Genomic DNA, 115,343 nt, shown 5'->3' on the forward strand with positions numbered 1-115,343 from the left:
CACGTCGCTGTCGACGAGCGTCGATTCAATCTCGACGGGCATGACCTCGCTCTCGACCGGCGTCGCCAACTCGGTTCAATACGACGACGCTAACCACACATCGGTTCGCTTGGGCGACACCGGCGCCGCCCCGGTCAAGCTGACGAACGTTGCCGATGGCGAAGTGGCTGCGGGCAGCAATGAAGCGGTGAACGGCGGGCAGTTGTTTACGCTCTCGACATCGGTGTCGACGAGCATGACGTCGCTTTCGACCGGCATTGCCAACGCGGTCCAATATGACGACGGCGACCACAAGACGGTCACGCTGGGCAATGTGGGTACGCCAGTCAAAATCAAGAACGTGGACGCAGGTGAAGTGAGCGCGGACAGCCTTGAAGCGGTGAATGGCAGCCAACTCTACAAAACTGCATCGAGCACGGCCGACGCCCTCGGCGGCGGTTCGACGGTAAATCAGGACGGCACCATCACTAAGCCGACGTACACGTTCCAGGACGGTAATACCTTCAACAACGTCGGCGACGCCCTTACCAATCTCGACGGCCGCGTCACGCAGAACACGACCGACATCTCGACGATCAACGAGACGCTCAACAACATCAACACGGGCGGCGGCATCAAGTACTTCCACGCCAATTCGGTGCTGGAAGACTCCCAGGCCACGGGTGCGGAATCAGTGGCGATCGGCGGCAATGCTCAGGCTATCGCGAACAACTCGGTGGCGCTCGGCTCGAACTCGCTGGCGGATCGTGCAAACACCGTGTCGGTCGGATCGAAGGGCGCGGAACGTCAGATCACCAACGTGGCAGCCGGTACGCAGGATACCGATGCCGTCAACGTCTCGCAGTTGAAGGGCGCCGGTCTCATTAATGGAGATGGCACGACCAATACTTCCGTGACCTATGACCACAACGCGGACGGGTCGACCAACTACTCGAGCATCACGCTCGGCAACAACGTCGCAGGCGGCACGACAATCCACAACGTTGCTGCGGGCGTTGCGAGCGACGACGCGGTCAACGTCGACCAGATGAATGCCGCAATCGATCGCGTGACGAACATCGCCATGAGCGGTGGCAACCCAATGTTCGCCGCGCAAGGCGATGTCAACACTGAAGTCGCTAGCGCGACAGGCGTGCATTCCGTTGCCATGGGCGCGAATGCCAGCGCTACTGCGGACAATTCCGTCGCGCTCGGGGCTAACTCAGTGGCGGATCGAGTAAATACGGTTTCGGTCGGGTCTGCGGGTAACGAACGTCAGATCACGAACGTCGCGGCGGGCACGCAGAGTACCGATGCGGTCAATGTGAGTCAGTTGAATCTCGCTTCCACACAGGCGCAGAACTATACCGACTCGCGTATCGCGGGCGTGCAAGGCCAGATCAACAACATGGCGAAAGCGGCTTATGGCGGTATCGCAGCCGCGATGGCTTCCGCCGGACTGCCGCAGCCTACCGCTCCGGGCAAGACCATGGTCGCGTTGGCCGGCGCACGTTACGCCGGGGCCTCCGGCGCGGCACTCGGCATCTCTCATGTTACGCAAGACGAGAGCTGGGTAATCAAGGCTTCCGGCAATACAAGCAGTTCCGGAAATGTCGGCTTCACCATCGGAGCGGGGCATCAGTGGTAACGCCCGGTGCGTGAAGTGAAGTGAAGCGAAGTGAAGTGAAGTGAAGTGAAGAAGGCCGACGCAGCATGGCGTGCGTCGGCCTTCACGCGTTATCGCGGCAACGCAAAAATTTGCCTTACAATCGTTCCCTACTCTGACAAGCACGTCCAGCGTACACATGAACGAGCGTAAATCGCATGGTCTCGCCGACCGAATCTACAGCGATATCCTCAATAGCATCATGGAAGGCGAGTTCAAGGAAGGCGATCGTCTTCTGACAGAACACGCCCTTGCCGAACGCTTTGCGACCTCGCGCCCGACCGTGCGCGAGGCGTTGGCGCGACTGCGCGCGGACGGCATCATCGTCACGCGGCGCGGATCGGGCACCACTGTCGGTCGTCGTCCAGACCCGGATGTGCGGCGCTTCGCTCCGTTAGAAACGCTGTCAGACATTCGCCGATGCTACGAATTTCGCGTAGTCACGGAGGCAGGCGCAGCCGAGCTTGCCGCGCTTAAGGCGGATGACGACGACATCCGCGCCATCGAAGCCGCCTGGGAACAACTCGAACGGGTGGTGGAGGCGCAAGAAGGCATTGGCGCGAAAGACGACTTCGCGTTCCATCTTGCGGTCGCAAAGGCATCGAAGAATCAGTTCTTCATCACGGTGCTCTCGTTTATCGAGGAGCAGATTGTTTTCAGCATGAACCTGTCGCGAAACCTGTCGCTCGTGAAAACAGTCGAGCGGCAGCGTCTCGTCCAGCGCGAGCATCTGGATGTGCTCGATGCGATTCGTGCTCGCGATTCGTCACGAGCCGGCGAAGCTATGAAGTCGCATCTCGAAAATGCGCTGAATCGGATGTTCGGCAGTTAGGCGTAGATGTCATACGACCGTATCGATAGGTTAAAGGGGAAACCCTAGTTAACAGAAAAGTTGTTTGACAACTTTGGGGTGCCTTGCTACTTTCGATCGTTCCAGACGACTACCGCGAGGCGCCGTGAACATCCAACCGATTACCGTAAGCGAGTTTTCCGAGTCCGTCATGGCCGTGCCGCCGCTCGCACGAAATGTCGATTACTCGTTGAATCCTCATGCAAACCGCAAGTTGGTCGAGCATATAGAAGCGGGCGGCGTGCGCACGCTCCTATACGGCGGCAATGCGAATCTTTATCACGTTGCCGTGAGCGAGTACCGCGAGTTGCTTGACATGCTTGCCGAGATTGCGGGGCAAGAGACGCGCGTAATTCCCGCCATCGGTCCGGACTACGGAAAAATGCTCGACCAGGCGCACATTCTTTCGCAGACGGACTTCCGTACCGCGATGGTGCTCCCGCTTGCCGGATTCACGACGCCACAGGGCGTGGCGACGGGCCTCAAGCGCCTGGTCGATGCAGCCGGCATGCCGTTCACGCTATATATCAAGAGCGAAGATTATGTCGATGTCGATACGCTCGCCGCACTCATCGATGACGGTACGTTGCTGGCCGTCAAGTACGCGATTGTGCGTGCCGATCCCGCCGTCGATCCGTATCTGCTCCGCCTGCTGCAAAGCGTTCCGGCCGCGAAAGTCGTGTCCGGTATGGGCGAGCGCCCGGCGATCACCCACGTGCGTGAATTCGGACTCGCTGCGTGGACAACGGGCTCGGGCTGCATCGCGCCTAACGCGGTGACGGCGTTGCTGCACGCCGTGAAAACCGGTCGCATGGACGAGGCTCGCCAGCTTTATAACCGCTTCCTCCCGCTCGAAACCCTACGCGACGAAATCTCGCTCATCCGCGTCCTGCATGACGCCGTGACGCTCTCGGGCATCGCGGATATGGGGCCGCTTCTGCCGCTCCTGAGCGGCTCGCCCGAAGCGGAGTTGCCTGCCATCGCGAAGGAAGCGCGCGACCTCGTTGGAATGGACCGCGCCATCGCTTGAGTGCGTAATGCGGCGCCTTCACGGGAAACGCCAGTTAAAAGCGGTTAAACAAGTCGCTCGGGGTATATCCCGAGAGCGCGCAGCAAACATCGGCAGACAAAGCGTCAACGCCTGTTTGACCCGGTTGGGAAACAAGATCTGCTCCCGTCGATTTGCTTGACATACGATGATCGCGTTAGCTATTTTTCAACTTCCGAAGTAAAAGGAAGCATTGCGCGGCTGCGCTGCAACGTGCGGAATCGCGAAGTATCGAAAAATCAGAGCAAGCAAACCCAGGCCGGGCACCAATAAAACAACCGGCCTTGCGAAAGACGTGAGGAGACGAAATGGCTTTCAAGGCAGGACTGTCAGTGAAACTGGCGGCGGTATGCGTCGCCGTCAGCGCGACATTTGCGGCGGGCGGGGCGAATGCGGCCGATCCGGTATCGATCAACATCGTCGACGTTGCGGGCAATCTTCAACTGACGCAGAAGGGGTTCGAAGCCTTCAAGGCGAAGTATCCCGATCTCGTTTCCAGCATCACCTTCACGAACGCGCCCGCGCCGCAGTTGCCGGGCAAGATCAAGGCGATGCAGGGCGCGGGCCGCTCGGACATCGACCTCGTCGTGACGGGCACGGATGCGCTCGCGGCCGGCATCCAGCAAGGTCTGTGGGAAAAGCTGCTGCCCGATAACGCCAAGGCGTTCCCCGGTGTGCTCGACAAGTACGCACCGGGTCCGCGCAAGATGCAGGACATCGCGCAAGGTTACGGCCTGGAAGTCACCTACATGCCCGCGGGTCCGCTGCTCGAATACAACCCCGCAAAGGTCACCGACGTGCCGAAAACGCCGGATCAACTGCTCGCGTGGTGCAAGGCGCATCCGAACAAGCTGATCTACGCGCGCCCGGCGAATTCCGGTCCCGGCCGTACCTTCCTCATGGGTCTGCCGTATGTGCTCGGCGACAAGGACCCGACCGATCCGGTCAACGGCTGGGACAAGACCTGGGCCTTCCTCAAGCAACTGAACGACTGCATTCCCTACTATCCGGGCGGCACGTCGGCGGTGATGAAGGAACTGGGCGAGGGCACGCGTGACATGACCGTGACCGTGACGGGCTGGGACATCAACCCGCGCGCGCTCGGCATCGTGCCGGCGGAATTCAAGGTGCAAGCCTTCGACAACATGACCTGGGTGAACGACGCCCACTACATGGTGATCCCGAAGGGCGTGCCCAAGGAAAAGCTCGACGTGCTTTACAAGCTGATGAACTTCATGCTCGAGCCCGCGCAGCAGGCGCTGACTTACGACGACGGCTATTTCTATCCCGGCCCCGCCGTGAAGGACGTGCCGCTGTCGGCCGCACCCGCCAAGAGCCAGGAAGTGATTCAGAAGTTTGGCCGGCCGGAATACGCGAAGTTGCTTGCCGACCGTCCGCATGTCGTGCCGCTCAACGCGCAGGCGATGGTCGCCGCGTTCCAGAAATGGGACCGTGAAATCGGCGCGGCGAAGACGAAGTAAGCATCGACGCCAGGCATCGATACCGCGTCATTGATAAAGCGGCGGCGCTCCTCATCGGACGCCGCCGCTTCGCACAAGGGTTTCGCCATGAAGCATGATTTTGAGCAGTTGCGTCTCGACTCGGTCTCGCGCAGTTTCACCAATGCGGAAGGGCAGCAGCTCGCCGCGCTGAAAGGACTCGACCTGAACATCCAGCGCGGCGAGTTCATCGCGCTGCTCGGGCCTTCGGGTTGCGGCAAGTCGACGGCGCTGAACTGCATCGCCGGTTTGCAGCCTTTGACGGGCGGCGGCATCTGGCTGGACGACAAGCGTATCGACGTGTTGCCGCCCGAGAAGCGCGGCTTCGGCATGGTGTTTCAGAACTACGCGCTGTTTCCGCATATGTCGGTGCTGGATAACGTCGGCTTCGGCCTGAAGATGCGCGGCGTCGCGAAGGCGGAAGCCACCAAGCGCGCCAAGGCCGCATTGAATCTCGTGCAACTGATCGGGCACGACGCAAAGTTGCCCGGCCAGTTGTCAGGCGGCCAGCAGCAGCGCGTGGCGATTGCGCGCGCAATCGTGATCGAGCCGCCGCTCGTCCTGATGGACGAGCCCTTGTCCAATCTCGACACCAAGTTGCGGATCGAGATGCGCGCGGAAATCCGCCGCATTCACGGCAAGCTCGAACGCGCCACCATCTACGTGACGCACGATCAGGACGAAGCGCTGTCGATGGCCGACCGCATCGTCGTGATGAAAGAGGGGTCGGTGCAGCAAGTGGCCGCGCCGAAGGAAGTGTATTCGCGGCCGAAGAACCTGCATGTCGCGCGCTTCATGGGCTTTCGCAATGTCGTGCCGTTCACGCTCGAAGGCACGCAGGGCGAATCCGTCGCGGTCACCGCGAACGGCGTGCGTTTGCTCGGCATGCCGATGGAAGGCTTCGACAGCAAGAACGTCAGCGTCGCGCTGCGGCCCGAAGACATGGAACGCGCCGCGCCCGGCGAGCCAAACGCGTTCGACGCGCTCGTCGAGATCGTCGAATACGGCGGCCGCGATTCGCTCGTCATCGTGAACACGGCGTTCGGCAAGCTGTGGGCGCGCATTGCGGGCGAGTACAGCGAAGGCGAACGCATCACGTTGCGCGTTGCGCCTTCGAAGACGCTCGTGTACGGAGAAGACAAATGATCGCCACGCTTCCCGCTCAGCGCGATCCGAAGGGTTGGCTCGTCGCGCCGGCGCTGATTTTCATCGTCGCGCTCTTCATCTATCCGTTCGCCTACGGTCTCATGCTGTCGTTCAATCCGATGAACGGCGGCAGCGCGTGGGCCAACTACATCACGTTCTTCACCGATACGTCGATGTGGCCGACGATCATCGTTACGCTCAAGCTCGCGGTGCCGGCGACGCTCATCAACGTCGGCGTCTCGGTGCCGGTCGCATTTGCGTTGCGGCGCTCGTCGCCGTATCAGAAATTCGCTACCACGCTGCTCGTCATTCCGGTGACGCTCGGCACCGTGCTGATCGCGGATGGCATGCTGACGTACTTCAGCCCGAACGGCTGGTTCCCGCAAGCCGTGCAGGCGTTGCATCTTTATGGCGATGAAGTCCGGCTCACGCATAACTACTGGGGCGTGCTGATTTCGCTCATCGTGTCGGGCTTTCCGTTTGCGTTTTTGCTGACGCTTTCGTATGTGACGGGCATCGACCCGACGCTTGCGCGCGCGGCCGCCACGCTCGGCGCAAGTCCGTGGCAACAGTTCCGGCAGATCTACTTTCCGCTGTTGCTTCCCGGTCTCACGATGACCGCGTGCCTCTCGTTCGTGCAGGCGTTCTCGGTGTTTCCGTCGGCGGTGCTGCTCGGCGCGCCCGCGGGTCCCACGCGCGTGATCTCGATCGCCGCATCCGAAGCGGCGTTCGAGACTTACGATTACTCGCTGGCATCGACCATCGCCCTCGTCATGGGCTTCGTGCAGTTGCTCGTGGTGGGCGGCATGCTCGGCGCGCGGCGCTTCTTCTATACCGGTCCTGTCACCGGAGGGAAGGGATAATGGCTACCGACAATCGCGCGGCCCAGAACTGGCCGGCCGCCACCCTCGGCGAAGGATCGAAGCCAGGCAAGAACATGAAACAACGCGCGAGCTTGCCCGACCGGTTGTGGAAAGCCCTCGTCTGGGCGACGATGGGTTTCTTCCTCTTGAACGTGCTGCTGCTGATTGCGACCGTCGCGGTGAATTCGGTCGCGACGCGCTGGTTCGGCACGCTCTTGCCGCAAGGTTTCACGCTGCACTGGTACGCGCAGGCGTGGAGCGACTTTCAATTGTCGAGTGTGCTGCTCGTCACGATGGAAGTGGTGGGCGCGGTCGTGCTGCTGTCCATCGTGCTGGGTGTGCCCGCTGCGTATGCGCTTGCGCGCGTGCAGTTTCCCGGCAAGCGCTTTGCCATGCTCGTGTTTCTGCTGCCGCTGATGGTGCCGCCCGTCACCTACGGCATTCCGATGGCCACCGTGATGTACAAGTTCCATCTCGCCGGCACGCTCACGGGCGTGATCCTCGCGAATCTGGTGCCCGCGCTGCCGTTCGTGATTCTGGTGATGACGCCATTCATCGAGCAGATCGATCCGAATCTGGAATCGGCGGCGCGCATCTTCGGGGCGAACACGACGCGTTACTTTCGCTATGTTTTGCTGCCGCTGCTCGTGCCGGGCATGCTCGCGGCCGGTTTGCTTGTGCTCGTGCGCACCATCGGCATGTTCGAGTTGACGTTCTTCACGGCGGGACCGACCACGCAGACGCTCGTCGTCGCGCTCTACTACGCGGTGTTTTCGACAGGCGTGCGAGCGCCGCAATCCATCGACGCCATGGCGATGATCTACATGGCGATCACGCTGATCTGGGTGCTGATCGCGCTGCAGTTCGTGAGTCCGACGCAACTGGTTTCGCGCGTGAAGGAGCAGCGGCAGTGATGGGACCGCGTGATGTCGTGGCGCTCGCGGCCGAGCCGCGTCTGACGATTGCGAGCGGGCCGCATGTCATCGAAGTGGCGCCGTCGGCGGGCGGGCGCATCACGCGCTTCGCCACCGAATTCGCCGGCGGTCTGCAAGACTGGCTCGTGCCGATCACGCTTTCAGGCTGGCCCGCCGATACCTGGCCGAAAGGCGGCAGCTATCCGCTCGTGCCGTTTTCGAATCGCGTGCGCGATGCGCGCTTTCCGGCACCGGATGGCGAGCGTGTCGAGTTGTCGACGTTTCCGGGCATGGCGCACGCGCTGCATGGCTTCGGGCAATACGCGGCGTGGCAGGTCGAGCGCCATGACGCGGATTGCATCGTGATGCGTTATGTGCATCGCGAGGACGAGCATGGCTGGCCGTGGCCGTTCGAAGCGGAGCAGGTCATCCAGGCGAACGCCGAGGGTGCGCGGCTGTCGATGCGCGTGTTGAACCGTTCCGCGCGGCCGATGCCGGTAGGCATGGGTTTTCATCCGTATTTCGCGGCGCAGGAAGCCGAACTGGATGCGAGTATCGACTGGCGGCATGAAGGCGAGATTGCGGTCGAGCCATCGGGGGAAGCGCCGGCGCGCCGGCATCGACGAGAAGAGGAAGGGTACACGCGCTATCTGAGCGGATGGAGCGGCCGCGCGACGCTAAATTTCGCCGACGGCCGCACGCTTTCGCTCGACGCCGGCGACACGCTCGATCACGTCGTCGTGCACTGCCCGGCCGGTGCGGGCTATCTGTGCGTCGAGCCCGTGTCGCACGTGAGCGATGGTTTCAATCTCGACGCACGGGGCTTGCGCGGGACGGGCGTCGCCGTCATGGCGCCAGGTAGTGAAAAAGCGGTGTCGCTCGTGATGGCAACCGGCGTGAGCCGGGACGAACGCCCGGCCGGCGCCGGCGCCTGACGCGCGCCGCCACGGCGTGCCGCATGCGCGATGCATTGGCCGGCAACACGCCCCCGGCTAAAAGGCAAGCATCCCTGTTCATGCGGCACCTCCCGTTTCGAGCGTCAACGTGTGGCCGGCGCGGAGAAAAATGCCTCGACCATTTCGACGATGCGCCATGTCGAACACGGTCTGCGGCAATGCGCGTCGAAGCCGGCTTCCTTCAGCGTCTGGACCGGATCGGCGGGTAAAACGTTGCTGAGGGCGACGAGCAGCCGCCCGGTGACATCGACATCCATGCGCAGCGTGCGGATAAAAACGTAGCCGGACTCACTGTCCAGACTCGTATCGACGATAAGCGCCTGCGGCTTCCAGCTATTCACGAGCGCGCGCACCGACTTGAGATCCTGCGACAGAATGACCTGCAGGCCCTTCAGGCGAAGCTGTACGGCGAGCGATTCACCGATCGATTTATCCTTATGAGCCACCAGCACGCGCCGAGGCGCATCGCCCGTGTGAACCCGCTTCATTCGCCACAACGCGAACTCCCGTTCGTTGTTGGCTTGACTGCTTGACATCTCATCCTCCCGGTCTTGGTTGATCTCTTGGTTGATTCGATGCCGAGCATTTTTGACCGGCCGTGCTTTGTCCAACACCCGGCACGGGTAGGGGGTTCAGGGGATTTTGGGAGACTGCCGAATGTATCCCTGCGAAGGGAGGGTGGAAGTCAATCAGCGAACGCGTAATATCGGAACCGTTCTCGGAGCTTTGCAATGGAAAACGGTTATTTCAAAAATGTATTGCTGGTAGAGGACGAAGGGCTGACCAGGAGCGCGATGAAAAGTCTCATCCTGGCGAACGAGCCTTTGCTTGAAATCGACGAAGCGGACGGTTTCGAGCAGGCTAAGGCCAAGTTGTCGGCCAACTCGTATGACCTGATGTTTCTCGACTACCACTTGCGCGGTCAGACCACGGGTATGGATTTGCTCAACTGGATCCGCGAGGAAGATCGCGAAATTCAGACGGTCATGCTTTCAGCCCAGGACGACCGCGATACGGTGCTCGAGTGCATCAAGAACGGCGCGTGCGGATTCATTTCCAAGGGTAGCGAACAGGGCGCGGGCGTGTTTCGCGAGGCGCTCAAGACAATCCTGAACGGCCGCGTCTATCTGCCGAACACGGTACTCGGCAAGGGCGGTCATAGTCCGCGTCCGGTCACGCCTCACGCTGGGATTACCGTCGAATCGCTGGACTTGCCGCCACGGCTTACCGAAACCTTGCGGTATCTGCTGCAGGGGTTATCGAATAAGGCGATTGCGCGGAAGATGAATATCAGCGAAAACACGGCGAAGGAGTATTCCAGCGACTTGCTGGCGCGCTTTCACGTCACGCGGCGCACGTTCCTCATCGTGGAAATGGCGCGGCGAGGAATCGAGATGCCGATGAGCAATACGTCGTCGGCTTCCTGAGACGGTTCTCTGCCAATACTGCGCGGGCGCACCGAGAGGGCGTCCGCGTTGTCGTTTAAGTTTAGGAAAATCCGTCGCAAAAGCGCCGCGTCCCCACTTCTCAAAATTCGGACGAATCCGACGACGGTGTTAAGGTAGAGCCCGTTTATTTCAAGACGGGAATCTGCAGGTGAATAGCGGTTCGAGATTCAGCACACTCCGGCGCGGCGGCGCAGCTTACGCGGTAGCGATGGCGCTGGCCTTGACACTTGGCGCTTGCGCGCCCCTTCCGCAACAGGCCGATGCCGATGCGGCCGCCGCGGCATCTGCCGCGTCCGCGACTCAGGCAGCACAGGCGGCGCGTGCTGCCGCCAAGCCCGTGGCACCGTCCCCGCCGGGCGAGCAGCGTATCGTGATCGGCGGCACGAACGGTTTCCACACGACCGTGAAGACCACGCCGCCCTCGCAAGTCTGCGATACCGACGCTTTCGCCGACGGCGTGCGCTACGGCTACGCGCTCACCTGGAATCGGCTCATCGCTGAGGCGGCGCGCAGCGGTGGCCGCGTCGACAAGCGCAAATTCGATGCATCCGCCGTGCACTCGCAGGACGATCAGTACAAGATCCAGTGGGACGGCAAGGAGCGCACGAACGCGTGCGCGTCGGATGGCTATCTGATTGGACGCATCGTCGGCACGCACCTCGCAGGCTTGAATCTGCGCGACGGCAAGCCGTCTTGAACGCCTTCTAGTTGCTTAGTCGCAAAGGTGGGCCGCAGTCACATAGCGGCTCGCGACCGCGATATCCCCGTAAATCGTGTAGCCGGTGCCGCCCGCGGATTGTTGCGCGACGGCCAGCACGGTCGATGCACCGCCTTTTCCCGCCACCGAAACCGCTTCGGTATCCGCGCTCAGCGAGTATTCGCGTACGCGCCCGCCAATCGGCATCCATCTGGCCTTGGCGCATTCCACGAAGTCGTAGGGCGCGCGCTGCGAAGTGCCGGAACCGATCGGCACGGTCTTGATGAGGGCGTCGTCCGTGCTTGCGCAGGATGCGAGGACGAGAGCAAAACACGTTGCTGCACAGGTTGTGACAATTTTTCTCATAATTCCGATGACTTTCTCTGCAGTATCCGCTTAATCTGCGCCCCGTGCGCCGCAACTGGCGTGCCGATGCGGTGGCCGTCGATCGTAACCGCAAGGCTGACGAACCGTAAACCCGCCAGTTCTTGCTATTCGAGCACGGTCGGCCGCTTGCAAAACCGCTCCAGCTTACGATTTCCACGTTCTTACCCGTGGTTGTCCCAATATTAGTCAAGTTGGGTCAACCGTCGCCGTTATACAGGCGTTTCTCGCTCTGAAGCCTTTTGTATGGCGCGAGCACGGGCGGCAAGTGTAGACGAGCCGAACGAGCGCTGCGACCGCGCAAGGTTGCGCGGTTCCCGATAACGATGATCAGCGCTCGCGCCGGGCAGTATCCCTGCCCACGCGAGCGCGGGCAAGTTCCAAAGAACGCATGTCTCGCAGAAAGTTGTTCTCCCGGCTTCGCGCCACGTCGATGCCCGCTCGTTTCAGCGGCATCGTTTCCGATCCTCAGCGGCTCGCCGCGCCTGCGCTAACGGTAATCGTCGGCGTGTTGCTGCTCGTGGTCTTCGAGCATCTTTCGCGCGCGGTCAATTATCAGTCGGTGATGCACGCGCTGCGAGCGACGACGCCGCAGGCATGGCTCGCGGCGCTTTGCGCGACCGCGCTCAGTTTCGCCGCGCTCGTGGGACGCGACGCCGTCGGTTTGCGGCACATTGGCGTGAGCGTGCCGCGTTCGCTTCTGTGGGTCGGCGCGACGGTGGGATCGGCGCTTGGCAACGTGACCGGCTTCGGCGCGCTGACGGGTGGCGCCGTGCGCTGCCGCGTGTACGGCGCGGCCGATGTCACGCCGGCTCAGGTTGGCCGCCTTTCCGTCTTCACGGGCGTCACGCTCGCTTTGTCGCTCGCCTTCATGGCTGCGGCCGGCATGCTGTTCTCGGCGGGCACGCTTGCCGGCATGATGCATCTTTCGCCGACGATCCTGCAGATCATCGGCGCCGCGCTGCTCGCCGTGTTCGTCGCGATGCTCGTCTTTTGCGGCCGCGCGCCGCGCACCTTGCAGTCGCGCTGGAAGTGGCTCGCGTTCACGGTGCCGTCGCGCCGCGATTTCTTGGCGCAAACGGCGCTTGCCGTCGTCGATGTGTTCGGCGCCGGTCTCGCACTGTGGGCGCTGTTGCCGGGCGCGCAGGTCGGCTTCGGCGAATTTATGACGGTGTTTTCGGCGGCCATGTTGCTCGGCATGATCGGTCATACGCCGGGCGGCGTGGGCGTATTCGAAGCGGCGATGGTCTTCGCGCTCGGCAGCAGCGCCCGGACGCCGGACGTGCTCGCCGCGTTGCTCGCGTATCGTGCGATCTACTTCGGCCTGCCGCTGATCCTCTCCGCCGGTGTGATGACCGCGTTCGAAGGCCGCGCGCTCAAGGGCCGGTTCGGCTTCCTGCGTCCGAGCCGCGTTTCGCAACTCGCGCCGCTCTTTCTGTCGATCGTGACCTTCGCGGCTGGCTCCATGCTCGTCATCTCCGGCGCCACGCCCGCCTTCAAGATCCGCATTGCGTTCTTGCAGACCGTGCTGCCGCTGTGGGTGCTGGAGAGTTCGCAGCTGCTCGGCAGCGTGCTCGGCGTGCTCCTGTTGTTCGTCGCGCGCGGCCTGATGCGCCGTCTCGATGCGGCGTGGTGGCTCGCGCTCATGCTCGCGGTGGCGAATCTGGCGCTGTCGCTCGCAAAGGGTCTCGCGTTCGTCGAGGCAGGCGTGCTCGCGGTCCTGATCCTCCTGCTCGTCGCGACGCGCGAGCGGTTCAACCGCCGCTCGTCGCTGTTCGCCGAGCGCTTTACGGCGACGTGGCTGTTTTCTATCGGCATGGTGATCGCGGTTGCCGTGTGGATCATGTTCTTCGCTTTCCGCGACGTCGCCTACAACACCGATCTCTGGTGGCAGTTCGCTTTCGACGACCGCGCGCCTCGCGCCTTGCGTGCAACGCTCGCAGCGGGCGTGTTCGCGTCGGCGTTCGCGGTGTGGCAACTGCTGCGTCCGGCGGCAGGCCGTTTCGAGAAACCCGCGCCGCAAGATCTCGCCGATGCCGCGCGCATCTTCCGCGCGCAGGAGCGCAGCGACGCCGGTCTCGCGATGATGGGCGACAAGAGCTTCCTCTTCTCCGAGTCGCGCCAGGCTTTCCTGATGTACGCGAAACACGGCCGCACGTGGGCCGCGCTGCACGATCCGGTCGGGCCGCGCCACGAGTGGGCCGCGTTGATCCGTCAATTCGTCGCGCTCGCGCATTCGCACAACGGCCGCGCGGCGTTCTACCAGGTGCGCGCCGATGCCTTGCCGCTCTATCTCGACGCCGGCCTCACGCTGATGAAGCTCGGCGAGGAAGCGCACGTCGCGTTGTCGGAATTCGATCTGAAGGGCTCGCATCGGTCGCATCTGCGTTATGCGTTGAAGCGCGGCGAACGTGATGGCTTCGATACCGAAGTGATCGATCCGTCGCGTGTCGCCGAATGCATGCCGATGCTGCGCACCATCTCCGACGACTGGCTCGACAGCCGTTCCGCGCGCGAAAAAAGCTTCTCGGTGGCGGCGTTCAACGAGGATTATCTGGCGGCGCAGTCCGTGTTGCTCGTGCGTCAGCAAGGCGCGCCGGTCGCCTTCGTCACCTTCATGACGACGGACATGAACACCGAAGCGACCGTCGGCGTGATGCGCCATGTCGCCGAGGCTTCGCCGTACGCGATGGAATATCTCTTCACCAAGCTCGCGCTGCATCTGAAGGAAGCGGGCTTCAAGTCGCTGTCGCTCGGTATCGCGCCGCTGTCGGGGATGGAGCCGACGCCGCTGGCATCGCATTGGCATCGGCTGGCGGGCCTCGTGTGGCGTTTTGGCGGGCGCTTCTACAACTTCCGCGGTCTGCGCGGATTCAAAAGCAAGTTCCAGCCGCGCTGGGAACCGCGTTACCTCGCGGCGTCCGGTTCGGTTGGCGTATTTTTCACTTTGGCGGACCTCTCGCTTCTGGCGGGAGGCTGGCGTTCATGATTTTGAATAGCAAGAAACTGATTGCGGCGGCGCTTGCCGGCATGTCGATGCTGGGCGCGGCTCACGCGGCATCCACGATTTCGGGTGGCACTTATGGCCAGGTCACGCTCACCAAGCCTTCGGGCGACATGACCGGCTTCGTCGTCTTGTTCTCCGAGAAAAGCGGCTGGAATGCGAGCGATCAGCAAGCCGCCGATGCGCTCGCCGCGAAAGGCGCGATGGTCGTCGGCGTCGATACGCCGCGCTACGCCGCCCGCCTGACCGCGGAAAAAGAGAAGTGCCACAACCTCGTCGGCGACGCCGAGAGCATGAGCCATCAGCTCGAACGCACGGTGCAGGCGAGCCACTATTACTCGCCTATTTTCGCGGGCACGGGCCAAGGCGCGATTCTCGCCGAGCAGGCGCTCAAGCAGGCGCCGGACAATACGGTTGCGGGCGCGATATCGCTTGCGCCGGATACTCAACTCGACGCGCGCTTTAATCCGTGTCCACCCGACCCGACCATCATCCACGCGAAGGGTTTGCCGGGCTTCATGGCGCGCGATGCGGTGCAGCCGGGCCGCAGCAAATCCGATGCGATCGTCGCGATGGCGGCGCCGCATCTGAAGAAGGCGGAAGTCGCGGGCGAGCATGACGTGTCCGATCTGCCGCTCATCGAGTTGCGCGCCGCGCAGCCGACGGATTTGCTTGCCATCGTCATTTCCGGCGATGGCGGCTGGCGCGATCTCGACAAGACGATGGCGCTTGCGCTACAGCGCGATGGCGTGTCGGTGATCGGCATCGATTCGCTGCGCTATTTCTGGAGCGAGAAGTCGCCGCAGCAAACGGCGGCGGATATCGCGCGCGTGGTTCGCACTTACAACGCGCGCTGGCATACGAGCCATGTGGCGCTGGTTGGCTATTCGTTCGGCGCGGATGTCATGCCGTTTGCCTACAACCGTTTGCCGGACGACGTACGCGATCAGGTTTCGTATGTCTCGCTGATGGGTTTTTCGCCGTCGGCGGATTTTCAGATTCGCGTGACGGGCTGGCTCGGCATGCCGGCAAGCGACAAGGCGCTCAAGGTACGGCCCGAACTCAACAAGCTGCCGCCGGCGCTCGTGCAGTGTATCTACGGCGAGAAGGAGGAAGATACGCTGTGTCCGTCGCTGACGAAGACGGGGATCGAGGTGGTGAAGCTGCCAGGCGATCATCATTTCGGCGGCGACTACGATGCCTTGGCGCGGCGCATTCTCGCGGGATGGCGTAAGCAGATCGCGGCGCGAGGAGAGCAGGCGCAGACGGCTTCGCGGTAGGCGGGTCGTTCGAGTTTGGTTTGAAAAGCCGAAGCGCGATGGGTCGCGTTTCGGCTTTTTTGCGTTTGCGGGCTGCGCTCTTGATTAATGCGGGCGCTTCGTTCGAGTTCGTTCGTTGGTGCGGTTCGAGAGTCAGGGCGCAAGGCAAGCGCCAGTTCCCCGAGCGTCGTCGTTCACGATTCAGCGTCATCGTCTACCATGACCGGACCCTACACGCGGAGTCCGGCATGTCTCTCATCGATCATCTCGACCATCTCGTCCTCACCTGCGTCGACGTGGAGGCGACCAAACGCTTTTACGTCGATGTGCTGCAGATGAAGCTCGAAAGCTTCGGCTCGGACCGTCTCGCGTTTCACTTCGGCAATCAGAAAATCAATCTGCACGTGCGCGGTTCCGAATTTGAACCGAAGGCGCATTTGCCGGTGCCGGGCGCGCTCGATCTGTGCTTCATCGCCGCCGTGCCGCTCGACCGGGTGATCGAACGGCTCGCGCAGATGAATGTGCCGATCATCGAAGGTCCGGTCGAACGAACCGGCGCGACGCAAAGATTGCGCTCGGTCTATGTGCGCGATCCGGACTACAACCTGATCGAGATTTCCGAACTCATTTGAGCGGACCGAGATAGTCCAGCTTGCCGATAGGCGCGCCGAGGTGACGCAGGATGTCGTGCGTCGTCACGACATGGAAGTAGAAATTCGGCAGGCCGAAGCCGAACAGATAATCGACGCCCGAAAACGATGGTTCGAAATTGGGAAACTTCATCGTGACGGTGCGCGTTTCGCTGTCGGCCAGTGTCTCTTGCTGGATGCTCTTCAGAAACACGATGGTCTTCGCGATGCGCTCTTGCAAAGTGGCAAAGCTGTCTTCGTTGTCTTCGAAACGCGGAGCTTCCGCGCCTGAAAGACGCGCGGCGGAAAGTTTGGCCGTATCGCTTGCGCGCTGAATCTGCGCGGCGAGCGGCAGCATGTCGGGGGCGAGACGCGCGTTGATTACATCGGCGTGGGTGAGGCCTTTTTCATCGGCGAAGGCGGCGCCTTTTTCCAGCAGGCTGGCGCAGACTTCGAGTCCGCGAATGAACACGGGAATCGACGCGCGATACATCGAGAGTGACATGGGAGAGCGCTCCTTTTTTGGTTTTTGATGCGGGTGGGGCTAGGGTAGGCGTTTTCGAGTTGCCTCAATCATGGCCGCCGCGCCGAGTATGTCGGCGGGGCATAAGCATAGCGCTGTGAGGTGCGGGCTGCTGAAGTGAATCGGCGAGCCGGCTTGGTGCGTCGCGTTGCGGATATGAAAGGTCGAGCGACTGGTTGCGACGCTTTCCATGAACGGCGATTCGGCATGCCACGCCGCGAGAACCGCATTCTCACCCAGACGCCTCACCCTGTCTCGCGTTCCACTCCCGAAGTCGTTCTTCGTAACGCTCCAGCGCTTCTTCATAAAGATCGAACACGCAAGGATGGCAGCCGCTTTGGCAGCAGTCTTCCGGCAATGGACGTTCGGGGGGCGCAGGGCGCGGGTCGTCGGTAGGGGGCATCTCTCGCTGTGGGGAATCTCATCGGGTCATTGTGCATTGCATGCGGCATGCCGCATGCCGCATGCCGCATGCGAAATGCTCCGTCACCCAGGAGCGCACGGTCGTCTAAATTTTGGCGGCGGCCTGCGAACGTCGAATGCGATACTTTCGCGCGAGGCATTCTAAAAACCGCGTCGATCGGACACAGGATTCTCCCGATGAACCAGACCGTCAGGCATGCGATTTCTGGTGCGCTTCTAAGCGTGTTGCTGGCCGCCTGCAGCGCGCCTCAGTCCGATACGGGGCGAGCGCAAACCGCGCAATCGACGCAAGCCGGAAACACAGCGTATAGCGCGGAGATCCGCCGCACGGAGTCGGGTATCCCGCACGTACGCGCGGCGGATTGGGGCAGTCTCGGCTTCGGTTTCGGCTACGCGCAAGCCGAAGACAACCTGTGCACGCTCGCCGATGCCTTCGTCACCTATCGCGGCGAGCGCTCGGCCTCGTTCGGCGCGGATGCGCGTCCGCCATCGATGTCGACGTTCGGTCAGCCGCGCAACCTCGATGCCGACTTCTTCTTCCGCATGGTTATCGATCAGGCTACCGTCGAACGCTATCGCGCGGCGCAAGCCGTCGACCTGCGCGATCTGATCGATGGCTTCGCCTCCGGTTACAACCGCTATCTCGCAGATTTAAACGCGGGCAATTTTCCGAAGTTGCATGCTGCATGCAAAGGCAAGCCGTGGGTCGACAAAATCACATCGGACGATATTTACCGTCGGCTGATCGCGGCGAATCTCGCGGGCGGATCGACGCGCTTCGTGCAGGCGATTGCGGCGGCGCAACCCCCGAAGGCGGGAGCGACGCCGCGCGGGGAGACAACGCCGGACGCGGCGCCAGCGACGAGCAGTACATCGGCTGGTCCGCTGGATGAAAGCGGCGGGCGAATCGCGCTAACGCCATCTCCGGTGAACAAGGGCGCTCTGCTTGCTGCCGCCAGTTCGCGAATATTGCCGCGCTATCTCAGCGGCGAAGATCCAGGCATGAGCAATGACGCAGCATCCGGCACTCCGCTTCATGCCATGAAATCGCCCGATTTTTCAGGCTATTCCGCCGGTGACGATCACGGCCTCGGCAATCAAGCACCCGCATTCGGCACTCCGTTCCACGCCGACAACCCGCTCGATGCCCTGCGCTATCCGATCGGCGAAAACCCCGGCATCGGCAGCAATGCACTCGCATTCGGCGCGCCGGTAACGAGCGACCAACGCAGCATCCTCTTCGGCAATCCGCACTGGTTCTGGCGCGGCCCGGACCGCTTCTATCAGGCGCAACTGACCATCCCCGGACGCGTGAATGTGGCCGGCGTGTCGTTTCTCGGCGTGCCGCTCATCGTGCTCGGCTTCAACGAGAACATCGCGTGGACGCATACCGTATCGAGCGCGCGCCGCTTCGGCATCTTCCAGTTGACGCTCGATCCCGCCGATCCCACGCATTACATGTTCGATGGTCGAAGCCAGCCGATGACGCCCGTGCCGCTCACCGTCCGCGCGCTTCGCGCCGATGGTACGATCGAATCCGTCACGCGCACGCTGTATCGAACGCGCTTCGGTCCGGTGATGGACCTGTCCGCGCTCTCGCCGGCACTTGGATGGAACACGCAGCGGGCCTATGCGCTCGCCGATGTCAACGCCGACAACGCGCGCGCCTTCCAGAATTTCTTCGCGTGGAACCAGGCGCGCTCGCTCGAGGATTTCATGGCGATCCAGAAGCGCTATGCAGCGATGCCGTGGGCCAACACGCTCGCGATCGGCCGCAACGACGCGCGCGTCTGGTTCGCCGACATCGGCGCGATCCCCGACGTGCCCGACGCGCTCGCCGATGCATGCACGCCGCCCGCCGGCCGCGCGCTCGCGAGCCGTATGCCGGGCGTGCCGTTCCTCGACGGTTCGAAGAGCACCTGCGCGTGGCGCGCGGATGGATCGAGCGTGCAGCAGGGCGCGCTGCCGGTCGCGCAAATGGCGAGCGTCGTGCGCGGCGATTACGTCGGCAACTTCAACGACAGCTACTGGCTCACCAACGCGAACGCGCCGCTCACGGGCCTTGCGCGCGTGGCCGGAGCGACGCGTTACGAGCAGTCGCTGCGCACGCGTTACGGCCATCTGCTCGCGGCGCGGCTGCAGCGCGAGCCGGGCGGCATCACGCGAGACGCGCTGGAAACCGCGGTGCTGGCTACCGGCTCGATGTCGGAGAGACTGTATCGCCAACCGCTGCTCGATGCCGTGTGCAACGGCAACGACGCGCAATACGCTTTGCATGATGCATGCGAAGTGCTGCGCAGCTGGAACGGTTCATCGGATATCGATGCACGCGGCGCGAACCTCTGGGACGAGTTCTGGCAACGCGTGACGCGCCTCGCGCCCGAGCGCCTCTACGCGACGCCCTTCAGCCCCGACAAGCCGCTCGATACGCCGAGCGGCTTCAACATCGACAATCCCGCCGTCGTGCAGGATCTGCGACAGGCGCTCGGCGGCGCGGCGCTCGCGCTCCGGCTGAACGGTTTCGCGCTCGATTCGCGGCGGGGCGACATTTTGTATACCACGCGCGCGGGCGAACGCGTGCCGCTCTACGGCGGTTGCGACGAAGCGGGCTACTTTACGGTGGTATGCGCGCGGCGTCCGCTGGACGCGAAGGGGTATCCGATGGACGCGAACGGTCAGGGCGACAGCTACGTACAAGTCGTCTCGTTCGCGGCCGATGGCCCGGGCGGCGTGGAGGCCGACACGCTGCTGTCGCATTCCGAGTCCGACGATCCCGCTTCGCCGCACTCGGCCGATGCCACGCGTCTTTTCTCGGCAAAACAGTGGGCGCGCTTTCCGTTCACCGATCAGGCGATCGAAGCCGATCCAGCCGTTTCGCGCACCGTAATCACGGGAACGCGCTATTGATCATACATATTGAAAAAAATTGCATGATTGCCGCACGATCAAAGGCATGGGCGCAAAAGGGCCGCGAAACCCGTCTATGATGAAGGTTTTGCCCGCCTGGACACACGCTCATGACTAACGGCGACAATACGCAACACGAAGAAGCGGTACGGCTCGATTCGACGGAACTGCAGCGTTTCGTCGACCAGAAATGGAACGATGAGATCGTGCCCGCGCTGACCGACTACATCGCGGTGCCCGCGAAAAGCCCGATGTTCGACGCGGACTGGGCGCGGAACGGTTTCATCGAACGGGTAGTGACGGACGCGGTGGACTGGGTGAAGGCGCAGCGCGTCACGGGCCTGAAAGTCGAGATCGTGCGTCTGCCTGAACGCACGCCCGTGATCTTCTTCGAAGCGCCCGCAACGCGTTCGGGCAGCACCGAAACCGTCGTGCTGTATGGCCACCTGGACAAGCAGCCTGAATTCGAAGGCTGGCGCAATGATCTCGGCCCGTGGACGCCGAAGTTCGAGGACGGCCGGCTCTACGGCCGGGGCGGTGCGGACGACGGCTACGCGACCTACGCCAGCATCACGGCCCTCGCCGCGCTCGACGCCCAAGGCGTGGAACGGCCGCGCTGCGTCGGCATCATCGAGACGTGCGAGGAATCGGGCAGCTACGACTTGCTGCCGTATATCGACGCGCTCCGCGAACGCCTGGGCGATGTCGGCCTCGTGATCTGCCTGGACTCCGGCGCGGGCAACTACGACCAGTTGTGGCTCACGACTTCGCTGCGCGGCCTGGTCTCGGGCGACCTCGAAATCCAGGTGCTCGAAGAAGGCCTGCATTCGGGCGGCTACGGCGGCATCGCGCCATCGACCTTTCGCATCATGCGGCAACTGTTCGAGCGGCTCGAAGACGCGGCCACCGGCAACCTGCTCCCGAAGGACTTTCATTGTTCGATTCCCGCGCAACGTCTGCGCGAGGCTGAAGCGACCGCCCGCATTCTCGGCGACGATGTCTGGAAGAAACTGCCGTGGAGTTGTGGCCAGGACGGCGGCAGTGTGTTGCCGACCACTACCGACCCGCAAGAAGCGCTCATCAATTCGACGTGGCGTCCGTCGCTGACGGTCACGGGAGCGGCCGGCCTGCCGTCACTCGCCGACGCCGGCAACGTGCTCGCACCGCGCACCGCGTTCAAGCTGTCGCTGCGTCTGCCGCCGCTTGTCGAAGCCGCCGAAGCGGTCGGTCAGTTGAAGTCGCTGCTGGAACTCGATCCGCCTTACAACGCCAAGGTCACGTTCAAGGCTGAAGCCGGCGCGGCCACTGGCTGGAGCGCGCCCGAGCTTGCGCCCTGGCTGGGGACGTCGTTGAACGATGCATCGCGTCGCTACTTTGGCGCGGATGTCGCATACATGGGGCAGGGCGGCACCATTCCGCTCATGAACACGTTGAAGGAAGGCTTTCCGCGCTCGCAGTTCATGGTGTGCGGCGTGCTCGGCCCGAAGTCCAACGCGCACGGGCCGAACGAATTCCTGCACGTGCCCTACGCAAGGAAACTGACGGCGGCGGTGGCGGAAGTAATTGCTGCTGCGCCCTGATTCAACGCGTCTTCCGGAATCAGAAATCGCCCGCTTCGCGCGGGCTTTTTTTCGGGCCTTTTCAGCGAATTCTTCAAAACGAACTGGTAAGGCCAGTTGATCATGGGTAAAGTAATAGGCCCTCGCCCGCCGTGCGGCATTGCGGCCGGGCCATGCACTTCACATACAGGAGACAGACATCGCGATGAACGATACCCAAAAATCCCCCGAACTGCGCATCGCCGCCGATACCCTTCACGCCTATGTGCGCGCCATCTGGGAAAGCGCCGGCAGCGCGCCGCGCGAGGCCGAACTGGTGGCGGACCATCTCGTGATGTCGAATCTCTCGGGCCATGATTCGCATGGCGTCGGCATGATTCCGCGCTATACGTCCTCCCTCGCGGATGGCCAGCTCAAGCTCAACACGCATGCTGAAATCGTTCGCGATGCGGGCGCCGTCATCACCGTCGATGGTCGCAAGGGCTTCGGTCAAGTGGTTGCCTACGAGGCGATGGAATTCGGCATCGAGCGCGCGAAGAAGTTCGGCGTGTGCGCGGTCGGCTTGCGCAACGCGCATCACATCGGCCGGATCGGACACTGGGCGGAGCAATGCGCGAAGGCGGGGCTCGTGTCGTTTCACTTCGTGAACGTAGCGGGCGATCCGCTGGTGGCGCCGTTCGGCGGTATAGACCGGCGCTTCGGCACGAACCCTTTTTGCGCGGCGTATCCGCGTAAGGGCAAGAAGCCGCTGGTGCTGGATTTCGCGACGGCAGGCATTGCTTACGGCAAGACGCGCGTCGCCTACAACAAGGGCGTGCAGGTCGCGCCGGGCATGTTGCTCGACCACGCAGGCGTGCCGACGCTCGAACCGAAAGTGATGCATGAAGAGCCGTTCGGTTCGCTGACCGCATTCGGTCTGCACAAGGGCTCGGGGCTTGCCGCGCTCTGCGAGATTTTCGGCGGCGCGCTGTCGGGCGGATATACCACGCATGAGAGCACGCTGGAGAAGTCGAGCGCGATCATCAATTGCATGACTTCAGTGATTCTCGACCCGAACTCCTTCGATGCCCCGGCCGCAGAGGCCGAAGCGGAAGCGTTCCTCGAATGGATGAAGGCTTCGCCGAAAGCCGCTGGCACCGATGCGATTCACGCGCCTGGCGAACCGGAGGAAGCGCGCCGCGCCGAGCGCAATTCGAACGGCGTGCCGGTCGACCCGACTACGTGGCGGCAGATTCGCGAATCGGCTGTGAAGTCGGGGATGGCGGAGACGGAAATCGAGAAGTTCGCGGGCGCGTTGAAGTAACGTGAAACCGAAGGGCAAATTGGTCAAGCCAGTTTGCCCTTCGCGCTTTGTTTTGCTTGATGGCAGATTGCCTCTGGCCTCAGTCGCGGAATAACGGCGCGACTTTCAGAGCCGAAGCGACACCATTCACCGCACCATTTCTTTCTCGATCCAGTCAATGACCGAGGTCCGCTTCGGCTCCCAGCCCAGCAGGAAGCGCACGCGCTTGCCTCTGACGCGGCTGTTGGAGCCAAGCCCGTAGTTGGCCATCTCATAACCCCATTCCTTGACGGCATCTTCGAGCGGCCAGTCTTCGGGGCCGCGCAATTGCATCGCGCGCGCCATGGCGGTGGTCATGTCGCGATATTGCGCCTCGCCGCTTTCGATGAAATAGAACGTGCCGGCCGGCGTCTTGTCGAGTGCGCGTCGATAAGCGTCGACGACATCGTCGATATGCACGTTCGACCAGATGTTCAGCCCGCGTCCGACATGACGCACGATGCCGCTCTTCTGCGCCTGACGTTCGAGTCGCGGCAGTTGCACGCTTGCGGTGTTCGGAATGGCGCCGTGACCGTAGATCAGCGTGTTGCACAGCACGGCAGAGCGCACGCCACGCTTGGCGGCGCCCAGCACGAGCTTGTCGATGGCCACGCGCGGCGCCTTGTCGGCGGTCGGTTCCGGCAGATTCTCTTCGGTGTAGATGTTGTCCGATGCTTCGCCGCCCGACGCATCGCCGACAATGCTCGATCCGCTCGTGTGCAGGAACGGTTTGTCGGAGCCTTCGAGCGCGGCGATCAGGGTTTCGACCGCGCCGCGATGATCGCTGCTGGCCGCGTTGATGACTGCATCGGCAGAACGGGCTTCGGCGGTGAGAAGCGCGGCGTCGTCGAGACTGCCGACGACGGGCTCGATACCCGCCTGCTTCAAGGCGTCGCTCTGCTCGGCTCGGCGGATCAGGCCGCGCACCGTGTGACCGTCGCGCGCGAGTCCCGCCGCGATCGAACCGCCGATAAAGCCGCCTGCGCCTGTGATGAAAATCTTCATGTTTTGCTCCTGTGGTCCCATGCAATGCGATTTGCGAGAATTCGTTTGAACCGATGCACAGAGTATGTTCCGTTTCGACTTTCGCAAAAACGATGCTAGTCTCAAATCAAACTTGACTTGAAATCAACAATCGATCCGCATCGCGCCCGCATGAAGACCAATACCGACGAACTGCAGGTTTTCGTGACCGTCATTGACAGTGGTTCGATGACCGCCGCCGCCGAAACGCTTCAGCAAACCGTATCCGGCGTGAGCCGCACGCTGACGCGCCTCGAAAAGAAGCTCGACACGACCCTCGTGCGCCGCACGACGCGCCGTCTTCAACTCACCGAGGAAGGCGAGCTGTTTCTGACGCGCGCTCGCGCCATCCTCGCCGCGATGGATGACGCCGAGGAAGCGATCTCGCGCCGGCACGAGCGTCCGGCCGGGCGGCTGCGTGTGGATGCGGCGTCGCCGTTCGTGCTTCACTGCATCGTGCCGAATGTGAAGGCGTTCGCCGCGCTTTATCCAGACATCACGCTGGAACTGACGAGCAACGAGCGCATCGTCGATCTGATGGAGCAGCGCGTCGATATCGCGATTCGCATTGGCGTCCTGCAGGATTCGACCTTGCACGCGCGCTCGCTCGGCAGCAGCCGGCTGCGTGTTCTGGCGAGTCCGGATTATCTTGCCGAACACGGCGAGCCGCGTGATGTCGATGAACTCATGCGCGCGCGGCTGATCGGCTTCACCGCACCCGAAAGCCTCAATGACTGGCCGTTGCGCGCATCGGGCAATATTCCGGGCGCGCCGTTCGTGACGATCCGGCCTGCGGTATCGGCGTCCAGCGGCGAGACTATTCGGCAGTTGGCGCTCGATGGCGGCGGCATTGCGTGCCTCGCCGAATTCATGACCGCCGCCGATATCCGCGCGGGCCGCTTGCGTCCGATACTTGACGACGCGCTCGAAGACGTGCGTCAACCGATCAGCGCGGTGTTCTATCAGACCGAGTCGATGGCCGCGCGCTCGCGTGCGTTCCTCGACTTTCTGGCGACGAGGCTCACGCTTTGAAATCAAGCTTTGATAATCACTCGACCATGACCATGCCTACGATCAAGACCATCAACGCACCCGAACTTCCGGTTCCCGCCGGCCACTACAGCCACGCAACGCGCGTGGGCAATCTCGTCTGCGTTTCGGGCCAGTTGCCAATGCGCCCCGACGGCACGCATACCGGGGACAGGCCGTTCGAGGAGCAGGCAGAGCAGACGCTTGCCAATCTGCGGACCGTGCTGGAAGCGGCGGGCGCGCGCATCGAGGATTGCATCGAGGTGACGGTGTATCTCGTTGGCGTCGATCACTGGAAGACGTTCAACGAAATTTACACGCGCTTCTTCGGCGACTGGAAGCCGGCGCGCGCCGTCGTGCCGGTAGGCGCGTTGCATTATGGATATCTGGTCGAGATATCGGCGCGGGCGTGGGTGGAAGACGGACGATGATTTTGGCTTGGGATCATCGCGGCTTTCCACGGGTGTTAAGTTTCGCGCGTGACCTTTGAAATGCGAGTCGGCCGTCGCCGCGCGAGTTACGGCATTTTGTTGAATCCGGAACGGCTCCGGGCGCATCGGCTTGCGTCGCGCAACGCAGTTCCCGGCGGCTCGCTGCCTCGCGCGCTTTACGCCGAGTCCGATATTTTGTCGGATACCGGAGGGCTTCGACCGGACGCGTAATCCCTCGCGCGATGCGAAGTTCCGTCCGGCCGTCGGCACGCGAGTGTTGTCAGGCCAAATCCAGCGCCCCCGTCAAATCGCCGAGCGGCTTCTCCCCGTTCGCCGCAAACGCGCGATCTCGCGACGCCACGCCATCGAGCGGTTCGAGATCGTGCACGCGCGAGATGAAGCGAAGAATCGAGTTGGTGTCGTAGACCGTGTGATCGACATATCCCTTTTTCGCGTACGGCGAAATCACCAGTGCCGGAATGCGCGAACCCGGCCCCCAGCGATCGCCCTTGGGCGGCGAGACGTGATCCCACCACCCGCCGTTTTCATCGACCGTGACGACGATCACCGTGTTCGCCCATTGCGGTCCGCGCTGAATATGCTCGATGACATTGGCGATATGCCGGTCGCCCGAAGCGACATCCGCATAGCCCGCGTGCATGTTGAGATTGCCCTGCGGCTTGTAGAACGTGACGGAAGGCAGGCGTCCGGCATCGATGTCCGCGAGCAGCTTGTTCGTGGATGGATCGTCGCCGAGACCCGCATCGCGCAAATGCCGGGCGCGTGCAACCGTGCCCGGCGCGAAATTGCGAAAGTAGTTGAACGGCTGATGGTGATACTGGAAGTCCGGCACCGAACCCGTGTCCCGATGATCGAGCGCGTACTGCCACGCGCCGCTGTACCACGCCCAGTTGACGCCCTTGGCCGAAAGCCGGTCGCCGATGGTCGCGTAAGTCTGCGGCGGCAGCACGAGCGGATTCGAAGGATCGGCGGTGAAGCTATCGCCGCCGGGCGCGGGACGCACGTTGCTCGGCTGGTACGGCGGGAACATCGTGTTGACCGCGTAGCCGTCCGCGGTGAGGGCGCCATCGCGAACGAATTTGGGCGGCCCTTCGAGCGCGGATTTCGGCGAATCCGGCGCCAGTTTCAGGCGCGGCGTGGTCGGATCGTCGCCATCCACGACGGCGAGCAATCGCGCCGCCGGGGTGTTGCGCACATCGGGATAAAAGGGTGCTTGCGCCGAGATCAGGAAAATGTGGTTCAGCCACGAGCCGCCGAATGCCGACATGAAGAAGTTGTCGCATAGCGTGTATTGCTGCGCGAGGCCCCAGAGCCTGAGCGTATCGGGCGAATTCTGGTAATGGCCCATGACGAGGCCACCCGAGTCGCCCCACGCGGCGAACTGGTTATTGCGGCCCGCGTTGATCTGCATCTGGTTCTGATAGAAACGATGCACGAGGTCGCGTGTAATGACCGAATTGGGAAGCGGCGCGCCGTTCGCGTCCATGATCCGGAAAGGCGAGTTCTTGAGGCCAGCAATCTGCTGCTCGGTGATGGCGTAGCGCGTGCCATCCACTTCCTGCGCCTGCGGCACGAGCCCGCCCCAGATTTTCGGCAGTGTGGGCATGGGCGTGACGCCATCACGGTCGAGCTGCGTGAAGCGCGACGCCGACACCGCCGACAGCGGATACTGCACGCCCGGAAAATTCCCGTACAGATTCGTGAAACTGCGGTTTTCCGCGTAGATCACGACGATCTGCCGCACGTTCGCCGTGAGCGTGCGGTCGAGCGCGACATCAGCCGCTGTTTTTGGTGTGGCAGGCTTCTGTTCGAAAAGATTGCAGCCGCCCAGCGATAAACCGGCGAGTCCGACGCCGGCCGCGAGCAAGCGGCGCCGCGCCGGATCGACAGGCGCGTCATTCGCCGATGCTTCAGGAAGGGAAGACAACTCGTGATGCGGATGGTCGTTCTCGTTCATCGCCTGACTCCTCGTGGTCTTGTCGCACGCACCGCGCGCCGTGCATCGACGCCTTTTCACGCCGCACGCACCAAGGGCGCGCACGCTTTTCCGCTCTCCGCTGAAGAATGCGGTGACGCGGGCCCAACTGAGAGCGCATGATGCCGTATCGGCGCGCTTGGCGAAACCCGGCCAAACGGCATAAGGCGGATTGCGAACGGCTGCGTATCCGCCTATGTCACTTGGCCGACTGGAAACCGCCGGGCCGCGTGACTAACATCAACTGAACACGAGTTTGGCTCCGACCAGAATCAGCGTCGCGGCAAGCAGGTAACGCAGCACGGTTTCGGGCGCTTTCGAGGAAAGCATGCTGCCAATGGCAATGCCGGGAATCGAGCCGACCAGGAGCGAGAGCAGAAGCGCCCAGTCCACCGAGCCGAGCATCCAGTGCCCGGCGCCGGCAATGAGCGTGAGCGGCACCGCATGCGCCACATCGGAACCGACGATGCGTACCGTCGCGAGACGCGGATAAAGCAGCAGCAGAACCGTCACGCCGATCGCGCCCGCGCCGACCGACGTGATCGAAACGAGCACGCCGAGGATGGCGCCCGTCAGCACGGTCAGAGCGGTTGTGCGGGCAGGGCGTTCCGCTCGTCCCTGGCCTTTGCGGTAGGCCAGTCGCGCGAGCTGCGGCCGAAACACGAGCGACACGGCCGTGATGAGCAGCGCGACGCCGAGAATCAACTGGATCAGGCGGCCCGTGTCGGGTGAAGTCATGCCGTGCCGGTGCAGGAAATACAGCGTGATGGCGGCGGCCGGCACGCTGCCTGCGGCGAGCCGGCCAGTGATGCGCCAGTCCACCGAGCCCTTGAAGCCGTGTACGAGCGTGCCGGCGGTCTTGGTCGCGGCGGCGTACAGCAGGTCGGTGCCGACTGCCGTTGCCGGATGAATCCCGAAGAGCAGCACGAGCAGCGGCGTCATCAGTGAACCGCCGCCCACGCCCGTGAGGCCGACCAGAAAGCCGACGCCGAGGCCCGAAGCAGAATAAAGTAAGTCGATATGCGGAAATGCCATGGATGCGGAGAACCCGTCAGGCTCGGTCCGGTCGAAAAACCGTCGATGATATCCGGTGAGCGGCCCGATTGCTGCGCATGAGCGGCGGGCACCCTGCAAAAACATCGGTCTGGTCGAGCTGGCCAGCCGTCGTGATTACACATTACTTTCAGTTCAGGAAGGCGCAATGGACACAAAGGATCAGACGCAGGACCAGACGCAACAGCAGCAGCAACAGGCGCAAGCGACTATGCCCGGCGCGGACGATGCCTTCATTCCGACCGAGAACGTCAACATTCCGAGCGAGCGCCAGTTCGTCCTGAAATCGGGCAACACGTTCGCCGTCTACGACGCCAACGGCGATATCCGCGGCGGCGACGACGGCCTGTTCGTCAACGATACGCGTGTGCTCTCGCAATTGGTGCTCACGTTCGGTGGACGCGCGCCGTCACTGCTTTCAGGCAGTGTATCGAGCGATAACGCTGTCTTCACCGCGCACTTGACCAACCGGCCGCTGCCGCCCATCGGCGGAGCCCAGACACCGGAGGGCGTGATCCACGTCGAGCGCAAACGTGTGCTTTCCGGGCACGTATTGCACGAAAGCATCGTGCTGACGAACTACGGCACCGAGCCATCCACGGTGCCGATCTCCATTTCGTTCGCCGCGGACTTTCTCGATATGTTCGAGGTGCGTGGCTCGAAGCGCCAGAAGCGCGGAACGTTGCGGCCGCCCATTGTCGAAAATGGCGAGGTGGTGTTGCGCTATATCGGCCTGGACGAAGTGGAACGCACCGCGCGCATCCAGTTCACACCCGCGCCGGACGTGCTCTCACCAACGCGCGCCGATTACGCGCTGCGTATCGAATCGGAGACGGCGATTTCGGTCTATCTCTCCGTCACGGCCGTGACACACGCGCTCAGCGACGCCAGCGAAGAGAGCAAGCGCAACGCCGCCGAAGCCGCCGAGTGTGCGCCCGAATCGGGCCGTCCGGCTATCCGCGAAGCGCTCGTCGAGGCGCATCGGCGTATGCGAGACCGGCGTCGCGCCAGTGCGCGCGTGCGTTCGAGCAATCCACTCTTCAGCGAATGGATCGACCGGTCGCTGGCCGACCTCGGGCTTCTCACCACCGATCTCGAAACCGGCCCGTATCCGTATGCGGGCATCCCGTGGTTCTCGACCGCGTTCGGGCGTGACGCGATCATCACGTCGTTGCAGATGCTGTGGCTGCATCCCACGCTCGCGCGCGGCGTGCTGCGCTTTCTCGCGGCTCATCAGGCGCGTGAGGACTCGGCGTTCCGCGACGCGGAAATCGGCAAGATCATGCACGAGACGCGCAAGAGCGAGATGGCCGCGACCGGCGAGGTGCCATTCGCGCTTTATTACGGTGGCGTCGACAGCACGCCGCTTTTCATCGTGCTCGCGGGCGCATATGCGGAACGCACCGGCGATCAGGCGCTCATCGACGAAATCTGGCCCGCGTTGCAACTCGCGGCGGACTGGGTCGCGCGTCATTGCGACAAGAATCCGCACGGCTTGCTCGACTATCAGCGCGCGTCCGAGCATGGACTCGCCAACCAGGGCTGGAAAGATAGTCAGGACTCCGTGTTCCATGCGGACGGTAAATTTCCCATCGGACCGATCGCGCTGGTGGAAGTGCAGGCATACGCATCGACGGCATTCTCGACGATGGCGCGGCTTGGCCGCGAACGCGGCGAACACGAACGTGCGGACGAGTTCGAGCGGCGCGCGCGCCATATCCGCGAGCGCGTGGAAGCAATGTACTGGATGCCGGAGATGGACTTCTACGGCATAGCGCTCGACGGGCGTGGCGACTTGTGCAGGGTGTTGTCATCGAATGCGGGGCATCTGCTCGCGTTCGATCTGGTCGAGCGCGAGCGCGGCGAGAAGGTCGCGCGTCAGCTCGAATCCACCTTGTTCCACACCGGCTGGGGCGTGCGTACGCTCGCCGCCGGGCAGCCGCGTTTCAATCCGATGTCGTACCACAACGGCTCGGTCTGGCCGCACGATACGGCGTTATGCGCGCGTGGCCTTGCGCGTTACGGCGAGCGTGGCGCGGCGGTCGGTCTGCTGCAGGCTTTGTTCGAGGCGGCCGTCACGTTCGACATGCGTTTGCCCGAGCTGTTTTGCGGCTTCACGCGTCAGCGCGGCGAACGGCCGATCGCTTATCCGGTGGCGTGTCTGCCGCAGGCGTGGGCAGCGGGCGCGCCGTTCATGGTCCTCGAAGCGTGTCTCGGCGTGACGATGGACGCGATCAACGACGAAATACGCATCGACCGGCCGCAGTTGCCGGAGGGCATCGACTGGCTGGAGATCGGCGATCTGCGTCTCGGCGACAAGAACGTGACGATCACGTTCCGGCGCGTGGGCGGCCAAGTGGTGCCATCGGTGGAAGGGGATGCGCGGGTCGTCGCGGTGCTTTGAGTGAAGGAACGCGCAACGCGTGGGAAGCGTTGCGCGCGTGAGCCGAATTGCCGCGTGCTTGCGAGGTTTCGGAAATGACCTCGCAAGCTGCGCCGTCCATCCGCTCGAACTTAACGCGCGGAAATCAAACCGCCACGCTGCCCACGTAGTTTTCGGCAAGCGCCGTCGCCGCCGCATGCGAAGTCGTCACATGCTCCAGTTCCGCGACCTGCAGGCGTTGCTCGAAGGGCGACGTATCGTCGAGCTTGTGCAGCATGCGCGTCATCCACCACGAGAAATGCTCCGCGCGCCACACGCGCTTGAGCGCGGTCTCGGTATATTGCGCGAGCTTGTCGCTTTTGCCTTCCTTATAGAAATCGACGAGGGCGGCATTGAGCACCCGCACGTCCGACACCGCGAGATTCAAGCCCTTCGCGCCCGTCGGCGGCACGATATGCGCCGCGTCGCCGGCGAGGAAGAGCTTGCCTGACTGCATCGGCGTGGATACGAAGCTGCGCATGCCGACAATGTTCTTCTGAAAAATCTTCCCTTCCGTGATCTGCCAGCCATCGTGGGTATCGACGCGTGCGTGCAGTTCGGCCCAGATGCGGTCGTCGGACCAGGCATCGACGGACTCTTTCGGATCGCACTGGAAATACATGCGCTGCACGCCGGGCGAGCGCGTGCTGATGAGCGCGAAGCCGCGGTCGTGGCGCGCGTAGATGAGTTCGTCGGACGAAGGCGGCGCTTCGACCAGAATGCCGAACCAGCCGAACGGATACACCCGCTGATAGTCCTGCCGCACCGCTTCCGGAATGCACGGGCGCGAGACGCCCTGCGAGCCATCGCAGCCGATGATGAAATCGCACTCCAGCGTTTCGGCGCGCCCTTCATGCGTGTACTCGATGCGCGGCTTGCCGTCGCTGTTCTTCGCGAAATCGTGCAAGCTCACGTTCGACACGTTGAACTTGAGCGCGCCGTTCGCCGCAAGGCGCGCCGCGACCAAATCCTTGATGACTTCATGCTGCGCGTAGACCGTGATCGAATGGCCCGTCAGTTCTGTCAAGGCGATACGGCGCCGTTGTCCCTCGAACGCCAGTTCGAAACCGTGATGCAACGCGCCTTCGGCCTGCATGCGCGCGCCGACTCCCGCCTGATTGAGCAAATCCATCGTGCCTTGTTCGAGGACGCCCGCACGAATGGTCGATTCGATGTCCTGCTGACCGCGCGCTTCGAGTACGACCGACTCGATGCCGCGCAACTGCAGAAGATGGGAAAGCAGAAGCCCGGCCGGGCCCGCACCGACGATGCCGACTTGAGTACGCATGATGTCTCCGTGATTGCGTCGAAATGTTGTGCGTACAGTCTCGTTGCAGCGTCGGTATGTCGCAACGCGATACGGAGCATAGCGCCTATCCCATTTCGAGATAAAGGCCCGAAAATGCCGCGATCACGGGTCCATCCCTTGCTGACTCAGGGTAAATCCCGAGCACGCAATCGAATGGAGAGAACAGATGAGCGCGAAGAATTACCCCAAGCCGCCGTTTCCTGAACAGCAGCAAGAACGCCGTCCCGGATTAACCAAGCCGCTCGATCCGCAGCCCGACCACGGCGAGGAGAGTTACAAAGGTAGCGGCAAACTTGCCGGCAAGACTGCGCTCATCACAGGCGGCGATAGCGGCATCGGGCGGGCGGTGGCGATTGCATTCGCGCGCGAAGGCGCAGACGTGGCGATCTCTTATCTCGACGAACACGACGACGCCAAGGAGACGGCCCGCTGGGTGGAAGAAGCGGGACAAAAGGCGCTGCTATTGCCCGGCGACATCACCGACCGCGCGCATTGCCGCGAACTCGTCGCGAAGACGGTGGAGACGTTCGGCCATCTCGAAGTGCTGGTAAACAACGCCGCTTACCAGATGACCTACGACGGCCTCGAAGACATCAGCGACGACGAGTGGGACAAGACCTACTCGACCAACATCGGCGCGATGTTTCGCATCACCAAGGCGGCGCTACCGCATCTGAAGGAGGGCGCGGCGATCATCAACACGACGTCGGTGAATGCGGACGCGCCAAATCCCGGTTTGATTGCGTATGCGAGTACGAAGGGGGCGATCCAGAACTTCACGGGCGGCCTCGCGCAATTGCTGGCCGAGCGTGGTATTCGCGCAAATTGCGTGGCGCCGGGACCGATTTGGACGCCATTGATTCCTTCGACGATGCCCGTCGAGAAGGTCAAGAATTTCGGCTCGCAAGTGCCCTTGAAACGCGCCGGCCAGCCTGCCGAACTGGCCGCCGCTTACGTGCTGCTCGCCTCGGACGAGGCGAGCTACATTTCGGGCGCCACCGTCGCGGTGACGGGCGGCAAGCCGATCATTTGAAGCCGCGCGTCACTCGCTCAACTGCTTGCGACGATACTCGCCCTGCCGCGTCAGCATCCAGCCGGGATATTCGGCGGGAAGCTGGCTCACTTCGTCGAGCGCGGCGAGCTCGTCGGCGTTGAGCGTTACCTTGGTCGCCGCGATGTTGTCATCGAGTTGCTCGATACGTTTCGCCCCGACGATCACGCTCGTCACCACCTTCTGGTGCAACAACCATGCAAGCGCGATCTGCGCCACCGAAACGCCCTTGGCTTCGGCGACACGACGCATTACGTCGATACAGTCATACGCGCGGTCCACGTTCACGGGCGGAAAATCGAACTTCGTGCGGCGGCCGCCTTCTTCCTTGCCGCCTTCGCGCGTGTATTTGCCCGACAAGAGGCCGCCCGCGAGCGGACTCCACACCATCAAGCCGACGTTCTCGCTTTGAAGCAACGGGACGAGTTCGCGCTCCAGGTCGCGCCCGGCGATCGTGTAATACGCCTGCAACGACTCGAAACGCGCCAGGCCCAGACGCTCCGAAATGCCAAGCGCCTTGGCAATCTGCCACGCGGCCCAGTTCGACACGCCGATGTAGCGCACATGGCCGTGCTGCACCAGATTGTCGAGCGCGCGCAGTGTTTCCTCGATTGGCGTGGCGGGATCGAACCCGTGAATCTGATACAGATCGACGTGATCGAGTTGCAGCCGCTTGAGACTGGCCTTCACGCCATCGATGATATGAAAGCGCGACGCGCCGCGCGAATTCACGCTCTTGGTTCCCGCCTCGCCCAGAATCTTGGTCGCGACGACCACGTTCTCGCGCGGCACCTTGAGATTCTTCAACGCCTGGCCCGTGATGATTTCGGACTGGCCGTCGGCATAGACATCGGCGGTATCGATGAAATTGATGCCCGCGTCGAGCGAGCGGCCGACGAGCTTGTCGGCGTCCGCCTGCTGAAGCTGACCGATGTTGTCCCAGATGCCGCCGCCGCCTCCGCCGAAGGTCATGGTGCCGAGGCACAGTTCGGAGACGAATAGGCCGGTATTGCCGAATTTCCTGTAGCGCATGGAAGGCTCCAGAGTAACGATGCGGTGATCGGAAGGCGCGAAGTGTCGATGTTTCGACCGGTCGACGCGTCGCGCCGGCAATGCAGTATCTTCCCGCGCCTCTTGCGTGTCATAGCCTGATCCTGTCGAATCCTTGCCAATTCCTGCAAAGCGGGCGCGCGACCCCAAGCACAACCGCGCCCGCGCGAGTAAGCTAACGAGACTCCTTCGAACGCTAAATTCCTCGGAAAATCATGGCGCTGAACGACACACCCGGCCTCGCCGACAAAGATCCGCACGAGCATCCCAGAGAGATGCGCAATAACAATCAGACGCTCGATCCCGCGCTGGATCAGGCGCGTCTCGAACTCGTCTCGCTACTCGACCGCTTGACGGCGGGGTGCGAGGGTTCCATCGAAACCTGCGTGCCAGGCGTCTTCGTGCACCGCATCATGAATCCGGGCGGGCCGAAGCCGGGTATTCAAACGCCCGCGCTCGCGCTGATCGCGCAAGGCACGAAGCGCATCATGGTCGGCGACGACGTCTACGTCTACGACCCCATGCATTACCTCGTTTCGTCGGTGGATCTGCCGGTCATCGGGCAAGTGACGGTGGCAAGCGAAACGGAGCCCTATCTCGGCATGCGGCTCGATCTCGATGTCGAAGAGATCACGTCGCTGATTCAGGACCAGCACCTGCCGCCCGTCACGCAGTCGGACGCCACGCGCGGCGTGTATGTGAATCGACTCGGCAATTCCATGCTCGACGCGGTGCTGCGCCTCTTGCGCCTCATCGACACGCCGGACGACGTGCCCATTCTCGCGCCGCTGGTGAAGCGCGAGATTCTGTATCGGCTGCTGATGAACGGTTCCGGCGCGCGGCTGCGCCAGATCGCCTTGCAGGACAGCCAGACGCAGCGCATCGCGAAGGCCATTCTTCTGCTGCGTCAGAACTTCGATCAACCTTTGCGCGTCGAAGATATCGCGCGGGACGTGCATATGAGCGTGTCCTCGCTGCATCATCATTTCAAGGCCGTGACGGCGATGAGTCCGCTGCAGTATCAGAAGCAGTTGCGCCTGCAGGAAGCGCGGCGTCTGATGCTGCTCGATATCGCCGATGCCGCGACGGCCGCGCATCGCGTCGGTTACGAAAGCGCGTCGCAGTTCAGCCGCGAGTACAGCCGCCTTTTCGGCGCGCCGCCGCTGCGCGACACGCGGCGCTGGCGCGATGCCGCCGCAACCGGCGCCTGAACGAAGCCAAGCGCGCCGCACGGTCGAACAAAGCTTGCCGCATGGCGATGCGACGGCGCTGCCGCATCGGTTTATTTCATCGTCCGCGGAATAGCGCAGCGCTGCCGAACGTTCTACGGATACTTCTCCAATAAGGAAGATGAAATGAAGAAGCGCATCCTCACGATCGTCACGGCCGCGGTTGCGGCGGCGTGTCTGGCATCGCCCGCGTTCGCCGCGGCGCCGAAAGAATCGAACGGCATGTTCGTCGATGACAACGGCATGACGCTCTACACCTTCGACAAAGACACCAAGGGCGGCGCGAGCGCCTGCTCCGGCGGCTGCGCGCAAGCGTGGCCCGCCGCGATGGCGGGCGCCTCGGATCAGCCGAGCGGCAAGTGGACCACCGAAACCGCCGACGGCGGCAAGCAATGGGCGTACGACGGCAAGCGCGTATACCGCTTTGCCAAGGACACCAAGCCCGGCGATAAAAACGGCGACAACTTCAAGGATGTCTGGCACGTCGTGAAGCCGTAAGCGTTTCTGCGAGCGGGCTCGCGGGAATAAACCGGCGAGCCTGCGAGTCTTCTTTCTGACGGGACACGAACATGAAACGACTGTCCGGAGCAGCGCTGCTCCTGGCTGCGCTCGTCTGCGCGCTGGCGTCGAGCGGCTGCGCGAGCGGCACGGCGGGTGCTTCGGGTACGGCGGGTAATGCGGGAGCCGGCACCGCCGATCCGGTCATGAAGGGCAGCTACTGATGCCGAATTGTCCGGATCTACGGCCGTGAGTTTCGAGAGCGATCTCCTCGCGCATCTTCCGCAATTGCGCCGCTATGCGCGCGCGTTGACGGGCGACCGCGCCTGGGCCGACGATCTCGTGCAGGACGCGACCGAGCGTGCGTTGAATCGCATGCGGTCGTTTCGCGCGGGGACCAATCTGCGCGCGTGGCTGTTCACGATCATGCGCAACCTGTATATCGACCAGTTGCGCGGACGGCGCGACATTGCCGTCGACGATGAAACCGCGCCGTGGCGGCAGATGGCCGCGCCGCGTGGCGAAGTGGACGGACTCGTGCTGCGCGACGTGCAACGCGCGCTTTACTGCCTGCCGATCGAACAGCGCGAAGTCATGTTGCTCGTGTGTGTCGAGGAAATGAGTTACCAGGAGGCCTCCGTGGTCTTGAACGTGCCAGCCGGAACCGTGATGTCGCGCCTCTCGCGGGCGCGCGAACACATGCGCGTTCTGCTTGGCGAGGAACCGGGGCGCCGTGCGTCGTCGCTGAAAGTGGTGAGCCGGACATGACCCACGACGAACGACCGCCGGATCGCGACCTTCAGGCGCTCTCTGCCTGGCTCGACGACGAGCTTCACGGCGATGAGCGCAAGGCCGTCGAAGCGCGCCTGGCCGATGACCCCGCGCTGCAGGCGACGGCGACCGACTATCGCGCGCAGGACAACGCGTTGCGCGCGCTCTTCGCGGCGGAGCAGGCCGAGCCGCAGATCGTCGTCATGCGTGCGCGAAAGCGCGAGCGCTTTCTACTGGCCGCGTGCTTTCTCGTGGTGGGCGTCGCGTGTGGATTCATGATGCACATGCTGCTGCCTGCGTTCGGCGAGCCGCGTGCGCGCTTCGCGGAACGCGCGGACATTGCCTATGCGGTGTATGCGCCGGAGCAACGTCACGCGGTGGAAGTGGCGGCGTCGCAGCAGGACCATCTCGTCAATTGGCTGTCGAAGCGGTTGAATCGAACGTTGACGATTCCATCGCTCGTCGAGTATGGCTTTCAGCTCGTGGGGGGCAGGCTCTTGCCCGGTGAAGACGGGCCGGCCGCGCAGTTCATGTATCAGAACGCAGCGGGCGAACGTCTCACGCTTTACATGACGACGGTACGACGCAACGACGCTCAAATCCGGATGCTGCGCGACGGCCCGCGCAGGACGTATTACTGGGCCGCGGACAGCGTGGGTTATGCGCTCTCGGGGCAGATCGGGGAGGCCAAGCTGCAAGCGATTGCCTACGACACCTGCAAGGAACTGGGCGGCAACCCCAAGGACTGGTGAGGCTCAGGCTCACCAGGCAGAAAAAGCCGCAGCGCTTCGAGTCGCTGCGGCTTTTTCTTCTAAAGCCGATCAATAACGATGCGGCTCTTCGTGGTGCGGACGATGGTGACGTTCCCACTCGTTACGCGCCCAGTAGCGATGACCGTCCCAGTAGCGCTCGCCATGCCAGCCGACCTTCACCACATGATGCGGACGATGATCGTCCGCCGATGCAACGTTCATCATGCCCATGCCAAGCGACGCTGCAAGGGACGCGATCAAGAGGCTCTTCTTAGTCTTGTTCAACATGATTTGCTCCTTCGGTATTCGTGGTCTTCCGTTGGCTCGCTTCGTAACTACGAGCGCGGTGGTAGTAGTTATGGATTTTTGTCATGCCAGTGTTCTAGCGGTAGTAATCGTGATGATGGTGGTAACCGCCACCGTCCGGCAGGATGATGCAGCCCGAGAGTGAGCCCGCGAGCGCCACGCCCAGTGCTACAAGTATCGCCAGCTTCTTCATGGATTTCTCCTTGGTGAGTCCATGAGAGCAATTTAGCGGTTCGTAAAATGACAAGCCGTGTTCGTTTGTAAGCAAAGGTGAAGCTTGAAATATTTGGAAGCACGCTTATTAATTTGAGATTGCCGCTGTCGGCCCGCGAGCGTGGCACTATCCTGAACTACGATCACGCTTATCGGAGTAACACATGGCGCATATCAGCACGGGCGTGGAGTACGCGCTGCACTGCATGCTCTATCTCGCGGAGCCGCCGCACGGTGTGAGCGGCGCCAGCGTGCGCGATCTGGCGGAACTGCAAGGCGTGCCGGCGGAGTTCGTGGCGAAGCTGTTCACGAAGCTGCACAAGGCGGGGCTCGTCACCGCGACCGAAGGCGCGCGCGGTGGTTTCTCGCTGGCGCGGCCATCGCGAGAGATCAGCGTACTGGATGTCGTGCATGCCATCGATGGCGACAAGCCGCTCTTCGAATGTCGCGAGATTCGCGCGCGTTGCGCGGTGTTTGGCGAAGAAGCGCCGCCGTGGTCGACGAGCGGCGTGTGCGCCGTTCACGCCGTCATGAAGAACGCGGAGAAGCGCATGCGCGAAGCGCTGGCCGCGGACAAGCTGTCCGATCTCGCAGGCCGGGTGAATGCAAAGGCGCCGCGCAATTTCGGGCCGCAGGTCGTCAAATGGCTGGGCGGAAAGAACGTGGGCAAACGCGCCGCGCGAGGCTAGTCTGCACCGTCGCCAATCAACGCACGATGGTCGGCTTTATGTTCGGCGTAAGCGATACGCCCACGACGTGCCCGTCGCGCACGCCGCATCGGCTGTCCACGCGCGTCCATTTCGTCTTGCCGCGCGCCTTGGCGAATGCGCGCATCACGATGACCTGATCGACTGGAATCGGATTGCCCACGCTAAACACGGGCGTTTCGCTGTCGATTCTGGCTGACAACACGCGGCGGTCGGGCACGATGAGCGCGTCGTACTTCGGCGCGTCCGCAACCCATCGGTCGAAGGCCGCGACGCATTGCGCGACGCTCTCCGGCACATGCAGCCGCGACAGATACGAATAGTCTTCCGTCACGTTATCGGGTGCCTCTTGGGCCTGCGCGATCTGAACCATCGACGCGGACAAGAGCAATGCGAACAAGGCGGGAACGAAGGCAGTTTTCATGCGATGAGTCATGAGCGGCGAGAGCGAAGAGGCGGACAAAGACGAGCCTGCGCGACGAACGGCAATACGCTGGCGCCTGTCACGTGGGCTCGGGCGACATCGCCAACGTCGGCACGGATCGGGCGCGTCTTTTTGAGATTTCGCGAAGTATACCGTGTGATGTTTCGGCGCGTCGAGCGTGCGGCGTGTGTCGAAGGTGGATCGATGGCGTTTGGGCTGCGTTGTATGCTGCGCTTTCGAACTCACAACGAGGCGCGCGATGAAAACAGTGAGATGGTCGCAAGCGGACGGCACAGGACTGGAACATCTCGTACTGGACGATGAAGCGTCGCCGATCGTGATCGAGAGCGTGGTCGCTGGCGAAAGCGAGGCGGGCGCGTTCGACCTCGTCTATCGCATAGAGTGCGATGCGCGCTGGCAGGTCACGCGGCTTGCCGCGAAGCTGGCGGGCGGTGCGACGCTCGATCTGCATCGGTTAGATGGAGACGACGGAGACGAACACGCATGGACCAACGCCAACGGCTCCGCACGCGATGAACTCCGCGGTTGTATCGACGTCGACCTGAGCGCGACGCCTTTCACGAACACGCTGCCCATTCGCCGGTTGAAGCTGCAACGCGGTGAGCGGCGCGTGATTCGCGTCGCTTATGTGAACGTGCCGACGTTGACTGTCAGCGCGGTCGAGCAGGCTTATACGTGCCTGGAAGATGGGCGCCGCTATCGCTACGAAGGGCTCGATACGGGCTTTACGGCCGAGATCGATGTCGATGAGAACGGGCTCGTTACAGCGTATCCGGGGCTATTCAAACGTACTGCCTGAGCGCGCGTTTGTTCCCGAGCGGCGATAATGCCGCATCGATCGCACTTACCGGATGAACCCAAGATGACCGCCCATTCCAGCGCATCACCCCGCCTGACCAGCCTCTCGCACGGCGGCGGCTGCGGCTGCAAAATCGCGCCCGGCGTGCTCGCCGACCTGCTCAAGCGCAGCACGCCACTGCCCGCGTTCCCCAATCTCCTCGTCGGCAACGACACCGCCGACGATGCCGCCGTCTACAAGCTCAACGACGAACAGGCTATCGTTGCGACGACCGACTTCTTCATGCCGATCGTCGACGATCCGTTCGACTTCGGCCGCATCGCCGCGACCAATGCGCTCTCGGATGTCTACGCCATGGGCGGCAAGCCAATTCTTGCGCTCGCGCTCGTCGGCATGCCGATCAACGTGTTGCCGCATGACGTGATCGCGCAAGTGCTGAAGGGCGGCGAGTCGGTGTGCGCCGAGGCGGGCATTCCCGTTGCGGGCGGGCATTCAATCGATTCCGTCGAGCCTATCTACGGGCTCGCCGCGCTCGGTATCGTGCATCCGTCGCGCGTGAAGCGCAACGCGGCAGCGCGCGCGGGCGACGTGCTCGTGCTCGGCAAGCCGCTCGGCGTCGGCATTCTGTCGGCCGCATTGAAGAAGGATCAACTCGATGCCACGGGCTACGCCGCGATGATCGCCGCGACGACCAAGCTCAATCGCCCCGGCGCGGAACTCGCTCTGCTCGATGGCGTGCATGCACTCACCGACGTGACGGGCTTCGGCCTGCTCGGCCACGCGCTCGAACTCGCACGCGGCGCGCAACTTACCGCACGTATCGACTATGCAAGGCTGCCGTGGTTGCCACAGGTGCGCGAGTTCGTGCGCGCGGGCATTTACACCGGCGCGTCGGGACGCAACTGGAACGCGTATGGCGCCGATGTATCGCTTGCCGCATCCCTCGACGCGCCTCAGGACGAGGCTCGCAACTTGCTTACCGATCCGCAGACTTCGGGCGGTCTGCTCGTTTCGTGCGCGCCTGAAGCCGTGAACGACGTGCTCGCGATCTTCCGCGCGGATGGCTTCTCCGACGCCGCCGTGATCGGCGAGATGGTGGACGGCGCGGGCCGTATCGAAGTGGCCTGAGACGCATCCGCGTAACCCAGCTCTTACCATCCACCGGGACATCACTCGCACATGAAGGAAGAATCTCCGAAAGCGATTCTCTATGCGCTCGCCGCCAACTTCGGCATCGCCGTATGCAAGTTCGGCGCGGCTGCTTTCACTGGCTCAGGCTCCATGTTCGCCGAAGCCATTCACTCCACGGCCGATTGCGGCAATCAGTTGCTGCTGCTCCTCGGGCTCAAGCGCGCGCAGGCGCCCGCCAACGCGCTGCATCCGCTCGGCTCGGGGCGCGAGATTTACTTCTATGCGCTGATCGTGGCGCTGTTGCTCTTCTTCGTCGGCGGCGCGTTTTCGGTGTACGAAGGCACGCATCGTCTGATGCATCATGAGCCGCTAACGAACCCGATCGTCGCGCTTGTCATTCTCGGCATCTCGGTCGTGCTCGAAGCGTTTTCACTGGCGGGCGCGGTGCGCGAGATTCGCAAGACGGCGGGCAACAAGACCATGTGGCGCTGGTTCCGCGAGACGCGCGAGTCGGAGTTGCTGGTTGTCGCAGGCGAGGATGTGGCCGCGCTCGCGGGTCTCGCCATCGCGTTCGCTGCCGTGCTCATGACGATGATCACCGGCAACCCCGCATGGGACGCGGCGGGCTCGGTCGGCGTGGGCGTGTTGCTGATGCTCATTGCGTTTCTCGTTGCGCGCGAAGTGAAGTCGATGATCGTCGGTGAATCGGCCAGTCCCGAAGTGCGCAAGGCCATCGACGCGCATTTGCGCGCGCGGCCCGAGATCACGCGCATCATCAGCTTGATCACGCTTCAGTGGGGCAAGGATGTCGTTGTCGCCGTGCAAGCCGAGATGATCGACTATGCCAGCGGCCGCGCGATGATCGATGCAATCAACATCGTCGAGGAAGATTTGCAGCAAGCCTTTCCGCAGGTGCGCTGGGTGTTCTTCGAACCGGACGTGCCGCGCGAAGCCAGCAAGCCCGCCGCCGCGGCTTGAAACATGTCGTCCGTCGTCCGGCTCACGGCAAGTGAGCCGGCGGTCGTGCGTTGTGCGGCCTTGGTGTGACAGGTGTGTCCGGAACTTGCGTATTGCCGCGCGCGGGCACTTGCGTCACGCCCATTTCCGGCAAGGACGATGCATCGTCCGGCAATTCCGCTGAAGCCGCCGACGCCGCTCGTCCACCCCGCATGAGCGGACTTTGCGCTGCAAACAGCAGGGCAGGCGCGGCAAGTGCTACCCAGAGCACGGTCAATTTCATTGCAGGACGCGTGAGCCAGTTGGAGCGACGGTCCGGATTATCGTCGCGGCGAGCTTGCGGGAGCCTGTCTCCAGAATCATTGAGTCTCGCGTTCATTTCAATTCGCGTCGTTTCAATGTCTGCATATCAGCAGACTTCATTCCGGCCCCGCGTCGAGACCCGGCCATGCCGTTACTGCGTTGGACCGGGGCATCGCGTTAGGATAGGGCGTGCGCGTCGTCCGCATCGAGTCCCAGCAATTTCGTGATTTTCATTCGACCCATGCGCAAACTCATACTCTTAGTCTGTCTGCTCGCCTTCACGAGTATCGGCTCGCTTCTTTCGGCGTCCGCCATTGCCGCCGGTTCGGCGCAAGGCGCGTCGCAACCCGCGGTCGCGCTCACGCCGCAACAGGCCCGCGATGCCCTTGCGGTGCTCAACGATCCGCAACGCCGCGCACAGGTCGCCGATACCTTGCGCGCAGTGGCGGCGGCCGGCGCGCTTGCCGCACCGACGGCCGCGAGCGCCACGGCGGCGAGCGGCGCGGAAACGGCTGCGCCTGCCTCGGGCGCGTCGGGCGTGCTTGCGAAATCGCTGACGGCGAACGGGCTTGCCTCGCAGCTATCGCATCAGGCGGGCAACTGGGTCGTTCAGTTCGCAACCGAGATGCGGCATACGCTCGCCGAGTTGCTGAACATTCGTTCCGTGGTGCATTGGTGGAGCCAACGCATGGCGACGCCGGAATCGCGCGCGCAGTTCGGTCACGTGCTCTGGATCGTGCTCGTGTGTCTCGTGCCCGCGTTTTTGCTTGAAATCGTCGGCGGCCGTCTGCTGCGTAAATCGCGTGCGAAGATCGCCGCGCGCGGTGTCGCCGATGCCGAGGTCACCGATCCCGAACTCGTGCAGAACGAACATGCGGCGGAACGCGCCGAGCACTTCGCCGAGCGCACCGGCGACGAAGCCGCGCAGCACGCAGCCGAGCGCAAGGTGGAAACGGCGCGCGGCCAGCGGCACGCGGCACGTCACTGGACCCTGTTGCAGCGTCTGCCCAATGCGCTTTTGTATCTGCTGTTCAAGTTCATTCCGCTTGGCGTGTTCATCGGCGTGGCGACGCTTCTGGTGTCCATCTTTATCGACGACAACTCGATCGAATCGCACGTCGCGAGCGAGTTTATCGATGCCTACCTCGTCTGCCGCATCATCATGCTCGTGAGCGGCTTTCTGCTGGCGCCGCATGCCACCGGCTTGCGGCTTTTGCAGATGCGCGATCAGTACGCGCTCTACACGTATCGCAAGCTACGCAGCATGGTGATCATCGCGGGTATCGGCATCGCGCTGGCCAACGGCGCGGAGCCGCTCGGACTGTCGGAAGCGGCGCGCATCGCCATTCTGAAGATCGTCACGCTCGACATCCATCTGATGCTCGCCTACACCATTTTCGACTGCCGCAAGCCCGTGGCGGAGCGTATCCGCGAACGCATGCGCAGTCATAAATCGACCGCGCTGTTCGGTGGCTGGATCGCCGATATCTGGGCCGCCGTCGCCATCTTCTTCGTGCTCGCGCTGTGGTTCGTCTGGGCGCTGGACGTGCAGAACGGCTATCGCACGCTGTTCCATCTCGGCGGCGTGTCCATTCTCGTGCTGGTCGGCGCGCGCGTCGCGGCAATCGTCGCGTTCGGTGCGCTCGGCCGCGTGTTCCACGAAAACGATGACGACGACTTCGCGGCGAAGTCCATCGCGCATCGTCATGCTTATCGCTATTACCCGCTCTTGCGCCGCGCCGTGCAGACGATCATCGCCGTGGTGACGGTCGTGGCGCTGCTCGAAGTGTGGGGCGTGCATATCGTGCAGTTCTTCACATCGGGCGGCATTGGCAACCGGCTGGCATCCGCGCTCGTGACCATCGCGGTCGCGGCGGTGTTCGCGGTCATCGTGTGGGAGACGGCCAACGTAATGGTCGAGCAGCGTCTCGATCAATGGAACGCGAGTGGCGACCGCGTGCGCGCCGCACGCCTGCGCACGCTTTTACCGATGATGCGCTCCGCGCTGTTCATCGTCATCGCCATGGTCGTCGTGCTCACCGGTCTCTCGGAAATCGGCGTCAACACCGCGCCGCTTCTGGCGAGCGCGAGCATTTTCGGCGTGGCGCTCGGCTTCGGCTCGCAAAAGCTCGTGCAGGATTTCATCACCGGCATCTTCCTTTTGATGGAAAACGCCATGCAAGTGGGCGACTGGGTGACGGTCGCGGGCGTCTCGGGCACGGTCGAATATCTGTCTATTCGCACGGTGCGTTTGCGAGGCGGCGACGGCTCGCTGTTCACGGTGCCGTTCAGTTCGGTATCCACGGTCAACAATACGAATCGCGGCATTGGCAACGCGGCGGTGCGCGTGTCGGTCGCGCTCGGTCAGGACGTGGATCTGGCCATTTCGACGCTCAAGGAAATCGGCACCGCGCTACGTGAAGACGACGCCTTCAAGGACGGCATTCTCTCCGACTTCAGCTTCTGGGGCGTCGATGCCGTCGATGGTTCCACCGTCACGCTCGCCGGTCAGATTCAATGCCGCGACAGCACGCGCTGGCCGGTGCAACGCGAGTTCAACCGGCGCATTCTCAACGAGTTCACGGCGCGTGGGATCGAGATCGCCAATCCGCAGCGTAACTTCGTGATCGTCAACGGCACGCAGGACGCGGCGCACGATCCGGCGCATCCAGCCGACGTCGATGGTGACGCCCCCGCCGATCAGCGCGGCGAACCGTCGAAGGCGGCGCAGCATCCGACGGGCGAGGCGGCTGCCGGACAGGGCACGGCGTCCAGTGCGCCGCCGCCGCGGACATCGCAGGCTTGAGCGTTTTAAGGGTTGGCGCGGGGCTTGTTTTGTTATTGACGCTTCTATAATCGGTCGGGCCGGCCGCGCCCCTCAAAACGAATGGCAACAGGGCGCGGCTTTCTTCGAAGTTCGAACCTTATCGAGGAGCACGCCCCCCATGAACATTGCCGCCCGGTCACGTTCAAAATCCGCTTCACGCTTCCCCTCACGTTCTTCTTCACGCGCGTTAAGCACGACTGTCCGCAAGGGCCTGTTTGCGTTAGGACTCGCAAGCCTCACGGCCGCAACGGGATGCGCCTTCGCCCAACAATCCGACGATCACGACAGCGATGACCGCTACGGCGGCGGTGGCGGCGGTGGCCGTCAGGTCAAGGTGATGATCGTCAGCATGTTCGGTCCGGAAGGCCAAGTGTGGCTCGACAAGCTCGGGCCATGGCAGGCCATCAAGGTGCCGGGACTCTCGCCGGATTATCCTGAAGTCCATTGCAACCGCGACGATGTCTGTGTGATGACAACCGGCATGGGACACACGAACGCGGCCGCATCGATGATGGCGCTCGCGTTCTCGGAGCGCTTCGATTTGCGCCGCACGTACTTTCTGGTCGCGGGCATTGCCGGGATCGATCCGGCGCGCGGCACGCTCGGCTCGACCGCGTGGGCGAAATATCTGGTCGATTTCGGCATTCAATGGGAACTCGACGCGCGCGAGAAACCCGCCGACTGGCCGAGCGGTTTTCTCGGTATCAACACGAAGGGGCCCACCGAAAAGCCGCCGCTCGATTACCGCACCGAAGTGTTTGCCCTCAATGCATCGCTGACGGATGCCGCCTATGCCATCTCGCGCAACGTCACGCTCTCCGACAGCGACGACGCCAAGGTCGCGCGCGCCAAGTTCAACTACGCGCCGGCCAACCGTCCGCCGCACGTGATCCAGTGCGACACGCTCGCGGGCGATACCTGGTGGTCGGGTAAATACATCGGCGAAAGGGCACGCTACTGGACGCGCCTGCTGACCGATGGCAAAGGCATCTACTGCACGACGCAGCAGGAAGACAACGCGACATACGAGGCGCTCAAGCGCGCGGCCAGCATCAAGCGGGTCGATCTGTCACGCATTGCGGTTTTGCGCGCCGGTTCGGACTTCGACCGGCCGTACGAAGGACAAACCGCCTCCGACAACCTGTTGAACTATTCCGCGCAAGGCGGTTTCGTACCTGCAATTCAGAATTTGTATCTGACCGGTAACCCATTCGTGCAAGAAGTCGTTACACATTGGGGCGCTTGGCGTAAAGGCGTGCCGCAACACTAGTCGCGAGCGCTGCTCAAACGGCGTTGCAAACCTGTAACTGCATAAAAGTAAATATTGCCACTTATGCCGCAACTCGGTAAAAACCGGGTTCGCGGCATTTTTACTGATTTTTGCCGCTTTCTCATCGTCTCAAAAATACTCGTGACCGGTGTCAACCGAACCGTCGGAAGCCCCGTTCTTGCGGGCATCGGCGATTAATCCTACAAAAAATCAGCCGTTCGTATTAAGCGCTCAATCCAAAAGAATGACAAAAACGGCGCGGTCAATATTGCCGCTTTTTTAGGCGCGAAAAAGTTACCGATGCAAAGTGTTGTTTGCAACAAAATATTATTGAGATGCTCTTGCGTTCGCTTCAGAGTCTTCTTAGAATCCGTTTCACAGTGTCTGTTACAAGATGTAACGCACTGAAACAAAATCAGATGGACGTAGCCGGGCAGAGTTGAGTCCGGTGAGGCAAAAAAATATATCGGCACAAAGCCGGCGGGAAATCGGGGATTTACTGGAAGTTGCAACCATGAACGGTCGCGAAACGTTGGAATCGATCCGGGAAATCAACTTGTCGTACATCATGCTCGCGCAGCGTCTGTTACGCGAGGACCGCGCCATCGGCATGTTCCGGCTCGGTCTTTCGGCGGAACTCGCCGATCTGTTGTCGGGCCTCACGCTCGCTCAGGTCGTCAAGCTCGCCCAGTCGGACAACCTGCTGTGCGCATTTCGCTTCAACGATCACTCGATGCTGTCGGCTTTGACGCAGCCCGCCAAGAACGCGGAAATTGCGCCGACGCACGCGGCAATCCTGCTGGCTGGCCAGCCGGCTGAACAGTTCGCTTAAGTAAAGACGGAGCGAGCCATGCTGAAGAAGAGCCTCACTGAAGATGCCCAGGAAGTGTTCCGCGCCATCGCGCTGATCGAGCTCGGTGCACGCATGCAAGTGCTCGAGAGCGAGCTGACGCTCTCGCGGGATCGCATGATTCGTTTGTATCGCGAAGTGAAGGGCGCGTCGCCGCCCAAGGGCATGCTGCCGTTCTCGGCCGATTGGTATATGACGTGGCTCGCGAACATCCACGCATCGCTGTTCTACAACACCTACACGTTCCTCAAGAACGAGGCCGGCTGCTCGCATCTCGACGCGCTGACCAAGGGGTATCGCCTGTATCTCGAGCACTGCAACCATAGCGGCGCCGAAGCGGTACTCGATCTCACCCGGGCCTGGACCCTTGTGCGCTTCTTCGACGCGGGCATGCTGCAGATGACCAAATGCTGCCGCTGCACCGGGAAGTTCGTCGCACACAAGCATGATTTGCAGAATAACGTGGTGTGCGGGGCCTGCCAGCCGCCGTCACGCGCGGGGAAGACCAAGAAAGCGGCGGCCGCTAAACAGGCCATTCAAGAAGCCGCGCTGGAGGCTGTGTCTGTCAAGAACGAAGTGCCAGCCGAGCTTGAAGAACTGGTACTCGACAACGTAGCGGCTTTGCAGCCGCAACGGGCTGGCCTGGTCGCACAGGCCGCTTAGGCGGTAGCGGCGCTGAACTGATCCTCCGGGGGCCGTCCGGAAGGACGGTGGACAATCAGCATGCCGCTACCGCTTTTTACTTTTCTGGTTCTCGTAGCTGATTTTCATCTCGATGCCGGCGCGCTGACTCCATGGTCATCGCGCCGTTCTTTTTTTTAGCTCGCCATTAAAATACTTCGATTGCATGCCTTGCCGCATGCGCTTTTCGAAGGGACGGGCTTTGTCATCCGCACAACAGGGATTTTTGCTGACGCGCCACTGGCGCGATACGCCGGCCGGCACGGAGGTCGAGTTCTGGCTCGCCACCGATGACGGCCCACGCAAAATCCGAATCGGCGCGCAGACGCCTGTTGCATTCATCCGCGCCGAAGATCGAGCGAAAGCGGAGCCGCTCGTCGCGAGCGTGCGCAATGCCGAACTGCGCGACTTGCAGCTCAAGGACTTTCGCCAAAAACCGGTATTCGGGCTGTACTGCGCACAGTATCGGCAACTGCTGGCGCTCGAAAAAACCCTCAAAAATGCGGGCATCGTTGTCTATGAGGCGGATATTCGGCCACCCGAGCGCTATCTCATGGAGCGCTTCATCACCGCGCCCGTGACCTTCGAAGGCGAAGCGCGCGACAGTTACATCTTCAGCGAACTCAAGCCTGCAACTTCGTATCGGCCAAATCTCAAGCTGGTTTCGCTCGATATTGAAACGAGCGTTCGCGGCGAACTCTATTCGATCGCGCTCGAAGGCTGCGGCGAGCGACAGGTCTATATGCTCGGCCCGGCCAATGGCGCCGATGCATCCGTCGACTTCGACCTCGACTACTGCGCAAGCCGCGCCGACATGCTGTGCCGCTTCAACGAGTGGATGGAGCGGCACGATCCGGATGCGATCATCGGCTGGAACGTGGTGCAGTTCGATCTGCGTGTGCTGCAGAAACACGCGGACGATTACGGCGTGCCGTTACGTCTCGGCCGCGATGGCAGCATGGTGGAATGGCGCGAACACGGCATCAAGCGCAATCATTTCTTCGTTTCGATTGCGGGGCGGCTCGTGATCGACGGCATCGAGTCCTTGCGTTCGGCGACGTGGAACTTTCCGTCGTTCAGTCTCGAATATGTCGCGCAGTCGCTGCTCGGCGAAGGCAAGGCGATCGACACTTCCTATGCACGCATGGACGAAATCGAGCGGCGCTTTCAGGAAGACAAGCCGGCGCTCGCGCATTACAACCTCGTCGATTGCGAACTCGTGACCAAGGTCTTCGACAAGACCGACCTGCTGCCGTTTCTGCTCGAACGCGCAACCGTTACGGGTTTGGCCGCGGATCGCAGTGGTGGATCGGTGGCGGCGTTCACGCATCTATACATGCCGCGTATGCATCGGCTGGGCTTTGTCGCACCCAATCTCGGCGATGTCCCCGAGGAAGCGAGTCCCGGCGGATTCGTCATGGACTCGCGGCCCGGTCTTTACGATTCCGTTCTTGTGCTCGACTACAAGAGCCTGTATCCGTCGATCATCCGCACGTTTCTGATCGATCCGGTCGGGCTCGCGGAAGGCATGCACGAGACCGATGAAGCCGCTACCGTGCCCGGTTTTCGCGGTGCGCGTTTCGCGCGCGAGAAGCATTGTCTGCCCGCTATCGTCGAGCAAGTGTGGGAAGGTCGCGAGGCGGCGAAGCGTCAGCGTAACAAGCCGCTTTCGCAAGCGCTCAAGATCATCATGAATTCGTTCTACGGCGTGCTGGGTTCGAGTGGATGCCGCTTCTTCGATCCGCGCCTTGCGTCATCCATCACCATGCGCGGACACGAAATCATGCACCGTACACGCGAACTGATCGAAGCGCGCGGGTATGGCGTGATTTACGGCGACACCGATTCCACCTTCGTGTGGCTGCGCCGTGCACGCGACGAAGCAGATGCTGCGCGTATCGGCCGCGCTCTCGTCGAGCATGTCAACGAATACTGGCAAGGTCATTTGCGCGAGACCTTCGGACTCGAAAGCGCGCTGGAGCTTCAGTACGAAACGCATTACCGGCGCTTTTTGATGCCGACCATTCGCGGCACGGAAGAAGGCAGCAAGAAGCGTTACGCCGGTCTCACGGCGCGCGCGGACGGCAGCGAGGAGATCGTGTTCAAAGGTCTCGAAACGGTGCGCACGGACTGGACGCCGCTTGCGCAACGGTTCCAGCAAGACCTTTACATGCGTATCTTCAAGGGCGAATCTTATGCGGACTATGTGCGCGATTACGTCGAACGCACGCGACGCGGCGAGCAGGACGAACTGCTCGTCTATCGCAAGCGCCTGCGCCGCAGCCTCGACGATTATCAGCGTAACGTTCCGCCGCATGTACGCGCCGCGCGCAGTGCCGACGAACACAACACGCGCCTCGGACGTCCGCTTCAATATCAGAACGGCGGCTGGATTAGCTATGTGATGACGCTCGCCGGTCCTGAGCCAGTGGAAGCGCGCCATGCGGCCATCGACTATGAACACTACGTGACGAAGCAGCTACAGCCGATTGCCGACGGCATCCTGCCCTTCCTGCGCGAAGACTTCGATACGCTGATGTCGGGGCAAGGCGCGCTGTTTTAGCCGGTTCATGCGGGCGCGTTCCTTGCTGCCGCATCTCCCCGAAGTCCGGCAAGAGAACGACGGACCGCGCCGCGTTTAACCGCTCTCAAGGCGCCTCCTCCCTCAACTTCCGGGATGGTTGCATATGTCGACTGCATCAAGCGAAATCAGCCGCTCGCAATTGCGTAACCGCATTGCTGGCGATCTCTGGCAGGCAATCTGGAAATTTCGCGTACAGACGCTCGTCGCGGTGACGTTGATGATCGCGTCGCGCCTCGCTGTGGTGTCCGTGCCGCTGATGCTGAAGCACGTCATCGACGAGTTCAGCCGGCCCACGGCGAACCTCGTGTTTCCGGTGTTCGTGATCCTCACTTACGTGCTGATGCGTTATCTCGGCGACGTGCTGAACGAAGCACGCGACGTGGTGTTCAGCATCGTCACGCAACGCACGGTGGCGTCATTCACTGAGCGTACGTTCGCGCATCTGCATAACATGGGTGCGCGTTTTCATGCGCAACGCGAAACCGGTGGCGTGGTGCGCGACGTGCAAAAGGGCGCGGACGGTATCGGCTTCTTGCTGGGCGTGGCGATCTTCACCATCGTGCCGACACTGATCGAAATCGGCACCGTCGTAGCGATCATGGTAAGCCAGTATGCATCGACTTTTTTGCTGGCGATTGGCGTGACCTTCGTGTGCTATGCGGTCTATACGTTCATCTTCACGCGCTATCGCATGCGCTTTCAGCGCGCGGTCAATCGGCTCGAAGCAAAGTCCGACAGCCGTCTCGTCGACAGCCTGCTCAACTACGAAACGGTCAAGCTCTTCGCAAGCGAAGAGGTCGAACGCGGCCGGCTTTCGAGCGTGCTCGAACAATGGGTGCATGCACGCACCGCGAATCAACGCGCGTTGACCATTCTGCATGTCGGGCAAAGCACGATCATCGCGGTGGGCATTGCGGCGGTCATGCTGCTTGCCGCGCAACACGTGGTTTCGGGAACGATGAGCGTCGGCGATCTCGTGCTGGTGAACGCGTACATCGTGCAGGTGTGCTCGCCGCTGAACACGCTCGGTTTCGTGTTTCGCGAGACCAACGATGCAATCGTGAATGTCGAACGCATGTTCGAGATTCTGCTTGCGCGCGGACGGCGTGGCGAGGATATCGACGAACAGGACGCGAAACCGCTCGTGGTGAGCGCGGGCGAGATCGAGTTCCAGCACGTGGATTTCGGCTACGATCCGGCGCGGCAGATCCTGCGCGATATCGACTTTCGCGCACACCCGGGCAAGAAACTCGCGGTGGTGGGCGGCAGCGGGTCGGGCAAGTCGACGTTGATGAAACTACTCTTCAGGCTTTATCAGCCGACGGCCGGTGTGATCACCATCGACGGACAGAATCTCGGCCAGATCACGCAGAAGAGTCTGCGTGAAGCCATTGGCATCGTGCCGCAGGATACGGTGCTCTTCAACGATACGATCGCCTACAACATCGCGTATGGCCGCCCATCGGCGACGCGTGCCGATGTCGTGCGTGCGGCACGCGCGGCGCAACTCGACGGCTTCATCGAACGCTTGCCCGATCACTACGAGACGCGTGTCGGCGAACGCGGTGTACGGCTGTCGGGCGGCGAGCGGCAGCGTATTGCAATTGCGCGCGCCATTCTGAAGGACCCGCGCATCATCGTATTCGATGAAGCCACTTCTGCGCTCGATACCCGTTCGGAACGCGCAATTCAGAGCGAACTCGACCGGCTCGCGCAAGGGCGCACCTCGATTGTGATCGCGCATCGGCTCTCGACCGTGGTCAATGCAGACTGGATTCTCGTGATGGAGCACGGGCGCATCGTGGAGCAGGGGCAGCATGCTGAATTGATCGAACGCGCGGGCGTCTATGCACGCATGTGGTCGCTGCAATCGCAGCAAGGCGAACTCGCGCACGCGCAACGCAAGGTATCGTCGCAACCGGTGGGACTCGGCTCGTTGATCGCGGGCGTGGTGGATGGACTGCATGAAGAGATCATCGAACACGGCGTGCATCTCTTCACGGTGATGACAGAGCCGGATCTTCGCGTGACGGGCGATCCCGGCGTGCTGCAGTTCGTGATCGCCGATCTGTGCCGCACGGAAGTTCGTGCGGCAACGCGCGGCGCGCGTGTCGAACTGCGAGTGGAGCGCGAAGACAATCAGGTGCGCTTGTGCGTGCTCGGCCCGGGCAATAAGCCCGCGCCGCTGACCGAGGAACAGGCGGCGCGGCTCGAAGAGGCGCTCACCAGCACGGGCGGCAGTTTCACGGTGAATTACGTCGATGGCCATCTCGCGTATGTCGCCGTCATGCCGTTGCGGCCTGTCGTCGAGGCCGACGAGGCATCGAGATTGGCCGAGCCGAAAGCGAACGTTGCCGAAGCGCTCAAAGGCCTTTCGATCATGGTGCTCGACGATCAGGAAGATGCCCGCGAAGCGCTCGAAGCCGTTCTGGAAACGGCTGGTGCACAGGTGCGGTTGGCCGCGTCGGGAACGGAAGCGCTCGACTGGCTTGAAGCGACGCCTGCCGAGGCGTGGCCGAATGCGTTTCTATGCGACATCGTGCTTGGCGAGGAAGACGGTTATCAAGTGCTGCGTCAGGTGCGCGAACTCGAAGCGTCGCGGCGGGTGTCGCTGGATCGGCGCATGCCGGCAATCGCATTGACGGGACATACGCAGACGGATGACCGCTTGCGCGCGCAGCTTGCGGGCTTCCAGTTGCACATGACGAAGCCCGTGCCTGCGGAAAGGCTTATTGAAGCGATTCTGCAAGTCGCCGCGCGGCTGGAGCGCGCGGGGCGTTGAGCGCGCTGGCGCGCGTGTCAGGCACGCTTCGATCGCGTCGTGAGCCCGAGCGCTCTGACATAGCTCGCGGCGCCTGGGCGATGAGACACGATTGCACGAGGGTCGTCGGCCATGCTGGCCGCGCCGATCGGTTCATGGATCGTCGTCGTCCTTCAAGCTGGCCAGCGCTGCTCTTTCACGGGCGCGTGCGTCGTCGTGCCTCTTTATGTCACGCTGCAAGGCGGACATGGCGGAACGGACGTTCGCCTCGGCGCGCAGCAACAAGGCTTGCGCCTGCAACACCGACGCGTTCAGCGCCGCTGCCTGAAGCCGATGCGCGTGTAAAGCGCCTCGCCATGTCGCAGCACCGCCATGCTCGTGCGAGCACAAGGCGAGTAGGCGCGGCAGTTGTGCGGCATGGTTGCCCAGCAGTTCCGTGCGACGGGCTACTTCGTCTCGTGCCTCGCGTGCGGCCTGTCGCGCCTGCGCGAGCGTTGCCTCGCCGCGCCGCACCCGCAGCCCGCGTACGCGCGCAAGCACCGCCCAGCGACGCAGATCTCCGGCGCGGCCCGTCACGTGGATGTATCGGCGCCTTCGCCGAGCGCCTGCAATGCCGCGATTGTCTTATCGAAAGCGACGTGGCTGTCATGACGCTGCCGAAGGAAGGCCGTAATGGCCGGATGACGGTCGATGGCCCGGTCGCTCGCGGCATCGCTGCCGCGCCGGTATTCGCCTATCTGGAGCAGCAGCTCGACGTCCCGATACCGCGCGAGCCACTTACGCACGCGCTGGGCGCATGCGCGATGCGACTCCCCGGCGACCCGCGTCATGAGCCGGCTCTTGCTCTGCAAGATATCGATGGCGGGATAGTGTCCCGCGGCGCCTAAACGCGACGAGAGCTGGATATGACCGTCGAGCAGCGATCGCGCTTCTTCCACGATGGGATCGGCGAGATCTTCGTCCTCGGCAAGCACGGTAAAAAACGCAGTGACGCTGCCACGACCGAGCAGGCCGCCCATTTCGACGATTCTCGGCAGTTCCGCGAACACGCGTGGCGGATAGCCCCGCCGCACGGGCGGTTCGCCCACGGCGAGGCCGACTTCGCGCAGAGCGCGCGCGTAGCGCGTCAGCGAGTCGAAGAGCAGCAGGACGTGGCGACCTTGGGACCGCAGCGCGGCCGCGATCTCGCAGGCTAGACGCGACGCGCGGATACGTTCGGCCGCTGGACGATCCGATGTCGACGCGACGACGACAATCCGCTCGCGTTCATGCAGATGGTCATGCACGAACTCATTGACCTCACGCCCACGCTCCCCGACGAGCGCGATCACGATGGCATCGGCTTGTGCGCCATTCGCGATCATGCCGAGCAGCGTGCTCTTTCCGCCGCCCGCGGTTGCGAAAATGCCGACACGCTGTCCAACCCCGCAAGTGAGCAATCCGTCTATCGCCCTGACGCCGGTAACGAAGGGTTGCGCGATCAACGGGCGGTCGAGCGGATTGATCGCGGTCGTTGCGTCGAAGCGCGCGCTCGCATGGACAAGCGGCGCGGGCGGCCCGCCATCGAGCGGCTTGCCGAGGCCATCGAGAATGCGCCCTTGCAGGCGATTTGCATCGAGCCGATTCCAGTCGAGCCCGCATCCCTCCACGCGCGTGATGTTGGATAGTCCCGCGAGTCCGGATAGCGGCATGACGAGTGCGCCGTCCGGAGCAAAACCGACTACTTCGCCGGTTTGCTCCTCGAGTGTGTCGGGCCGCACGAGTCGCACACGTTCGCCGATTCGCAGCGACGCGCCCACCACGCGGACGATCACGCCACGCGCCTCCACCACGCGGCCGTGAAGCGTCGGTCCGGCCATCAAGCGGCCGACCGGCTTTGCGTCTTCATCAGTCGTCTTGCGCATTATGGCCTCGTGAAGGTAACCGAAGCGTTGATGCGGTAGACGTCGCGCGGAATCTCGTCTATGGCGAGCACATCCATGCGGATGCCGATCGCTCCCAGCACCTGCGATAAATGCGGCCGCAGAATCGCCGAGGTGAGCAGCAGCCTCACGGGCGTGGCCGCACCGCTCAAAACGCGGCGCAACGTATCCAGTTGCATGAAATCGAGCGGGCAATATGGCTCGCCGTCCGAGCCGTGGCGAATGCTGGCTTCGAGCTCGTTCTCCCACTCGGCTTCGAGCACGCCGCCGCGAATCTCCCAGGTATCGAGGTTCGCATGGGTACGCGCGATTTGATGGCCGAGTTCGATACGGCTTTCGCGCACCATGCGTTCGAGCGTTTGTTCGTTTGCGGACACGCGCAGAATGGCTTCGAGGATGCCACGCAGATTGCGGATCGACACGCGTTGCTGCAGCAACTGCCGCAGCACGGCCGCGAGCCGGGCTGTCGTGATCCGTTGTTCGATCTGCGCGACGAGTTCGCGAAACTCGGGGCTCAGACGATTGAGCAGAAAGCGCACCTCTTGCGTGCCGATCAGGCGCGGTGCGCACCGCTCGAATATCTCGATGAGGTGTTGAGCAAGGACGTCGTCGGGCGTGGCGGTATTCAGAACGGAGGCATCGAGCGACGCGGCGGCGCCGGCCGCGATCCACACTGACTTCTCGAAGCCCGGTCGATACCCCGACGGGCCTTCGGCCGGCACATCCGCCGGGCGTCCGCTCGCCAGGACGTGCTGGGGCATGAGCGTGCCGCTCGCGAACGGTACATCGTCGACATCGATGATGTAGCGCTCGGCGGCGAGCCGCTCGTCGATCACGACGGCAAGGCCGGGAAAGGGCAGGCCGAAGCGCGTGTTCAGATGATGGCGCAGCGTGCCGAGCACGCGGTTGAACGCATCGCGCGGCACGGCTTTGAAGGCATCGTTGCCAAGTCGAAGGCGCAGCACGGTGCTCGTTCCAACCTCGGCCTCGTCGAGCAAATGGGGCATGTACCGGCTGCCGTCGCGCGCAAGCGCGGGCATGGGAGCGCGTGCCTCGTCGCGCGCCCGTTGCGCCGCGCGCATGAGCACGAAGCCAAGTCCTCCGAGCAGCGCGGCCAGCAGCGCAAACTGCGCATGCGGAAAGCCGGGAATGAGCGCCAGTGCCGCGCAGCACGCGCCTGCCATGACGAGTGCGTGAGGCCGAAGCGTCAACTGCTCGTAAAGGTCCGTGCCGAGATTGGTGGCGCCGCTCGCGGGCGATACTCTCGTGACGAGCAGGCCGGCCGCGATCGACACGACGAGCGATGGTATCTGCGAAACGAGGCCATCCCCGATAGTCAGGATCGTATAGACCTGCAAGGCGTCGCCAAACGGCATGCCGCGCTGCCCGATGCCAACCGCGAGTCCGCCCACGATATTCACGAGCGCGATCACGAAACTTGCAATGGTGTCGCCCTTGACGAACTTCATGGCGCCGTCGAGCGATCCGTAGAAATAGGTCTCGCGTTCAAGTCCGGCGCGCAGCAGCGCTGCCTGCTCGGCGGTGATGAGCCCGCTTCGCGAATCGGCGTCGATACTCATCTGGCGTCCTGGAATGCCATCCAGCGTGAAGCGCGCCGCGACTTCCGCGATGCGGTCCGCACCCTTCGCGACCACGATGAACTGAATCGCACAGAGCACCAGGAAGACGACGATGCCGACTGCGACGTTGCCGCCCGCGACCAGCTCGCCGAAGGCCTGGATGATGCGTCCGGCGTGCGCCTGAAGCAGGATCATCTTGGTGGATGCGATGGCCAGCGCGAGACGCAGCAGCGTGGTCATGAGCAGAAGCGCGGGAAAGCCCGGAAGATCCGCCGCGCGCGACACATAGATCGTGGAGAACAGCATGACGAAACCCGCGCAAAAGCCCATGCCGATGAACAGATCGAGCAGGAACGGCGGGATGGGCAGAATCAGCAACGCCAGCACGCTGATGAAACCCGCGGCTGCCGCGATGTGTGCGTGGCGCGCGATCTGTCGGGGCAAGCTGACAAAGAGAGGAACGGATGGGCGGTTCATGATTCCGGATTCGGGGTTTAACGGTTCAGATCGCGATGAAGCGCGCGTCGCCGGCCTTTGACGTAGGGGTCGCCGTGTTCGTCGCGGTATTCGCGTTTGAGTTCTTCCTTGTCCATGCGCAAACGGCGCTTTCTCAGCACGTGCTGCATGGCATAGTCGGCTACCGCGGGCGCGGCCTGCGAGAGCGCAACCAGCGCGAGCAGACGGGAATGGCTGAGAGACGCGAGCGCAAGCTGGGATAGCGGATCGAGCGAATACGCCGGCTCGATCTGCACGAGCCATTCTGCCGTCACACGCCAGGCCACGAAGATGAGCACGGCGAACTGGAACAGCATCAGTACGGTCTCGAACGCGACCTTCAAGCCGAACAGATTCTTCAGCCCTTCCACCGGGTTCAGACGCTTGAGATCGGGCGCGATCCGCCTGAACGACACGAGTCCACGCGTTTGAACGAGTTCAGGTATGACGTTGGCAAGCATGCCGGCACTGAGCATGATCAGCGCTCCCTTGCCCGGTTCGAGCAGCGCATTCAATACGGCCTTGAACTGCCACGCGAACGAACGGCTAGCGTCCAGTCCCGACACGGCGTCGATCATGTGGACGAAACCGGAGAACGTGTGTGGCGCTTCGAACGCCAGCAGCAGCCACCACAGCGCGGCGCTCATCGCGGTGCTCAAATGGGCGCTCTTCGCAATGTCGCCGTCGGTTCGGGCGCGCAGCAGCCGGCGAGGCGTGGGCTTTTCGGTTTTGTCGCTCATATCGACCGGTGCCTCCTATTCGAGATTCAGCGAGACGGCGAAGATGCGCGCGAGTCGATCGAGGATCGCTGGAACGCACGCCATCAGCGCGAAGGAGAGCACCATTGCCTTGAACGTACGCGCAGTGGAAAACGGATTGAGACGCTTTGCATGCCGCGACGCGAGTCCGAGCGAAACGTCGGTGAGCAGCATCAAGGCGAGTAACGGCGCCGAAAGCTGCAAGCCCTGCGCTAAAGACTGCGGCAAACGCGTTTCCGAGAACATGGCGAGAAGGCGCGCGAATCCACCGGGATACGGACCACCCGGTGGCCAGATCGACCACGCGTCGGCGAAGACTCCGCACAGTGCGACAAGACCGTGGCCCGTAAAGAGCGTGAACGCCGCGAATTGAGTGAAAAGCGTTTGAAACGCGGCGGATTCCTGCTGAAAGTTCGGGTCATAGACCGCGCCCACGCTATAGCCGCCTTGTTGATCGAGGATGGCGCCCGCCGTGGAGGCCGCATGAAAGACGACGCCGAAACCGAGTCCTAGCAAAAGACCGATGCCAGCTTCCATGACGCTTGCCGCAAGCGGTTCGTGCGGCAATCCCGCTTGCGCGGGCAGCACCGCGAAGATCAGCACGAGCGGAGCACGCAGTGTCACACCGAGCGCTCCGTCGTTACCAAACGGAATCAAGGCGAGCGCCACGGCTGGACGAATCATGCAGAAGGCGAAGCCGCTCAATTGATCGAGGATGTTCATGGTCAATGCGTGCGGCCCGAGGCGATCATCGTGAAGATATGGCTCAAAAGACGCGCGACTTCCCGGTTTGCCCACGGCGCCGTCACGATCAGCACGAGTCCGACGCACACGATCTTTGCACCGTACGGCAGACTCTGATCTTGGATCTGCGTGACCGATTGCAACAGACCGAGCAAAAGGCCGACCGCGGTCGCGACGGCGAGCATTGGCAACGAAAGCCAGAACACGAGCAACAGCGCGTCGGTTGCGAGCGAGGTAAGGGAAGGAAGCGAATTCACTTGGCGTAACCGAGAATGAGTGCATGCATGAGTCTGGGAATGCCGGAGGCGGCCACCAGCACGAAGAGCTTGAGTGGAATGGAGACGGTGCTCGGCGACAGCATCATCATGCCCATGGCGGTCAGCACGTTCGCGACCACCAGATCGATGACTAAAAAGGCGATATAGAGCAGGAAGCCCGCTTCGAAGCCGCTCGAAATCTCGCTGATCAGAAACGCCGGAACGAGCAGCGTGAAGTCGCTTTCTTGCGCGTCGCGAGCGGGATCGGTGCGCTTTGCCGCGTCGAGCAGGAACGCACGTTCTGCCGGGCGCGAGTGCGCCAGCATGAATTCCCCGAGCGGTCCACGAACGGCGTCGATCATCTGCGGGAGGGGCGGCAATTGCCCGCTTTCGACGCGCTCGTCGAGGGAGAGCGCGTCGCCGATAGCGTGCAGGGTAGGCGCCATCACGACCAGGGTTGCCGCGAGCGCGAGACCGGATATCGCCAGATTGCCGGGCGCTTGCTGCACTCCTAGCGCGGAGCGCAACAGCGTAAGGACGATGCTGAACTTCGTGAACGAGGTGCACATGATGACGACGAGCGGCGCCACGCTCAGTAGAAAGAAGACGCCGACGAGTTGCAGTTGCCCGGTTTGCGCTCCGATCATGACGCGACATCCGGATGCGCGGATTGCAGCACGCTCGTGATCCGCACGGCTAGCACATCGTCTATGTTCACCAGTTCTCCCTTGGCGAAGGGCAATCCCTGGCACAACAGCGTGACCGAGCGCTCGCGCACCGAAAGCTGCAGCGACACCAGCGAACCCTGTCGCAAGCGGCTGAGTTCGTATAAGGACAGGCGCATCGAGCCGATCACGGCGTCGAACGGAAAAGTGAGGGCTTCGACCGGAATGAATTCGCTGGTCAGTTCGGATGGCTGATTTTCTTCGTTGAGAATGGGGCGATCTAGCACGATCTGATCTCCAAGAGTTTTCAAGAGAATGCGCTGCGTGCCGTTGCGAAGGGGCAAGCGCAGGTATTGAACCGATTTGTCGAGCACCAGCGCATCACCGGCGCGAATGCGCCGCAAACGCAAGAGCGTGAGCGTTGGCCCGGCGACGCAGACCGGAATGCTGACGACGATCTGGCGCGCAAGCGCGCTCGAATTGCACTGCGGATCAGGCTGGCGCCGCAGCCAGCGATCCACCGCCTCGCAGTGAAATGACAGGCTCGCCGTGCGTCCGCTTTGGACGTGCGCAAGCGCGAGGCCATAGGCGCCCGGCGCGGGCGACGCGTCATATGAAACGCCGGTCACATCGAGCGCGAAGCCGAATGCGCCTTCCAGCGCGCAAAGCCAGTCCTCGCACGCGTCGGCAATCAGCTTGTGTGCGAGCTTCCCTGTCTTTTCCAGACTCTGGCGCGAAAGTTCGGGGATAAGCGCCCGCGCATCCAGATCGAGTACCAGCGGCTGACCGCAGGCCATGCCGTGAAGACGCAGCGGATAGTGCGCGCGACATGGCTCGAACGCGAGCGTGTAGCGCCGATGGCCTACGCTCACTGGCACGTCGGCGCCGAAATGCAAGGCAGCGATGTTCTGCCGCTCCGCCTGTTCACGTGTGAGCCGTTCGAGGCCGGCGAACGGATTCATATCGCGGCGCCCCCGCTCGTGGCATTGCACGCGATCCAGCCGGCCGGCGCGGCATCACGGGAAAGGACGTCGAGCGTGTCGCGCAGTCCTTGCTCGATGACATCGAATTGCCTGAGAAGACGGTCGTCCAGGCGCGTGTATTCGTCGAGCACGGCGGCGATCGCATCGCGGATGCCGCGTTCGAGTGCGGCGAGCTGCTGCCGCAAGCTGCCATCGATTACGCCGATATCGGTTTCGACCACGCACGAACGCGGCGGCAGATCGGCGTCGCCAAGAACGGTGATGAGCGTCAGGCCCAACTCGTCTTCCATCGCGCTGACTGCTTGCCTGGCTTCCTCGTAATCACATGCCGAGACGCGCACGGAGAGCGGCCGTTGCCCAGGCGCCGCTCGCAGACTGCGGCGAAGTTGATTCGGAAAGATCGCGCCCGCAGGCATGTCGCCGACGACGTCGCGTACGGCCTCGACGACGATCTTCACGAGGCGTTCGTTCAAGCCACGAAGCGCAAAGGCGGCCGCGGCGGCCGGCATGGCGAGGTCATGCACCGCCGCCGCGCGGCCCGCGATGAAACCGCGTGCGAGCGCCTGCCGTCTGACACGCCGGGCGCGTTGCGCGAGGTCGGCTGCCTCTTGCCTCGCGCGTTGGGCATTCACGCGCTGCAGCGCGGGCAGGTCTTGCAGCAAGGCGAGATCGTTGGCGCAAATATAGCCGTCCGATTCGACCCGCCAGTCGGAAACTCGCCAGATCAGCATGGCCGCCTCTCTGTGTCGAGGAGTTGCAGTGCATCGCCGATCAATTCGAGCGCCGCTCGCGCCGACACGAAAGGCAGGCGCCATTGCGCCGCGGCCGTGGCGTACTCGCACGGCAGGCGCACTTTCATCCACAGCCGTTGTGCGTGGCCGCTCGTCGCCCGCAGTGCGAGCGCGATCCCGGCTATGCACAGGCTGCGCCGGTTGAAGAAGTCGACAGGGGAGTCGAGCCTCAGGTCGGGCTGCTCTCCGCGCCGATGGCACTGGAGCCGCGCGAGTGGCGGCAAGCCCACCGCGCCCGAGAACTGCGTGTGCGCGGCGGCGCTCACGAGAAGGCGCAGCGAGCGCGCGCACGCCAGCGCGGCGCACAGGCGCAAGAGTCGTCCGCATGCCGGGCGCGCGAGCGGCGCGGCGAACCACGGCAATTGCTTGGCGCCGGCCTCGGCGAGCGTCGGGAAGCGCGCGAAAAGATGCAAGGCGGCTGCGGCGCGGGCGCGCTCGCTGCGTGCGGGCGTGGCTCGTCCGCACCAGCTGTGATGCGCCCAGCCTGCGACGTCGAGAATGGGTAGGGATTTCATGTGCGGTCTTCGCGAGAATGGGAGGAGTCGTTGGCGGCTGCGCCCGGCTGCGGCTTCGCCGGCACGGCCTGGCGGGTCCGCCGCCTGAAAAACGTCACACCGGGTATGCGTATCCGCGGCAATGCGCGAATGCCCGAATCCCACACCCAGACGGCCAGGATCAACAGCAGTGCCATGACGGTCAGAACGATGAGGACACGCTCGACCTTGCGCTGATCGGCAAGCGGTGGCGGACAGTGGCCCGTCTGCGCGCACAGATCGATTTGCGTGACGACCGGCATGACGGGAACGAGCGTCACGTAGACCTTGTCTTGCGTGAGCCCCTGCACCGCGCCGGCGACGAGCGCGCGGATCTTCTCGCGCATGGGCTCGAGATTCGCGTCGCTGCGATATCGCACCATGACAGACGCGCTCGGCAGCATCGGGGGGCCGAGTAGCGGATCTCGCTGCGGATCGACGATATGCACCCGCGCCACCAGCACGCCGTCGATCGTTTCGAGCGTGGCGGCCAATTCTTCGGTGAGACCATAGACGTAGCGCACGTGGTCTTCTTCGGGGCTCGAGATCAATCCCTGGCGGCTGAAGAGTTCACCGAGATTGGCATGACTGGCGTGGGGCAAGGCATACGCGCCGGTCAGCTCGGTCGCGGTGACGGCTTCGTCTTCATCGACGGATACGGTCCACGTCTTGTCGGCGTTGCGCTCCTTCGAGCTCTCGACACCGTGTTGACTGAGGACCGCGACGATGCGGTTGGCCTGATCCTCGTCCAGCCCCTCGTATAACGAGGTCTTGCATGCGCCGAGCAGGACGAGCGGCAGAAGAATGAGCGCGCGACGCATTACGTTCTCTGAGTGATGGATTGGATGGCGCTGCCTACGCTCTGGGCAAGATGCGAAAGCGTGATCAGCGTGACCGAGTAATCGCTGACGGCGGCTTGCAGCGTGAGCATCTCGCCTGTCGTAAGCGGCCGTCGGCGGGTGGGATCGAGCAACGCGCCGAGGGGCGCGGCCGCTCCTTGCAAGGCGAACTGAGCTTGCTCGGCAAGGCGCGTGATCCCTTCGCCTCCCGTGCCGGCATCCAGTTGCGCCGGTGTGGCGGCGATCGCTGGCGGCGTCGCGTCGACCTGAAAAGATTGGATGGCAACTGCTTGCGAAAGCATCATTGTGAATATTCTTGGTTGGACAGGAAAATCCGGCGCGCGGGAGCCCCCGCATTGGAGGCCCCGCCGGTGTGTGCGTTGGCTTACTTCGTGTTCTGCGCGACGGATTTGTGTGTTTCCGCCAGGCTGCTCAAGATGGACGTCCCTTGTTGCAATGAAGACGTGTACTCGCCGACCTTTTTCTGCATGTCGAGCATGCTGGCGCTGCCCACGCCCCCGGCTCCGCCTTGCCCTCCTTGTCCGTTTTGGCCGCCTTGCGCGCTCTGCGCGCTAGCGTCTTGCTCCGATTGATTGATCGACTGGGCCTGCTGTTGCAGGTTTCGCTTGACGGCGTCCGCCACGCTTCCGAGCGACAGCGTGCCGTCGGGTGCGATCATGCTGCCGCCTTGGGCGCCGCCCATGCCATAACCGAACATGGCAGGGGTGTAACCGATATTTGCCGCTTGCATCGACATATTCTGCTTTCCTATATAAGTGATGGCGCGCTAAAAGGATCGTGCAGACTCCATGAACCTTCGTGCGGCGCGCCGACGCGCGAAGGGCAGCGCACCGGTAAGGGGCTGTCGGGTGCGGCTCCGGCGGCGTGAGCCGCTAGCAGGACTTGCCGGAACTCGTGCGTTGTGCAATCAGGACATAGATGCTTCCGTCATCGCGAATCACCGATGCGCCGCATGGGTCGATTCGCTCGATCCGTCCTATCGACAGATGCGCTCCTGCGAAATATCGGGCTCCTTGCTGGTCGGCGAGCCACGCGGCGTGCGGAGAATTCAGCAGATTCAATCCGAGCGCTTCGAGCGGAACACGCACGGGGCCGCTGTTGTTCTCGTGACCGTCGAAGCGCAACGCCTCTAATCCATCCACCTGTCCTTGCGCGAGCCGGTCGACCCGCGCGTAGTCCCATGACTCGGGTTGCAGATAGGCGTCCGCTGCGGGAAGTGTCGCGACGAACACGCCGGGCCGTTCGCCTGCACGCAAACGGACGCCGCGGTAGTACTTGTCGAGAAAATCGCTCAGTTGCTCCCGCATGCTGTCGATCACGGCGACGCGCACACGCACCGCGCCGCCGCGTGCGCGCGCGACGAGGGAAACGGCGCCAAGGTCGGCGGCGGTCTGTACGTAACCCTCGTAAACACGTGCGCCCGTTGTCTGATCCGTGCGCTGGCGAACGTTGCGAAAGGCGGGCTCGTCCAGAGGCGACGACCGTTTTTCTGAAGGTCTCGGAACAAGGTTATTCAGGCTGTACAGCAACGCGAATCCGAGCGGCACGATCGCTATCGCAAGCCATTGATAGCGAGGTATTCGCGCACACTTCCTTCGCAGCCACGTAAATGGCGCGTGAGCAAGGAGCCATGCAGATTCCGCGCTTTTCATGGCCTGCTCTGTCGGCGGGGCGCCGTTGCTGAACTGCAAGGCCGTCTCTCCCAGCCGGAATGTGGCACCGTGGCGCAACTGCGTTCGGGCGCCCACTTTGAGGGCTTGCCCGAATACCGCGATGTCGGCGTGAGCGGCACGCAGTTCGAGCCTGTTGCCGCGCAGTCGAACGCTCGCGTGATGTGGCGCGATGCCGGTATCCAAAAGGATCAGGTCGGCGTCGGCCGCGCTGCCGATTTGCAAGTCGCGATCCGCCGTCAGGGCGATGCTCGCGCCCGCATGCAGCCCGGAGGCGACGAAGAGTCGTGCGTCGGTCATTGCTTGCTCCCTTGCGATGCATGCGCGGCATTGCGTGGAGCGGCAAGCTGACTGGCCGGCAGTGGCGGCAACGGAGGAAACTCCGCATCGGGCAAGGGCGGGCGCGGATAGTCCTTTCCGGTGATCGCCGAGAGAGCGGGCACATCGTCGACGGAGAGTTCGGCCGGCGCCGCGGCGTCCGCTTTCAGCCGCTTCAATCGCGGCGTGATGAGGACGAGTCGCTCGGTGCGATCGAAAGATGTCTGCTCATCGCCGAAAAGCGTCCCGATGATCGGAATGTCGCCCAGGATAGGGACTTTCGATCCGCTCGTTTGCGTATGCTCGTATTCGTAGCCGCCGATCAGCAGGCTCTCGCCATCGCCCACTATGGCCTGAGTGATGATCGAGTTACTGTTGACGCGCGGTATGCCGTCAACCGACGCGTCGCCGTCGAAGGAGCCATCCTCGATTTGCACGCTGAGAAGAATCCTGCTGTGCTCGCCGCCGCCTTGCTCGACAGTGGGCGTAACCTTGAGCGTGAGTCCCGTGTCGACATTGAATAGATTGGCATCCTGATTACCTGCCACGCGAACATAGATGGAATTGTGCGACGACAGGACTGCCTCGGCGTTATTGAGCGTTAGCACGCGAGGACGAGACAGGATGCGCGCGCGACCGGTTTTCTCGAGCGCGTGGATCTGCTCGTAGAGGAAGTGCGCGGAATTGCCGATCAACGTCGTCAGCGTGAGTCCCGCATCGACGCCGAGGGCGACGGACGACGCTCCCGGCAGGGCAGGCGCTACGGAACCACGCGTGTTTGACTGGCGGCTGGATGAAGCCCCAGCGCCCCAGCGGACGCCGAGTTCCCTGGCGGCATCGCTCGACACATCCATCACGAGAGCCGAGATTTCCACGAGATCCTGCGGCCGGTCGAGCATGGAGATGGCCTTCTCGTAGGCGGGCATCATCGCCGGTACGTCGTACACCACGACCGAGTTCGTGCGCGGGTCCGCGACGATGTTGCGCCTTGCCGGCGTCACGGCGGATTGGGGAAGTTCCGCCGGACTGTCATCCACCGAGGCATCTTGTGCGGTTTCCGTGAACCCGGGCACGCTCGGTAAAGGCGGAATCCCCTTGACCGTGCCGTGCAGGCTATCCGGGCGTCCGCGAGTGTTCGTCGCCGCCGGTCTCGCCACGCTCGTGTTTCCCATCAGCGTCCGGAGCAATGAAGCCACGCCCGCGATGGTCTGCTGACGATTCCCCGAGGTATAGGTGATGTCCTGTGCCTGGGTATAACGCAGCGGAAACACGCGTATCTGTGTCTGTTCGAGCGTCTGCTGCGGCGGCGGCAATTGCTCCTGGGCTTTGACGATCGCATTGGCCACGGCATCGACGTATCGGGACGGGCCGGTGACTTTCACGCTGTCGCCCGAGAAATGCAGAGGAAGATGCGGATCATCGAGATCGAGGTTGCGCAGCAGGGCGCTCACCGCGTCCCCCGACAGCGGCGCGAACCCGATCGTGCGGCTTTGCACGTCTTCGGTGGTGGTGATGTGGATCGTCTGGCCGTCGAAATACCAGACGAGCCCCCACGCTTCGACCAGCGTGCGAAACACCGAGGAAGGCGCTTGCTCGAACACGCCGTTCACGTTGCCGCGCACCGTGCGTGCAATCTCCAGACGCAGGCCGCCCGCGCGCCCCACGTCGTTGAGCACATCCGCAAGCCTGGAATTGCGCGCGACGTAGCGCATCGGCGCGCCTTGCCATGCAGGCTGTGCCGCATTCGCGAGCGGGTTTTGCAACACAAGACATAAATAAACGAGATGACGTGCGGCCTTGCCCGTCCGGTTGCCGCAAGTCATCGGCCGGTTTTGCGTCTTGCGCCAGTTCGTGGTCATTCAAAGTCCTATGCCGGAATATCGGGTTGCGTTATGACGAGACTTTAAATGCGCGACGAACGATTAAGGTCCTATAGATGTACTACATATTGGCTTCGGAAAAGAGGCAGTATTCCCATCGCAGGTGTGTGCTTTGCGTTTCTCAGGAAATTAAAAAGAGGTTGGGAATACATGAACTACGAAAAATATGAATATCGAGATAGAAGATCGAAGCCTTTGTTAAATGCCAAGTGCACATCATCTTGCAGCAGATCGTGGCATGTGCCCGGGTAAGCGCCGCCCATGGTTACAAACCGGTATTGCGATTTCAGTATGAAGCTTGTCACGCCGCGTCAGCGGTCTATTCGGATCAACGGTTTCGCGACCTGCATACGCCTTGAGGAGGTCTATTGGGCAATCATCGAACTGCTGGCGCGTCAGGAATGCGTGACGGTGGGAAGACTACTTTCGAGATGGGCGATGGAAATGGATCTCGGGTTCGACACGGTTAAGAATTTCACCGGCTATGTCCGAGTGGTTTGTGTTGTTCAACTCGTAAGGCAGGCAGGCACGCTTGATCCGGGAGTTAAGAAAGATCTGTCCAACGCTATTCAGGCAACGCTGTGTCCATGAATAATTCCGAGGCACATGGGAGGTGATATGTAATTCGAAGGAAACTCGATATCTAAATTGCATACCAAACGCGCGCTTTACGCGCAATTGGTTTTAACTCTATTTATGGGATTCGATGATGCTCGTGAACAATAATGGTTCTGCTTTGGCGATGACGCCAATTTTCGATGATGGAGTCGTCGCGGGAGCGGCGAATGGCGCGGCTGTCGGAGGCGCCCCGAATACCATCGACGCAGCGACTCCGCTAGGCGGAGGCTACGCTCTGATCCATATTCCGGATGGAGCGCAGGCGAACGATCTTGGCGCTCAGGGTATCGCGCCGTTCGGCATGGGTAACGCCGAGTCTGCAGCCGGGTCGTATCCGGACGCGGATAGCGGGCCTTCCGTCGTTGCCGATGCGGCCGACGCGGCCGCGCCATATTCCCCTTCGGCGGCCAACGGCACGATGCCTTTGGGACAGCAGGCGGACGGCGCAGACGCGGGCAGTGCGGCCGAGGCGGCTCAGGCGGCTCAGGCAGCGCAAGCGGCGGCGGCTCAGGCAACTCAGGCGGCCGAGGCGGTGCAGGCAGCGCAGGCAAACTCGGCAACTCAGGCAGCCCCGACAACACAAGCCGCATCGACGACCCAGGCCGCACCGACGACTCCGCAACCGGACACGCAAGGAGCACAAGCCGCGCTCGGTGGTTTGAGTTCGCTGCTCGGCGGCCTCGCGCAGCCATTGAGTAGCTTGCTTGGCGGCCTCATGAAGAACCTGGGCGCAGGCGGTGGTGCTGGTGCAGGCGCAGGCGGTGGTGCAGGTACAGGTGCAGGTACGGGCGGCGGTGGCGCAGGTGGCGGCGGCGCGACGCCTGCACTCGGTGGCAACACTCCATCCGCGCCTGCGCAGGCCGATAATGCATCCCTGGCAACGGCTGACACGGGTGGCGATGCCGCGGCTGGCGATGCGGCATCTGGCGACAGTTAAAGGTAAGGGCTGGTAACACTAATCGACGTAGGCGCACTGCATCGCGATGCAGTGCGCCTTAAGCACCACATTGCCACAGCCCTACCGTTGCGACTTTCGCCGACAGCTCGACTCGTACGCAAGGCTCCTGTTGTACGAAGATCGACGCGTTAATCGCATTTGCTTCATGCAAACGCGACCTTGATCTATTCGAGCGGCGCCAAACTCCATTTTGCCTCGATAGCCTATAGAGCTCAATCCTCTCACGGATAAATTCCGCCATCCTAACAATTAGAGCAAGAGACGCTTCGTGCTCGGCGCGTGTCCATCGCTTTCAATACCCAGTCATTTCCCACGGCGATGCCGGCGATTCATATTGGAGTCACCGTGCGCCAGCGCGGTCATGCCACGAATTCACCGCCGCGAAGTAGGGCACTGCAACGCGAGGCGGCATATCCTTGGTCAACGAAAAATGGAGGTCATCATGGATACGAACACACAACCCATCACCGGTAAGGAATCGCTTTGGGGCGACTATCAGCCTTCGCAGAGTCAGCTCAAGCTGGTCAACGCGAGTCCGACTTTCATCTCGGACATACATACAGCGAGTGATCGGATCGATAGCGGAGCCTATAAGCCCATTGCGATCAAAAGCGACTCAAGAGTGCAATTCGACCTGGTCGATAAGCGCGTCGTTCTCACGCCTGACTTTCTTAATTGGGAAGACACTGAGCAGATGGGAACCTTGTCTCACGAACTGGGCCATTTCCTCGACGATCCCGCCGAGAGGGCATTTGCGAAGGACTATGGAGTCAATCCGCGTGATCCGGACGCACACAATCAGGCGGCGACGCTCTTCATAAGAGCCCAAACGGTGGCGGAGGCCAATCAATGGAAAATCGCCCGGGAAGTCGAGCAGAACACAGCCACGCCCGGCAATCCTGGGACCAAGCTCAGTGGCAGCGCATCGGCTTGGACTGGCCCGGAGTTCGATGCGTTGTATGCAAAGTATCGCAACACTGGGCTCACGGATTCGCAACTTCAGCATCGGCTCACGACGAGCGTCATGGGTACTTTCGCAGGCGTTCCGAGTGACATGGGCGCGGGCAGCGAATACAACGTCGACGGCAGCATGAGCGGTGCCGCGCCTATCGAGCCTGGCCAGCCGACGGTTCACTACGAAAGCGACGCTAACGGCAAGATCAATTCGATGACCGAAGAGTGGCCGTCGGGAGACAAGTCCACGCAGACGTTCAAGGATGGCAAGCGCGTGCAGTCGCAGACAGTCGACTCGCAGGGCAAACCGCTGCGAACCGTCGACTACTCGAACTACGGCCCGGACGGCAGTTATCGCATCGATGTAAAAGACGGCAGCGGCAAGACGATTCAACGAAGTGACTTCAACGGCGACGGTTCGGGCATCGAGCGCGGCTTCCATGATGACGGCTCACGCTTGGAAACAACATTCGGCCCGTTGAAGTCAGACGCGGCTTCATTCGGTGCGCAAAGCCCGACGAAGCTGATGACACAGTACGATGCGCAGGGCCGCGAAAAGCAGAAAGACTATTTCGATCCCGATCAGGGCATCAACACGAATCAGGTCGTGACGCGTGCCGACGGCAGTAAGTCGATGTACTCCTTCAACGATCAGGAAAAGGTCGGCTTGCAAAACGACTACGACGCGAAGGGGAAGCCCGTTGACACTTACCGTTACGACTCGGGCTCGGGCAAGGTGTCGTCACACACTCATTTCAACGAGGACGGTAGCCGTACGTTGGATACGATCGACGCGGGCGGGAAAGCAACGCGCATGAGCGCGACCAATGACGGTCAACGGTCCACGGCACAACCCGCGACGTTCAGCGCAGCGGAACAGCAAGCATTGAAGGAACATGGCGAGCGTGCGTCGAAGATCGTGCCGCCGCAGCCGGTCGGCGCAGATACTGCGTTGGGCAATCAGCGGACCTACTTCGACCCGGCCTCGAATCGGCTGACCAATCAGGACATCAAAGAGCCTGACGGCAGCACGACGAGCTATGCGTATAACTCGATGAACCTGGTAGGTTATCAAATGAAGAAATTTGTTGTCGCAACGCTTTTCGCGGGTGTCTTTGCCGTGTTTACCGGCAGTGCTTTCGCATCTGACGGGACCATCACGTTCAACGGCGCGCTGACTGCCTCCACCTGCGCCATTAACGGCAATGGGACTTCGGCCAAGGACTTCACGGTCAAGCTGCCGACGATCTCGACCAGTACGCTGAAAGCCGCAGGCGAGACAGCCGGAACGACGTCCTATCAGATCGCTTTGACGGGATGCACGCCGGTGACGAGTTCCAGTAAGGCAGCGGTCTTCTACGAAGCCGGCACCTCGGTCGATCCCGCCGACGGCCGACTGACCGTCACGGCCGGCGGTGCCAGCAACGTCAAGATGCAGTTGTTGAACCTGGATGGCAGTCGCATCAAGGCGGGCTATTCGACCGATCTCCAAAACTCGAAGGCCGCCGACATCTCGTCCGGTTCGGCAACGCTTAGCTATAACGTTCAGTACTACGCAACTGGCGTCACAACCGCCGGTGCGGCTAACTCTTCTGTCGTTTATAGCATCGACTATCAGTAAAGCGACACGCGGGCCACGGAGATCGTCATGTCATCGCGGCCCGCCGTTCACTGCAACGTCTTGACGACGAGACACAACGCCAATGAAACTCGCAATAAAGATCCTCACGATTGCAACCCTGAGCACGGTGATGCTCGGGCGCACGCACGATGCCGAAGCATCGGTGGTTATTGCAGGAACTCGCGTCATCTATAACCAGAGCGACTCCGAGGTCACGGTCAAGTTGACGAACAACGGCAAGCTCCCTGGCCTGGTGAAGGTGTGGATCGACAAGGGCAATCCGGACACCGCGCCGGACACCATCGAGGTTCCGTTCGCGATCACACCGTCCATCGTGCGGATCGATCCGGACAAGTCCCAGACTCTGCGGATCATGTCATCAGGCGAGCCTTTGCCCGCGGATAGGGAATCGATCCTTTACTTGAACGTGCTGGAGGTTCCGCCCAAACCAACGGGCGATGAGGCGGACGCGAATCAGCTACAGCTCGCGTTCCGCTCACGTATCAAGTTCTTCTATCGGCCAAGCGCACTGAAGGGGCAACCTGAAAGCGCGTCCGGACAGGTCGTGTGGAGCATTAATCCTAGCGACGCCGCCAACAAGATCGCGGCATTCAATCCTAGCCAGTACTTCGTCTCTTTCGATCGAATCGCACTAACCGACGGCGCGCGCACCGCCGTGTTCGATGAGGGCGGGATGGTTGGTCCAGGTGAGACCCGAGTCTTCGCGCTAACCGGCGATATTTTGGGTCCAGGCGCGAGGTTGCACTACACAGCAATCAACGATTACGGCGGACCACAAGAGGGTGAGGCCGACTTGCAGCCGTGAGCAGGAGATATCGAAGCTGCTGACACACAAACGGCAATGCGGCTTTGTAGCGAACCAAACACCAATCATACAGACAGGACGCGTTGATGCAGGCCAGGTCTCATGCGTAAGGCTTGCCTTTGAGATGGAATTTCGGAATCCGTAATGAAAGCAAGAAAACATAAAAGCAATGAGCCTCAACCCAGGCTCAAGCCAATAAGTGTCTGTACGATACAGGCATTGGCGGCGATTGGTGTAAGCGCTCATGCGTGGGATGCATCCGCGCAAGTTGCAGCGGTCGAATTCAACGAGCAATTTCTCGACACGGGCGACGGCGGGAAAGTCGACATCTCTCGCTTCAACCAGGGACAGCGCGTATTGCCTGGCACCTATCGCTCCGACCTCTACGTGAACGATGTCTGGAAAGGCAAGCTCGATATCGAGCTACGCGAATCCACGCCCGGGACCGGGACAGTGCATCCGTGCGTCACGACCGGATGGCTCGAAAAGTCCGGCGTGGACTTGAGGAAGCTCTCGTCCGAGGCATCCGCAAGGCTAGAGAACGACAGCGGGGAATGCCTCGAACTTCCCGACTTGATACAGAACGCGACTGCAACGTTCGACAGCGGTGAACAGCGACTCGATGTAAGCGTGCCGCAGATCGTTATGCTCAAACGTGCGCGTGGCTATGTCGATCCGAAGTATTGGGATGATGGCGTGCCAGCCGCATTGCTTCAATATTCCGCAAACGCCTATCACAGCGAGTCGGGAAGCGCCCGAACCAATACGCAATACCTCGGCGTCAACGCCGGTCTCAACGCCGGACCGTGGCGCTTTCGCTATCAGGGAAACCTTACGCGCGGGAATCTCGGCGGCCAGCATTATCAAAGCGTGCAGACCTACGTGCAGCGCGCGTTCAAGGACATCAAGAGCCAATTCATTGCAGGCGACACTTTCACCGACGGCGCGCTGTTCGACAGCTACGGCGTGCGAGGCGTGACGCTAGGCACGGATGACCGGATGGTTCCCGAGTCACAGCGCGGCTATGCGCCGGTGGTTCGTGGCATTGCAAGCAGCAATGCGAAAGTGCAGATTCGCCAGAACGGCAATGTGATCTACGAGACGACGGTCGCGCCCGGTGCGTTCGAAATCGACGATCTCTACCCCACGGGCTATGGTGGAAATCTGGAGGTACTCGTTACGGAGGCGGACGGTACGACCCACGTTTCCTCGATTCCATATGCCGCTGCTGTCAACGCGCTGCGCCCAGGGGTAACACGCTATAGCGCGGCAGTTGGCGAGTATCGCGATCCGGCCGTGAGAATTCATCCGTTCGTATCTCAGTTCACGGTTCAGCGCGGCATGAGTAACCGTGTGACGCTGTATGGCGGTATCACCGGTGCGGACATGTATTTCTCCGCGCTCGCCGGCGTGGCGCTCAATACAAAATTCGGCGCATTCGGGTTCGACGTGACGGAATCGAGCGCGAGCTTCAAGGGCTTCGGAACACGGAATGGGACGAGCGCTCGCCTAAGCTATGCCCGAATGTTCGAGCCGACCAACACCAACATTGCAATCGCGGCCTATCGATATTCGACTGGCGGTTTTCTGAGCCTGCCAGATGCGGCCACGACGCGTCAACTGATCAGCGATCATCAGCTCGGTTCGATGTCCGCTCCTCAAAAGTCGCGCTTGCAGTTCACGCTGAATCAAGGACTAGGCGATAGCGGACGCTTTGGCGCCATCTACGCGGTGGGCTCGCTCACGACATACTGGAACCGGACATCGCGCGATACGCAGTTTCAGCTCGGCTACAACAATAGCTGGAAGCGCCTGACCTACGGCGCGTCGGTCATCCGTCAATACCAGGTGGACAACAAGCGATGGGATAACCGCTTCATGTTAACGGCGATGGTGCCGCTCGGTTGGGGCTCGCACGCTCCTCAGTCGTCGACCAGCTTTCAGCACGACACCGGCAACGGCAACTCCAGCCTACAGGAATCGGTGACGGGCACGCTTGGCTCGGACAGCGCGCTTTCATATGGCGTGAATGCGTCGTTCAGCGATGGCGATCGAACGAGCGGCAATACCGCCAGCGTGGGTGGAAATCTAGGCTATGTATCGCCATTTTCCTCGCTGTCGGTCAATGCAAGCAAGGGACGCGACTACTCGCAATACGGCGCGGGCATTTCCGGTGGCGTGGTGGCCTGGCAAGGCGGCGCGGCATTCGCGCCAAACATGAGCGACACCGTCGCCGTCATCGAAGCGAAAGACGCGGCGGGCGCAAGGCTCGCGAATGGCGCAGGTCTTCGTGTCGATCCATGGGGACACGCCATCGTCTCCGGCGTGCAGCCTTATTCCGACAACGAGGTCGAGATCGATCCCAAAGGGCTACCGCTCAACGTGCAACTCAAGTCGACCGTACAACGCGCTACGCCGACTGCGGGCGCCGTGGTGAAACTCGAGTTCGACACTGAGAACATGGGCAAGCCCGCCCTGATGCATGTTCTTCAGGCAAGCGGCAAGCCGCTTCCGTTCGGCGCGCAAGTTTCGGATGGCAAGGACGACACCGTGGGCACCGTGGCGCAGGGCAGCCGCATCATTGCCACCGGACTCAAGAGCGATGAGGGAACGCTCAATGTCAAATGGGGAGACGCTCCCGAGCAGCGTTGCGTGGTTCGCTACGCGTTGCCAAAAATGCCGCTGGCCAGCACGCCTAATTCACTTAGCATAGCTGATGGAGTCTGCCGATGATCCTCGACAGATCACTTGAGATCATAACTTCGATGAACCGTTTAAACACAATCGTCCGTGCCGTTGCACGGCATGCAGCGGCCTGGCTTATGCTGGCCGGATTGATTCCTTCCGCCGCATGGGCCAGTGCGTCTTGCCATTCCAACTACAGCGCATTCACGCTTTCTTTTCCGTCTACGATAGCCGTGGCGCGCGACCTGCCCGACGGATCGCTTCTGAGTGCATGGTCCGTGTCTGCCGCCACTCCAAACTATTGGACCTGCACTGTGTCCGATGGCTGGTACACCGGCACCGATTTCGAGCTGGCAGGTATCGTCGCCGGTGCGCCAACCCGCTATAAAGCCTCCTACAATGGCGTCGAATTTTCGGTCTATGCGACTAATGTGCCTGGCATCGGGATCGCACTTGGAGGAACAGTCTATGCCGCTAAAACGCAATACGGCCCGTGGGACTTTCCGGTTCTAGGATACGAGAGAAACAATGTCGGTAGCCCGGTGGACAATGGCGGCCAGCTCATAGCGGCCCTCGTGAAGATCGGTGACGTTAACCCGGGTACAGTTTCCGGATTGATCGCGAGGGCGTTCTCGTGGGAGACCGCCGGGAAAAGTCCTCCTGGATACAACGCGGCTTCGGGTTCGATCGACTTCAACATGACGCCGGTGATCATCACCGTTCTGACATGCCGCACACCCGATGTAACGGTGCCAATGGGCACACTAGCGCTGACGGACCTGCCGGCGTTGGGACCCGCACCGCGCAAGTCGGCATCTTTCAATATGAGCTTTGACAACTGTCCCGCAGGCACGTCCGTGGAGGGCACTACGGCGGGCATGATCCATAGTGTTCAATACCGGATCGATCCGGCGAATGGGACGGTGTCGGGCTTTAGCAATGTTGCAGCTCTAAGTGGCACGCCTTCGGCAGGAGGCGTCGGGATTCAGCTATTCGACAGCGCCGGTGCGGCAATTCCGCTTGGAACGAACCTTACCTTGAATGGTTTCAACGGAGCAGTCGCTTCGAGTTACACCGTCGCAATGACCGCACGTTATTACCGGACAGGTCCGTTATCCCCCGGTCCGGCCAACACGACAATGACAATGACCATGTACTACCAGTAGTAATGCGATCGACGTGAAGATGTGCGCTCCCCGACCTCGCGGAAGGGGTGGATCGGCTCACTTGCGGGCCACGTTCATTTACTTGTTTAACCGAAGGGAGTTTCAAATGGAATACATCAAGCGCGATGCCTTGGCTTACGCGTCGGTGGCCGGTGGCAGCGCGAAGGCGTCGAGTAGTTCGTCTGCGTCGACGAACGTGAGCATCGTTATCAGTGCACCGGTTCCACATGGCAACCAGAAGGGATGATGCATTAGCCCATCCGTAAAGCAGGCAAGACCTGCGTTTCGCTTGTCTTCAACGAGAAGGCCGCCTTCGATTCTCTGAAAGCGGCCTTCGTCCTACCTCGCATTTAACTGGCCAACGTCGCCATCGTGCGTTGCGCCTCGGTGATCTGGCGGAAGTACCGCGCCGTACGCTGCAAGCCTTCATCGAGTTCCGTCACGGGTTGCCAGTCGAGCAGCGTGCGCGCCTGCGTGATATCCGGTTGACGATGCCACGGATCATCCATCGGCAATGGATGAAACACGATCTCGGAACTCGAACCCGTCAACGCGATGATGCGTTTAGCAATGTCCAGCATCGAAAGTTCGTGCGGGTTGCCTAGATTGACTGGACCCGTGACGTCATCGGGCGTGTTCATGAGGCGGATGAAGGCGTCGACCATATCGTCGACATAACAGAAGGAGCGCGTCTGCGTGCCTTCGCCATAAACGGTGATCGGCTCGTTGGCGAGCGCCTGCATCATGAAGTTGGACACCACGCGGCCATCGGCGGGATGCATGCGCGGCCCATACGTATTGAAGATTCTCGCGATCTTGATGTTGAGGCCATGCTGCCGCCGATAGTCCATGAAGAGCGTTTCGGCGCAACGCTTGCCTTCGTCATAGCAAGAACGCGGACCGATAGGATTTACATTGCCCCAATAAGCTTCTTGTTGCGGATGCACGCGTGCGTCACCGTACACTTCACTCGTCGATGCCTGAAAGATGCGCGCCTTCACACGCTTGGCGAGACCCAACATGTTGATCGCGCCATGCACGCTCGTCTTCGTGGTTTGAACGGGATCGTACTGGTAATGAATGGGCGAAGCGGGGCATGCGAGGTTATAGATCTGGTCCACTTCCACATAGAGCGGAAACGTCACGTCGTGGCGCATCAGTTCGAAATTCGCGCTGTCCAGTAGATGCGCGATGTTGTCCTTCGTGCCGGTATAAAAATTGTCGACGCACAAGACATCGTGTCCTTGAGCGAGCAGGCGTTCGCATAGATGCGAGCCGAGAAACCCCGCACCTCCCGTGACCAGAATGCGCTTGCGAAAGGCTTCCTTCATGGCTGTTCTCTAAAATGATATTTAGCTGCAGACGTGACGCAGCGTGGCTTCCCACTCGGCTGCGAAGCGATCGATATGAAAGCGTTCCAACGCCACCTTGCGTGCACCTTCACCGAGCCGGCGCGCCTCGGCGGGATCGCGTAGAAGGTGTTGCATGGCATCGATCAACTGGTCCGTATCGGTATGGATGAAGCCGCTCTCGCCGTTGCGAATGACGATTGCAAGCTCGGTCGTCGCGAGGCCGACAATAGGCATGCCTATCGTCATCGCCTCGACGATTGCGAGACCGAGGCTCGTCCAGCGAATCGGATTGAAAAAGAAACGGTATTGCGCGCTGAAAGACGCGAGATCGAGATTGCCGATCTCGCCGAGTCCTCCCGCTGCGTGAGCATCCATGCCGACTAGGTCGAGTGGCACACGCCGCGCGGCTTCGGCGAATACATCGTGACCGAGCCTGCGTCCACGCTGCTTCAGATGATTGATGATGACAATGCCGCGTTCTTTCTCGCCGCTATAGCGCACGCTGTCGGGCACCACGACACCATGTTCGATCACCTGCGTCGGCGTCTCGCCGCTGTCCCACATGAGGCGGTTGAAGTGGGTCACATGCACGAGCAGCGTGTCGCGGTCTTGCACCCAATGCCGTTGTTCGAAGGCATTTTCCTGCGGCGGATCATGCTCGATATAGACGCGCGGCAAGCGGCGTTGTGCATTGCTCAAGAGATTCAAGCGGTCGTCGTCCCAATGCGTGCGATGCTGAAAGAGCACGACATCGAAATCTTGCGAAGCCACTTCGTCATAAGGCACTTCGTGGACATTGTCGCCCCACGGCAAGACGCCGACCTTGCCCGCGTAGCCCGGAGGATGGCCGGGCTTCGTGACGAGATAGAAGTCGTGCTTAGCCTGACTCAAGTAGTACATGTAGTTGCCGTGCACGTGCCATGTCAGAACACGCAGGCGTCGGTTATCAGCAGTGAGCATGGATCGGGGCCATATGGAATCGAGGTTCGAGCAGCTGCGCATGTGCGACATCCAGTACCTGTGCAACGCTAATATTCAGCGCGCATGGATGCCCATACGGACAGTCGCGAAACGAGCAGGGACGACAGGAGGGATAATCCGCCAGCACGCGATGACGTTCATGGTCGAGCGGCGCCCAGCGGCGCGTGTCGCTACCTGACGCGATGACGACGCTTTTCGTGCGCATTGCCGCCGCGATATGCGATATGCCGGTGTCGTTGCAGACAACGAGTTGCGCCTTGGCTACGAGCGCGGCGAGGCCGCCTAGCGATGTCTTTCCGGTCAGGTCGATTGCATCGCAGCCTTCCAATGCCCGCGCTATATGCGACGTGATCGGCGCTTCTCCCGCGCTGCCAGTCAATGCGATCTGCCAACCCGCATGGGCAAGCGATAAAGCCATTTGCGCAAAGCGTTCGGCGGGCCAGCGGCGTGAAGGCAGTTGCGAACCCGCATGCACGAGCACGAGTCGCGTGGAATCGAGTTCATAAGCATCGAGCAACCCGGCGCACTCTCGGATGTCTTCGTCGCTCAATGGGATGTCGAGATCGGTATGGCTTGCATCGATACCGAGCGCATCCATCAGCGCGTTATAGCGTGCTATCTCGGGTAGCGTATCGGGCCAGGGAATGAAGACGCCTTCGCGCATCGCTTCATCAGGCTTCAGATAGCCGGCGTTCAAATGCGCGCCCATTCGTTCGACGATATCGTTCGCTACACCGCCGCTGCCATGCAGCTGAATCGCAAGATCGAAGCGGCGCTCCTGCATCGCGCTCCAGAATGACGGCAGACCCGCATCGCTTTCTTCCTGCTCGGGAAAACCGACAGCGCCGGGAAAGGGAACGAGTTCATCGATCAGCGGACGATAGCGCGTCACGAAACTGCTTGCCCACGGTAGCCCTATCAGCACGAGATGCGCACGCGGATGAGCAGCTCGTAACGCGCGCAACGCGGGGACGCAGCAGAGCATATCGCCAAGCTGCAAAGCCCTGAAAATAGCGATGCGTTCGATCATACGAACACCACGCGAAATTTGAAGGCGCCGTATAGCCGCCAGTAGATCGAGAGAAACGGAATCCATAGCGACGTCCACGCCATTTCGAGTACGTGCGATGGCGTAAGCGCTGTCTTCATCAGGCGCTTTACACAGAACCAACCGCTCATGGCGAGCCATGCAATTACGCAGGCAATGGCGAGCGAGTCGAAACGCAGTGCGTAAGCGACGATGGCCGCCACGACCACCGCGAGGATCATGTAATACAACACGGGCGGCGTGCTGCGTATGCGCGTTCTGAACAGCGCAGGATGCTTCTTGTAAAGCAACGCATCGAACTGACTCTTCTTCTGTTGCGACAAGCTCACGCCCCAACGTGCGGGGCGCACGGGGTGCAACACCATCGCATCGTGCGAACGGACGATATGCGCGCCGCTGCGCAGGAGCTGGAATTGCAGATCCGAATCTTCGCGCCACGCAGATGTAAAACGCGCATCGAATCCGCCTATACGGTCCATCGCGGAGCGCTTGACGAAGGTATTGGCCGTTGCGAACTCTGCGCTTGAAAGACCTGCCGCGTCCTGTTCGTAGTCGGTCGGCCGCGCGGGAAGCGGCACGACGATGCGTCCCGACACCGCATCCGCGCCGGCATCGAGCGCGGCGACGCCCGCACTTAGCCACTGCGCATCGGGGATAGTGTCGTCATCGGTGAATGCGATGAAACGTGACTGCGCCGCACGCCATCCCGCGTTGCGAGCACCCGCAGGCCCTTGCGTCGCGGTGACGGGAACATAGCGAATACGCGGACCGCGCTGCTCGGTTGTCTCGCATTCGCGCGCAAGCGCCATGACCTTGGCGCGCGTGGCATCATCGGGACCGTCGTCGCAGACGATGATCTCGTAACGCGATGCGCGCATGTCCTGCGCCATCACCGCGCGCAAGCATCGTTCGAGCATGTCGGGACGACGATAAGTCGGCACGACCACGCTCACGTCGTACGCAAACGATGATGGCGTTACCGCGCTCTCGCTCCTTTCGAAAGCGTCGGCGCCATCGAAGGTAAAGCCGCCGGAAACCGTGCTCATGCGTGTGCTCCAGGTTTTTCGATCAAGAAAGAACCGATGACGAGCGCGTCCAGCGGCGACGTCCAGAAAGATTCCAGCGCATCGCGCGGCGAGTTGACCATCGGTTCGCCACGCGTGTTGAACGACGTGTTGACGAGCACCGGTACGCCCGTGCGTGCCTTGAATGCGGCGAGCAGATCGTAATAGAGCGGATGTTGCGAGCGGTTCACGGTCTGTACGCGCGCCGTGCCATCGATATGCGTCACGGCCGGAATCTTCGGCTTCATCTCTTCGCGCACGTCGAAGACGAAGAGCATGAAAGGCGCCACGCATGCATCGACGAACCAGTCGACCGCATGTTCTTCCATGACCACCGGCGCAACAGGACGGAAGTCTTCACGATCCTTGATCTCGTTGAGCTTCGCTTGCATGGACGGATCGATCGGCGATGCAAGTATCGAACGTGCGCCGAGTGCGCGCGGTCCGAATTCCGTGCGGCCCTGATACCAACCGATCACGCGATTTCGCGCGAGCAGGTCGGCTGTTTCGCCCACGACGTTATCGAGCTTCCGATACGGCGCCTTGGCCCACTTGAGAAACTGTTCGACTTCGTTGTCGTCATAACGCGGGCCGAGATATGCGTGATCCATGCGCCATTTGCGGCTGCGATCGCCTTGCTTCTCTCGTTCGCGATAGTCCGTCCAAAGCGCCGCGCCCAGCGCGGTACCGGCATCGCCAGCCGCAGGTTGCACCCAGATCTCTTCGAACGGGCCACGGTCGCGCAGACGCGCGTTCATCACGCAATTGAGCGCCACGCCGCCTGCCATCGCGAGCTTCGATAAACCAGTTCGCTCGTGCAACCACTTTGCCAATTCGAGCGCCGTGTCTTCGAGCACGACTTGCAACGAGTGCGCGATATCGTAATGATGCTGATCGAGCGGACCGCCGCGTTCACGACGCCGACCGAAGCGTTCTTCCAGGCGCGGGGCATCGACGGTATAAGTGCCGTCATGCCGATATTTCACGATCTCGCGAAACTGGTCCACGTAAGCCGGCTTGCCGAACGAAGCCAGCGCCATGACCTTGTACTCGTCCGAGGAATGCAGAAAGCCCAGATAGTCGGTGACGGTCTCATACAGCAGCCCGAGCGAATGCGGCAGTTCCACCTGTTTGGCGCGCTCGTACTGTCCGTTGACGAATTGCCCGAGACTCGTTGTTACGCCTTCACCGCGTCCGTCCATGGTAAGCACGGCGGTATCTTCGAAGGGCGCAGCGAGAAACGCGCTCGCTTCATGCGACAGATGATGATCGACGTAATGCCAGTCGAACCGCGGCGCGCGTCCGCCGCTTGCGAAACGCTTCTTCAGATGATGCGGCGCGCCATCCACCAATTGACCGCGCGCATTGACGATATAGCTTAAAAAAAGCGGGTCCCAAGGCGATTCGGATGGGTTGCCGCTCGAATGCTCGGACGGCATAAACGGCAACGCAATGCTCGCTTTAGGCTGCCGTGGCATGGCGGAAAGCAGATGCGGGTCGTATGAATAGGCGACATGATCGACATCCGCCAGTTCGATACCAGCCTCTTTGAGGCAATAGTCGATGGCGTCGAAGGGCAATTGCCATGTCGAAAACGGCACCGGACGCTTCGCATGCTTGACGTGCGTGAAGCGTTCGTCTTCCGCTGCCGCAACGACGACACCGTCCTTGATCAGCGCAGCCGCGCTGTCGTGATAGACCGCATTGATTCCGAGGGTGTACATGGAAAGCGAACCTTATGGATGGATCGAGAGAGGGGCGGCAGCGTCTGCGCGGGCATCGCAAATCGACATCACAGCGTCGATTACGTCATCTACGCTCACGCCGAGAAGGCACAAATGATGTCCTTCGGGACAGATGCTGCGATAGCACCATCGGCACGGCACATCGTGATTGAGCACGCTATGCGGCGTCTGCCATGGCGTATGTTGCGGATTGGTGAGTGCATAGAGATCGACTACAGGCGTGCCGACCGCAGAGGCAATATGAACGGGACCGCTATTGTTTGAAACAAGGACGCGTGCGTGCTTCACGAGAGCGGCCAGTTCGCCGAGGTCGAGTGCGCCCGACAGATCGCTGATGCCGCCGTGACCGCCGCTTACCTCGCGACACAATTCCGCTTCGCTTGCCGAGCCCGTGACGACGACTGGCCAGCCCGTGCGCGCGTTGAGCGCTTGCGCGACCTCCGCGAAGCGCTCCGGTGGATAACGACGCGATGCTGCCGTCGCACCTGGATGCATCATGAAAAATGGCGCATGAAGATCGATACCACGTGCATCGAGCTTCTGCGCAAGCGATGCCTCATCGCCGTCGCGAACCGTGAAGCGCATGCGTCTATCATCGGCGCGTGCGCCTACCTGAGCGACCAACGCAAGCTGACGCTCGACCTCGTGACGTGTGCCGTTCTGCGGTTCAGTTTCGGCGACCCAGTCGGTGAGCAAACCGTAGGGATTCTCGCGGCAATGCGCCAACCTTCGAGGGATACCCGCAAGATGACAAAACATTGCGGCAGGCAAAGGATTCTGGCTATAGACCGTGAAGATCACGGCGGCATCGAAGCCGAGCGTTCGAATGCGTTCGAGCATTGCAAGATCGCGACTTGCGTCGATGGGCGTGTCATGCTTGACCCACGGCGCGTCATACTCGATCACGTCGTCGATATCTTCGATGAAGCGCGCGGCCATCGCACCCGAACGCGATGCAAGCAAGCTCAGATGCCGTCCGGGATACGCATGTTTGAGAGCGTGCAGAGCAGGCGTCGTCATCAGCACGTCGCCGAGATTGTCGGTACGTACGCAGAGGATGCGCTTGACGTTCTCGCCCCAGACGCCTTGCGGACGCGACTCCGGTGCGCGCGCGTGAGGCGCGATGGCTACGACAGGGATTCGCTCGCGCTTCACGCTGCAAGCTCCCCATGCCATGCCGCTTCGATCACGCGCGCTGCTTCGTGCATGTCTTTCGCAATGGCGTCGGGCTCGCGCAGTGGGCCACGCTGCCATAACGTCTCGTTGCCATTGTCGATGAGCACGGCGCGGCAACCTGCACGATGACCCGCTTCGACATCGTCGAGTATGTCTCCGACGAACCAGCTACGTGCAAGATCAAGATCGAGGTCACGCGCCGCGTGTTCGATCATGCCGGGCGCTGGCTTGCGGCATTCGCATATTTTCCGGTATTTCGCCACCGTTCCTTGTGGATGATGCGGGCAGAAGTACACGCCAGCGAGTCGCGCGCCTGCGCGCGCCGCAAGTTCATGCAGCGTGCGTTCGACATCGACGAGCGCCGCTTCATCGAACTTGCCAAGCGCCACGCCGCTTTGATTGCTGATAACGACGACCGGTATGTCCATGCGTGCGAAGAGCGCGAGCGCATTAACGGCGCCAGGTGCAAGACGCATCTTCAGCGGGTCGACGTTGTAAGGCACGTCGTCGAGCAAGGTGCCGTCCTTATCCAGAAACACGGCAGGGCGAAGGAGTGTCGGCTTCATGCGGAAGCGCCACCGTAAGCACTGCGCTCATCGAGCACGGTGTTCGAAAATTCCACTTCCGCCACGCGCGCATAGACGCGTTCTAGCGCTTGCGCGACGCCGGTCCATGTGAACATCGAGCGCGCACGTTCCAACCCTGCCGCGCCCATGCTTTCGGCGAGCGCGGGATCGCGCTTGAGCATGGCAAGCGCGGCCGCCAGTGCATGCGGGTCTTTCGGCGGAACGAGCAGGCCAGTCTCTTGATGAGCGACCGAGTAGCGAATGCCGCCCACATCCGCGCCGATTACAGGCGTGCCACAGGCCATGGCCTCGAGCGGGGTAATGCCGAAGGGCTCGTACCAGGGCGTCGTGACGAAGACATCCGCCGCGTTATAAAACTCCTTCAAACGCTGGCGTCCATGACGTCCGAGAAAATTGACGCGGTCTTCCACGCCGCATTCGCGGGCTATTCCGCGCAGTCTGCCGATTTCCGGTGTCGCGATTTCGTTGGCCTCATCCGAGTTGCCGCCGATCACGTAGAGATGCGCGTCTTCGTTCAACTCGCGATTGCACACGCCAATCCCGCGCACGACATTATCGATCCCCTTGCGCGGCACCATGCGCCCGAGTTGCAATGCAATGAACTTGTCCTGCGGCCAGCCGAGCCGCTCGCGCGCTTCATGCTTGTTGATCGGATGAAACTCCGCGCTGTCGAAGCCGCATGGCACGAGGTCGATCCGCTGACGCTCCGCCTGATATAGCGCGATGAGATCGGCAGCATCTTGCGGACATTCGGCGATAACGGAATCCGACTCGCGAACGAGCGCATCTTCTATGTCGAAGCGCTCGTCGGGAAAGCCATCGCCTGCGCCTTGATGAATGCGTCGCACGCGACCGAGCGCGTGGAACGTGGTGACGAGCGGCGTGCCGAGCGCAGCCTTGATTCGCATGCCGACGAGTCCGGACATGAAGAAGTTTGCATGGACCACGTGATAGGGCGTTTCCTCTTTCTCGAAGAACCCGATCATGAAGCGCGCGAATTCGTTCATGAACGGAAGTAATTGCTCCTTGGGCAATTGCACGGGCGGCCCTGCCGGAACATTGATTACGCGAATTCCTTCGAAGCGCGAGACAAGCGGAAGTAAAGAACGATCGCGACGCGTGAACACATCAACTTCATGACCGCTGCGTGCAAGTTGCCGCGCTACGTGCGCGACATAGATGTTTTGTCCGCCGCTATCGACGCCGCCCGCCACTGCGAGTGGAGAAGCGTGTTCACTGATTAGTGCGATCTTCACTGTGCCCGTCCCCATCACGAAGGTCCAAAGTAGGCTCGTCGCGCTTGATCGTGCGAGTCCTTCGGAGTCGTGGAGTTAGAGCATTCGTTGTGCCACTGAAATGGAAATACGCAGAATCGTTTGTTCGTTGTCGGACGAAAGCAATTTCGTTTTGGGTTCGCACACGGCCGAATCCGTGCTGGTGCGCTTCTATATCGCGCTTGCAGTGGATGAGCGGCGCCGGTCGTCATCGCGGACGACGGCGCGCATCAGTAGGACGCTGCGTGCAACCACGCGCCGTTTCGACAACGCCCACGGCAAACCGCGCAACATTGCGAGCGAGTCGCGTAAGAGCGTGCGTTCACGCCGCATGATGAAGAAGGCATTCAGACTTGAACGCAGCGCTTCGGCAAGCGGCAGGCGCAACCATGCGACCCATGCCTCATTCCGCGCAAGGAGACGCCTACGCAGCGCACTATCGCGTATTTCCGATGGATGGTGATGCAGCACGAGCTCATCGGCATAGACGAGCGCATGGCCGCTGCTCAAAATATCGAGTGCTAGAAGCGACTCTTCGCCGCCAATGAAAAGCTTCGGCTCATATCCGCCCATTTCGCGGTAGACGCTTGTGCGGAATACGCTCGCACCCGCCATGAAGCCGATCAGCGCGGGCCCCGGCAGCCCATGCGACCCGAGCGGACTCACGCGCATGCGCTCGCAGGTTTCGTCCGTCGATTCGGCATCCCCGACGACCACGCGAGCGCTTAAAACAGCCACGCGAGGCGACGCATCGAGTATCTGTACTGCGCGCGAAAGCGAGCCAGCTTGCCACCAGGTGTCGTCATCGCAGAAGGCAACGTATTCGGTCCGCACACGCGCCACGCCGAGATTCCGTCCAGCCGCGCCCATGTTTTTGGACGCAATCACGAGATCGACCGAGGGAAATTTTTCTGCAATACGGCGGGCCGTATTATCGGAGGAGGCATTGTCGACCACCACGATACGAACGGGATCGGGCAGGGCGGCAAGTTTTGCGATCGTGCGCAGTACGACATCGGCACGATTATAGGTAAGGACGACAACGCTAAGGCGTACGGACGAGACGTCGTGCGCGCTCATCGGCCATCCTCGCTACGTTCGAGCGTCCAGTAGCGCTCAGGAAGAAAAACGTCGTCATATCCGCCGGGGCCGAAGGCCTTCAGTTGGCTCGTGTAAGCCTGCACGGCGTTCCTCTTCGCTGCACGCGCGCGTTCGGCATCCGCGGGATTCGTCGTGGCGGCTTCATAAGGCGTTGCATCGATGCCGATGCCGTGCAGATCGACGAGACGCCGCTGCACCAGACCGCGCATTCGCCGATATAACCCTTCCTCATAGCCGATGCAGGCGAGCGCGGGATGTTCGAGCCATGCATCGCAAGCGGCAAAGTGCGTGAGCGCATGGTCCGAATGGAATAGGCCGAGTGGAATCAGCAGAAGATCAGGGCGATATTCGCGCACGACATGCAGCAGGGCATCGCGAATCGCCGCGCGCGTCGGTTTTGCCGACTCCGGCGCATGCGGCACATATTGCGAATCGAGAAAGCCGAGATTTTTTGAACGCGCACTTAGCAATCCGAGCGCCCGCTCGTCCTCGTCGATGCGTGTGCGCATCGCTTCGTGAGCGCTACTGAAACCGCAATGCTGGTCCCAGTCCGTCGTCAAATCTTCTTCGGGGCTGCCGGTGAAGACATTGCAGACGATAGTCTCGTTGGATGCAGCGAGCAGGGCGCCGCAACCGAAGACGGCGTCGTCGAGATGTGGCGAGACTAGGAGAACACGGGAGCGCATTTCAGGCATGGGGACAGGTCCACTTGCGAATAACGGGAGCAGCGCCGCAATCGCCGGACCCGCCCGCCCTGCGTTTGCGCCATGTCAGAAGCGCACGCCGATACCCGCTTCGATGATGTCCGAATCGCGGTCATAACGCGTGACCATGCGATTCCATGTCAGACGCGCAAGCCATCGGTCGGAAAACCGATAACTCGCGGATGCCGACACCACTCCCGCGAAACGGCCATCGCCCGTGCGGTTTTGCGGCAAATCGTCGTTCTGCGTGATCGACAGATAAGGACCCGCGCCCACGCCGAGCGTGAGTCTGTCGTTGAAGAATGCGCGCGTGGCCCAAAGCTGTGCCGCAATGCCATCGCGACGCGACTGCACGTGACCGCCTTCGTGAAGATACGACGCGGTGAAGTCGACGTAATGCCACAGTCCGCGCCTGTACTCAACGCTCTCCGAGAGATTCGATTCCGAGTCCAGACTGTTGAGGATCGTGCGCCCGAGCATGACCGTAACTTCGTTGCTGGTAACGTTCGTGCTGCGCGACGGCGCGTAGGCGCGCGGACCGCGACCATCCGGCGCGTCGAGCTGGTAGCCGATACCGAACAGAAGCGCGGTCGTGTCCGGACCGCCGAACGCCTGCACGCGGTTGAGCTTCATCTCCGCGATCCACCGGTTATCGAAGTAGTACGCGGCGCGCAACGTGAACATGCCGCCCCAACCGTGCGAATTCGAATAGCCGCTGCCGGCTTCCGCTTGGCTCGTATCGAAGTAACGGTAGGGACCGGCGCCCGCGGAAAGTTCGAGCCGGTTGTTCCAGAGCGGCAAACGGCCCCACAACTGCACGGCCTGACCATCGCGATGATGATCGGGAATGTGGCCTTCGTTGAGCCACGAAAAACTCCAGGCCGCATAGCGTCCAAGGCCTTCCCGATAGTTCGCTTCCCATGAATAGCTGTTCTGGCTGCTGCTCTTGAGCGGCCCGGCGAGCACCGAAAATTCCTGAGCTTGTGCGCTTGTGACCGTGCCCGCAAGGGCAGCGCCAGCAATCGTCCAGGCAGCTAACTTGCGAGATCGTCTTTTGATCGAAGTAGTAGTCATCAGGTGGAGTTAAATGCGCATTGTTTGCATTGGCAGCATAGCGGCTATAAGCGGCTTTTGCCCAGATGACGCTTTACCGAATGTTCTTGCATTGAGTCGATGGCTCGACGCGGTGCCTTTGGAAGCTGTCCTCGGCACTGTAAAACGTTTGCGGAGGCGAATTCACGCGCGCTGCGGGCTTCCGAACATTGTAGTGAGCAATGATTCAAGCGTCGTCGCGCTAGCGCCTCTGAAACCGATATGACCATCTGGACGCAGGGCCCAGATCATGCCGCTGCGCGCGCCCAAAAAAGCCGCGAATTCACCCGCCGCATCTGCGAGTACGGCGTACATCTCGCTGCATTCAGGCGAGTTTCCCGCCGTAATCAGCACCGCATTGCCTGCGTCACCCAGCATATCGCGCCACGCTTGAAACGCTGCGTCGAACGATTCGCGTGAGTCGCCGTTAATGTCGCGATCCAGATACCCGATGAGCGTATGCCGCCCGCGACCGATATGGTCGCGCAGGCGCACGGCATGCCCGACGAACGCTTCAGCGAGCCCGCCGCATTCCGGTACGCGATCCCCAGGCGCGGGTAGGCCGGGCGCAATCTGCGCGTTGATCTCGTCGTTTGCATCCGCCACGATTGCACTGCCGCGATATCCGACGAGCAACTGTGTTTCGCGCATCGCGGGCCGCACTTCGCCATGCACGAGCACGGTGTTCAAGGCGCGGCTCGTTGCTTCGACCACATCCAGTCCGACCGGCCGACGTTCGGCTTCGTAGCTCGACAACAGTGCTTCGTTCGCGATACCGCGCGCCACGAGCGCGAGTTTCCACGCGAGATTGTGCGCATCCTGCAAGCCTGTATTCATGCCCTGGCCACCAACGGGCGGATGAATGTGCGCGGCATCGCCCGCAAGGAACACGCGTCCGCTCGTGTACTTTTGCGCAATGCGATGACTCACGCGGTACACGGACGACCACCGCATCGACGAAAGCCTCGTTCCCGGCGGAAGTAACGGCAGCATGATGCGTTCTACGTCGGCGAACGCGGGCGCGGTTTCATTGACGAGGCGCGCGGCATCGTCGTCGCCGAGGATCATGGAGAGGCGATAACGGCGGGCCGAACCGCGCACCGGTAGCGCGGCAATCGTCGTCGCACCACGAACGCCTTCCACTGCGGACAGGTTGAAACGCAGCATCGGTCCGCGCTGAACGTGCCAGTCGACATCGAGATCGGCGAGCATGAACGTCTGCGGATACTGCCCGCCTTCGAACGGTACGTTCAGATGATGCCGCACGGTGCTGCGTGCGCCGTCGCAACCGACCAGCCACCGGCAGCGGATTTCACGCATGGTGCCGTCGGCGTCTTGCATGCGAGCGAGGACGCTGTCGCCGGTATCGTCGAAATCGACGAGGGTTGTCCCGTAGTGCACGTGCCCGCCCATACGCGCGAATGCCGCTTCCAGAATGCGCTCGGTTTCATATTGCGCGAGTGAGAGTGCGCCATAAGGCAGGCCCTCGCGCGGCACTTCGACGCTGAAGGCTAGCGTGCCGTCTTTAAAAGTATCGGCGCCAGTGAGCCAGACACCCGCATCGATGGCTTCACGTGCGACGCCCAGATCGTCGAAGACTTCGAGCGTGCGCGCGGTCACGCCCAGCGCCTTTACGAAGAACGCGCGGTTGGCGCGCGCGTCGATCACTCGTGCGTCGATGCCGTCGCGGCGCAGTTCGGTTGCAAGGAGGAGACCGACAGGTCCCGCGCCGGCGATAAGAACGTCGATGGTATCGGGCATGGCGAGCGTTCTCCTGAGCGTTCAGCCGAGGTCGTTTTGCGAGGATAACCGTGCATGCGTCGCCGCGGCTAGTGATTTATGGCGCATGAAAGGAGGGCATGTATTCGCACGCGTCCTACACTTTATTTGAAGCACGCGGCTCGCTCAATAATTTGCAATTTCGACCCGACGGTTGGCTATGCTCATGCCTTCATTTTCATTTACCTGGTTTAGCAATCATGGTCACGCTGGTCAGTTGTTTCTTCGATCGTAACGCTCACGAATCGCTCGTCAATCACGCGGAATATTGCCGTCGCGCGGGTGCTCGTCACCGCTTCGAGCCGGTCGCGGCGGGAGCTGCATCGCTTGAACTGAGGATCGTTTATAAATATCAGTTGCTGTGCGATCTCATGGTCCGCGCAGCCGATAACGAGCTCTTGATCTTCGCTACCGAGAACGCGCTCTTCCTGCGCTTCAACGATTTCGAATCGATGATGGTTGGACGCGATGCCCTCGTGACGACAGGCCATTTCGGCATCAACAGCGAGATAGTGGTGCTGAGAAATACCGAAGGCAATCGCGTCATTGCAAGGAGCATGGCCGCGAAGGCTCGGGCGTATTACGACTATGGCCAGTTCGTCACGGAAGATCAGTTGCTCGAAGCGCTGCCCGTACAGAGCGAAGCCGATAGCGTCAACGAAAGATTCCCGATCGTCTCGGCGTGTTCGACTCAGTTTCCCGAGTTGAACGCTTCCCCGATCGTGGCGTTGTCGCTTGTCTTCACCCCGCGCCTTTATAGCAAGTACGGGCCGCGCTGGGGAACGACGCTCGCTCGGCATGTGAACGCGTGTCACGCTAGCGCACAGCGGTTCTTCGAAATAGCGCCGCCCGAAGGCGTGTCGTCTGAAGCGCTGTCGGTCTATCAGCCAGGCCAGCGTATCGCCGTGGTCATGCTGTACACACCGAACATAGCGAATTACGCATGTTTTGGCGAAGCGAGCCTGCGTGATTACTGCGAACAGCACGGCTACACCTTGTACATGCATCGCGAGGTGCCGGCCGACTTTGCTCGTGAAGCGTGTGGCAACTGGGCCAAGCCATTTCTGCTCAGCAAGTACTTGCCGCATCACGACTGGGTCTTCTGGATCGATGCCGATATTCTCGCGACCAATCGCACCGTCAAGCTCGAAGACTTCATGGAAGGACGCGAGCGCGTGCTGAGCGCGGATATCGCCGGATGGCCTTTCAACTCCGGCGTCATGGGCTTTCGCAATACCGAAGTCAACGCGCGCGTGCTGCAGGGCACGCTCGACCGTATTCGCGGGCTGGACGATCTAAGCTGGACCTTTTCCAATCATGGCGATCAGGCGCACTTCATGTTCGAACTGGAAGCGAACGGCGTCTTGCCAGCGCGGGAATCGACCGAACTGGTCAGTTTCCGTGAACTGAATACGCCTTGGTATTACGCAGACCAGAACACGTTCCTCTGCCATTTTCATGGCATCGGCAGCGAGTTGCGGATGCTGTTCATGTCCATGAAGGGCGTGCCCGAAGGCGGGTTCGACTGAAGTCTTTCGCGCACTTCAAGCGGGAGCCGCGCACCAACTTGAACGCTGCGCGAACCATGTTGGGACGTGATCAGTCCTCTTGCATGAGACACCAAACCACGCACGAAGCCCCATGGATAAAGGCTTTTGAGCGTCATGGCCTTGACTGGCACAGATGCTGCAAAGTGACGTTCAACTTGTATTCAAGATTGAACTCATGTCCCACGACCCGCTTTCAGGCGTGTACGCGCTTATCGAATCGTATAGGCAAGGCAGCACTGATCCAATCGCCATGATCGAAGAAGTGCTGCGCAGGCTCGATGCAAGCAACCGGCCCGAAGCCTGGCTGCTGCGCGTGCCTCAGGCCGACCTTCGTGCGCGCGCCGCGAGCCTTGCGCATGAACTCGCCGAAGAGGGCGGCGCGATCTTCGCGCGCAAGCCGCTTCTCGGCGTGCCCTTCGCGGTGAAGGACAACATCGACGTGGCAGGCTTGACCACCACCGCCGCGTGCCCCGCATTTGCCTATACGCCGCAAGAGACGGCGTTCGCCGTGCAGCGTTTGCTCGATGCGGGCGCGGTGCTTATCGGCAAGACCAATCTCGATCAGTTTGCAACGGGCCTCGTCGGTACGCGTTCGCCTTTCGGCGCGGTACGTCAGGTCGATCACGACGCATACGTCTCGGGCGGATCGAGCTCGGGTTCGGCGATAGCGGTCGCGGCGGGGATCGTCGCGTTCTCGCTTGGAACCGATACAGCGGGCTCCGGCCGTGTGCCAGCAGGCTTTAACGGTCTCGTTGGACTTAAGCCGACGCTGGGTCTCGTCAGCAAGCGCGGCGTGGTGCCCGCATGCAAGAGCCTCGATACGATCTCGATCTTCGCGCATGACGTAGCCGACGCCTGGCACGTCCTCTCGACGATGGCCGCGTTCGACGCAGCCGATGGCTATTCGCGCCGCATTCCTTCCTTGCCGGTTTTGCCGCTTGCGCCGCAAGCCTTGCGCGTCGCCATTCCCGACACGCTGGAATTCTTCGGCGATACCGTTGCCGCCGATGCCTTCGCCGCGACACTCGAAAAGCTCGCGCTCAAGCCGTCGACGTTCGCCTTTGCGCCAATGCAGCAAGTCGCTGCGCTGCTTTACGACGGTCCGTGGGTCGCCGAACGGCGCGCCGCGTTAGGCGACTTCTTCGAGACGAATCACGACGATATCGACCCGGTGGTCGCAAAGGTGATCGGCAAGGCCGACAACTTCAGCGCCGCCGATGCCTTCGACGGCCAGTATGAACTTGCACGCTTGAAGCGCCACGCCGAAGCGCTCTTCGAAAGCGTGGACGTGTTGATCGTGCCGACCACGCCGACGCATCCAACCATCGATGAAGTGCGCACGAACCCTATCGAAGTGAATAGCCGTCTCGGGCTTTACACGAACTTCGTCAACCTGCTCGATCTGTGCGCGCTCGCGGTGCCGGGCATCCCGCGCGCCGATGGCTTGCCCGCCGGCATCACGCTGATCGCGCCCGCTGGCGCTGATCAGCGGCTCGCCATGCTCGGTGCGCAGTTCGAAGGCATGCAGAAGCAAGATGCCGTTGCAGCGAAGCCATTGCCGTTCAACGAGCCGACCGTGCAGCTTGCGGTGGTTGGCGCGCATCTACGCGGCATGCCGCTCGAATGGCAGATGCGCAAGGCCGGCGCGCGCTTCGTCGAAGCGACGACGACCTCGGCTAACTATCAGCTATTCGCGCTTGCGAACACGCAGCCGCCGAAGCCGGGCCTCGTGCGCGCGAATTCTGCGGGGCAAGCCGGGCAAGCCATTGCCATCGAAATATGGGACATGCCCGTGCGCACCTTCGGCGCGTTCGTCGAAGCGATTCCGGCGCCGCTTGGCATTGGCAGCATCGAGACGGCGGATGGCCGCATCGTCAAAGGCTTCATCTGCGAACCGCTTGCCGTCACTGCCGAAAGCGGCGCGCGCGACATCACGCGTTTTTGCGGCTGGCGCGCCTGGCTCGACAGTCAAACCTCCAACGACCCAACCACACAGGAATTGAGACCATGACCAACCGCCGTGAGTTCATCAAGGGCGCGGGCGCGCTCGCGCTCGGCAGTGCATTGCCGTTCGATCTGGCGTTTGGCGCGAGCAATCTCACGGTCGGCGTGATCTACGTCGGCGCGCGCGGCGACTATGGCTACAACCAGGCGCAGGCGCAAGCCGCCGCAGTCATCAAGAAGCTACCCAACGTGAAAGTGGTCGAGGAAGAGAACGTGCCCGAAACCGTGGCCGTGCAAAAGACCATGGAAGCGATGATCGAGCAGGACGGCGCCACGCTCATCTTCGCGACCTCGTTCGGTTATTTCGATCCGCACGTCCTGAAGATGGCCGCGAAGTATCCGAAGGTGCGCTTCGCGCATTGCGGCGGATTGTGGAAGCAAGGCAACCCTTCGAATATCGCGAGCTACTTCGGTTATATCGACGAATGTCAGTATCTGAACGGCGTCGTCGCGGGTCATATGAGCAAGAGCAAGAAGCTCGGCTTCGTCGCGGCCAAGCCCATTCCGCAGGTGCTGCGCAACATCAATGCGTTCACGCTGGGCGCGCAATCGGTCGATCCGGCCATCACGACGAACGTGATCTTCACCGGCGACTGGTCGATGCCCGTCAAGGAAGCCGAAGCGACCAACAGTCTCATCGATCAAGGCTGCGATGTGCTTACGTGTCACGTCGATGGTCCCAAGGTCGTCATTGAAACAGCGGAGAAGCGCGGTGCGATGAGTTGCGGCTATCACGCGAGCCAGGCCGCGCTCGCGCCGAAGGGTTATCTCACGGGCGCGGAATGGGACTGGGCGACGCCCTATAAGGAACTCGTCACGGATGCGCAAAGCGGCAAGCCGCAGCCCAACATTCTGCGCGGCGGCCTCAAGGAAGGCTTCGTGAAGATGTCGCCATACGGCGCGAAGGTCACGGCCGATGCGAAGACCAATGCAGACGCCATCAAGACGAAGATGGTCGCGGGCGACTACGCCATCTTCAAGGGGCCGATGAAGGACAACAAGGGCGGCACGGCAATCGCGGCGGGCACGAGTCATCCGCAGACGGACATCGCGCTCGAGAGCATGAACTATCTCGTGGCGGGTGTGGTGGGGCAAATCTAATTATCTGCAATCGATAGGAGCCGCGGATGTCCACTGTGATCGGTTCGAATTCAGGCGCGCTCGGTCCACGGCTCCTGCTCGGCGTCTTGCCCGCGCTGCCCACGTTGTGCGCGCTCGTCGGCACGCTGGTGCTGTTCTCGCTCTTTCTGCTGGTGCAGGGACAGCCTGCGCTGGATGCGCTCGGGCTCATCGTGCAAGGCGCATTCGGTTCGTCGTTTGCATGGCAGAGCACGTTGCTGCGCGCGGCGCCGCTCATGCTGACCGCGTTGTGTGTCGCGTTGCCGGCTCAAGTCGGTTTGATCGTGATTGGTGGCGAAGGCGCGCTGGCGCTCGGCGGTCTCGGCGCGGCCATCGTGCCGTCCATCGTTCCTGCATCGTTGCCGTGGTTCGTCGCCACGCCGCTGATGGCGGTCGCCGGAATGCTCGCGGGCGCGCTTTGGATCGGTGCCATCGGCGCGATGCGGCAATGGCGCGGCGTCAACGAGACCATCAGCAGCCTTTTGATGTCGTATATCGCCATCGCGCTCTTCAAGCATCTCGTCGAAGGCCCGTTGCGCGATCCGGCAAGCCTCAACAAGCCCTCCACGCCTCCCGTTCCCGATGCCTTGATGATCGGCTCGCTGCCCGGCCTCGACGTCCACTGGGGCTTGCTATGGGGCGCGCTGGCATGTGTGGCCGCGTGGGTCTTCGTGCGCCAGAGCACCAAGGGCTTCGCGATGCGTGTGGCAGGCGGCAATCATCACGCGGCGCGTCTGGTCGGTTTGCCGGTGACGAGGCTCGCGCTCACGGCTTGCATGCTCGGCGGCGCGGCGGCGGGACTCGCGGGCATGTTCGAAGTCGCGGCCGTGCAGGGCAGCGCGAATGCGTCGCTGCTCGCGGGTTATGGCTATGCGGGCATTCTCGTGGCCTTCGCCGCGCGTCAGAATCCGCTCGCGATCATCCTGTGCGCGGTGCTCGTCGGCGGGATCGAAGCAAGCGGCAGTTTGCTGCAACGGCGCCTCGGCCTGCCCGATGCCACCACGCTCGTTCTACAAGGTCTGTTGTTCGCCAACCTACTCGCGTGGGAAGCGCTCGGCGGCAGGATTGGCGCGTGGCGCGTGAAGTTGCAGGCAGCGGCGCTCGCGCGTTCCACGGTTCGACTGGAGGGGACTCATGCCTGATGCTCAATCGCCCGCTGTCGTGCTGTTGCTCTCGCTGTTCGCGGGCGCCATTCGCGTGAGCACGCCTTATCTTTTCGTGAGTATCGGCGAATGTCTGACCGAGAAGGGCGGGCGCGTCAATCTCGGGCTCGAAGGCATTCTCGTCTCCGGCGCGATGACGGGCTACGCGGCGGCTTATCTGTCGGGCTCACCGTGGATCGGCGTGCTTGCGGCAGCGGCCACGGGCTTCGTGCTCGGTTGCCTGCATGGTCTCGTCTGCTCGTTGCCGCGCGTGTCGGATATCGCGTTCGGCATTGCGTTGATGCTTGCGGGCACCGGCCTCGCGTTCTATCTCGGCAAGCCCTTCATCGAACCGCAAGCGCCGATGCTGCCTTCCATCGATCTCGGCGGCTGGAGCGCATCCGCGCAATTGCATAACGCGCTGCATATCAATCCGCTCTTCGTGATCGGTGTTTTGCTCGCGTTCGCGTTGCAATGGGGCTTGCGTCATACGCGCTGGGGCATGGCCCTGCGGCTCGTCGGCGAGAACGCGGAAAGTGCGCGCGCCATGGGCTATCCGATCACGCGTGTGCGTATCGTTGCCACGGCCGTGGGCGGCTTGCTGGCGGGCGTGGGCGGCGCGTATCTGTCGCTCGTCTATCCCGGCAGCTGGAACGAAGGCCTGTCGAGCGGCCAGGGTCTCATGGCCGTCGCGCTCGTGATCTTCGCGCGCTGGCAGCCGCTGCGCTGCCTGTGGGCCGCGCTCATCTTCGGCGCGGCAGGCGCGCTCGGTCCCGCGTTGCAGGCCATAGGCGTGACGAGCGGCTATTACCTCTACAACGCAGCGCCCTATGTCCTCACGCTCGCGATCATGGTCATCAACTGCCGTCCCGACCGTACCCTTGCCGGCGCGCCCGGCGAACTGAGCCTCACACGCTGATGTCATCTTCCGGAGAAACGCTCATGACCCGCTTCATCGAGGCTCGTCCCTATCCGTGGCCCTACGACGGCAACCTGCGCGCCGATAACACCGCGCTCATCATCATCGACATGCAGACGGACTTCTGCGGCATCGGCGGCTATGTCGACAAGATGGGCTACGACCTGTCGCTCACGCGCGCGCCTATCGAGCCGATTAGGAACGTGCTCAAGCTCATGCGCGAACAGGGCTTCACGATCATTCATACGCGAGAGGGGCATCGGCCGGATTTGTCGGATCTGCCTGCCAACAAGCGCTGGCGCAGCCGGCAAGTAGGCACGGGTGGCGTGGGTATCGGCGACGACGGTCCTTGCGGCAAGATCCTCGTGCGCGGCGAACCGGGCTGGGAAATCATCGAAGAACTCGCGCCAGTGGCGGGCGAAATCGTCATCGACAAGCCGGGCAAGGGCTCGTTCTGCGCCACCGATCTCGAACTCATCCTGCGCACGCGCGGCATCGTGAATCTCGTGCTCACGGGCATCACCACCGACGTGTGCGTGCATACGACGATGCGCGAGGCCAACGACCGCGGCTTCGAATGCACGCTGCTCGCCGATTGCTGCGGCGCCACCGACAAGAGCAATCACGACGCCGCGCTCAACATGGTGCTCATGCAGGGCGGCGTGTTCGGCACGGTATCGGACTCGGCGTCGATGCTCGCCACGCTCGGACGCTAACGCCATGACGCCCGCTCGCCAAGCTCTGGGAGTCGAAGTGGTCGGTGCGACCAAGCGTTTTGGCGCGTTTACCGCGCTCGACGATGTCACGCTAAAAGTGCGACCCGGCACCGTACATGCGCTGCTCGGCGAGAACGGCGCGGGCAAGAGCACGCTCGTGAAGGGACTCGTGGGATACGGCGTGCTCGATCAAGGCGAGATCATCGCGGATAGCCGTCAAGTGAAGATCGCTTCGCCCCGCGACGCGCAGGCGCTTGGCATCGGCATGGTGTATCAGCATTTCACGCTGGCAGCGGGGCTTTCCGTTGAAGAGAATCTACTGCTCGCGCGGGGCCGATTGTCGTGGAAGATCGACTGGCCGAAGGAACGCGCCGCGCTCGATGCCTTCATGCGCGGCATGCCGTTTCGTCTTGCGCTCGATACGCCCGTCGCGAGTCTTGCCGCTGGTGAAAAGCAGAAGCTGGAGATACTCAAGCAACTCTATTTGCAGCAACGCTTCCTGATTCTCGACGAACCCACTTCGGTACTCACGCCGCAAGAAGCCGACGAAGTGCTGGGGTTGATGCGCGATCTTGCTTCGAGCGGCGCGTTGACGGTCCTCATGATCACGCACAAGTTCCGTGAGGTGATGTCTTATGCCGATGACGTCACCGTGCTGCGCAAAGGCAAACTCGTCGGAACGAGCCGAGTGGCGGACACGAATCGCGACAGCCTTGCCGCGATGATGATGGGCGGCGACGCGCCTCATGCCGCAACGGATGTCGAGCGTCCACCGCGCAAGCCGCTCGCTGTCGATGCACCCGTGCGTCTCGCGTTGTCCGGCCTATGCGTCGTGGATGATCGCGGACATATGGCCGTGCGTGAAGTGTCGCTTGCGGTGAAGTCGGGCGAGATACTCGGCATTGCAGGCGTGTCGGGCAATGGACAGAAGGAACTGATCGAAGCGCTCGTCGGCCAGCGCCGTGTGCATGCAGGCGAGATGCGCATGCATGGCGAACCCTACACGGCGACACGCGACGAGATGACCCGTCTGCGCGTTTTTGCGTTACCCGAAGAGCCGCTGCGCAATGCATGCGTGGCGGGCATGAGTATCGCGGAGAATCTTGCGCTGCGCGATTTCGATCGCGCGCCGATGAAGCAAGGCGGCTGGCGTCTGGACCGCCGTGCTATGCGTGAACGCGCGGAACGCTTAATTGCCGACTTCAACGTGCGCCCGCCCGTGCCCGCGCGCGCCATCGGCACGTTGTCGGGCGGCAATGTGCAACGCGCGGTGCTGGCACGTGAACTGGGGCAAGCGGTGGATGTGCTGATCGTCGCGAATCCCGTGTTCGGGCTGGACTTCGCATCGGTCGCGGATATCCATGCGCGCATTCTCGCCGCGCGCGACACGGGCGCCGCCGTGCTGCTCGTGAGCGAAGACCTCGATGAACTGCTGGAACTCGCGGATCGCATCGCGGTGATCGCCGAAGGGCGGCTCGTGCACGAAAGCGCCGCGAGCACCGCGGATCGCGTCACGCTGGGGCGGCACATGGCCGGTCACGGTGACAGCATGGATAGCGGTGCGGCCGAACCCGTCACCGCGCATGCGTGAACAACAAGGAGCGTAACGAATGAGTTCGAGCGGACTGGGCGGTCTCAACAAATCGCCGCAAGGAATGGTGATAGGTCTCGTGCAATTGCAGAATCCCGACGTTGCCACGCCCGCGGATCTTGCGGCGCAGACGCGGCGTATCGTCGAGATGGTTGGCAAGGCGCGGCGCAACAATCCGGCGATGGACCTCGTCGTGTTCCCCGAATACGCGCTGCACGGCCTCTCGATGCGTATCGACGACGACATCATGTGCGATCTCGATGGTCCAGAGGTGCGGGCTTTCAAGGACGCGTGCATCGAACATCGCATATGGGGCTGCTTTTCGATCATGGAGCGCAATCGCGGAGGCAATCCTTATAACAGCGGTATCGTTATCGACGAACAAGGCGAGATCAAGCTCTATTACCGCAAGCTGCATCCGTGGGTTCCGGTCGAACCGTGGGAACCGGGCAATGTAGGCGTGCCGGTTTGCATCGGACCGAACGGTGCGAAACTTTCCCTGATCATCTGCCATGACGGCATGTTTCCAGAGATGGCGCGCGAGGCCGCGTATAAGGGCGCTGAAATCATTCTGCGCACGGCGGGCTACACCGCGCCCATTCGCCACGCATGGCGCATCACGAATCAATCGAACGCATTTCAGAACCTCGCGCAAACGGCAAGCGTTTGTCTCTGCGGTACGGATGGTTCGTTCGATTCCATGGGCGAAGGCATGTTCTGCGACTTCGACGGCACCATCATGGTCGAGGGCAGTCATCGGCCGGATGAGATCATCACTTGCGAAATGCGCCCGGACCTCGTTCGCGAAGCGCGCGTGCATTGGGGCGTGGAAAACAACATCTACCAGTTCGGGCATCGCGGTTATGTCGCCGTGAAAGGCGGTGCGCGCGATTGTCCCTACACGTTCATGCAGGACATGGTGCGCGGCGAATATCATCTGCCGTGGGAAGACGAAGTGAAGATCACGGACGGTCAATCGTGCGGTTTTCCCGCACCCGCACGCCATTACAAGGGCTGACCACATGCCGACCTTGAACGGCGCAAAGCCGTCCCCTTACACGTTCGAAGCGAACACGACCGCGCTCGTCGTCATCGACATGCAACGCGATTTCATCGAGCCCGGTGGCTTCGGGGAAGCGTTGGGCAACGACGTGTCGCTGCTGTCGTCCATCGTGCCGACGGTGCAGCGTCTTATTGAACATGCGCGCGAACAAGGCTGGTCTGTGGTGCATACGCGCGAATCGCATGCCGCCGATCTGTCGGATTGCCCGCCCGCGAAGCGCTTGCGCGGAGCGCCGCAGGCACGTATCGGCGATGAAGGACCGATGGGACGCATCCTCGTGCGCGGCGAGCCGGGCAACGCGATCATCGATGCACTCGCGCCCGTCGAAGGCGAGCTCGTCATCGACAAGCCGGGCAAGGGCGCCTTCTACGCGACGCGCCTCGCCGAAGAACTCGCAGAGCGTTCGGTCACGCATCTCGTGTTCGCGGGCGTGACGACCGAAGTCTGCGTACAGACCAGCATGCGCGAGGCCAATGACCGCGGCTATGAATGTCTTCTTATCGAAGACGCGACCGCGAGCTACATTCCCGCGTTCAAGGACGCGACCATCGACATGATTCGTTCGCAAGGCGGCATCGTGGGCTGGACTGCGACGCTCGCCGACTTAACGGAGAACCGAGCATGACGATTGCGGTGAATCGCGCCGACGTGGTTGCGGAAGTAAGCGCCGCGTTCGTCGCATACGAACGTGCGCTCGTCGATAACGATGTCGAGACCATGAACATGCTCTTCTGGAATGCGCCCGAGACGGTGCGTTACGGTATAGCCGAAGTTCAGCACGGCGGCGAAGCGATTCGCGCGTGGCGTGAAGCGGCCGCGCCGGTGCCGCCATCGCGACGGCTGCATGGCACGGTGGTGACGGCTTTCGGTGATGACCTCGCGACCGTGAGTACCGAATTCACGAGCGACGTCACGCCCTTGCTCGGTCGCCAGATGCAAACGTGGGCGCGGCTGGGCGACGCATCGTCCGCGTTCAACGGATGGATCATCGTGGCGGCGCATGTCAGCCTCATCGACGCGCCGTAAAAGGGCGATAATCGTTGCATCATGATGGAGACACGGCATCGGCTCGCTTAAAACTCGCGGAACCGCAGCGCTCGCATTCGAGGCACCGGACGCGACGCTCACGCGGACTGTCCAGAGCGCCAACCCGCTAGCGGAACAGGTGTACCAGCTTCTCAAGCAGGACATCTTCAATTTCCGGCTATTCCCGGGCGATCGCTTTTCGGAGACCGACATCGCGCAACATTACGGCGTGTCGCGCACACCCATGCGCGACGCGCTGTTCCGCCTGCTGCGCGAAGGTTATCTCGAAGTTGGTTTCCGGCGTGGCTGGAAAGTGTCGGACATCAACTTCGACCAGCTCGACCAGTTGTATGACTTGCGTATCGTTCTCGAAGTCGCTTCGCTCGACAAGCTCGGTAATACGCCGCCGCCTTATCCTCATATCGATGCACTCAAGGAAGTGTGGTGCGTCTCGCCCGAAGCGCGCGAAAGCGATCCCGTCGCCATGTTCAACATGGACGAGAATTTTCATCGCGGCATTGTAAGCGCGACGGGCAACGCGGAAATCCTGCGCGTGCACGACGAAGTGACGGAGCGGATCAGGATCGTGCGGCGGCTGGACTTTCTGAAGGCACACCGCACCAGCGCGACTTACGAAGAACACTCGACCATGCTGAATTACATCGATCGCGGCAGACATGGCGAAGCCGCTATGCTGCTGCGCGCGCACATCACGCAGAGCAAGCTCGAAGTGCGCAAGATCACTGTGTCGATGCTGTCCGAGGCGCGTGACCGCAAGCTGCCCTTCGTGAACTGAACTAACCTCAAGAAGTCATTCGATCTCACGGAAACGGCCAATGACGAAGGTGGTGCTGAAGACGGCCGCCCAAGCGCCTACTGGTATCGCGGGCCTGACGTTTGCTGTATTTTCATGCCGACGTTTTTGAAAGGAGCTCGACATGACATCCGTTCCCCGCGCAACTGCCGACGACATGGACGAACCGCAGGGTAAGCCCGCGAGCCCCAGCACCACACAGACGGACGTCGACACGGCAGAGAAGCAAAAGCACGAGGACAGCGAGAACGCACTGCCCTCGTCACAGGACAAAAATCCTGTGCCGCCCGACTCGACGCGCTGATCATGCGCCAGCAGGCGTGAGTGCTTGATCCGCTGTTTCGTCCGGCGCAAGCTTGTAGGCAACACTTCGCGCACGCACCCGCCGCGCGAGCTTCGCACTTTGGCGCTTACGCACCAGCGTGCGCGCCGCGCGTGCCAAGGCAAGATCGATTGCGCCTCGCCAGTCACGCGCTATCGATGTTGCCACCACGGTATTGCTCCGGTCTATCTGCACTTCCACCTGACAGCGCTTGTCGACGCCGCCACGCGGGCCGTTGATATCGGAGAGACTGACGGTGGCCTTCGAAATCAGCCATGCAAGCCGGCGAAACACGAACTCACTGCGCGTCTTGGCGAGCTCGTGCATGGCGATAGCTTCAGGTTCACGCGATTTGAAAAGGACCTTCATGTATGCCTCCTCGTTGGATGTGAACCAGCGTAAGGTTTGGCAAGCGTATGAAAAAGCAGGGTGAGCAGAACTCAAACTTCGAAAAAACGAAGTTGCGTTAGTCTAGGAAGCTGCCCGAGCCAGCACTTCCTGAGTCAAAGGATGATGCCTTCCACGTCGCGACACGATCGCGTAAATCTCTTCTTTCACTTCCTCGGAACGGCCTAGCCAGCGAAGACCGCGTAACAACGGCGTCTCGCCCGCACCGAATTCGGCCAGCGGAAACACGCCGAGCCCACGCGCACCGAACACGGCCATCAAGGCGCTATCCTCGAATTCGCCGACAATGCGCGGCACGATACGCTCCGTCTCCAGCCATCTGTCCAGACGCGCCCGCAACGACGAGTGTCCGGTTGGCAAAAGCATGGGCAATGCGGCGAGGCTGCCGGGAAATTGATCGACCGCGCTCTTGCGCACGACAGACGCCGGCCCATACCAGTCAACGGGCGAGGCGATCAACCGCTCGCTCGTCAAACGCAGATTGTGATTGTGCGGTGCAGGCTGGCTTGCAAGCACAAGATCCAGCCGATGCAGCGCAAGCTCGCCGAGCAGTTCGTCGGTCTCGCCTTCGTGACACAAGAGACGCAGCGCCGGATTGCCGAGTACGGGTTCGAGCAGCGCATGCGCCGCCAGCTTGGATATGCCATCCGACAAACCCACGGCAAGCCGCGCAAGCTTTCCGCTTGCGGCCTCGCGCACTTCGTCCGCAATATGCTGACCAATCTGAAAAATTTCCTCGGCGCGAGCGTAGGCCGCGTGGCCGGCTTCGGTCATCGTCACGCCGCGTCCCGATGGCTTCAGCAACTGATGACCGAGCGATTTCTCGAGTTCGCGCACTTGTGCGCTGATGGTCTGCACGGCCATGTCGAGCCGTTCCGCCGCGCGTGCAAAACCGCCTTCCTTGACCACGACCCAGAAGTAATGCAGATGTCGATAGTTGAGCATGCGAGTAATGCCTCCATCCATGTGTTCGAAAAAACCGAAGTATGGATTCGATTATCACTGATTTTTCCGATCACGTATTTTCGCCATCATCGGGGCTCGGTCACCTATCGACAACAATATCCCACTGCTCATGGAATACCTTCTCGCGCTCGCTACCGACCCCGCCGTCTGGGCCGCACTCGTCACGCTCATCGTGATGGAAGTGGTGCTCGGCATCGACAATCTGGTCTTCATTTCGATACTCAGCAACAAGCTGCCCGAAGCGCAGCGCGCACGCACGCAGCGTCTCGGCATCATGCTTGCGCTCGTCATGCGGCTCGTCTTGCTCGGCACGGTGGCGTGGATTGCGCAACTGACTCAACCGGTGTTCACCGTGTTCGAGCACGCGTTTTCATGGCGCGATCTGATCTTACTCGCGGGCGGTCTGTTTCTGGTATGGAAGGCCACCACCGAGATGCGTCATCACGTGAATAAGGACGCGCATGCGCCGGGCGCGGTATCGGGCGTAGCCAGCCTGACGGCATGGGCGGCCATCGGTCAGATTCTGTTGCTCGATCTCGTGTTCTCAGTCGACAGCATCATCACGGCGGTTGGCATGACGGAGCATCTGCCGATCATGTTTATCGCAGTGATTTTCGCGGTCGCCACCATGCTGTTCGCCGCACAACCGCTGTCACGCTTCATCGAGCGCAATCCGACCGTGGTCACGCTGGCCTTGAGCTTCCTGCTCGTGATTGCGATGACGTTGATCGCCGAAGGCTTCGGCACGCACGTACCGAAGGGTTATATCTATGCGGCGATGGGTTTTGCGGGCTTCGTCGAAGGCTTGAATCTGCTGTCGAGGCGCGGCAAGAAGAAGCCGCGCGAAGACGCGGCGCGGCTCGATGGCGTGTCGGGCTAAGCGACACGACACAAGGCTTCGCGGCGGTTTATCCTCTTGCGAGCAACGCCGAGACTTCCTGCAGATCGAACTCGCGTTCGAGCGAATGCAGCAGCGAATCGTGGATCAGGCCGCCGCGATGCATCTTGAGTAGCTCGGCGCGACCGGCCGCAAGGCCCGCGAGCACGACATCGTAATGAGCACGGCGGGCATCGACCGGAAAATCATCCAGCGACTGGAAGCGTTGCGAGAGGCTCGCCCGATACGAGTATTGCTCGAAGAGACGCGGATGGATCACGTTGCCCCACGCATCGTGGACGAGCGGGCGGATCGCTTCGAGTTGCGCCGCTTCCAGGCGCGACCACGCTTGCGGCTCGCTCAGATGACGCTTCGAGCGCTCGGGGCCGCCTTGAATGGCGAGGAGGGCGATCAACGGGCCGATAGTCGTGCCCTGCAGCAGCACCGTGACCAGAATGACGGCAAAGCCCGCGAAGAGAATGAGGTCGCGTCCGGGCATCGAATCGGGCAAGGACAACGAGACCGCCAACGTTACCACGCCGCGCATGCCTGCCCAACCGATGACCGTGGCCGCGCGCCAGTTCGGAACGATAGCGTTCGGCTCACCGTCCTCGTTGCGGTCCTTTCGCCCGGTGGCGTGCCATATCGCGCTTTTGACAGCTTCCACGGCATAGACCCACACGAAACGCGACAGGACCACGACGGCGATCACCGCGCCCGTCGCTGGCGCGAGCAATTCGAAGGCGTTGCCTGCGCCGCCCAGACGCGTCACGATACCGCGCAGCGACAGTCCGATCAGCACGAACACGAGCGATTCCAGCACGAACACGACCACTTGCCAGAACGCCGTGCCGCGCATGCGCTGCGCCGCCGAGAAGACGTCATGCTGATGCCAGCCGACCACCATCCCGCACGTGACGGTCGCGATCACGCTCGAAACGCCCAACTCTTCCGCCGCGATGTAGCTGACCCACGCGGTGAGCATCGATGTTGTGATGACGAGGTAATCGTCCTCGAGCGCGCGCAACAGCCGCACCGCGATGAATCCCGCCACCACGCCCACGATCACGCCGCCGACCGCGAGCACGGCAAAGCTGCCGAGCGCACGCGGCGCGCTGAACATGCCGCTCAATGCGGCGGCCACCGCAAAGCGAAACAGCACGAGACCCGCGGCGTCGTTGAGCAGACTTTCGCCTTCGAGCAGCACCATGAGCCGTCGAGGCAACGCGACGCGTTCCAGCACGGCCTTCGCGGCGACGGCATCTGGCGGGGATACCACGGCACCGAGCGCGAAGCACGCGGCCCAGGGCAGGGCGGGCACGACCAGATGCACGGCATAGCCGACCGCGAAGGTCGTAAAGGCGACCGCGCCTATGGCGAGCAGCATGATGCCGCTGAGATTACGCTTGAAGTCGTCCCATACGAAGAAATACGCGCCATACATCAAGAGCGGCGGCAGGAACACGACGAGCACGAGTTCCGGGTCGAGCTCGAAATGCGGCGTGCCGGGGATGAATGCCATGGCCGCGCCGCCCACCAACAGCGCGGCTGCGGGCGGCAGATTCAGGCGCCGCGCCAGCACTTCCAGCGCGATGATGGCGATGAGCGAGACAAGCACCAGATTGAATGCCGACACAGCATGCATGAGTAGATTCCTGGCGGATGGTGGCTATGTTGTGCCTTGCACGGACGGAAATCCGTTAGTCGGCTATCTTCGAGTCTTGGCAACCGGGCGTTTTCGCGTGCCGGCAACATCGTATCCGATTGGGAGCCTGGATGAAGCGAAACACGTCTGGAGTGGCAGTGGTGGCGGTGCTCGTGGCCGTCGTCGTGGCGGCGACGGTTTATATCGCGAGCTTCGGCAAGTCGTCGCGGCATGCCGAACTAAATGCCGAGCCGGCGCAAGCTTTCGCCGTCGAAGCGTCCGCGCCGGTAGCCAGCGGTGCGTCGGAGGCCGACGCGCGCACTGCGGCGCGTTAGATGTCAACCGACATACGACAGAAGGACGACTAAAACGGGAACGTGTCTTGCGTGTTCGGCGTGATCAGGCAGACCGACCGACTCGCACTACACACAGGCTGAAGTCAGGCCAAAGGCATTCTCATGGGCCATCCATCCCAAGAAGTTCCGCCTAAAAAGATTCCCATCGATGCACGCGGCATGATCGGCAACATGAAGACGGCCGCTCTCGTGTCGTTGCGCGGCGCCATCGACTTCATGTGCTTTCCGCGCATCGATTCGCCGACGCTCTTTGCCGAGCTTCTCGATGGCGAGCACGGCGGCGCATTCGCGATCACGCCAAGAGAGGAGCAGGCGAACGTCAAGCAGATGTATCTTCCCGAAACGAACGTGCTGCTCACGCGTTTCATGACGCACGATGGCGTATGCGAGTTGCTCGATCTCATGCCGGTGCCATCGGGCGAGGCGAGAGTCGATGCCGTGCCCAACTGCGTCATGCGTATCGTGCGGCTCATTCATGGAACCATGACGCTCGATGTGCGTTGCGCGCCGCGCTTCGATTACGCGCGCATTCGCCATGGCGCGCGCGCAGTGACGAAGGGCATCGAGTTCATTCCGGACGACAAGACCGCGTCCGTCCAGTTGCTGGCAAGTGTCCCGCTGGACATCCAGAATAACGACGCTTACGCCACGCTCGAATTGAAGGCTGGCGACTCCGCATGCTTCGCGCTCGGCGCAGGCGACGACTTGCAAAAGCTCGAATCGAACTTCGAGAGCATCCTTGCCGAGACCATCGATTATTGGAAGGAGTGGTCGTCGCGATCAACGTATCGCGGACGTTACCGCGAAGTCGTGTTGCGTTCGGCCCTCACGTTGAAGATGCTCAGCTCGGACGAGTTCGGCGCTATCGTTGCCGCACCGACCTTCGGCTTGCCGGAGTCGCAAGATGGATCGCGTCGCTGGGACTATCGTTTTACATGGATTCGCGATGCCGCGTTCTCGGTCTATGCGCTGCTCAGACTCGGCTACACGGGCGAAGCGGAACGCTTCATGAAATGGATTGGCGAGCGCAATCGCGATTGCAGTTCGGACGGCTCCTTGCGCGTGATGTATGCCGTCGATGGTGAAACCGCGCTCGAAGAGGCGGAGCTCAGGAACTTCGCCGAGGCCACGCAGGCGAAGGTCGTGGTCGGCAACGAGGCGCGCGAGCAGATGCAGCTCGATGTCTACGGTGCGTTGCTCGATTCGCTCTATCTCTACAACAAATACGGCGCGGCTATCTCGTATGAGGGCTGGAAGCATGTGACGCGTACCGTCGACTATGTGGTCGAGCACTGGCGCGAAGCCGATCACGGTATCTGGGAGTTTCGCAACGGCACGCGTCCGTTGCTGCATTCGCGGCTCATGTGCTGGGTCGCGGTGGATCGCGCGTTGCGGCTCGCGGAGAAGCGTTCGCTGCCTGCGCCGCTTGCAAAGTGGTTCAAGACGCGCGATGAGATTCATCGCGACATTCACGAGGAGTTCTGGAACGAGGAGTTGAAATCGTTCGTGCAGACGCCGGGTTCAGCGACGCTCGATGCCTCCACGTTGATGATGCCGCTCGTGCGTTTCATCGGTCCGAAAGATCAGCGCTGGGTCGGTACGCTCGATGCAATCGGCCGCGAATTACGTGTCGATCCGCTGATTTTTCGCTATACACGCGGCTCGACGCTCGATGGATTACCGGGCCTGGAAGGCGGCTTCAGCGCATGTTCGTTCTGGTATGCGGAAGCGTTGGCGCGCTCCGGCCGTGTGGATGAAGGCCGGCTCGTGTTCGAGAAGATGCTCGCATATGCAAACCATGTGGGGTTATTTTCTGAGGAAGTAGCGACCAATGGCGAGGCGCTGGGTAATTTTCCACAAGCGCTGACGCATCTGGCTTTGATCAGCGCGGCTTATCAGTTGGATCGGGATCTGGACCGGGTGCACGTGGCGTGGACTTGATGCTAGCTTGGCCACGGCGCGACATCTGAGCGTGTGGCCAGCAACCAATATCGAGGCCAGATTCAAATGATTGCCGCAGCCCCTGAGCACGACATCAGGATATTGCCGCTACAAACAAAAAGTTTGCTAATTTGTGTTATGTAAAGTAACGAGTTGCCCGCCATATCAGCTCGTCTGTCTTCAGCCAAAGCACCACGACAACCGCCAGCGCAAATCAACCTCGTCGCGCCGAAGCGGACAAATCCATCATCAAAACGGTCGCGCGAAACGTCAGCGACACGCCGATCACCCACAAACCGTAACCGACGTGCCGAAGCCCCAACCGCATCACCGCGATTCATCAAACGCCAGCCTCGAATTCCGCGCACTTTGCGGCAAATCACGACTGAACACCGCGCTGCGCGGCGACAAAAAGTACCGCACGTATGCAATGGCGGCAATTTGCCGGTCCCGTCCAGGCGTTACGTTGACATCGGCAAGCGCACCCACTTGCCAGCGCGAAGTCACCTGCAGCGCGCCCGCAAGTTGAACGTGCGCGTAAGGCCCGCGATCGTTGCTGCCGCTGCAATCGATCACCACGCCCAGTTTCGCGGCCTCGGTCGTCGAGCATGACCCCATCGATTGCTTCGAATAATTCCAGCCGCTTTCAATGTTTCCCGAGACCTGCCAAGACCGGCCTTCCTTCGATAGAAACTGAAGCGCCGCGCCCACGCTGGTCGATCTCTGCGGACTGTAATAGCCGCCCTGCGTCGGCACGAAGAAGTTCTCGTTACGCCGATAGCCCAGGTAATGCAGCGCAGGCCCGATGCTCAAATAGTCGAAGCCCGGCGCACGCAAATCGTAGCTCGCCGCGACATCGACGCCTAAGCCTTCGTTACCTTGGACCTCATGGCCCGTCAGCCAGTCCAGATGACCGCCCGCGCTGACGTTCCAGCGCTCGCCGATCTGCCAGCGAGCGCTGCCGCCCGTCGTCGCACGCGTGACGCGGCCCCATTCGAAGACGTTCGCGTTGGGATTCGTGCCATCAAGACGCACGGTCTCGCCGCGCCAGGAAAGCAGCGAATCGCGCACCGGCAGCGCCGCGGCATAGGCCGACCACGCGCCCCACGACGTCGTCTGGCCGACGCCCGCCTCGCCCTGCAACGATGCGCCGAACGGTCCGCCCTGCGTGGCGCCCGCCATCGCATGGACGTCGAGGCGATCATCGCCCAGACGCACGGTCTGTGTGAGCTTACCCTGCAATTCTTCGGCGTTGACGTTGCCCGTGCCGCTGTTCAGGAACAACTGGCGATAGCGCAGTTCGTATGAGCGCGATGCGTCGAACCATTCGGCATCGAGCGTCGGCGAAAACACCGTCAAGCGGTTCTCGCCGCGCGTGCCCGCGTGATTCGCCCAGCCCAAACCGGCGGTGATCGACGGCGCGTCGATGCCGGTGAGATCGGCGGGCAGATAGTGCGCGATGCGCTGCGCGTCGGCGTTGCCCGCAATCGCATTGCGCCACATGCGCTCTGCTTCGACGAACTGCTTCTGGTAATAGAGATGCTGCGCGTCGAGCGCCGCGGTGTAAGCGGGCAACGGCCCCGTATCGGCGCTTTCGGTACGCGTCGCGCGATGACCACGCCCTTGCGCTTTCGCACTCAGCGCAATGCCCTCGGCGCTGTCGTCGTCATGATGTTGCTGATAGTTCGCCTCGAACACGCGCTCCGCTTGCGCATAGTCGCCCAGCGCAAAGAAATTCCAGCCGCGCAACGGCTCGACGCGTTCATCGGCCGCGCCCGCGTCTTGCGCGGCGTCGAGCGCCGTCAGACTATCGCGATAGCGCGCTTGCCGGTACGCATCGCTCGCACGCGCCATGGCAACTTCCGCGCGCAGCGCACGCGTACGCGAATCGGTTGCGAGCGAGGGTGACTCGATCAGGCGCTCGGCATCATCGAGATCGCCTTGCGCCATGCGTACTTGCGCGAGGCCCAGCATCGCGTCGTTCAAGGTCGCTTTGTCGCAGTCGCTCGCGAATTCGAACCATTGCGCGGCTGCGACGTAGTCGTTCTGTGCGAGTTCGAGCCAACCCGCGCGCATGGCGGACGGCCCATCGCGCGAGTCGCGGATCGACGGCGCGAGTTCGGCGAGCGTGCGCTTCGTGCTTGCCGCGTCCGTCGCCCATGTCGATGATGCATCGAGCACGCGCGCATTGCGCAGGCGCGCGAAATCGCGTGCGGCGGGCTCGCCGCGAGTCCCCTGCTTCCATTCGATGTCGATCAATACGTCGGCCTGTGCGGCGGGCAACTGCTGCGTCGCGCGCTGCAGCGTGACCACGCGATTCACATCGGACGTGCAAGCGGCGACTATCGGCCGATAGAGCGCGTAGACCGCTCCGTCATCGCCCGCGGCGGCGAGCAGTTCGCCCGCTCGCCATGCACGGTCGATGTGCGCGCAGCCGAACGCATCGGGGTCGCTGGCAATCTGCGCGCGCAGCAAGGCGACATCGCCCGCGAGCGAGCGCTGGATTTGCGCGTCACGCTGCTGACGGGTGCGTTCTGCGACGAGGCTCGCGGGCGGTGACCACGCAGGAAAACGCCGCTCGACGCGTGTGAGCATCGCGTCGAAATCGGCGAGGCGCCTTGCGTGCAAGAGGTTCCAGAGCGGACGCTCGTCGGGCGCGCCGGGCGCTTTGGTGGCGGGCGTGCGCATGCTTGAAGCGTGAGCCGCCGTCGGATCGCCGGACGGCGTGCGCGGCATTGCGTGCACGAGAACGTTCGTTTGAGCTTGTTGCTGGACTTCCTTGATGGTGCTCGTCGAGTTCGCGCTGTTCCTCGCGTTTGCCGCACTCGCTGCGCCCTTCACGCCTGCCGCACGCGTTGAACTGGCCGCGTTAGCCGCACTCGCGGCTACTCCCGGCATGACGCCACGCTCCGCCGAAACCACGTTCCCCTGCCCGCCTGCCGCGACCGCGGCGGACGGCAACGCGGCAACGCAAAGCAATGCCGTCGCGAGCCGCGCACCTACGGCCGGTGCAAAGCGCGCACGGTGGCGCGGCATGTCGCGGCCCATCCTGTATGGATTGCGCGGACCGATGACGCTCATCGACATGGCCGCTTCTCGCACGAGCAATTCGGCGAGCGCATTGCGCCGATCAGCTTCTCGAATCGACATGATGCTTGCGGTGATAACGACGCAACAGCAACGCCGTGAGCGCCGCGAGCATCGTAAGCGCCCCGGCCAGCACGCCGTAAGCCATCCACGGATGCGCCGACACTTCGTAGCCGATATGATCGAACGCGCCGATCTCGCCGACTTCGTAGCGACGGCTCACGCGCGTCGTCCAAAGCGCGTCGCTGTCGAAGCTGACGACGCTCACGTCGCCATCGAGCGATCCCCAGTGCTGCGGCGCGATCAGCTGCTGCACGCCATGCAGCAGTTCGGCAGGCGTCGCGGCCGTCAAAAGCGTGGTCGTCGCGGTGGTTTTGCTCGCGGCGCTGCGATACTGCATCACGAGCAATTGACGCGACAACTTCATATCGCCGTCGAGCACCATGTCGAGCGCGACGTCCGCCGCGTAGGCCGGCTTGCCGAACACGCCCGCCACGCGTGCCCAGATGCTGTCGGCGAGCGTGGGCTCGGCCGGTGCGGGCTCGTTGCTCGCAAAGCGCATGGACTTGCCCGGCGCCCACGGTGCGCCGTTGAGCGCCGCGCGCGGCAACTCGGCGCCCGCGCCGACGACGATGGTCTGCCGGCCCACGCCCGGCACGCCCGCCGTGATCTGCGCGGCGGTCAGCGGCCTGCCCTGTTTCTGCGCGAGCTTGCCGAGGAGCGACCACGCGGCGTTCAGCGTGTCGTCGTCGCGCGCGTTGAGCTGAATCGCGAGATCGGCGCCATTGGCGCGGCGCGTGTATGGAAAGCCGCTTTCCGCGAAACGCCGAAGGTCCGGCAGATTCGTGAAGTGCAGCATGGGCGGCAGCTCGATGGTGGAATCGTCGAACAAGGACAGTTGCAGATTGGCCGACTGACGCAGCGTGCAGCGATCGGTCACGAGCGGCACGAGCACCGGGCGCAGCGAGAGCACGTTGGCGCCCGGCTGGAAGCGCTGCAACGGCACGGACACGCGATAGCGGTTGACCACCGCGCCCTGCTGCTGATCCAGCGCGACGGCCTGCACGAAGCGGTCGTTCAGGTACAGGTTCAGCACCGAGTCCGAACGCATGCGCGCGCCTTCGGCAAAGTTGAGCGTCAGCACGGCCTGCGCGTTTTCCGGCGCGTAGGCATCGGCGGGTAGGGTCAGCGCCACATCGGCGCTCGAGCCCACACCGAGCGTCGTGCTGCGGAAGCCCAGATCGCGCAGCGAGTACGGCTTCGTGCCGGACAGCGCGTCACCACCCTTCGCGCCGTCCATGCGCGCTTCCGTCAAACCGTCGGCCGTCATTTCGGCGCGGTGCGGCAGCGGCAGTTCCGCGTGCGAGAACACGCGCGCGGCCAGATTCACTTCTTCATCGGTACGTCCCGCGACGAGCAGCACGAAATGTCGCGGATCGTCGGGCTTCGGATAGACGCCGAGAAACGCGCCGCCGATACGCTCCAGCATGGCTGCATCGAGATACGGCGCAAGCGTGTCGCGCTTGCCGATCAGGAGTACGTCGGCGTTGGCGAGCGACGCGAGATCGAGGCCTCGCAACATGCCCGCGCCCTCGCCCGCTTGCGCATCGAGCACGCGCAGATCGGCATTCCTGTAACGCAGCCGCAACGCGACGCCCTGAGCAAGCAGACCGCCGCTCGAAAGCTGCGAGTCCGTCACCGGATGGGCCGCGTTGACGATCGCGATGGAGCGCTGCGCGTTCTGCTTCGGATCGATCAGATCGTCGAGCGTGGCAAGCTGCGGCGGCGTGCTGGTGAGCGGGCGCAATTCCGTATCGACGGCAAAGGTCGACGCGCTGGTATCGACTTCGGTCCATAGTTCCGGCGCATTCGGTTCTTCGCAGTTCTCGGTCGAATGCTGCGCGACCTGGAAGGTCAAATTGTTATAACCGGCGCGCAGCAGTTCGGCGGGCACGCGAATGTCGGCAGTCAGTTCCGGCTGACGCGGCGAAAGAGGAAACTGTGCGATTGCGCGATCGTTGACGCGCACGACGAGCTGCGAGCGTTCCCCGAGCAAGGACACCGAGTTGGACGCGACCAGATGCAGCGTCGCGCCGCGCACCGCTTCACGCGCAGACACGGGCACGCTGACCGAACGTGAAGCGGACGCGCCAACGATACGCATCGGGCCCGACAGATTCGCGTAGGTCGCAAGCGACACGGGCGACGATGCCGCCGTCGCGTTGGCGGTGGCGTCGGCATTGGCCGCGAGCGGCGCGGATGCGGCTTTCGGCGCATGCGATGCCGCCTCTGCCGTCGCGCCGAAAATCGCGCACGCCGCCCAGCCGGCAATCATGGTTTTTCGAATGGCAAACATGGTGAAGATCCAGTCAAGACTTCGCTTGCGTGACGACGCCACGCAGATCACGCCGTCGCTGCGACAACCGTTTCGCGACATAGCGCAGGAGCGCGGTGAAAAAGGTCCGGTAGTGCGCGAGCGCGTGCACGGTGCCGAGCCGCACGACGAGGCCGAGACCTCGCCGGATGCCGATGCGTTTGTTGCGGCCGTCGCGGAAGCTGCGCCAGCGGCCGCTGTCGCCATAGACGAGCGACACGCGGTCGCTCAAGCCTTCGACGCTGCGATCGGCGAACTCGACGCCGACCGCGCACGTGCCGTCGCCGCGCTCGAACACGCCGCGCACGATTACCGGTAACTGGCTGTGGCAACCACGCGCGGCATCGAAGGCATCGAGCGTCGCGGGCGAACCGCGAGGAATGGAAGACTCGGCGTCGAATGGCACGATGAGCTTCGCGCCGCCTGCCGAGAGATCGACGATATGGCAGCCGAACGCCGGAGAAAACGAGCGGACGGGTGTTGCCGCATCCGTGTTGGCGGACTCCGGCAGCAGAAGCGTGCCGGCAATGTCGGCGGGGACGCGCGGCGCGACGCGGCGCTGACGGCGTTCGTACAGCACGCCGATACACGCATTGAGCAGCACGAGATTCAGCACGCTCCACGCAACCGACGAAGCGATCACACCGCGCTGCGTGTCGCCGTCGATCAGACGCCATACGCCGACGATGGCGGAAATCAGCACGCCGAGATACATCGCGTAGAACGGCCCGGCGAGTTCGGAAATCTGATCCGCGTCGCTTTGCTCGCCCTTGGGCGTCACGTTGAAGGTGGGCGCGCGCGGATTGAGCAGCACGGCGATCACGCCGCGCAGCGAGAACAACGACAGCAGCATTTCGTAGACTTCGGAGATGAGCGTCCAGCGATACTTGCCGAAGAGATAATCCGTCGTGAGGATCACGCCTGCCATCTGCGGCAGACCGTATGCAAAGAACTCGGGCAGCGTCGCGTTATAGAACTGCAAGCCGAACAGCAGATACAGTGCGGGCGCGAGCAGAAACACGACGCGCGCATAGCAGAAGAACCAGAAGAACGCGTTTGAAAAGTAACAGATGCGCTGCGCGAGCTTGAGCCCTTTCATGCGCAACGGATTGCGAAAGAGAAGAAGCTGGATCATGCCCTGCGCCCAGCGCACGCGCTGAACGACGAAGCTCGCGAAGGTTTCCGGCTGCAATCCGGCGATCAGCGGTTCGTTCAGATAGGCGCTCCGATAGCCGCGTGCGTGCAGCACCAGCGCCGTTTCCGCATCCTCGGTAATCGACGTGCCCGTAATGCCGCCAATCTCCATCAGACACTTGCGGCGCAGCACCGCCGCCGAACCGCAGAAGAACGATGCGTTCCAGAAGTCGAGACCGCGTTGAATCACCGAGTAGAACATCTCGTTCTCGGGCGGCATCTTGCCGAACATGCCGAGGTTCTTTTCGAGCGGATCGGGATTGCTGAAAAAGTGCGGCGTCTGCAACAGGAACAGCTCACTGTCGCGCTGAAAATGACCGACGGTCTTTTCGAGGAAATCGGCGGTCGGCACGTGATCGGCGTCGAAGATCACGATGAGTTCGCCGCTGGTTTTGGCGAGCGCCGCGTTGATGTTGCCCGCCTTAGCGTGCTCGTTGCGCTCGCGGCTCAAGTACTGTGCGCCATGCCGCGCGGCGAGCAGGGAGAGCGTCAAGGCGCGTTCCTGCGCGGCGGCAGCCT

The 115,343-nt window shown here is 62.1% G+C and carries 102 protein-coding genes (2 of these 102 only partly in view); 57 read left to right on the plus strand and 45 right to left on the minus strand.

Translation table 11 applies throughout. From position 1 onward, the window contains the following. From P9250_RS11695 to P9250_RS11730, 8 genes are all read left to right on the plus strand, one after another. Nucleotides 1–1,627, plus strand: partial view of a YadA family autotransporter adhesin gene (locus tag P9250_RS11695; protein WP_244828318.1) — the 3' portion only. The gene continues 146 nt to the left of window position 1, outside the view; only the last 1,627 of its 1,773 coding nucleotides appear in the window; the start codon falls outside the window, past its left edge; its stop codon occupies nucleotides 1,625–1,627. Between the two features lie 157 nt (nucleotides 1,628–1,784). After that, the gene (locus P9250_RS11700; RefSeq protein WP_244828317.1) at nucleotides 1,785–2,477 is read left to right on the plus strand and encodes a FadR/GntR family transcriptional regulator; all 693 of its coding nucleotides are present in this window, start codon (nucleotides 1,785–1,787) and stop codon (nucleotides 2,475–2,477) included. A 124-nt stretch (nucleotides 2,478–2,601) separates the two neighbouring features. Further along, nucleotides 2,602–3,525, plus strand: a complete 924-nt coding sequence (locus P9250_RS11705) for a dihydrodipicolinate synthase family protein (protein ID WP_409014871.1) — start codon at nucleotides 2,602–2,604, stop codon at nucleotides 3,523–3,525. A gap of 326 nt (nucleotides 3,526–3,851) precedes the next feature. Then, on the plus strand, nucleotides 3,852–5,024 hold the full coding sequence (locus P9250_RS11710; protein WP_250493305.1) for an ABC transporter substrate-binding protein: 1,173 nt from the start codon (nucleotides 3,852–3,854) through the stop codon (nucleotides 5,022–5,024). Nucleotides 5,025–5,111: 87 nt separating this feature from the next. Then, on the plus strand, nucleotides 5,112–6,188 hold the full coding sequence (locus P9250_RS11715) for an ABC transporter ATP-binding protein (protein ID WP_244828315.1): 1,077 nt from the start codon (nucleotides 5,112–5,114) through the stop codon (nucleotides 6,186–6,188). Further along, nucleotides 6,185–7,051: an ABC transporter permease gene (locus tag P9250_RS11720; protein WP_250466860.1), complete on the plus strand. Its 867-nt coding sequence runs from the start codon at nucleotides 6,185–6,187 to the stop codon at nucleotides 7,049–7,051. The genes P9250_RS11715 and P9250_RS11720 overlap by 4 nt, the downstream gene beginning before the upstream one ends. Next, nucleotides 7,051–7,965, plus strand: a complete 915-nt coding sequence (locus tag P9250_RS11725; protein WP_250466862.1) for an ABC transporter permease — start codon at nucleotides 7,051–7,053, stop codon at nucleotides 7,963–7,965. The genes P9250_RS11720 and P9250_RS11725 overlap by 1 nt, the downstream gene beginning before the upstream one ends. Continuing rightward, nucleotides 7,965–8,900, plus strand: coding sequence for an aldose epimerase (locus P9250_RS11730; RefSeq protein WP_310394135.1), 936 nt, complete (start codon nucleotides 7,965–7,967; stop codon nucleotides 8,898–8,900). The genes P9250_RS11725 and P9250_RS11730 overlap by 1 nt, the downstream gene beginning before the upstream one ends. Nucleotides 8,901–9,004: 104 nt before the next feature. Here P9250_RS11730 and P9250_RS11735 read toward each other — a convergent pair whose 3' ends face one another. Then, nucleotides 9,005–9,532, minus strand: coding sequence for a histidine kinase (locus P9250_RS11735; RefSeq protein WP_310393130.1), 528 nt, complete (start codon nucleotides 9,530–9,532; stop codon nucleotides 9,005–9,007). Nucleotides 9,533–9,652: 120 nt separating this feature from the next. On the opposite strand from P9250_RS11735, the gene P9250_RS11740 reads away from it, so the two are divergent. Then, nucleotides 9,653–10,348 (plus strand): response regulator transcription factor, encoded by a 696-nt coding sequence (locus tag P9250_RS11740; protein ID WP_284503325.1) that lies wholly within the window; start codon nucleotides 9,653–9,655, stop codon nucleotides 10,346–10,348. A 229-nt stretch (nucleotides 10,349–10,577) separates the two neighbouring features. Continuing rightward, nucleotides 10,578–11,066, plus strand: coding sequence for a hypothetical protein (locus P9250_RS11745; protein WP_310393133.1), 489 nt, complete (start codon nucleotides 10,578–10,580; stop codon nucleotides 11,064–11,066). A gap of 15 nt (nucleotides 11,067–11,081) precedes the next feature. Here P9250_RS11745 and P9250_RS11750 read toward each other — a convergent pair whose 3' ends face one another. Continuing rightward, complete coding sequence (locus tag P9250_RS11750; RefSeq protein ID WP_250466865.1) at nucleotides 11,082–11,342, minus strand: hypothetical protein; 261 nt, start codon at nucleotides 11,340–11,342, stop codon at nucleotides 11,082–11,084. 499 nt (nucleotides 11,343–11,841) lie between these two features. Between P9250_RS11750 and mprF the strand changes: the two genes are divergently transcribed. From mprF to P9250_RS11765, 3 genes are all read left to right on the plus strand, one after another. Continuing rightward, complete coding sequence (gene mprF / locus P9250_RS11755) at nucleotides 11,842–14,439, plus strand: bifunctional lysylphosphatidylglycerol flippase/synthetase MprF (protein WP_250509984.1); 2,598 nt, start codon at nucleotides 11,842–11,844, stop codon at nucleotides 14,437–14,439. Beyond that, nucleotides 14,436–15,734, plus strand: coding sequence for an AcvB/VirJ family lysyl-phosphatidylglycerol hydrolase (locus P9250_RS11760; protein WP_310393136.1), 1,299 nt, complete (start codon nucleotides 14,436–14,438; stop codon nucleotides 15,732–15,734). The genes mprF and P9250_RS11760 overlap by 4 nt, the downstream gene beginning before the upstream one ends. 227 nt (nucleotides 15,735–15,961) lie before the next feature. After that, a complete protein-coding gene (locus tag P9250_RS11765) occupies nucleotides 15,962–16,345 on the plus strand; it encodes a VOC family protein (RefSeq protein WP_310393138.1) in 384 nt (127 codons plus the stop codon). Here P9250_RS11765 and P9250_RS11770 read toward each other — a convergent pair. Together P9250_RS11770 and P9250_RS11775 are read right to left on the minus strand one after the other, a co-directional pair. Then, entirely contained in the window at nucleotides 16,338–16,847 is a 510-nt protein-coding gene (locus tag P9250_RS11770; RefSeq protein ID WP_310393140.1) for a DUF1993 domain-containing protein, read from the minus strand. The two genes, P9250_RS11765 and P9250_RS11770, sit on opposite strands and share 8 nt — an antisense overlap. 250 nt (nucleotides 16,848–17,097) lie before the next feature. Then, complete coding sequence (locus P9250_RS11775; protein ID WP_310393142.1) at nucleotides 17,098–17,268, minus strand: oxidoreductase-like domain-containing protein; 171 nt, start codon at nucleotides 17,266–17,268, stop codon at nucleotides 17,098–17,100. A 197-nt stretch (nucleotides 17,269–17,465) separates the two neighbouring features. Here P9250_RS11775 and P9250_RS11780 point away from each other — a divergent pair, with 197 nt between their 5' ends. From P9250_RS11780 to P9250_RS11790, 3 genes are all read left to right on the plus strand, one after another. Then, nucleotides 17,466–20,195, plus strand: a complete 2,730-nt coding sequence (locus P9250_RS11780; protein ID WP_310393144.1) for a penicillin acylase family protein — start codon at nucleotides 17,466–17,468, stop codon at nucleotides 20,193–20,195. 110 nt (nucleotides 20,196–20,305) lie between these two features. Further along, the gene (locus P9250_RS11785) at nucleotides 20,306–21,775 is read left to right on the plus strand and encodes a M20 family metallopeptidase (RefSeq protein WP_244828301.1); all 1,470 of its coding nucleotides are present in this window, start codon (nucleotides 20,306–20,308) and stop codon (nucleotides 21,773–21,775) included. A 184-nt stretch (nucleotides 21,776–21,959) separates the two neighbouring features. Beyond that, nucleotides 21,960–23,057: a malate/lactate/ureidoglycolate dehydrogenase gene (locus P9250_RS11790; protein WP_250526661.1), complete on the plus strand. Its 1,098-nt coding sequence runs from the start codon at nucleotides 21,960–21,962 to the stop codon at nucleotides 23,055–23,057. Nucleotides 23,058–23,183: 126 nt separating this feature from the next. Here P9250_RS11790 and P9250_RS11795 read toward each other — a convergent pair whose 3' ends face one another. Then, nucleotides 23,184–24,080: an NAD-dependent epimerase/dehydratase family protein gene (locus P9250_RS11795; protein ID WP_250493312.1), complete on the minus strand. Its 897-nt coding sequence runs from the start codon at nucleotides 24,078–24,080 to the stop codon at nucleotides 23,184–23,186. A 150-nt stretch (nucleotides 24,081–24,230) separates the two neighbouring features. On the opposite strand from P9250_RS11795, the gene P9250_RS11800 reads away from it, so the two are divergent. Beyond that, on the plus strand, nucleotides 24,231–25,130 hold the full coding sequence (locus tag P9250_RS11800; protein WP_250493313.1) for a LysR substrate-binding domain-containing protein: 900 nt from the start codon (nucleotides 24,231–24,233) through the stop codon (nucleotides 25,128–25,130). A gap of 32 nt (nucleotides 25,131–25,162) precedes the next feature. Next, nucleotides 25,163–25,558 (plus strand): RidA family protein, encoded by a 396-nt coding sequence (locus tag P9250_RS11805; RefSeq protein WP_244828295.1) that lies wholly within the window; start codon nucleotides 25,163–25,165, stop codon nucleotides 25,556–25,558. A 280-nt stretch (nucleotides 25,559–25,838) separates the two neighbouring features. Here the strand turns inward: P9250_RS11805 and P9250_RS11810 are convergent, their stop codons facing one another. Then, on the minus strand, nucleotides 25,839–27,536 hold the full coding sequence (locus P9250_RS11810; RefSeq protein ID WP_310393147.1) for an acid phosphatase: 1,698 nt from the start codon (nucleotides 27,534–27,536) through the stop codon (nucleotides 25,839–25,841). Between the two features lie 258 nt (nucleotides 27,537–27,794). Next, nucleotides 27,795–28,589: a sulfite exporter TauE/SafE family protein gene (locus P9250_RS11815; RefSeq protein WP_310393149.1), complete on the minus strand. Its 795-nt coding sequence runs from the start codon at nucleotides 28,587–28,589 to the stop codon at nucleotides 27,795–27,797. A 229-nt stretch (nucleotides 28,590–28,818) separates the two neighbouring features. On the opposite strand from P9250_RS11815, the gene P9250_RS11820 reads away from it, so the two are divergent. Next, entirely contained in the window at nucleotides 28,819–31,011 is a 2,193-nt protein-coding gene (locus P9250_RS11820; protein ID WP_250493361.1) for an amylo-alpha-1,6-glucosidase, read from the plus strand. Nucleotides 31,012–31,135: 124 nt separating this feature from the next. Here P9250_RS11820 and P9250_RS11825 read toward each other — a convergent pair whose 3' ends face one another. Continuing rightward, complete coding sequence (locus P9250_RS11825) at nucleotides 31,136–32,317, minus strand: 4-hydroxybenzoate 3-monooxygenase (RefSeq protein ID WP_310393151.1); 1,182 nt, start codon at nucleotides 32,315–32,317, stop codon at nucleotides 31,136–31,138. A gap of 187 nt (nucleotides 32,318–32,504) precedes the next feature. Here P9250_RS11825 and P9250_RS11830 point away from each other — a divergent pair, with 187 nt between their 5' ends. Then, nucleotides 32,505–33,371 (plus strand): glucose 1-dehydrogenase, encoded by an 867-nt coding sequence (locus tag P9250_RS11830; protein ID WP_250493317.1) that lies wholly within the window; start codon nucleotides 32,505–32,507, stop codon nucleotides 33,369–33,371. A gap of 9 nt (nucleotides 33,372–33,380) precedes the next feature. Here P9250_RS11830 and P9250_RS11835 read toward each other — a convergent pair whose 3' ends face one another. Next, on the minus strand, nucleotides 33,381–34,421 hold the full coding sequence (locus P9250_RS11835; protein ID WP_250466886.1) for an aldo/keto reductase: 1,041 nt from the start codon (nucleotides 34,419–34,421) through the stop codon (nucleotides 33,381–33,383). A gap of 233 nt (nucleotides 34,422–34,654) precedes the next feature. Between P9250_RS11835 and P9250_RS11840 the strand changes: the two genes are divergently transcribed. The 5 genes from P9250_RS11840 (at nucleotide 34,655) to P9250_RS11860 (ending at nucleotide 37,689) form a co-directional block, all read left to right on the plus strand. Next, a complete protein-coding gene (locus P9250_RS11840) occupies nucleotides 34,655–35,650 on the plus strand; it encodes an AraC family transcriptional regulator (RefSeq protein WP_244828285.1) in 996 nt (331 codons plus the stop codon). A 144-nt stretch (nucleotides 35,651–35,794) separates the two neighbouring features. Beyond that, nucleotides 35,795–36,166 carry a hypothetical protein gene (locus P9250_RS11845; RefSeq protein WP_244828283.1) on the plus strand — a complete coding sequence of 124 codons (372 nt, stop codon included), beginning with the start codon at nucleotides 35,795–35,797 and terminating at the stop codon, nucleotides 36,164–36,166. 71 nt (nucleotides 36,167–36,237) lie between these two features. Further along, nucleotides 36,238–36,390, plus strand: coding sequence for a hypothetical protein (locus P9250_RS11850; protein ID WP_310393154.1), 153 nt, complete (start codon nucleotides 36,238–36,240; stop codon nucleotides 36,388–36,390). Nucleotides 36,391–36,415: 25 nt separating this feature from the next. Continuing rightward, complete coding sequence (locus tag P9250_RS11855; protein WP_310393157.1) at nucleotides 36,416–36,934, plus strand: RNA polymerase sigma factor; 519 nt, start codon at nucleotides 36,416–36,418, stop codon at nucleotides 36,932–36,934. Next, nucleotides 36,931–37,689, plus strand: a complete 759-nt coding sequence (locus P9250_RS11860) for an anti-sigma factor (RefSeq protein ID WP_310393160.1) — start codon at nucleotides 36,931–36,933, stop codon at nucleotides 37,687–37,689. The genes P9250_RS11855 and P9250_RS11860 overlap by 4 nt, the downstream gene beginning before the upstream one ends. A gap of 69 nt (nucleotides 37,690–37,758) precedes the next feature. On the opposite strand, the gene P9250_RS11865 is transcribed toward P9250_RS11860, so the two are convergent. Then, nucleotides 37,759–37,974, minus strand: a complete 216-nt coding sequence (locus tag P9250_RS11865; RefSeq protein WP_404989445.1) for a hypothetical protein — start codon at nucleotides 37,972–37,974, stop codon at nucleotides 37,759–37,761. Between the two features lie 398 nt (nucleotides 37,975–38,372). Between P9250_RS11865 and P9250_RS11870 the strand changes: the two genes are divergently transcribed. Then, on the plus strand, nucleotides 38,373–38,897 hold the full coding sequence (locus P9250_RS11870; protein ID WP_250493322.1) for an Rrf2 family transcriptional regulator: 525 nt from the start codon (nucleotides 38,373–38,375) through the stop codon (nucleotides 38,895–38,897). A gap of 16 nt (nucleotides 38,898–38,913) precedes the next feature. Here the strand turns inward: P9250_RS11870 and P9250_RS11875 are convergent, their stop codons facing one another. Further along, nucleotides 38,914–39,339: a BspC domain-containing protein gene (locus P9250_RS11875; RefSeq protein WP_244828275.1), complete on the minus strand. Its 426-nt coding sequence runs from the start codon at nucleotides 39,337–39,339 to the stop codon at nucleotides 38,914–38,916. 259 nt (nucleotides 39,340–39,598) lie between these two features. Here P9250_RS11875 and P9250_RS11880 point away from each other — a divergent pair, with 259 nt between their 5' ends. The 3 genes from P9250_RS11880 to P9250_RS11890 all read left to right on the plus strand — a co-directional run bounded on the left by P9250_RS11880 (nucleotide 39,599) and on the right by P9250_RS11890 (nucleotide 42,268). Beyond that, nucleotides 39,599–40,159, plus strand: a complete 561-nt coding sequence (locus P9250_RS11880) for a putative glycolipid-binding domain-containing protein (protein ID WP_310393166.1) — start codon at nucleotides 39,599–39,601, stop codon at nucleotides 40,157–40,159. A gap of 63 nt (nucleotides 40,160–40,222) precedes the next feature. Then, entirely contained in the window at nucleotides 40,223–41,287 is a 1,065-nt protein-coding gene (gene selD, locus P9250_RS11885; protein WP_250493325.1) for a selenide, water dikinase SelD, read from the plus strand. A 51-nt stretch (nucleotides 41,288–41,338) separates the two neighbouring features. Next, nucleotides 41,339–42,268, plus strand: a complete 930-nt coding sequence (locus tag P9250_RS11890) for a cation diffusion facilitator family transporter (protein WP_250466898.1) — start codon at nucleotides 41,339–41,341, stop codon at nucleotides 42,266–42,268. A gap of 22 nt (nucleotides 42,269–42,290) precedes the next feature. Here the strand turns inward: P9250_RS11890 and P9250_RS11895 are convergent, their stop codons facing one another. Then, nucleotides 42,291–42,530, minus strand: a complete 240-nt coding sequence (locus P9250_RS11895) for a hypothetical protein (protein WP_250493326.1) — start codon at nucleotides 42,528–42,530, stop codon at nucleotides 42,291–42,293. Nucleotides 42,531–42,791: 261 nt separating this feature from the next. Here P9250_RS11895 and P9250_RS11900 point away from each other — a divergent pair, with 261 nt between their 5' ends. From P9250_RS11900 to P9250_RS11925, 6 genes are all read left to right on the plus strand, one after another. Continuing rightward, the gene (locus tag P9250_RS11900; protein ID WP_310393171.1) at nucleotides 42,792–45,356 is read left to right on the plus strand and encodes a mechanosensitive ion channel domain-containing protein; all 2,565 of its coding nucleotides are present in this window, start codon (nucleotides 42,792–42,794) and stop codon (nucleotides 45,354–45,356) included. Nucleotides 45,357–45,495: 139 nt separating this feature from the next. Beyond that, complete coding sequence (locus tag P9250_RS11905; RefSeq protein WP_309849779.1) at nucleotides 45,496–46,647, plus strand: purine nucleoside permease; 1,152 nt, start codon at nucleotides 45,496–45,498, stop codon at nucleotides 46,645–46,647. A 514-nt stretch (nucleotides 46,648–47,161) separates the two neighbouring features. Next, nucleotides 47,162–47,479 (plus strand): flagellar transcriptional regulator FlhD, encoded by a 318-nt coding sequence (flhD, locus tag P9250_RS11910; protein WP_244828265.1) that lies wholly within the window; start codon nucleotides 47,162–47,164, stop codon nucleotides 47,477–47,479. Nucleotides 47,480–47,497: 18 nt separating this feature from the next. Then, on the plus strand, nucleotides 47,498–48,160 hold the full coding sequence (gene flhC, locus P9250_RS11915; protein ID WP_244828264.1) for a flagellar transcriptional regulator FlhC: 663 nt from the start codon (nucleotides 47,498–47,500) through the stop codon (nucleotides 48,158–48,160). Between the two features lie 196 nt (nucleotides 48,161–48,356). Next, nucleotides 48,357–50,741, plus strand: coding sequence for a DNA polymerase II (locus P9250_RS11920; protein WP_409014872.1), 2,385 nt, complete (start codon nucleotides 48,357–48,359; stop codon nucleotides 50,739–50,741). A 124-nt stretch (nucleotides 50,742–50,865) separates the two neighbouring features. Beyond that, the gene (locus tag P9250_RS11925; protein WP_310393176.1) at nucleotides 50,866–53,544 is read left to right on the plus strand and encodes an ATP-binding cassette domain-containing protein; all 2,679 of its coding nucleotides are present in this window, start codon (nucleotides 50,866–50,868) and stop codon (nucleotides 53,542–53,544) included. A gap of 132 nt (nucleotides 53,545–53,676) precedes the next feature. Here P9250_RS11925 and P9250_RS11930 read toward each other — a convergent pair whose 3' ends face one another. From P9250_RS11930 to sctC, 15 genes are all read right to left on the minus strand, one after another. Beyond that, entirely contained in the window at nucleotides 53,677–54,099 is a 423-nt protein-coding gene (locus tag P9250_RS11930; protein WP_250493330.1) for a hypothetical protein, read from the minus strand. Further along, nucleotides 54,096–55,427, minus strand: coding sequence for a FliI/YscN family ATPase (locus P9250_RS11935; protein WP_310393179.1), 1,332 nt, complete (start codon nucleotides 55,425–55,427; stop codon nucleotides 54,096–54,098). Before P9250_RS11935 ends, P9250_RS11930 begins: the two co-directional genes overlap by 4 nt. Continuing rightward, a complete protein-coding gene (locus P9250_RS11940) occupies nucleotides 55,427–57,502 on the minus strand; it encodes a flagellar biosynthesis protein FlhA (RefSeq protein ID WP_310393181.1) in 2,076 nt (691 codons plus the stop codon). Before P9250_RS11940 ends, P9250_RS11935 begins: the two co-directional genes overlap by 1 nt. A gap of 17 nt (nucleotides 57,503–57,519) precedes the next feature. Then, nucleotides 57,520–58,260 (minus strand): EscU/YscU/HrcU family type III secretion system export apparatus switch protein, encoded by a 741-nt coding sequence (locus tag P9250_RS11945; RefSeq protein WP_309960486.1) that lies wholly within the window; start codon nucleotides 58,258–58,260, stop codon nucleotides 57,520–57,522. Between the two features lie 15 nt (nucleotides 58,261–58,275). Further along, entirely contained in the window at nucleotides 58,276–59,001 is a 726-nt protein-coding gene (locus P9250_RS11950) for a flagellar biosynthetic protein FliR (RefSeq protein WP_310393184.1), read from the minus strand. Nucleotides 59,002–59,003: 2 nt separating this feature from the next. Then, the gene (gene sctS / locus P9250_RS11955) at nucleotides 59,004–59,279 is read right to left on the minus strand and encodes a type III secretion system export apparatus subunit SctS (protein WP_244828251.1); all 276 of its coding nucleotides are present in this window, start codon (nucleotides 59,277–59,279) and stop codon (nucleotides 59,004–59,006) included. Next, nucleotides 59,276–59,926, minus strand: a complete 651-nt coding sequence (locus tag P9250_RS11960; RefSeq protein WP_244828249.1) for an EscR/YscR/HrcR family type III secretion system export apparatus protein — start codon at nucleotides 59,924–59,926, stop codon at nucleotides 59,276–59,278. Before P9250_RS11960 ends, sctS begins: the two co-directional genes overlap by 4 nt. Beyond that, entirely contained in the window at nucleotides 59,923–60,906 is a 984-nt protein-coding gene (locus P9250_RS11965; protein ID WP_310393187.1) for a FliM/FliN family flagellar motor switch protein, read from the minus strand. Before P9250_RS11965 ends, P9250_RS11960 begins: the two co-directional genes overlap by 4 nt. Beyond that, on the minus strand, nucleotides 60,903–61,658 hold the full coding sequence (locus P9250_RS11970; RefSeq protein ID WP_310393189.1) for a FliH/SctL family protein: 756 nt from the start codon (nucleotides 61,656–61,658) through the stop codon (nucleotides 60,903–60,905). Before P9250_RS11970 ends, P9250_RS11965 begins: the two co-directional genes overlap by 4 nt. Beyond that, nucleotides 61,652–62,233 (minus strand): hypothetical protein, encoded by a 582-nt coding sequence (locus P9250_RS11975; protein ID WP_250466919.1) that lies wholly within the window; start codon nucleotides 62,231–62,233, stop codon nucleotides 61,652–61,654. The genes P9250_RS11970 and P9250_RS11975 overlap by 7 nt, the downstream gene beginning before the upstream one ends. Continuing rightward, a complete protein-coding gene (gene sctJ, locus P9250_RS11980; protein ID WP_310393191.1) occupies nucleotides 62,230–63,072 on the minus strand; it encodes a type III secretion system inner membrane ring lipoprotein SctJ in 843 nt (280 codons plus the stop codon). The genes P9250_RS11975 and sctJ overlap by 4 nt, the downstream gene beginning before the upstream one ends. Then, nucleotides 63,072–63,395 (minus strand): hypothetical protein, encoded by a 324-nt coding sequence (locus tag P9250_RS11985; protein WP_250466923.1) that lies wholly within the window; start codon nucleotides 63,393–63,395, stop codon nucleotides 63,072–63,074. Before P9250_RS11985 ends, sctJ begins: the two co-directional genes overlap by 1 nt. Nucleotides 63,396–63,475: 80 nt before the next feature. After that, complete coding sequence (locus P9250_RS11990; protein WP_250510010.1) at nucleotides 63,476–63,841, minus strand: hypothetical protein; 366 nt, start codon at nucleotides 63,839–63,841, stop codon at nucleotides 63,476–63,478. Nucleotides 63,842–63,983: 142 nt separating this feature from the next. After that, entirely contained in the window at nucleotides 63,984–65,081 is a 1,098-nt protein-coding gene (locus P9250_RS11995; protein ID WP_310393193.1) for an FHA domain-containing protein, read from the minus strand. Then, the gene (gene sctC / locus P9250_RS12000; protein WP_310393195.1) at nucleotides 65,078–66,958 is read right to left on the minus strand and encodes a type III secretion system outer membrane ring subunit SctC; all 1,881 of its coding nucleotides are present in this window, start codon (nucleotides 66,956–66,958) and stop codon (nucleotides 65,078–65,080) included. The genes P9250_RS11995 and sctC overlap by 4 nt, the downstream gene beginning before the upstream one ends. 312 nt (nucleotides 66,959–67,270) lie before the next feature. Here sctC and P9250_RS12005 point away from each other — a divergent pair, with 312 nt between their 5' ends. The 7 genes from P9250_RS12005 (at nucleotide 67,271) to P9250_RS12035 (ending at nucleotide 76,054) form a co-directional block, all read left to right on the plus strand. Beyond that, nucleotides 67,271–67,570, plus strand: a complete 300-nt coding sequence (locus P9250_RS12005) for a ribbon-helix-helix domain-containing protein (RefSeq protein WP_250493343.1) — start codon at nucleotides 67,271–67,273, stop codon at nucleotides 67,568–67,570. Between the two features lie 151 nt (nucleotides 67,571–67,721). After that, nucleotides 67,722–68,534: a hypothetical protein gene (locus tag P9250_RS12010; protein ID WP_310393197.1), complete on the plus strand. Its 813-nt coding sequence runs from the start codon at nucleotides 67,722–67,724 to the stop codon at nucleotides 68,532–68,534. 289 nt (nucleotides 68,535–68,823) lie between these two features. After that, nucleotides 68,824–71,130, plus strand: a complete 2,307-nt coding sequence (locus P9250_RS12015; protein ID WP_310393199.1) for a fimbrial protein — start codon at nucleotides 68,824–68,826, stop codon at nucleotides 71,128–71,130. An 82-nt stretch (nucleotides 71,131–71,212) separates the two neighbouring features. Next, nucleotides 71,213–71,956, plus strand: a complete 744-nt coding sequence (locus P9250_RS12020) for a fimbria/pilus periplasmic chaperone (protein ID WP_310393201.1) — start codon at nucleotides 71,213–71,215, stop codon at nucleotides 71,954–71,956. 219 nt (nucleotides 71,957–72,175) lie between these two features. Then, nucleotides 72,176–74,689, plus strand: coding sequence for a fimbria/pilus outer membrane usher protein (locus tag P9250_RS12025; protein ID WP_310393203.1), 2,514 nt, complete (start codon nucleotides 72,176–72,178; stop codon nucleotides 74,687–74,689). Then, nucleotides 74,686–75,807, plus strand: a complete 1,122-nt coding sequence (locus P9250_RS12030) for a fimbrial protein (RefSeq protein WP_310393205.1) — start codon at nucleotides 74,686–74,688, stop codon at nucleotides 75,805–75,807. The genes P9250_RS12025 and P9250_RS12030 overlap by 4 nt, the downstream gene beginning before the upstream one ends. A 106-nt stretch (nucleotides 75,808–75,913) precedes the next feature. After that, the gene (locus P9250_RS12035) at nucleotides 75,914–76,054 is read left to right on the plus strand and encodes a hypothetical protein (RefSeq protein ID WP_250466940.1); all 141 of its coding nucleotides are present in this window, start codon (nucleotides 75,914–75,916) and stop codon (nucleotides 76,052–76,054) included. Between the two features lie 103 nt (nucleotides 76,055–76,157). Here P9250_RS12035 and P9250_RS12040 read toward each other — a convergent pair whose 3' ends face one another. The 12 genes from P9250_RS12040 to P9250_RS12095 form a co-directional block, all read right to left on the minus strand. After that, nucleotides 76,158–77,138 carry an SDR family oxidoreductase gene (locus tag P9250_RS12040; protein WP_309849839.1) on the minus strand — a complete coding sequence of 327 codons (981 nt, stop codon included), beginning with the start codon at nucleotides 77,136–77,138 and terminating at the stop codon, nucleotides 76,158–76,160. A gap of 21 nt (nucleotides 77,139–77,159) precedes the next feature. Beyond that, entirely contained in the window at nucleotides 77,160–78,119 is a 960-nt protein-coding gene (locus P9250_RS12045; protein ID WP_310393208.1) for a glycosyltransferase family 4 protein, read from the minus strand. Continuing rightward, complete coding sequence (locus P9250_RS12050; RefSeq protein ID WP_310393210.1) at nucleotides 78,106–79,170, minus strand: glycosyltransferase family 9 protein; 1,065 nt, start codon at nucleotides 79,168–79,170, stop codon at nucleotides 78,106–78,108. The genes P9250_RS12045 and P9250_RS12050 overlap by 14 nt, the downstream gene beginning before the upstream one ends. Then, nucleotides 79,167–80,234, minus strand: coding sequence for a glycosyltransferase (locus P9250_RS12055; protein ID WP_310393211.1), 1,068 nt, complete (start codon nucleotides 80,232–80,234; stop codon nucleotides 79,167–79,169). The genes P9250_RS12050 and P9250_RS12055 overlap by 4 nt, the downstream gene beginning before the upstream one ends. Next, nucleotides 80,231–81,976 carry a carbamoyltransferase C-terminal domain-containing protein gene (locus P9250_RS12060; RefSeq protein ID WP_310393213.1) on the minus strand — a complete coding sequence of 582 codons (1,746 nt, stop codon included), beginning with the start codon at nucleotides 81,974–81,976 and terminating at the stop codon, nucleotides 80,231–80,233. Before P9250_RS12060 ends, P9250_RS12055 begins: the two co-directional genes overlap by 4 nt. Nucleotides 81,977–81,988: 12 nt before the next feature. Beyond that, nucleotides 81,989–83,173 carry a lipopolysaccharide heptosyltransferase II gene (waaF, locus tag P9250_RS12065; protein ID WP_310393215.1) on the minus strand — a complete coding sequence of 395 codons (1,185 nt, stop codon included), beginning with the start codon at nucleotides 83,171–83,173 and terminating at the stop codon, nucleotides 81,989–81,991. Next, entirely contained in the window at nucleotides 83,149–83,739 is a 591-nt protein-coding gene (locus P9250_RS12070; RefSeq protein ID WP_310393217.1) for an HAD-IIIA family hydrolase, read from the minus strand. The genes waaF and P9250_RS12070 overlap by 25 nt, the downstream gene beginning before the upstream one ends. Next, nucleotides 83,736–85,016: a glycosyltransferase family 1 protein gene (locus tag P9250_RS12075; protein WP_310393219.1), complete on the minus strand. Its 1,281-nt coding sequence runs from the start codon at nucleotides 85,014–85,016 to the stop codon at nucleotides 83,736–83,738. Before P9250_RS12075 ends, P9250_RS12070 begins: the two co-directional genes overlap by 4 nt. Before the next feature lie 189 nt (nucleotides 85,017–85,205). Beyond that, complete coding sequence (locus P9250_RS12080) at nucleotides 85,206–86,114, minus strand: glycosyltransferase (RefSeq protein WP_310393221.1); 909 nt, start codon at nucleotides 86,112–86,114, stop codon at nucleotides 85,206–85,208. Then, complete coding sequence (locus P9250_RS12085; protein ID WP_310393222.1) at nucleotides 86,111–86,830, minus strand: PIG-L family deacetylase; 720 nt, start codon at nucleotides 86,828–86,830, stop codon at nucleotides 86,111–86,113. The genes P9250_RS12080 and P9250_RS12085 overlap by 4 nt, the downstream gene beginning before the upstream one ends. 75 nt (nucleotides 86,831–86,905) lie before the next feature. After that, nucleotides 86,906–87,913 carry a hypothetical protein gene (locus P9250_RS12090; RefSeq protein ID WP_310393224.1) on the minus strand — a complete coding sequence of 336 codons (1,008 nt, stop codon included), beginning with the start codon at nucleotides 87,911–87,913 and terminating at the stop codon, nucleotides 86,906–86,908. A 162-nt stretch (nucleotides 87,914–88,075) separates the two neighbouring features. Continuing rightward, nucleotides 88,076–89,692: an FAD-dependent monooxygenase gene (locus P9250_RS12095; RefSeq protein WP_310393226.1), complete on the minus strand. Its 1,617-nt coding sequence runs from the start codon at nucleotides 89,690–89,692 to the stop codon at nucleotides 88,076–88,078. Nucleotides 89,693–89,910: 218 nt separating this feature from the next. Between P9250_RS12095 and P9250_RS12100 the strand changes: the two genes are divergently transcribed. The 12 genes from P9250_RS12100 to P9250_RS12155 all read left to right on the plus strand — a co-directional run bounded on the left by P9250_RS12100 (nucleotide 89,911) and on the right by P9250_RS12155 (nucleotide 101,958). After that, nucleotides 89,911–91,239 (plus strand): hypothetical protein, encoded by a 1,329-nt coding sequence (locus P9250_RS12100; protein WP_310393228.1) that lies wholly within the window; start codon nucleotides 89,911–89,913, stop codon nucleotides 91,237–91,239. Between the two features lie 196 nt (nucleotides 91,240–91,435). Continuing rightward, on the plus strand, nucleotides 91,436–93,271 hold the full coding sequence (gene atzF, locus P9250_RS12105) for an allophanate hydrolase (protein WP_310393230.1): 1,836 nt from the start codon (nucleotides 91,436–91,438) through the stop codon (nucleotides 93,269–93,271). After that, nucleotides 93,268–94,365, plus strand: coding sequence for a BMP family ABC transporter substrate-binding protein (locus P9250_RS12110; protein ID WP_250466967.1), 1,098 nt, complete (start codon nucleotides 93,268–93,270; stop codon nucleotides 94,363–94,365). Before atzF ends, P9250_RS12110 begins: the two co-directional genes overlap by 4 nt. Before the next feature lie 26 nt (nucleotides 94,366–94,391). Further along, complete coding sequence (locus P9250_RS12115) at nucleotides 94,392–95,525, plus strand: ABC transporter permease (protein WP_310393233.1); 1,134 nt, start codon at nucleotides 94,392–94,394, stop codon at nucleotides 95,523–95,525. Continuing rightward, nucleotides 95,518–96,444: an ABC transporter permease gene (locus tag P9250_RS12120; RefSeq protein WP_250466969.1), complete on the plus strand. Its 927-nt coding sequence runs from the start codon at nucleotides 95,518–95,520 to the stop codon at nucleotides 96,442–96,444. The genes P9250_RS12115 and P9250_RS12120 overlap by 8 nt, the downstream gene beginning before the upstream one ends. Before the next feature lie 23 nt (nucleotides 96,445–96,467). After that, nucleotides 96,468–97,160: a cysteine hydrolase family protein gene (locus P9250_RS12125; protein ID WP_250466971.1), complete on the plus strand. Its 693-nt coding sequence runs from the start codon at nucleotides 96,468–96,470 to the stop codon at nucleotides 97,158–97,160. Nucleotides 97,161–97,164: 4 nt separating this feature from the next. Next, nucleotides 97,165–98,751 (plus strand): ABC transporter ATP-binding protein, encoded by a 1,587-nt coding sequence (locus P9250_RS12130; RefSeq protein ID WP_250510034.1) that lies wholly within the window; start codon nucleotides 97,165–97,167, stop codon nucleotides 98,749–98,751. Between the two features lie 19 nt (nucleotides 98,752–98,770). Further along, nucleotides 98,771–99,769, plus strand: a complete 999-nt coding sequence (locus P9250_RS12135) for a formamidase (protein WP_250493384.1) — start codon at nucleotides 98,771–98,773, stop codon at nucleotides 99,767–99,769. 4 nt (nucleotides 99,770–99,773) lie between these two features. Beyond that, entirely contained in the window at nucleotides 99,774–100,439 is a 666-nt protein-coding gene (locus tag P9250_RS12140) for a cysteine hydrolase family protein (RefSeq protein WP_244828197.1), read from the plus strand. Further along, on the plus strand, nucleotides 100,436–100,840 hold the full coding sequence (gene hpxZ / locus P9250_RS12145) for an oxalurate catabolism protein HpxZ (protein WP_310393240.1): 405 nt from the start codon (nucleotides 100,436–100,438) through the stop codon (nucleotides 100,838–100,840). Before P9250_RS12140 ends, hpxZ begins: the two co-directional genes overlap by 4 nt. 139 nt (nucleotides 100,841–100,979) lie before the next feature. Continuing rightward, nucleotides 100,980–101,636, plus strand: a complete 657-nt coding sequence (locus P9250_RS12150) for a GntR family transcriptional regulator (protein WP_244828193.1) — start codon at nucleotides 100,980–100,982, stop codon at nucleotides 101,634–101,636. Nucleotides 101,637–101,778: 142 nt separating this feature from the next. Beyond that, a complete protein-coding gene (locus P9250_RS12155) occupies nucleotides 101,779–101,958 on the plus strand; it encodes a hypothetical protein (RefSeq protein ID WP_250528521.1) in 180 nt (59 codons plus the stop codon). Here the strand turns inward: P9250_RS12155 and P9250_RS12160 are convergent, their stop codons facing one another. Both P9250_RS12160 and P9250_RS12165 read right to left on the minus strand, forming a co-directional pair. Beyond that, nucleotides 101,959–102,345: an HPF/RaiA family ribosome-associated protein gene (locus P9250_RS12160; RefSeq protein WP_244828189.1), complete on the minus strand. Its 387-nt coding sequence runs from the start codon at nucleotides 102,343–102,345 to the stop codon at nucleotides 101,959–101,961. A 102-nt stretch (nucleotides 102,346–102,447) separates the two neighbouring features. Beyond that, on the minus strand, nucleotides 102,448–103,329 hold the full coding sequence (locus tag P9250_RS12165) for a LysR family transcriptional regulator (RefSeq protein WP_250466982.1): 882 nt from the start codon (nucleotides 103,327–103,329) through the stop codon (nucleotides 102,448–102,450). 130 nt (nucleotides 103,330–103,459) lie between these two features. On the opposite strand from P9250_RS12165, the gene P9250_RS12170 reads away from it, so the two are divergent. Next, the gene (locus P9250_RS12170) at nucleotides 103,460–104,230 is read left to right on the plus strand and encodes a TerC family protein (protein WP_250493388.1); all 771 of its coding nucleotides are present in this window, start codon (nucleotides 103,460–103,462) and stop codon (nucleotides 104,228–104,230) included. Between the two features lie 28 nt (nucleotides 104,231–104,258). Here P9250_RS12170 and P9250_RS12175 read toward each other — a convergent pair whose 3' ends face one another. Then, a complete protein-coding gene (locus P9250_RS12175; RefSeq protein ID WP_310393244.1) occupies nucleotides 104,259–105,872 on the minus strand; it encodes a Na+/H+ antiporter in 1,614 nt (537 codons plus the stop codon). A gap of 131 nt (nucleotides 105,873–106,003) precedes the next feature. Between P9250_RS12175 and P9250_RS12180 the strand changes: the two genes are divergently transcribed. Together P9250_RS12180 and P9250_RS12185 are read left to right on the plus strand one after the other, a co-directional pair. Further along, nucleotides 106,004–106,207, plus strand: coding sequence for a hypothetical protein (locus P9250_RS12180; RefSeq protein ID WP_310393246.1), 204 nt, complete (start codon nucleotides 106,004–106,006; stop codon nucleotides 106,205–106,207). Between the two features lie 123 nt (nucleotides 106,208–106,330). Next, complete coding sequence (locus tag P9250_RS12185) at nucleotides 106,331–108,169, plus strand: glycoside hydrolase family 15 protein (RefSeq protein WP_310393247.1); 1,839 nt, start codon at nucleotides 106,331–106,333, stop codon at nucleotides 108,167–108,169. A 327-nt stretch (nucleotides 108,170–108,496) separates the two neighbouring features. Here P9250_RS12185 and P9250_RS12190 read toward each other — a convergent pair whose 3' ends face one another. The 3 genes in view from P9250_RS12190 to bcsA are tightly spaced (at most 13 nt apart) and all read right to left on the minus strand, a layout consistent with a single transcriptional unit that may run on beyond the window. Beyond that, entirely contained in the window at nucleotides 108,497–111,319 is a 2,823-nt protein-coding gene (locus P9250_RS12190) for a cellulose synthase subunit BcsC-related outer membrane protein (RefSeq protein WP_310393249.1), read from the minus strand. Beyond that, complete coding sequence (locus P9250_RS12195) at nucleotides 111,300–113,612, minus strand: cellulose biosynthesis cyclic di-GMP-binding regulatory protein BcsB (RefSeq protein ID WP_310393252.1); 2,313 nt, start codon at nucleotides 113,610–113,612, stop codon at nucleotides 111,300–111,302. The genes P9250_RS12190 and P9250_RS12195 overlap by 20 nt, the downstream gene beginning before the upstream one ends. Before the next feature lie 13 nt (nucleotides 113,613–113,625). Further along, on the minus strand, nucleotides 113,626–115,343 hold the 3' portion of the coding sequence (gene bcsA / locus P9250_RS12200; RefSeq protein WP_310393253.1) for a UDP-forming cellulose synthase catalytic subunit. It continues 655 nt past the right edge of the window; only the last 1,718 of its 2,373 coding nucleotides appear in the window; its start codon lies off the right edge, out of view; the stop codon is at nucleotides 113,626–113,628.

It is taken from the genome of Caballeronia sp. LP006, assembly GCF_031450995.1.
Classification (GTDB): Bacteria; Pseudomonadota; Gammaproteobacteria; order Burkholderiales; family Burkholderiaceae; genus Caballeronia.

What these genes read in the sequence shown, in the direction of transcription:
- P9250_RS11700 (WP_244828317.1), top strand. Translation starts at nt 1,785, where the DNA reads ATGAACGAGCGTAAATCGCATGGTCTCGCCGACCGAATCTACAGCGAT.
- P9250_RS11710 (WP_250493305.1), top strand. Translation starts at nt 3,852, where the DNA reads ATGGCTTTCAAGGCAGGACTGTCAGTGAAACTGGCGGCGGTATGCGTC.
- P9250_RS11715 (WP_244828315.1), top strand. Translation starts at nt 5,112, where the DNA reads ATGAAGCATGATTTTGAGCAGTTGCGTCTCGACTCGGTCTCGCGCAGT.
- P9250_RS11720 (WP_250466860.1), top strand. Translation starts at nt 6,185, where the DNA reads ATGATCGCCACGCTTCCCGCTCAGCGCGATCCGAAGGGTTGGCTCGTC.
- P9250_RS11725 (WP_250466862.1), top strand. Translation starts at nt 7,051, where the DNA reads ATGGCTACCGACAATCGCGCGGCCCAGAACTGGCCGGCCGCCACCCTC.
- P9250_RS11730 (WP_310394135.1), top strand. Translation starts at nt 7,965, where the DNA reads ATGGGACCGCGTGATGTCGTGGCGCTCGCGGCCGAGCCGCGTCTGACG.
- P9250_RS11740 (WP_284503325.1), top strand. Translation starts at nt 9,653, where the DNA reads ATGGAAAACGGTTATTTCAAAAATGTATTGCTGGTAGAGGACGAAGGG.
- P9250_RS11745 (WP_310393133.1), top strand. Translation starts at nt 10,578, where the DNA reads ATGGCGCTGGCCTTGACACTTGGCGCTTGCGCGCCCCTTCCGCAACAG.
- mprF (WP_250509984.1), top strand. Translation starts at nt 11,842, where the DNA reads ATGTCTCGCAGAAAGTTGTTCTCCCGGCTTCGCGCCACGTCGATGCCC.
- P9250_RS11760 (WP_310393136.1), top strand. Translation starts at nt 14,436, where the DNA reads ATGATTTTGAATAGCAAGAAACTGATTGCGGCGGCGCTTGCCGGCATG.
- P9250_RS11765 (WP_310393138.1), top strand. Translation starts at nt 15,962, where the DNA reads ATGTCTCTCATCGATCATCTCGACCATCTCGTCCTCACCTGCGTCGAC.
- P9250_RS11770 (WP_310393140.1), bottom strand. Translation starts at nt 16,847, where the DNA reads ATGTCACTCTCGATGTATCGCGCGTCGATTCCCGTGTTCATTCGCGGA.
- P9250_RS11775 (WP_310393142.1), bottom strand. Translation starts at nt 17,268, where the DNA reads ATGCCCCCTACCGACGACCCGCGCCCTGCGCCCCCCGAACGTCCATTG.
- P9250_RS11780 (WP_310393144.1), top strand. Translation starts at nt 17,466, where the DNA reads ATGAACCAGACCGTCAGGCATGCGATTTCTGGTGCGCTTCTAAGCGTG.
- P9250_RS11785 (WP_244828301.1), top strand. Translation starts at nt 20,306, where the DNA reads ATGACTAACGGCGACAATACGCAACACGAAGAAGCGGTACGGCTCGAT.
- P9250_RS11790 (WP_250526661.1), top strand. Translation starts at nt 21,960, where the DNA reads ATGAACGATACCCAAAAATCCCCCGAACTGCGCATCGCCGCCGATACC.
- P9250_RS11795 (WP_250493312.1), bottom strand. Translation starts at nt 24,080, where the DNA reads ATGAAGATTTTCATCACAGGCGCAGGCGGCTTTATCGGCGGTTCGATC.
- P9250_RS11800 (WP_250493313.1), top strand. Translation starts at nt 24,231, where the DNA reads ATGAAGACCAATACCGACGAACTGCAGGTTTTCGTGACCGTCATTGAC.
- P9250_RS11805 (WP_244828295.1), top strand. Translation starts at nt 25,163, where the DNA reads ATGCCTACGATCAAGACCATCAACGCACCCGAACTTCCGGTTCCCGCC.
- P9250_RS11810 (WP_310393147.1), bottom strand. Translation starts at nt 27,536, where the DNA reads ATGAACGAGAACGACCATCCGCATCACGAGTTGTCTTCCCTTCCTGAA.
- P9250_RS11815 (WP_310393149.1), bottom strand. Translation starts at nt 28,589, where the DNA reads ATGGCATTTCCGCATATCGACTTACTTTATTCTGCTTCGGGCCTCGGC.
- P9250_RS11820 (WP_250493361.1), top strand. Translation starts at nt 28,819, where the DNA reads ATGCCCGGCGCGGACGATGCCTTCATTCCGACCGAGAACGTCAACATT.
- P9250_RS11825 (WP_310393151.1), bottom strand. Translation starts at nt 32,317, where the DNA reads ATGCGTACTCAAGTCGGCATCGTCGGTGCGGGCCCGGCCGGGCTTCTG.
- P9250_RS11830 (WP_250493317.1), top strand. Translation starts at nt 32,505, where the DNA reads ATGAGCGCGAAGAATTACCCCAAGCCGCCGTTTCCTGAACAGCAGCAA.
- P9250_RS11835 (WP_250466886.1), bottom strand. Translation starts at nt 34,421, where the DNA reads ATGCGCTACAGGAAATTCGGCAATACCGGCCTATTCGTCTCCGAACTG.
- P9250_RS11840 (WP_244828285.1), top strand. Translation starts at nt 34,655, where the DNA reads ATGGCGCTGAACGACACACCCGGCCTCGCCGACAAAGATCCGCACGAG.
- P9250_RS11845 (WP_244828283.1), top strand. Translation starts at nt 35,795, where the DNA reads ATGAAGAAGCGCATCCTCACGATCGTCACGGCCGCGGTTGCGGCGGCG.
- P9250_RS11850 (WP_310393154.1), top strand. Translation starts at nt 36,238, where the DNA reads ATGAAACGACTGTCCGGAGCAGCGCTGCTCCTGGCTGCGCTCGTCTGC.
- P9250_RS11860 (WP_310393160.1), top strand. Translation starts at nt 36,931, where the DNA reads ATGACCCACGACGAACGACCGCCGGATCGCGACCTTCAGGCGCTCTCT.
- P9250_RS11870 (WP_250493322.1), top strand. Translation starts at nt 38,373, where the DNA reads ATGGCGCATATCAGCACGGGCGTGGAGTACGCGCTGCACTGCATGCTC.
- P9250_RS11875 (WP_244828275.1), bottom strand. Translation starts at nt 39,339, where the DNA reads ATGAAAACTGCCTTCGTTCCCGCCTTGTTCGCATTGCTCTTGTCCGCG.
- P9250_RS11880 (WP_310393166.1), top strand. Translation starts at nt 39,599, where the DNA reads ATGAAAACAGTGAGATGGTCGCAAGCGGACGGCACAGGACTGGAACAT.
- selD (WP_250493325.1), top strand. Translation starts at nt 40,223, where the DNA reads ATGACCGCCCATTCCAGCGCATCACCCCGCCTGACCAGCCTCTCGCAC.
- P9250_RS11890 (WP_250466898.1), top strand. Translation starts at nt 41,339, where the DNA reads ATGAAGGAAGAATCTCCGAAAGCGATTCTCTATGCGCTCGCCGCCAAC.
- P9250_RS11895 (WP_250493326.1), bottom strand. Translation starts at nt 42,530, where the DNA reads ATGAAATTGACCGTGCTCTGGGTAGCACTTGCCGCGCCTGCCCTGCTG.
- P9250_RS11900 (WP_310393171.1), top strand. Translation starts at nt 42,792, where the DNA reads ATGCGCAAACTCATACTCTTAGTCTGTCTGCTCGCCTTCACGAGTATC.
- P9250_RS11905 (WP_309849779.1), top strand. Translation starts at nt 45,496, where the DNA reads ATGAACATTGCCGCCCGGTCACGTTCAAAATCCGCTTCACGCTTCCCC.
- flhD (WP_244828265.1), top strand. Translation starts at nt 47,162, where the DNA reads ATGAACGGTCGCGAAACGTTGGAATCGATCCGGGAAATCAACTTGTCG.
- flhC (WP_244828264.1), top strand. Translation starts at nt 47,498, where the DNA reads ATGCTGAAGAAGAGCCTCACTGAAGATGCCCAGGAAGTGTTCCGCGCC.
- P9250_RS11920 (WP_409014872.1), top strand. Translation starts at nt 48,357, where the DNA reads ATGCGCTTTTCGAAGGGACGGGCTTTGTCATCCGCACAACAGGGATTT.
- P9250_RS11925 (WP_310393176.1), top strand. Translation starts at nt 50,866, where the DNA reads ATGTCGACTGCATCAAGCGAAATCAGCCGCTCGCAATTGCGTAACCGC.
- P9250_RS11935 (WP_310393179.1), bottom strand. Translation starts at nt 55,427, where the DNA reads ATGCGCAAGACGACTGATGAAGACGCAAAGCCGGTCGGCCGCTTGATG.
- P9250_RS11940 (WP_310393181.1), bottom strand. Translation starts at nt 57,502, where the DNA reads ATGAACCGCCCATCCGTTCCTCTCTTTGTCAGCTTGCCCCGACAGATC.
- P9250_RS11945 (WP_309960486.1), bottom strand. Translation starts at nt 58,260, where the DNA reads ATGAGCGACAAAACCGAAAAGCCCACGCCTCGCCGGCTGCTGCGCGCC.
- P9250_RS11950 (WP_310393184.1), bottom strand. Translation starts at nt 59,001, where the DNA reads ATGAACATCCTCGATCAATTGAGCGGCTTCGCCTTCTGCATGATTCGT.
- P9250_RS11960 (WP_244828249.1), bottom strand. Translation starts at nt 59,926, where the DNA reads ATGATCGGAGCGCAAACCGGGCAACTGCAACTCGTCGGCGTCTTCTTT.
- P9250_RS11965 (WP_310393187.1), bottom strand. Translation starts at nt 60,906, where the DNA reads ATGAATCCGTTCGCCGGCCTCGAACGGCTCACACGTGAACAGGCGGAG.
- P9250_RS11970 (WP_310393189.1), bottom strand. Translation starts at nt 61,658, where the DNA reads ATGCTGATCTGGCGAGTTTCCGACTGGCGGGTCGAATCGGACGGCTAT.
- P9250_RS11975 (WP_250466919.1), bottom strand. Translation starts at nt 62,233, where the DNA reads ATGAAATCCCTACCCATTCTCGACGTCGCAGGCTGGGCGCATCACAGC.
- sctJ (WP_310393191.1), bottom strand. Translation starts at nt 63,072, where the DNA reads ATGCGTCGCGCGCTCATTCTTCTGCCGCTCGTCCTGCTCGGCGCATGC.
- P9250_RS11985 (WP_250466923.1), bottom strand. Translation starts at nt 63,395, where the DNA reads ATGATGCTTTCGCAAGCAGTTGCCATCCAATCTTTTCAGGTCGACGCG.
- P9250_RS11990 (WP_250510010.1), bottom strand. Translation starts at nt 63,841, where the DNA reads ATGCAAGCGGCAAATATCGGTTACACCCCTGCCATGTTCGGTTATGGC.
- P9250_RS11995 (WP_310393193.1), bottom strand. Translation starts at nt 65,081, where the DNA reads ATGACCGACGCACGACTCTTCGTCGCCTCCGGGCTGCATGCGGGCGCG.
- sctC (WP_310393195.1), bottom strand. Translation starts at nt 66,958, where the DNA reads ATGACCACGAACTGGCGCAAGACGCAAAACCGGCCGATGACTTGCGGC.
- P9250_RS12005 (WP_250493343.1), top strand. Translation starts at nt 67,271, where the DNA reads ATGAAGCTTGTCACGCCGCGTCAGCGGTCTATTCGGATCAACGGTTTC.
- P9250_RS12010 (WP_310393197.1), top strand. Translation starts at nt 67,722, where the DNA reads ATGACGCCAATTTTCGATGATGGAGTCGTCGCGGGAGCGGCGAATGGC.
- P9250_RS12020 (WP_310393201.1), top strand. Translation starts at nt 71,213, where the DNA reads ATGAAACTCGCAATAAAGATCCTCACGATTGCAACCCTGAGCACGGTG.
- P9250_RS12030 (WP_310393205.1), top strand. Translation starts at nt 74,686, where the DNA reads ATGATCCTCGACAGATCACTTGAGATCATAACTTCGATGAACCGTTTA.
- P9250_RS12035 (WP_250466940.1), top strand. Translation starts at nt 75,914, where the DNA reads ATGGAATACATCAAGCGCGATGCCTTGGCTTACGCGTCGGTGGCCGGT.
- P9250_RS12040 (WP_309849839.1), bottom strand. Translation starts at nt 77,138, where the DNA reads ATGAAGGAAGCCTTTCGCAAGCGCATTCTGGTCACGGGAGGTGCGGGG.
- P9250_RS12045 (WP_310393208.1), bottom strand. Translation starts at nt 78,119, where the DNA reads ATGCTCACTGCTGATAACCGACGCCTGCGTGTTCTGACATGGCACGTG.
- P9250_RS12050 (WP_310393210.1), bottom strand. Translation starts at nt 79,170, where the DNA reads ATGATCGAACGCATCGCTATTTTCAGGGCTTTGCAGCTTGGCGATATG.
- P9250_RS12055 (WP_310393211.1), bottom strand. Translation starts at nt 80,234, where the DNA reads ATGAGCACGGTTTCCGGCGGCTTTACCTTCGATGGCGCCGACGCTTTC.
- P9250_RS12060 (WP_310393213.1), bottom strand. Translation starts at nt 81,976, where the DNA reads ATGTACACCCTCGGAATCAATGCGGTCTATCACGACAGCGCGGCTGCG.
- waaF (WP_310393215.1), bottom strand. Translation starts at nt 83,173, where the DNA reads ATGGCATGGGGAGCTTGCAGCGTGAAGCGCGAGCGAATCCCTGTCGTA.
- P9250_RS12070 (WP_310393217.1), bottom strand. Translation starts at nt 83,739, where the DNA reads ATGAAGCCGACACTCCTTCGCCCTGCCGTGTTTCTGGATAAGGACGGC.
- P9250_RS12080 (WP_310393221.1), bottom strand. Translation starts at nt 86,114, where the DNA reads ATGAGCGCGCACGACGTCTCGTCCGTACGCCTTAGCGTTGTCGTCCTT.
- P9250_RS12085 (WP_310393222.1), bottom strand. Translation starts at nt 86,830, where the DNA reads ATGCCTGAAATGCGCTCCCGTGTTCTCCTAGTCTCGCCACATCTCGAC.
- P9250_RS12090 (WP_310393224.1), bottom strand. Translation starts at nt 87,913, where the DNA reads ATGACTACTACTTCGATCAAAAGACGATCTCGCAAGTTAGCTGCCTGG.
- P9250_RS12095 (WP_310393226.1), bottom strand. Translation starts at nt 89,692, where the DNA reads ATGCCCGATACCATCGACGTTCTTATCGCCGGCGCGGGACCTGTCGGT.
- P9250_RS12100 (WP_310393228.1), top strand. Translation starts at nt 89,911, where the DNA reads ATGGTCACGCTGGTCAGTTGTTTCTTCGATCGTAACGCTCACGAATCG.
- atzF (WP_310393230.1), top strand. Translation starts at nt 91,436, where the DNA reads ATGTCCCACGACCCGCTTTCAGGCGTGTACGCGCTTATCGAATCGTAT.
- P9250_RS12110 (WP_250466967.1), top strand. Translation starts at nt 93,268, where the DNA reads ATGACCAACCGCCGTGAGTTCATCAAGGGCGCGGGCGCGCTCGCGCTC.
- P9250_RS12115 (WP_310393233.1), top strand. Translation starts at nt 94,392, where the DNA reads ATGTCCACTGTGATCGGTTCGAATTCAGGCGCGCTCGGTCCACGGCTC.
- P9250_RS12120 (WP_250466969.1), top strand. Translation starts at nt 95,518, where the DNA reads ATGCCTGATGCTCAATCGCCCGCTGTCGTGCTGTTGCTCTCGCTGTTC.
- P9250_RS12125 (WP_250466971.1), top strand. Translation starts at nt 96,468, where the DNA reads ATGACCCGCTTCATCGAGGCTCGTCCCTATCCGTGGCCCTACGACGGC.
- P9250_RS12130 (WP_250510034.1), top strand. Translation starts at nt 97,165, where the DNA reads ATGACGCCCGCTCGCCAAGCTCTGGGAGTCGAAGTGGTCGGTGCGACC.
- P9250_RS12135 (WP_250493384.1), top strand. Translation starts at nt 98,771, where the DNA reads ATGAGTTCGAGCGGACTGGGCGGTCTCAACAAATCGCCGCAAGGAATG.
- P9250_RS12140 (WP_244828197.1), top strand. Translation starts at nt 99,774, where the DNA reads ATGCCGACCTTGAACGGCGCAAAGCCGTCCCCTTACACGTTCGAAGCG.
- hpxZ (WP_310393240.1), top strand. Translation starts at nt 100,436, where the DNA reads ATGACGATTGCGGTGAATCGCGCCGACGTGGTTGCGGAAGTAAGCGCC.
- P9250_RS12155 (WP_250528521.1), top strand. Translation starts at nt 101,779, where the DNA reads ATGACATCCGTTCCCCGCGCAACTGCCGACGACATGGACGAACCGCAG.
- P9250_RS12160 (WP_244828189.1), bottom strand. Translation starts at nt 102,345, where the DNA reads ATGAAGGTCCTTTTCAAATCGCGTGAACCTGAAGCTATCGCCATGCAC.
- P9250_RS12165 (WP_250466982.1), bottom strand. Translation starts at nt 103,329, where the DNA reads ATGCTCAACTATCGACATCTGCATTACTTCTGGGTCGTGGTCAAGGAA.
- P9250_RS12170 (WP_250493388.1), top strand. Translation starts at nt 103,460, where the DNA reads ATGGAATACCTTCTCGCGCTCGCTACCGACCCCGCCGTCTGGGCCGCA.
- P9250_RS12175 (WP_310393244.1), bottom strand. Translation starts at nt 105,872, where the DNA reads ATGCATGCTGTGTCGGCATTCAATCTGGTGCTTGTCTCGCTCATCGCC.
- P9250_RS12180 (WP_310393246.1), top strand. Translation starts at nt 106,004, where the DNA reads ATGAAGCGAAACACGTCTGGAGTGGCAGTGGTGGCGGTGCTCGTGGCC.
- P9250_RS12185 (WP_310393247.1), top strand. Translation starts at nt 106,331, where the DNA reads ATGGGCCATCCATCCCAAGAAGTTCCGCCTAAAAAGATTCCCATCGAT.
- P9250_RS12190 (WP_310393249.1), bottom strand. Translation starts at nt 111,319, where the DNA reads ATGTCGATTCGAGAAGCTGATCGGCGCAATGCGCTCGCCGAATTGCTC.
- P9250_RS12195 (WP_310393252.1), bottom strand. Translation starts at nt 113,612, where the DNA reads ATGTTTGCCATTCGAAAAACCATGATTGCCGGCTGGGCGGCGTGCGCG.